General features: G+C 49.5%; 91 protein-coding genes and 1 tRNA gene (2 of these 92 cut by a window edge). 40 read left to right on the forward strand and 52 right to left on the reverse strand.

Annotated elements, in window-relative coordinates:
- Window positions 1–156, forward strand: partial view of a phosphate ABC transporter ATP-binding protein PstB gene (pstB, locus tag AC6R0R_RS11050; protein WP_085342764.1) — the 3' portion only. Its footprint begins 705 nt before the window's first position; 156 of the gene's 861 nt are visible here — the last part of the coding sequence; the start codon falls outside the window, past its left edge; the stop codon is at window positions 154–156.
- Window positions 157–165: 9 nt separating this feature from the next.
- The gene (gene phoU / locus AC6R0R_RS11055) at window positions 166–813 is read left to right on the forward strand and encodes a phosphate signaling complex protein PhoU (protein WP_500626704.1); all 648 of its coding nucleotides are present in this window, start codon (window positions 166–168) and stop codon (window positions 811–813) included.
- A gap of 113 nt (window positions 814–926) precedes the next feature.
- Here phoU and AC6R0R_RS11060 read toward each other — a convergent pair whose 3' ends face one another.
- The 6 genes from AC6R0R_RS11060 to AC6R0R_RS11085 form a co-directional block, all read right to left on the reverse strand.
- The gene (locus AC6R0R_RS11060) at window positions 927–1,163 is read right to left on the reverse strand and encodes a thioredoxin family protein (RefSeq protein ID WP_161441081.1); all 237 of its coding nucleotides are present in this window, start codon (window positions 1,161–1,163) and stop codon (window positions 927–929) included.
- A gap of 9 nt (window positions 1,164–1,172) precedes the next feature.
- The gene (locus tag AC6R0R_RS11065) at window positions 1,173–2,177 is read right to left on the reverse strand and encodes a permease (RefSeq protein WP_500626705.1); all 1,005 of its coding nucleotides are present in this window, start codon (window positions 2,175–2,177) and stop codon (window positions 1,173–1,175) included.
- Between the two features lie 132 nt (window positions 2,178–2,309).
- Window positions 2,310–2,876: a sigma-70 family RNA polymerase sigma factor gene (locus AC6R0R_RS11070; protein WP_500626706.1), complete on the reverse strand. Its 567-nt coding sequence runs from the start codon at window positions 2,874–2,876 to the stop codon at window positions 2,310–2,312.
- Complete coding sequence (gene arsB / locus AC6R0R_RS11075) at window positions 2,869–3,933, reverse strand: ACR3 family arsenite efflux transporter (protein WP_500626707.1); 1,065 nt, start codon at window positions 3,931–3,933, stop codon at window positions 2,869–2,871. Before arsB ends, AC6R0R_RS11070 begins: the two co-directional genes overlap by 8 nt.
- 45 nt (window positions 3,934–3,978) lie before the next feature.
- A complete protein-coding gene (locus AC6R0R_RS11080; RefSeq protein WP_500626708.1) occupies window positions 3,979–4,317 on the reverse strand; it encodes a metalloregulator ArsR/SmtB family transcription factor in 339 nt (112 codons plus the stop codon).
- A gap of 343 nt (window positions 4,318–4,660) precedes the next feature.
- Window positions 4,661–5,854 (reverse strand): acetate/propionate family kinase, encoded by a 1,194-nt coding sequence (locus tag AC6R0R_RS11085; protein ID WP_500626709.1) that lies wholly within the window; start codon window positions 5,852–5,854, stop codon window positions 4,661–4,663.
- Window positions 5,855–6,230: 376 nt separating this feature from the next.
- On the opposite strand from AC6R0R_RS11085, the gene AC6R0R_RS11090 reads away from it, so the two are divergent.
- From AC6R0R_RS11090 to AC6R0R_RS11110, 5 genes are all read left to right on the forward strand, one after another.
- Window positions 6,231–7,844: a putative bifunctional diguanylate cyclase/phosphodiesterase gene (locus AC6R0R_RS11090; protein WP_500626710.1), complete on the forward strand. Its 1,614-nt coding sequence runs from the start codon at window positions 6,231–6,233 to the stop codon at window positions 7,842–7,844.
- Window positions 7,845–8,208: 364 nt separating this feature from the next.
- On the forward strand, window positions 8,209–9,288 hold the full coding sequence (locus AC6R0R_RS11095) for a porin (RefSeq protein WP_500626711.1): 1,080 nt from the start codon (window positions 8,209–8,211) through the stop codon (window positions 9,286–9,288).
- Between the two features lie 169 nt (window positions 9,289–9,457).
- On the forward strand, window positions 9,458–9,844 hold the full coding sequence (gene cueR, locus AC6R0R_RS11100) for a Cu(I)-responsive transcriptional regulator (RefSeq protein WP_500626712.1): 387 nt from the start codon (window positions 9,458–9,460) through the stop codon (window positions 9,842–9,844).
- Between the two features lie 95 nt (window positions 9,845–9,939).
- Window positions 9,940–10,452: an RNA-binding S4 domain-containing protein gene (locus AC6R0R_RS11105; protein WP_500626713.1), complete on the forward strand. Its 513-nt coding sequence runs from the start codon at window positions 9,940–9,942 to the stop codon at window positions 10,450–10,452.
- Window positions 10,453–10,618: 166 nt separating this feature from the next.
- Entirely contained in the window at window positions 10,619–11,233 is a 615-nt protein-coding gene (locus tag AC6R0R_RS11110; protein WP_487902300.1) for a response regulator, read from the forward strand.
- An 11-nt stretch (window positions 11,234–11,244) separates the two neighbouring features.
- Here the strand turns inward: AC6R0R_RS11110 and AC6R0R_RS11115 are convergent, their stop codons facing one another.
- Window positions 11,245–12,141 carry a LysR family transcriptional regulator gene (locus AC6R0R_RS11115; RefSeq protein ID WP_500626714.1) on the reverse strand — a complete coding sequence of 299 codons (897 nt, stop codon included), beginning with the start codon at window positions 12,139–12,141 and terminating at the stop codon, window positions 11,245–11,247.
- Between the two features lie 303 nt (window positions 12,142–12,444).
- Here AC6R0R_RS11115 and AC6R0R_RS11120 point away from each other — a divergent pair, with 303 nt between their 5' ends.
- Window positions 12,445–14,223 carry an EAL domain-containing protein gene (locus tag AC6R0R_RS11120; protein WP_500626715.1) on the forward strand — a complete coding sequence of 593 codons (1,779 nt, stop codon included), beginning with the start codon at window positions 12,445–12,447 and terminating at the stop codon, window positions 14,221–14,223.
- An 82-nt stretch (window positions 14,224–14,305) separates the two neighbouring features.
- Here the strand turns inward: AC6R0R_RS11120 and AC6R0R_RS11125 are convergent, their stop codons facing one another.
- The 5 genes from AC6R0R_RS11125 to AC6R0R_RS11145 all read right to left on the reverse strand — a co-directional run bounded on the left by AC6R0R_RS11125 (window position 14,306) and on the right by AC6R0R_RS11145 (window position 20,750).
- Window positions 14,306–15,898 (reverse strand): ABC transporter ATP-binding protein, encoded by a 1,593-nt coding sequence (locus AC6R0R_RS11125; protein ID WP_500626716.1) that lies wholly within the window; start codon window positions 15,896–15,898, stop codon window positions 14,306–14,308.
- Window positions 15,899–15,900: 2 nt separating this feature from the next.
- Entirely contained in the window at window positions 15,901–16,938 is a 1,038-nt protein-coding gene (locus AC6R0R_RS11130; protein ID WP_334552075.1) for an ABC transporter permease, read from the reverse strand.
- Window positions 16,938–18,026 (reverse strand): microcin C ABC transporter permease YejB, encoded by a 1,089-nt coding sequence (locus AC6R0R_RS11135; RefSeq protein WP_334552076.1) that lies wholly within the window; start codon window positions 18,024–18,026, stop codon window positions 16,938–16,940. The genes AC6R0R_RS11130 and AC6R0R_RS11135 overlap by 1 nt, the downstream gene beginning before the upstream one ends.
- Window positions 18,027–18,067: 41 nt before the next feature.
- The gene (locus AC6R0R_RS11140; protein WP_500626808.1) at window positions 18,068–19,843 is read right to left on the reverse strand and encodes an extracellular solute-binding protein; all 1,776 of its coding nucleotides are present in this window, start codon (window positions 19,841–19,843) and stop codon (window positions 18,068–18,070) included.
- Window positions 19,844–20,084: 241 nt separating this feature from the next.
- Window positions 20,085–20,750: an SH3 domain-containing protein gene (locus AC6R0R_RS11145; RefSeq protein ID WP_500626717.1), complete on the reverse strand. Its 666-nt coding sequence runs from the start codon at window positions 20,748–20,750 to the stop codon at window positions 20,085–20,087.
- Window positions 20,751–20,975: 225 nt separating this feature from the next.
- Here AC6R0R_RS11145 and AC6R0R_RS11150 point away from each other — a divergent pair, with 225 nt between their 5' ends.
- Window positions 20,976–21,290, forward strand: coding sequence for a hypothetical protein (locus AC6R0R_RS11150; protein ID WP_334552078.1), 315 nt, complete (start codon window positions 20,976–20,978; stop codon window positions 21,288–21,290).
- Window positions 21,291–21,358: 68 nt separating this feature from the next.
- Here the strand turns inward: AC6R0R_RS11150 and AC6R0R_RS11155 are convergent, their stop codons facing one another.
- On the reverse strand, window positions 21,359–21,685 hold the full coding sequence (locus AC6R0R_RS11155; protein ID WP_500626718.1) for a 4a-hydroxytetrahydrobiopterin dehydratase: 327 nt from the start codon (window positions 21,683–21,685) through the stop codon (window positions 21,359–21,361).
- Complete coding sequence (gene phhA / locus AC6R0R_RS11160; protein ID WP_500626719.1) at window positions 21,675–22,469, reverse strand: phenylalanine 4-monooxygenase; 795 nt, start codon at window positions 22,467–22,469, stop codon at window positions 21,675–21,677. Before phhA ends, AC6R0R_RS11155 begins: the two co-directional genes overlap by 11 nt.
- Window positions 22,470–22,694: 225 nt before the next feature.
- On the opposite strand from phhA, the gene AC6R0R_RS11165 reads away from it, so the two are divergent.
- Entirely contained in the window at window positions 22,695–24,698 is a 2,004-nt protein-coding gene (locus AC6R0R_RS11165) for an acetoacetate--CoA ligase (protein ID WP_500626720.1), read from the forward strand.
- A gap of 28 nt (window positions 24,699–24,726) precedes the next feature.
- On the opposite strand, the gene AC6R0R_RS11170 is transcribed toward AC6R0R_RS11165, so the two are convergent.
- Window positions 24,727–25,305 carry a class I SAM-dependent DNA methyltransferase gene (locus AC6R0R_RS11170; RefSeq protein ID WP_487902314.1) on the reverse strand — a complete coding sequence of 193 codons (579 nt, stop codon included), beginning with the start codon at window positions 25,303–25,305 and terminating at the stop codon, window positions 24,727–24,729.
- Between the two features lie 143 nt (window positions 25,306–25,448).
- Here AC6R0R_RS11170 and AC6R0R_RS11175 point away from each other — a divergent pair, with 143 nt between their 5' ends.
- Together AC6R0R_RS11175 and AC6R0R_RS11180 are read left to right on the forward strand one after the other, a co-directional pair.
- Complete coding sequence (locus AC6R0R_RS11175) at window positions 25,449–26,327, forward strand: LysR family transcriptional regulator (RefSeq protein WP_487902307.1); 879 nt, start codon at window positions 25,449–25,451, stop codon at window positions 26,325–26,327.
- Window positions 26,328–26,502: 175 nt separating this feature from the next.
- On the forward strand, window positions 26,503–27,396 hold the full coding sequence (locus tag AC6R0R_RS11180) for a cation diffusion facilitator family transporter (protein WP_500626721.1): 894 nt from the start codon (window positions 26,503–26,505) through the stop codon (window positions 27,394–27,396).
- Between the two features lie 125 nt (window positions 27,397–27,521).
- Here AC6R0R_RS11180 and AC6R0R_RS11185 read toward each other — a convergent pair whose 3' ends face one another.
- The gene (locus AC6R0R_RS11185; protein WP_334552084.1) at window positions 27,522–29,882 is read right to left on the reverse strand and encodes a Lon protease family protein; all 2,361 of its coding nucleotides are present in this window, start codon (window positions 29,880–29,882) and stop codon (window positions 27,522–27,524) included.
- A 203-nt stretch (window positions 29,883–30,085) separates the two neighbouring features.
- Here AC6R0R_RS11185 and AC6R0R_RS11190 point away from each other — a divergent pair, with 203 nt between their 5' ends.
- Together AC6R0R_RS11190 and AC6R0R_RS11195 are read left to right on the forward strand one after the other, a co-directional pair.
- A complete protein-coding gene (locus tag AC6R0R_RS11190) occupies window positions 30,086–30,586 on the forward strand; it encodes a hypothetical protein (protein WP_500626722.1) in 501 nt (166 codons plus the stop codon).
- 217 nt (window positions 30,587–30,803) lie between these two features.
- Window positions 30,804–31,718 carry a LysR family transcriptional regulator gene (locus tag AC6R0R_RS11195; protein ID WP_500626723.1) on the forward strand — a complete coding sequence of 305 codons (915 nt, stop codon included), beginning with the start codon at window positions 30,804–30,806 and terminating at the stop codon, window positions 31,716–31,718.
- Between the two features lie 85 nt (window positions 31,719–31,803).
- On the opposite strand, the gene gltS is transcribed toward AC6R0R_RS11195, so the two are convergent.
- From gltS to AC6R0R_RS11225, 6 genes are all read right to left on the reverse strand, one after another.
- Window positions 31,804–33,054, reverse strand: coding sequence for a sodium/glutamate symporter (gene gltS / locus AC6R0R_RS11200; protein ID WP_500626724.1), 1,251 nt, complete (start codon window positions 33,052–33,054; stop codon window positions 31,804–31,806).
- Window position 33,055: 1 nt separating this feature from the next.
- Window positions 33,056–34,345 carry a patatin-like phospholipase family protein gene (locus tag AC6R0R_RS11205; protein ID WP_500626725.1) on the reverse strand — a complete coding sequence of 430 codons (1,290 nt, stop codon included), beginning with the start codon at window positions 34,343–34,345 and terminating at the stop codon, window positions 33,056–33,058.
- Between the two features lie 94 nt (window positions 34,346–34,439).
- Entirely contained in the window at window positions 34,440–35,915 is a 1,476-nt protein-coding gene (locus tag AC6R0R_RS11210) for an efflux transporter outer membrane subunit (RefSeq protein ID WP_500626726.1), read from the reverse strand.
- A 2-nt stretch (window positions 35,916–35,917) separates the two neighbouring features.
- Window positions 35,918–38,992: an efflux RND transporter permease subunit gene (locus AC6R0R_RS11215; RefSeq protein ID WP_500626727.1), complete on the reverse strand. Its 3,075-nt coding sequence runs from the start codon at window positions 38,990–38,992 to the stop codon at window positions 35,918–35,920.
- A gap of 15 nt (window positions 38,993–39,007) precedes the next feature.
- Window positions 39,008–40,093: an efflux RND transporter periplasmic adaptor subunit gene (locus tag AC6R0R_RS11220; RefSeq protein ID WP_500626728.1), complete on the reverse strand. Its 1,086-nt coding sequence runs from the start codon at window positions 40,091–40,093 to the stop codon at window positions 39,008–39,010.
- A gap of 99 nt (window positions 40,094–40,192) precedes the next feature.
- Window positions 40,193–41,248, reverse strand: a complete 1,056-nt coding sequence (locus AC6R0R_RS11225) for a porin (RefSeq protein ID WP_500626729.1) — start codon at window positions 41,246–41,248, stop codon at window positions 40,193–40,195.
- Window positions 41,249–41,578: 330 nt separating this feature from the next.
- On the opposite strand from AC6R0R_RS11225, the gene AC6R0R_RS11230 reads away from it, so the two are divergent.
- Together AC6R0R_RS11230 and AC6R0R_RS11235 are read left to right on the forward strand one after the other, a co-directional pair.
- Complete coding sequence (locus AC6R0R_RS11230; protein WP_500626730.1) at window positions 41,579–42,403, forward strand: MipA/OmpV family protein; 825 nt, start codon at window positions 41,579–41,581, stop codon at window positions 42,401–42,403.
- 50 nt (window positions 42,404–42,453) lie between these two features.
- The gene (locus tag AC6R0R_RS11235) at window positions 42,454–43,245 is read left to right on the forward strand and encodes a hypothetical protein (RefSeq protein WP_500626731.1); all 792 of its coding nucleotides are present in this window, start codon (window positions 42,454–42,456) and stop codon (window positions 43,243–43,245) included.
- 9 nt (window positions 43,246–43,254) lie between these two features.
- Here AC6R0R_RS11235 and AC6R0R_RS11240 read toward each other — a convergent pair whose 3' ends face one another.
- Complete coding sequence (locus AC6R0R_RS11240; protein ID WP_500626732.1) at window positions 43,255–44,154, reverse strand: LysR family transcriptional regulator; 900 nt, start codon at window positions 44,152–44,154, stop codon at window positions 43,255–43,257.
- 122 nt (window positions 44,155–44,276) lie between these two features.
- Here AC6R0R_RS11240 and lldD point away from each other — a divergent pair, with 122 nt between their 5' ends.
- The 3 genes from lldD to AC6R0R_RS11255 all read left to right on the forward strand — a co-directional run bounded on the left by lldD (window position 44,277) and on the right by AC6R0R_RS11255 (window position 49,208).
- Entirely contained in the window at window positions 44,277–45,413 is a 1,137-nt protein-coding gene (lldD, locus tag AC6R0R_RS11245) for an FMN-dependent L-lactate dehydrogenase LldD (protein WP_500626733.1), read from the forward strand.
- Window positions 45,414–45,507: 94 nt separating this feature from the next.
- Window positions 45,508–48,342 carry an FAD-binding and (Fe-S)-binding domain-containing protein gene (locus tag AC6R0R_RS11250; RefSeq protein ID WP_500626734.1) on the forward strand — a complete coding sequence of 945 codons (2,835 nt, stop codon included), beginning with the start codon at window positions 45,508–45,510 and terminating at the stop codon, window positions 48,340–48,342.
- Between the two features lie 119 nt (window positions 48,343–48,461).
- Window positions 48,462–49,208 carry a dienelactone hydrolase family protein gene (locus AC6R0R_RS11255; RefSeq protein ID WP_487902235.1) on the forward strand — a complete coding sequence of 249 codons (747 nt, stop codon included), beginning with the start codon at window positions 48,462–48,464 and terminating at the stop codon, window positions 49,206–49,208.
- A gap of 84 nt (window positions 49,209–49,292) precedes the next feature.
- On the opposite strand, the gene AC6R0R_RS11260 is transcribed toward AC6R0R_RS11255, so the two are convergent.
- The 3 genes from AC6R0R_RS11260 to AC6R0R_RS11270 all read right to left on the reverse strand — a co-directional run bounded on the left by AC6R0R_RS11260 (window position 49,293) and on the right by AC6R0R_RS11270 (window position 54,000).
- Window positions 49,293–50,933: a pectate lyase family protein gene (locus AC6R0R_RS11260; RefSeq protein ID WP_500626735.1), complete on the reverse strand. Its 1,641-nt coding sequence runs from the start codon at window positions 50,931–50,933 to the stop codon at window positions 49,293–49,295.
- Window positions 50,934–50,994: 61 nt separating this feature from the next.
- Entirely contained in the window at window positions 50,995–53,217 is a 2,223-nt protein-coding gene (locus tag AC6R0R_RS11265; protein WP_500626736.1) for a right-handed parallel beta-helix repeat-containing protein, read from the reverse strand.
- 72 nt (window positions 53,218–53,289) lie between these two features.
- Window positions 53,290–54,000, reverse strand: coding sequence for an oligogalacturonate-specific porin KdgM family protein (locus tag AC6R0R_RS11270; RefSeq protein WP_487902231.1), 711 nt, complete (start codon window positions 53,998–54,000; stop codon window positions 53,290–53,292).
- A gap of 266 nt (window positions 54,001–54,266) precedes the next feature.
- Between AC6R0R_RS11270 and AC6R0R_RS11275 the strand changes: the two genes are divergently transcribed.
- A complete protein-coding gene (locus AC6R0R_RS11275) occupies window positions 54,267–54,695 on the forward strand; it encodes a pectinesterase family protein (RefSeq protein WP_500626737.1) in 429 nt (142 codons plus the stop codon).
- Between the two features lie 51 nt (window positions 54,696–54,746).
- On the opposite strand, the gene AC6R0R_RS11280 is transcribed toward AC6R0R_RS11275, so the two are convergent.
- From AC6R0R_RS11280 to AC6R0R_RS11300, 5 genes are all read right to left on the reverse strand, one after another.
- Window positions 54,747–55,265, reverse strand: a complete 519-nt coding sequence (locus tag AC6R0R_RS11280; protein WP_487902229.1) for an NUDIX hydrolase — start codon at window positions 55,263–55,265, stop codon at window positions 54,747–54,749.
- A 115-nt stretch (window positions 55,266–55,380) separates the two neighbouring features.
- Window positions 55,381–57,018 (reverse strand): methyl-accepting chemotaxis protein, encoded by a 1,638-nt coding sequence (locus AC6R0R_RS11285; protein ID WP_500626738.1) that lies wholly within the window; start codon window positions 57,016–57,018, stop codon window positions 55,381–55,383.
- A 452-nt stretch (window positions 57,019–57,470) separates the two neighbouring features.
- Window positions 57,471–57,869 (reverse strand): GFA family protein, encoded by a 399-nt coding sequence (locus AC6R0R_RS11290; RefSeq protein WP_487902225.1) that lies wholly within the window; start codon window positions 57,867–57,869, stop codon window positions 57,471–57,473.
- Window positions 57,870–57,899: 30 nt separating this feature from the next.
- Window positions 57,900–58,700 (reverse strand): mechanosensitive ion channel family protein, encoded by an 801-nt coding sequence (locus AC6R0R_RS11295; RefSeq protein WP_420378201.1) that lies wholly within the window; start codon window positions 58,698–58,700, stop codon window positions 57,900–57,902.
- 200 nt (window positions 58,701–58,900) lie between these two features.
- Complete coding sequence (locus tag AC6R0R_RS11300) at window positions 58,901–59,368, reverse strand: DM13 domain-containing protein (RefSeq protein ID WP_500626739.1); 468 nt, start codon at window positions 59,366–59,368, stop codon at window positions 58,901–58,903.
- 459 nt (window positions 59,369–59,827) lie between these two features.
- On the opposite strand from AC6R0R_RS11300, the gene AC6R0R_RS11305 reads away from it, so the two are divergent.
- Complete coding sequence (locus tag AC6R0R_RS11305; RefSeq protein WP_500626740.1) at window positions 59,828–60,505, forward strand: SDR family oxidoreductase; 678 nt, start codon at window positions 59,828–59,830, stop codon at window positions 60,503–60,505.
- A 32-nt stretch (window positions 60,506–60,537) separates the two neighbouring features.
- On the opposite strand, the gene AC6R0R_RS11310 is transcribed toward AC6R0R_RS11305, so the two are convergent.
- Window positions 60,538–61,341 (reverse strand): AraC family transcriptional regulator, encoded by an 804-nt coding sequence (locus tag AC6R0R_RS11310; RefSeq protein WP_334552110.1) that lies wholly within the window; start codon window positions 61,339–61,341, stop codon window positions 60,538–60,540.
- Window positions 61,342–61,440: 99 nt separating this feature from the next.
- On the opposite strand from AC6R0R_RS11310, the gene AC6R0R_RS11315 reads away from it, so the two are divergent.
- Together AC6R0R_RS11315 and AC6R0R_RS11320 are read left to right on the forward strand one after the other, a co-directional pair.
- Entirely contained in the window at window positions 61,441–62,346 is a 906-nt protein-coding gene (locus tag AC6R0R_RS11315; RefSeq protein WP_500626741.1) for a DMT family transporter, read from the forward strand.
- Window positions 62,347–62,528: 182 nt separating this feature from the next.
- A complete protein-coding gene (locus AC6R0R_RS11320) occupies window positions 62,529–63,296 on the forward strand; it encodes a DeoR/GlpR family transcriptional regulator (protein ID WP_334552112.1) in 768 nt (255 codons plus the stop codon).
- A gap of 118 nt (window positions 63,297–63,414) precedes the next feature.
- Here AC6R0R_RS11320 and AC6R0R_RS11325 read toward each other — a convergent pair whose 3' ends face one another.
- Complete coding sequence (locus tag AC6R0R_RS11325; protein ID WP_500626742.1) at window positions 63,415–64,563, reverse strand: YcbX family protein; 1,149 nt, start codon at window positions 64,561–64,563, stop codon at window positions 63,415–63,417.
- A gap of 208 nt (window positions 64,564–64,771) precedes the next feature.
- Between AC6R0R_RS11325 and pyrC the strand changes: the two genes are divergently transcribed.
- Together pyrC and AC6R0R_RS11335 are read left to right on the forward strand one after the other, a co-directional pair.
- Window positions 64,772–65,800: a dihydroorotase gene (gene pyrC / locus AC6R0R_RS11330; RefSeq protein ID WP_500626743.1), complete on the forward strand. Its 1,029-nt coding sequence runs from the start codon at window positions 64,772–64,774 to the stop codon at window positions 65,798–65,800.
- Window positions 65,801–65,932: 132 nt separating this feature from the next.
- A complete protein-coding gene (locus AC6R0R_RS11335) occupies window positions 65,933–67,084 on the forward strand; it encodes a GGDEF domain-containing protein (protein WP_500626744.1) in 1,152 nt (383 codons plus the stop codon).
- Between the two features lie 113 nt (window positions 67,085–67,197).
- On the opposite strand, the gene AC6R0R_RS11340 is transcribed toward AC6R0R_RS11335, so the two are convergent.
- A complete protein-coding gene (locus AC6R0R_RS11340) occupies window positions 67,198–67,398 on the reverse strand; it encodes a restriction endonuclease subunit S (protein WP_334552116.1) in 201 nt (66 codons plus the stop codon).
- A 92-nt stretch (window positions 67,399–67,490) separates the two neighbouring features.
- Window positions 67,491–69,407, reverse strand: coding sequence for a methyl-accepting chemotaxis protein (locus AC6R0R_RS11345; protein ID WP_500626745.1), 1,917 nt, complete (start codon window positions 69,405–69,407; stop codon window positions 67,491–67,493).
- Window positions 69,408–69,719: 312 nt separating this feature from the next.
- Here AC6R0R_RS11345 and AC6R0R_RS11350 point away from each other — a divergent pair, with 312 nt between their 5' ends.
- Genes AC6R0R_RS11350 through AC6R0R_RS11375 form a run of 6 tightly spaced genes read left to right on the forward strand, consistent with a single transcriptional unit; the run spans window position 69,720 to window position 76,578 of the window.
- Window positions 69,720–70,676 (forward strand): AAA family ATPase, encoded by a 957-nt coding sequence (locus AC6R0R_RS11350; RefSeq protein WP_500626746.1) that lies wholly within the window; start codon window positions 69,720–69,722, stop codon window positions 70,674–70,676.
- Between the two features lie 2 nt (window positions 70,677–70,678).
- Window positions 70,679–71,623, forward strand: a complete 945-nt coding sequence (locus AC6R0R_RS11355; RefSeq protein WP_500626747.1) for a DUF58 domain-containing protein — start codon at window positions 70,679–70,681, stop codon at window positions 71,621–71,623.
- Between the two features lies 1 nt (window position 71,624).
- The gene (locus AC6R0R_RS11360; RefSeq protein WP_500626748.1) at window positions 71,625–72,110 is read left to right on the forward strand and encodes a DUF4381 domain-containing protein; all 486 of its coding nucleotides are present in this window, start codon (window positions 71,625–71,627) and stop codon (window positions 72,108–72,110) included.
- Window positions 72,091–73,071 (forward strand): vWA domain-containing protein, encoded by a 981-nt coding sequence (locus AC6R0R_RS11365; protein ID WP_500626749.1) that lies wholly within the window; start codon window positions 72,091–72,093, stop codon window positions 73,069–73,071. The genes AC6R0R_RS11360 and AC6R0R_RS11365 overlap by 20 nt, the downstream gene beginning before the upstream one ends.
- Entirely contained in the window at window positions 73,064–74,953 is a 1,890-nt protein-coding gene (locus AC6R0R_RS11370) for a VWA domain-containing protein (RefSeq protein WP_500626750.1), read from the forward strand. The genes AC6R0R_RS11365 and AC6R0R_RS11370 overlap by 8 nt, the downstream gene beginning before the upstream one ends.
- Window positions 74,953–76,578, forward strand: coding sequence for a BatD family protein (locus tag AC6R0R_RS11375; RefSeq protein ID WP_500626751.1), 1,626 nt, complete (start codon window positions 74,953–74,955; stop codon window positions 76,576–76,578). The genes AC6R0R_RS11370 and AC6R0R_RS11375 overlap by 1 nt, the downstream gene beginning before the upstream one ends.
- Before the next feature lie 13 nt (window positions 76,579–76,591).
- On the opposite strand, the gene nfsA is transcribed toward AC6R0R_RS11375, so the two are convergent.
- The 7 genes from nfsA to glpA form a co-directional block, all read right to left on the reverse strand.
- Window positions 76,592–77,314, reverse strand: coding sequence for an oxygen-insensitive NADPH nitroreductase (gene nfsA / locus AC6R0R_RS11380; protein WP_500626752.1), 723 nt, complete (start codon window positions 77,312–77,314; stop codon window positions 76,592–76,594).
- 55 nt (window positions 77,315–77,369) lie between these two features.
- On the reverse strand, window positions 77,370–78,080 hold the full coding sequence (locus tag AC6R0R_RS11385; protein WP_500626753.1) for a flavin reductase family protein: 711 nt from the start codon (window positions 78,078–78,080) through the stop codon (window positions 77,370–77,372).
- Between the two features lie 80 nt (window positions 78,081–78,160).
- Window positions 78,161–79,642, reverse strand: a complete 1,482-nt coding sequence (locus tag AC6R0R_RS11390; RefSeq protein ID WP_500626754.1) for an FAD-binding domain-containing protein — start codon at window positions 79,640–79,642, stop codon at window positions 78,161–78,163.
- A gap of 91 nt (window positions 79,643–79,733) precedes the next feature.
- Complete coding sequence (locus AC6R0R_RS11395; RefSeq protein ID WP_500626755.1) at window positions 79,734–80,315, reverse strand: hypothetical protein; 582 nt, start codon at window positions 80,313–80,315, stop codon at window positions 79,734–79,736.
- A gap of 64 nt (window positions 80,316–80,379) precedes the next feature.
- A complete protein-coding gene (gene glpC / locus AC6R0R_RS11400; RefSeq protein WP_500626756.1) occupies window positions 80,380–81,615 on the reverse strand; it encodes an anaerobic glycerol-3-phosphate dehydrogenase subunit GlpC in 1,236 nt (411 codons plus the stop codon).
- Complete coding sequence (gene glpB, locus AC6R0R_RS11405; RefSeq protein ID WP_500626757.1) at window positions 81,612–82,952, reverse strand: glycerol-3-phosphate dehydrogenase subunit GlpB; 1,341 nt, start codon at window positions 82,950–82,952, stop codon at window positions 81,612–81,614. The genes glpC and glpB overlap by 4 nt, the downstream gene beginning before the upstream one ends.
- Window positions 82,939–84,594: an anaerobic glycerol-3-phosphate dehydrogenase subunit A gene (glpA, locus tag AC6R0R_RS11410; protein WP_500626758.1), complete on the reverse strand. Its 1,656-nt coding sequence runs from the start codon at window positions 84,592–84,594 to the stop codon at window positions 82,939–82,941. The genes glpB and glpA overlap by 14 nt, the downstream gene beginning before the upstream one ends.
- A gap of 423 nt (window positions 84,595–85,017) precedes the next feature.
- Between glpA and AC6R0R_RS11415 the strand changes: the two genes are divergently transcribed.
- Together AC6R0R_RS11415 and glpK are read left to right on the forward strand one after the other, a co-directional pair.
- On the forward strand, window positions 85,018–85,875 hold the full coding sequence (locus AC6R0R_RS11415; protein ID WP_500626759.1) for an MIP/aquaporin family protein: 858 nt from the start codon (window positions 85,018–85,020) through the stop codon (window positions 85,873–85,875).
- A 72-nt stretch (window positions 85,876–85,947) separates the two neighbouring features.
- The gene (gene glpK / locus AC6R0R_RS11420; RefSeq protein ID WP_334552131.1) at window positions 85,948–87,456 is read left to right on the forward strand and encodes a glycerol kinase GlpK; all 1,509 of its coding nucleotides are present in this window, start codon (window positions 85,948–85,950) and stop codon (window positions 87,454–87,456) included.
- 23 nt (window positions 87,457–87,479) lie between these two features.
- Here glpK and AC6R0R_RS11425 read toward each other — a convergent pair whose 3' ends face one another.
- Both AC6R0R_RS11425 and AC6R0R_RS11430 read right to left on the reverse strand, forming a co-directional pair.
- Window positions 87,480–87,980, reverse strand: coding sequence for a GNAT family N-acetyltransferase (locus tag AC6R0R_RS11425; protein ID WP_500626760.1), 501 nt, complete (start codon window positions 87,978–87,980; stop codon window positions 87,480–87,482).
- A gap of 113 nt (window positions 87,981–88,093) precedes the next feature.
- Window positions 88,094–88,184, reverse strand: a tRNA-Ser gene (locus AC6R0R_RS11430).
- Between the two features lie 326 nt (window positions 88,185–88,510).
- Between AC6R0R_RS11430 and AC6R0R_RS11435 the strand changes: the two genes are divergently transcribed.
- Window positions 88,511–89,194: a MaoC family dehydratase gene (locus AC6R0R_RS11435; protein WP_334552137.1), complete on the forward strand. Its 684-nt coding sequence runs from the start codon at window positions 88,511–88,513 to the stop codon at window positions 89,192–89,194.
- Between the two features lie 83 nt (window positions 89,195–89,277).
- Here AC6R0R_RS11435 and AC6R0R_RS11440 read toward each other — a convergent pair whose 3' ends face one another.
- On the reverse strand, window positions 89,278–89,853 hold the full coding sequence (locus AC6R0R_RS11440) for an aldolase/citrate lyase/malate synthase family protein (protein ID WP_334552138.1): 576 nt from the start codon (window positions 89,851–89,853) through the stop codon (window positions 89,278–89,280).
- Between the two features lie 160 nt (window positions 89,854–90,013).
- Here AC6R0R_RS11440 and AC6R0R_RS11445 point away from each other — a divergent pair, with 160 nt between their 5' ends.
- Complete coding sequence (locus AC6R0R_RS11445; protein WP_334552139.1) at window positions 90,014–91,537, forward strand: DUF3612 domain-containing protein; 1,524 nt, start codon at window positions 90,014–90,016, stop codon at window positions 91,535–91,537.
- 396 nt (window positions 91,538–91,933) lie between these two features.
- Here AC6R0R_RS11445 and AC6R0R_RS11450 read toward each other — a convergent pair whose 3' ends face one another.
- Together AC6R0R_RS11450 and AC6R0R_RS11455 are read right to left on the reverse strand one after the other, a co-directional pair.
- Window positions 91,934–92,368 carry an Mpo1 family 2-hydroxy fatty acid dioxygenase gene (locus AC6R0R_RS11450; protein ID WP_334552216.1) on the reverse strand — a complete coding sequence of 145 codons (435 nt, stop codon included), beginning with the start codon at window positions 92,366–92,368 and terminating at the stop codon, window positions 91,934–91,936.
- A gap of 9 nt (window positions 92,369–92,377) precedes the next feature.
- Entirely contained in the window at window positions 92,378–93,709 is a 1,332-nt protein-coding gene (locus AC6R0R_RS11455; protein ID WP_500626809.1) for a diguanylate cyclase, read from the reverse strand.
- A gap of 381 nt (window positions 93,710–94,090) precedes the next feature.
- Between AC6R0R_RS11455 and AC6R0R_RS11460 the strand changes: the two genes are divergently transcribed.
- A complete protein-coding gene (locus AC6R0R_RS11460) occupies window positions 94,091–95,173 on the forward strand; it encodes a DUF3541 domain-containing protein (protein WP_500626761.1) in 1,083 nt (360 codons plus the stop codon).
- Window positions 95,174–95,210: 37 nt separating this feature from the next.
- Here AC6R0R_RS11460 and AC6R0R_RS11465 read toward each other — a convergent pair whose 3' ends face one another.
- Window positions 95,211–96,155 (reverse strand): DMT family transporter, encoded by a 945-nt coding sequence (locus AC6R0R_RS11465; RefSeq protein WP_500626762.1) that lies wholly within the window; start codon window positions 96,153–96,155, stop codon window positions 95,211–95,213.
- Between the two features lie 90 nt (window positions 96,156–96,245).
- On the opposite strand from AC6R0R_RS11465, the gene AC6R0R_RS11470 reads away from it, so the two are divergent.
- Window positions 96,246–97,184: a LysR substrate-binding domain-containing protein gene (locus AC6R0R_RS11470; protein WP_500626763.1), complete on the forward strand. Its 939-nt coding sequence runs from the start codon at window positions 96,246–96,248 to the stop codon at window positions 97,182–97,184.
- On the opposite strand, the gene AC6R0R_RS11475 is transcribed toward AC6R0R_RS11470, so the two are convergent.
- Together AC6R0R_RS11475 and ppnP are read right to left on the reverse strand one after the other, a co-directional pair.
- Window positions 97,153–97,440, reverse strand: a complete 288-nt coding sequence (locus AC6R0R_RS11475; protein ID WP_334552143.1) for a hypothetical protein — start codon at window positions 97,438–97,440, stop codon at window positions 97,153–97,155. The two genes, AC6R0R_RS11470 and AC6R0R_RS11475, sit on opposite strands and share 32 nt — an antisense overlap.
- Before the next feature lie 184 nt (window positions 97,441–97,624).
- The gene (gene ppnP, locus AC6R0R_RS11480; protein ID WP_500626764.1) at window positions 97,625–97,906 is read right to left on the reverse strand and encodes a pyrimidine/purine nucleoside phosphorylase; all 282 of its coding nucleotides are present in this window, start codon (window positions 97,904–97,906) and stop codon (window positions 97,625–97,627) included.
- Window positions 97,907–98,204: 298 nt separating this feature from the next.
- Between ppnP and AC6R0R_RS11485 the strand changes: the two genes are divergently transcribed.
- Both AC6R0R_RS11485 and AC6R0R_RS11490 read left to right on the forward strand, forming a co-directional pair.
- The gene (locus tag AC6R0R_RS11485) at window positions 98,205–98,645 is read left to right on the forward strand and encodes a DUF2850 domain-containing protein (protein ID WP_334552145.1); all 441 of its coding nucleotides are present in this window, start codon (window positions 98,205–98,207) and stop codon (window positions 98,643–98,645) included.
- An 80-nt stretch (window positions 98,646–98,725) separates the two neighbouring features.
- Window positions 98,726–99,823 (forward strand): mechanosensitive ion channel family protein, encoded by a 1,098-nt coding sequence (locus AC6R0R_RS11490; protein WP_500626765.1) that lies wholly within the window; start codon window positions 98,726–98,728, stop codon window positions 99,821–99,823.
- A gap of 67 nt (window positions 99,824–99,890) precedes the next feature.
- Here AC6R0R_RS11490 and AC6R0R_RS11495 read toward each other — a convergent pair whose 3' ends face one another.
- Window positions 99,891–101,051: an MBL fold metallo-hydrolase gene (locus AC6R0R_RS11495; protein WP_500626766.1), complete on the reverse strand. Its 1,161-nt coding sequence runs from the start codon at window positions 101,049–101,051 to the stop codon at window positions 99,891–99,893.
- 110 nt (window positions 101,052–101,161) lie between these two features.
- Between AC6R0R_RS11495 and AC6R0R_RS11500 the strand changes: the two genes are divergently transcribed.
- Complete coding sequence (locus tag AC6R0R_RS11500) at window positions 101,162–101,773, forward strand: TetR/AcrR family transcriptional regulator (protein ID WP_500626767.1); 612 nt, start codon at window positions 101,162–101,164, stop codon at window positions 101,771–101,773.
- A 67-nt stretch (window positions 101,774–101,840) separates the two neighbouring features.
- Here AC6R0R_RS11500 and AC6R0R_RS11505 read toward each other — a convergent pair whose 3' ends face one another.
- On the reverse strand, window positions 101,841–115,343 hold the 3' portion of the coding sequence (locus tag AC6R0R_RS11505; RefSeq protein ID WP_500626768.1) for a retention module-containing protein. 1,116 nt of this gene lie beyond the right edge of the window; only the last 13,503 of its 14,619 coding nucleotides appear in the window; its start codon lies off the right edge, out of view; it ends in the stop codon at window positions 101,841–101,843.

The following is a 115,343-nucleotide window of genomic DNA, read 5'->3' on the forward strand; positions in this document are numbered from 1 at the left end:
ATGGTAACGCACAACATGCAACAAGCAGCGCGTATCTCTCACTATACTGCTTACATGCATATGGGCGAAATGGTCGAATTTGCGCCAACAGATACCTTGTTTACGTCACCAGCAAAAGAGAAGACTCGCGACTACATCACAGGCCGTTTTGGTTAGGAAGATAAAATGGAAAATCATACACTAAAGAAATTTGATCGTGACTTAGAACAGATAAAAACCGAACTCAATGAACTCGCCAGCATTGTGTTAAAAGAGTTCGAGCAAGCGATTGATGTCTTTGATAAACCTAATACTGAGCTAGCCGATAACATTGTTGCTCAAGACCGTATCGCCAACCAGTGCTTGAGTAACATCGAGCAACATGGAGCCAGAGTATTAGCTCGTCAACATGCCGTAGCCGATGACCTGCGCTTTATTCTCTCATCAATGCGCATCGCACCCAGGTTAGAACGTGTCGGTGATTATGCAAAATCGATGGCGGTAAAATCGAGTAAATTCAAGCAAGTTATTCCTGATGAACTTAATGAGATATTCCACCAGATGCATTTACACCTAGTGACAATGCTGCGTAGTGTCATTGAGGCATACAATACTAAAAATGCTACTCAGGCGAATGTTGTCTGGGAAGGCGATGATACGCTCGATGCCTATTATCGAGATGTATACACACTACTCATTCAGGGCTTTAACCAGCAAAACACTTCATCTCAACAACTGGTTGAACTGTTGTTCATTGCGAAAGGGCTAGAGCGAGCTGGCGATCATATCAGTGACATTGCCACAGATGTACAGTTTATGGTGAATGGCGCTTAAAAGCGCACTTTATGAGAGTCACGAAAGTTTAATGGTTCTATCAGTAGCTACCAATTATCTATCGCCTGTTTCTAAAGCCTTCCTTACGGAAGGCTTTTATCATTCATATTGTGTTAACGAGATAACCAATTAATCACGCTCTCGGAGCTTGGGATCCCACCTGCGTGAACCACTTCTTCATCCATGACAACGCCTGGTGTAGACATCACGCCATAATTCATGATCGTTTCAAGGTCGGTTACTTTTTCAACCGAAACATCAACGCCTTGCTCTGCCGCAACTTTCTCAATCAGTTTCGCGGTATTAACGCAGTTGGCACAACCTGACCCTAGTACTTTAAATGCTTTCATGTTTATCTCCTAAAATTGCCAGAACGGTAAGTTAAATATCCACCCCATAACAGTAAATGCTGTCAGCAGTAGACTAAAAAGAAGTCCCAGTAAGCGCCATTGCATCACTTGTTTTAGCATGACAAATTCAGGGACACTTGCAGCGACAGTGCTCATACAAAACGCTAATGTCGTACCAATGGGAAGACCATTTCTCAGTAAACTCTCCATGATAGGAATCACCCCCGTGGCATTGGAATACAAAGGGATACCAATTAAGACTGAAGCTGGAACCGACCACCACTGACCTGCGCCTAAGTGGGCTTCTATCCAGCCATCAGGTACAAAACCATGTAAGCCTGCACCTATACCCACGCCAATAAACACCCATTTCCAAACCCGACCGATGATTTCAACCATTTCTTGTTTGGCGAACTGATGTCGATACAAAAGCGTGATTGCAGACTCTTCGTTACTAACGTTCAGATTTCCCTGAGTATGCTGTTGGGCTTGGGCTTTCTGCATGGCTTTTGCTGCAAATGGCTGTAACCAACGCTCTGCTCCTATCAGATCCAGCAACCAGCCACTCAACATCCCGATAAGCATTCCAATCAGGACGTACATGATGGTGAATTTCCACCCGAGTAGGCTAAACAGAAGCAATACTGCGATTTCATTGATCAATGGCGAGGTAATCAAAAATGCCATGGTGATCCCAAGTGGGATACCTGCGGAGGTAAAGCCAAGAAAAACGGGAATGCTTGAACATGAGCAGAATGGGGTGATCGCCCCGAAAACACTCCCCGTCACATAGCCAAAAAGACGGCGCTTTCCCGCAAGATAGTGTCGTACTTTTTCAACATTTAAAGAAGCGCGGAACAAAGCAATGACATAAATCATGACGACCAGCAACGCCATGATTTTACTAGTGTCTTCTATAAAAAAGTGGATAGCATCTGCCAGCTTAGTACCTTGCTGCAAAGCAAATAGCTGGTAGGTCATCCAGTCAGCAAGATGGGTAAAGACTTCAAACATATCGGCTCCTTCAACCTCGTTATTTATTTCTTTTGTGACTAAGACGAAGTCGGTGCCGAAAGGATGCAAAGAATTTTATGAATATTTATTTTACAGGGGTGCTCTTAGACTTAATTAGATTCAAGAAACGATCTATTCTCGAAAAAAGCAACAAACACGCTGTTGTTCGTCGAAACGTATATGACATTGCGTTTGCAAAACGTGTTTGAGTTTTTGTCTAGCACGCTGAATACGTGATTTGGTTGCCACTAAAGTAAGTCCATTTTGCTCGGAAAACTGCTGTTGAGTAAGACCTTGTAGGTCACACTGTTTGATAATTTCGCTTTCAGACGCAGTCAGTTTTGATAGCGCTTTAGGTAGGCATTGAGCGAGGCTATCGACGGCGGGAAGTTCATGCTCTTCCAATATCGGCTCATTATCACTCAGATCCTGAACTTGTTCTTTATTCGCCTTACGTTGCTTATCAATGAGCATATTCCGCGCTACCCGATATAGCCACGCTCTTTGGTTTTGAATATCGCAAAACGCTTGCTTCTGCTGTAACGCCTTCAAGAAGGTATCTTGTAGTAAATCAAAGCTCAGCTCGGGATCACCTGTTTGCTTAAGCAGCCAGTAGTAAAGCTCGGACTCGGAAAGATGCCATGTCTCAATGAGACATGGCACTGCTGAAGTTTGTTTCGAAATACTGCTCTTAGGCATAATATTTACGCTTTATTCTCAAGGCAACGTTAACCAACGCGATTAAAACTGGCACTTCGACCAAAGGTCCAATCACACCAGCAAATGCTTGGTCAGAGTTTAATCCAAATACAGCGATTGATACGGCGATAGCTAGCTCGAAGTTGTTACCAGATGAAGTAAAGGCGATGGATGCATTTTGGTCGTAAGGAATACCCATACGCTTCCCAATGTAAAAGCTCACAAAAAACATCACCATAAAATAGATGATAAGTGGTACTGCAATACGGAATACATCCATCGGTAACTCAATGATCATTTCACCTTTCAGGCTAAACATCAAAACGATGGTTGCCAAAAGCGCAATCAGGGTGATTGGCGAAATACGAGGGATGAAGACTTCGTTATACCACTGTTCACCTTTTGCCGAGACCAATAGCTTACGGCTTAGGAAACCCGCTAAGAAAGGGATGCCTAAGTAAATTAAGACGCTTTGTGCAATATCCCAGATAGTGATGTCAACAACGAAACTTTCAAGACCAAAGTAAGGGGGTAAAACAGTAATAAACAGCCATGCCATAAAACTGTACGTGACAATCTGAAACGCGCTATTTAAGGCAACTAAGGTTGCTCCGTACTCTTTGTTTCCGCCGCTGATGTCATTCCAAACCAACACCATTGCGATGCATCGAGCAAGGCCAATCAGAATAAGTCCCACCATATAGCCAGGTTGATCACGTAAGAAAATGATGGCCAAGATGAACATCAAAATCGGTCCCACGAGCCAGTTCATCACTAAAGAAAGCGTTATCGCGCGTTTATCACGAGTTACCTCACCTAAAAGGCTATAGTTCACTTTCGCCAATGGCGGGTACATCATTAAGATGAGGCCAATAGCAAGTGGGATATTGGTTGAACCAACAGATAGGCTTTCGTTCCACTGAGCGACTTGAGGAAATAACACGCCAATCCCGACACCAACTGCCATTGCAAGAAAAATCCATACGGTTAAGTATCGATCAAGAAAACTCATTTTTTCAGATGCGCTGGTTTCGACACAGCTTGAGACATTACTCATACAAACCTCTTTCATTTAAAATTGATAAACCAACGGAATAGAGCATTATTCGTTCACAACATTCGTACATGATTTGCCTTTGATGAACTGGAACTCTGACTCGATAAATGTCAAATTATGCTTAAGGGTGATCTCCAGCACTTGCTTGACCCAAGGAGCTAACACGGGGTTGATTTGGTAGTAAACCCACTTACCACGTCGCTCATCCAGAACAAGCTCGTGTTTTCTCAATTCGGCAAGATGCCGAGAGACTTTGGGTTGACTGAGATTTAGCGCTTCCATGAGATCACAGACACACAACTCTCCTTGCTTCTGCATTAACAGCAGAGACTTAAGCCGAGTTTCTTCAGAAAGTGCTTTGTAAAGAAGGATTGGATCAAACATAGGAACCATTCAATGCCATAAAACATATGAAATATCATATATCTTATCTTTCATATATGTCAATTCTCCAATTAAACAGTGCTTCTGAGAGATAAGTTAGATTAGGAAAAGTAAGTTGATAACTATGAGAAATTAGCGTCTTAGTATTGAGACTAAATTGGAATGAGGCAAAAACAAGTCAACACGAACCTTGCAGACTTAAGGACATAAAATGAACTACAGAAGTCAATAGAGCGAGTAATGGAGGTGCCGTCATGCGCTGCTTTGCGATGGTCTATCCAACATATGAGCACAAAAAAAGCGAGCACAAAGCTCGCTTCTATCTATTTGATTTTAAATGTAATTAAAGCAATTCAACCGACTGTTGGGCGATCACAAATTCTTCGTTAGTTGGAATCACTAGGGCGAGTGCGTTAAGCAGCTCAGACTTACCAATGATACCCGCGTTGCCAAAGCGTGCGTCTTCGTTACCCTTCACATCTTCGACAAAGCCAAGTAGACCTAGGTTATTTAAGATCTCGCGGCGGATATCCAGCGCATTTTCACCGATACCACCGGTGAAAATGACCGCATCTAGGCGATCGAGTGGGATCAGGTATGAGCCAATGTATTTGGCGACGCGGTAAGTGAATACCTCGAATGCCAATTTCGCGCCTTCGTGGCCCTCTTCCATTGCTTGAAGAATACCGCGCGCGTCAGAAGTGACACCCGATACGCCCAAGAAACCTGATTTCTTGTTTAGCGTTTCAAAGACTTGCTCTTGGGTCCAACCTTTTTTCATCAGGAACTCGATGATACCTGGGTCTAGGTCACCGGAACGAGTACCCATCATAAGGCCCGCTAGCGGAGTGAAACCCATTGAGGTATCGACTGATTGACCATCTTTAATAGCACACACAGACGCGCCGTTACCCAGGTGAACGGTGATGAAGCTGCACGACTCGACGGGTTTATCCAGCATTTTTGCCGCTTCGCGGCTTACGAAGTAGTGACTCGTACCGTGGAAACCGTAGCGACGAATACCGTATTGTTTGTACAGTTCGTTGGAAATTGCGCCTGTAAACGCTTTTTGCGGCATGGTTTGGTGGAACGCAGTATCGAACACGGCAAACTGTGGCAGTGCTGGAAAAGCGTCCATCGCCGCTTTGATGCCTTTCGCGCCAGCAGGGTTGTGCAGTGGAGCAAGATCAGAAAGGTTTTCGATCTCTGCCAGCACGTTCGCATCGATACGAACCGTTGAGGTGAATTTCTCGCCACCATGCACAATGCGGTGACCCACAGCGACCAAATCCTCGTCCAGACCTAGCGACTCGATGAGTAATACAATACGATTAATTGCGTGCTGATGATGGTTGTCTGGCGCGTCAACCGCTTCTTCTGTTTTCTCGCCATTAAACTTCCAACTGATGGTCGCTTCGGGCAATCCAAAGCATTCACCCAAACCGGAAACGATTGCGTCACCAGTGGCAGAATCAATCACTGCGAATTTTAGTGAAGAACTGCCAGAGTTAATCACTAGAACGTACGAATTAGACATGGGGGAGAGTTCCTGTTTCAACGTGAGTGGGGAAAGCCGTCTGCTTCATCTACTTAAAATCATTATTCAATATTTTTTTAATCTTTCAACTAATTTTATCAACATTAAACAAATCAGATAAAATTTATTGATCTGCCGCAAAGTCTGAATTTTTTCTTAGCTAAAAATTAATACAAATTGTCACCGACTTTAGGCTCTATAGAGTGTTCTTATCTGACAAAAGGCAAGCGTAAACCCTAAATGTTGCAAACATCGGATGAGACGCCGTTTGGTATTCCCGCGAGAACATGCCTACACTTTAAAAAGCAGTGTTCAGTCAATTGCGTACCCGTGAAGCTGCCCTACTTTGCTGTTAATCCGCTGATGAGAGATAAATGTGTCAACCATTGCGATAAGCTTTATTGCCCTTGGCATTCTCCTACTCGCCGCGAGCCTTGCGACCGCGCGTGAGATCTGCAACAACACTCGCTACATTGGTTGGCGGTTGCTGACATTACTGATCTTTCTATTTATCGCTGGCTATAGTGCCATTTTCCTTATTTTGCTTAATGACAGTGATGTCGGTCATGTGATGTTTGCACTCAGCAGCATTCTTTTTGCCGGCAGTGTGTTCGTCTTTATGGTGACGCGTTTTAGTTTAAGCAGTATTTCTCGCCTAAAGGATTTGGCCGAGCAAGAGAAATACAACTCACTGCATGACTCGCTCACCGGGTTGCCCAATCGCAAGTACTGCATCGACGCCTTGGATGAATACATTGTCAACGGGCGCACTTTTCAGTTTCTGCTGCTCGATATTGTCAACTTCAAACAAGTCAATGATGGCATGGGCCATTTTTGTGGTGATCAACTCTTGATTCAAATCGGTCACAGATTGAGTGCCTTGATGGGCCAAGATTCGATGTTGGCGCGTCTTGGTGGTGATGAATTTGCGGTGATTGCCAAGCTCGAGCATCGCACAGAAGGGCTTAAATTGGCCAAGAAGATCAACAAAGCGTTGAGCCAACCCTTTCTGCTCGAAGGGTTTGAGTTGACAAGCAGCGCGGCGATTGGCATAAGCCGCTTCCCCGATCATGGGCTGAGCGCCGAAGCGCTGATGAAATCCGCTGATATGGCGATGTATTGGGCGAAAAATAACGGCAACCTTATTGCCCATTATGATGAGCGCATGTACCAAGGGGCGAAACAAAAGCTGCAGATCTCACGTCAGATTGATGCGGCACTCGAAAGCAACGAGTTCCAAATTTTCTATCAACCGATCATCAATAGTAAAAAAGAGGCGGTGTGTGGTTATGAAGCCCTGATTCGTTGGATAAAAGATGACGGTACGGTGATTAGCCCCGTCGACTTTATCCCGATTGCCGAGCAGAGCCACAAAATCGTTTCAATCACCAATTGGGTGCTAAAACGAGTGACGCGGGATATTGCGCAATTTCAGCAAAGTGGCATTCATTATCCTGTTCACATTAACCTGTCCGCCAAAGATTTGATGGGCCAAGGTTTGGTCAATCAACTGCGTGAGTTGGTTGACGAACACCCAGCGATTACCGATTACATCGTACTGGAAATAACGGAAAGTACCGCCATCAACCGTTTGCACAGCCCAGAGAAACTGCTCTCTTCGATTCGGGCGTTAGGGTTCAAAATCAGCTTGGATGACTTTGGTACCGGCTACTCTTCTCTCTCTTTATTGCGTGACTTGCCCGTCGATCAAATCAAAATCGACCGCTCTTTTTTGTATCAACTGGACACCAACGATCGCAACGACTCTATTGTCGCCAACGCCATCACTTTGGCGCACGGTTTAGGGTATACCGTGGTCGCCGAAGGCGTGGAAGATCAATCGGTGCTTCGCACACTGAAAGGCTATGGCTGCGACTATATCCAAGGGTATTACTACAGCCCAGCCATGGCTCTTGACCAAGCCATTCGTTGGACTCATGACCACACGACTCAGACAGCGGCCCCACTCACTCAATCCCATAGCCTCTAACAAGGGGCTCAAACCACCGTTCAAAAAGTTATGTTTGTAGAAATTGACAGGTACAACCAGTTAGCTAAAGGTAAAATTTCGCACCCACTCATTCACGACCTATATAAGAACAAAAAAGCACAAAACCCACCATATTCACCTTCGCCTAAAAACATTCTAAAAATAACCAATAAAAAATATAAAAACACAAAACACCACCTGTAACCTGCTGTTTTTGTTTGTTATTTCAAATCTCTAACGTTTTATCATGTTTTTGAGAGCTTCATCGAACTTTCAAGATAAAGTGCATCCCACGTAATCAAACGTGATAACCCGCTCATTTCGTTACGTTTATCGAATGGGCTGATTCAATATGGACTTTATGATGAAAAAAACGATTCTTGCAGTAGCCATTGCCTCTCTTTCTTCAACAGCAATGGCAGTTGAGCTTTACAACAACGACGGCACGACTTTCGCAGTTGGCGGTCACGTATCAGTTAACCTAAACGGTTCTGAGCAAGGCGACACTGGCGTTGGTTCTAACTCTCCACGCATCAACTTCACCGCAACTCAAGACCTAGGCAACGGCTTCACAGCTGACGCTCGCGGAGAATGGCAACTGAACTACCTAGACGGCGGTGACAACACTTTCACAACTCGTCTTGGTTACGTTGGTTTAACTCATGAAGATTTCGGCCGCGCAGTCGCAGGTACTCAGTGGGCACCATACTACGACGTAGCGGGCGTAGCAGATATGCCAATCGCGTTTGCTAACGACTTTATCTACGACAACCACGGTGCATTTGGTACTGGTCGTGGCGAGAACATGATCTCTTACCGCAATGGCGTTGAGCTAGGTGAAGCTGGCGCACTAGACTTTGGTTTCGCGTGGCAAGGTCAACAAAGTGATGAGCTAGAAAACATTGGTGCATTAAACTTTGAATATGATGTAAAAGACCGTGTTCAAGCAACGGCTTCATACTCAATCATGGGCGCTAAGCTAGGTTATGCTTACAATACTGGTGAGATCAAAAACGCGACATTTGGTAAAGGCGATGCGACTTCTCATGTAGTTTCTGCTGCATACGGTTCATATGGTAAAGGTCTGTACCTTGCTGGTGTCTACGCTTCAAACGAAAATATGAACAGTGTTGACAGAACCGCTGGTACTGTGAAGTCTAGCCGTCTATTGGAAGAATCGACTGCTTACGAATTCCTAGCAGCATACGCACTACCAAATAGCCTAAACTTCAGCATCAACTACGAAATGGTTGAAGGCAAGCAATTCAAATCAACGTCTACTAAAGAAACTACTCGCGAAGAGATGGCTCTACAAGTTGAATACAACTTCAAGCCAAACTTCGTAGGTTACACTGCGTACCAGTTCGATCTAAACGACAAACCACAAAACGTGAAAGTTGAAACTAACGACATGTGGGTTATCGGCGCACGTATCTACCTATAAGTTCTAGGTAAACGACTGTCCTTATTTGCTGGCGAATATTGCTAGCTATGCTCACCCCTTTCGGGGTGAGCTTTTTCATTTTGGGCCTAGATGTTTTGGGCACTAGATAGGTGCATCAGCGATCATTTCGTAGTACAACATAACCCAACATAAGACGAAAGGAGAGCGCATGAACATTGGCAGCGTCGCAGAACTGACTGGCCTATCCAGCAAGTCTATCCGCTTATATGAAGAAAAAGGCCTCATTACCCCGCCAAGTCGCAGTGATTCCGGCTATCGCGAGTATGGCGAACAACAGGTTCAAGAGCTGAACTTAATCTCGAGAGCAAAAAACGCCGGCTTCTCTTTGCAAGAATGTAAGGAGTTCGTCCAACTGGCGCACAACCCGCAGCGTAAAAGCAGTGAAGTGAAAGCCAGAGCACAAGTCAAACTGGATGAAGTGCAAAACAAGATTCGCCAGTTGCAAGAGATTGAAAAGCAGCTCAAAGAGTGGATCGCCGCTTGCCCGGGTGATGCGAGCAGTGAGTGCCCGATCATTAAAGATTTAACACAATAGATTGCATCTTTGTTCGATGCCAGTACACTGCGCGTCACGATTGTAGTAATAGTGATGCGAGAAACGTGTAGCATCAGGATTTGTGAGAACCCGTTATGTCTGAGTATGAGTCAGAAGAGATTGAAATTGAAGCGATCGGTATTGAAATCGACTCGCAACCTATTGAGCTTTATAAGATATTTAAAATCGCCAATCTCGTCAGTGGTGGCGGTGAAGCCAAGCACATTATCTCTGAAGGCTATGTCGCGGTGAATGGTAAAATAGAAACGCGCAAACGCCGTAAGATCATGGACGGCGATTTGATCGAGTTCAACCAGCAGTACTACATCATCATTTGTGCCGATGGTGAAAGCAGCGGTGTAAACGACTACTACTACGCTGATGACACTGGCGAAGAGCACGACATCGAGCATTCGATGGATGCAACGCAGCCAAGCGCACTGGAACTTGAGGAAGACCAATCCGTCTCCCCGAATCGGGCGTCAGCAACGGCCCCTGAACAGAGCCCTTCACGCAAGCCTGAACCAGCGAGCGCACAAACATCATCGACACCCGATAAGCCAACACCAAGCAAAAGTGGCGGACGTAAGTCGATCGACTTCTTCTAAGAGATTGATATGGTCGGCATGTTGACCCCGTTGACACGCCGCTGACTAACTTTCCGAAACGGAAATTCCTCTTTTCCACACCGTCTTTCAGATTTGGATTACATTAACGCCATCGATTAGTGCATGGATGCGTTTCACGTAAATCAATAAGAGAGATAAAAGAAAGATGAACGCACAGCTCAACACACCGTTTACCACACTCATCATCGACCGTCAGCCCATGTTTCAAGAAGCCCTTACTCAGGTCATTGAGACACTTTTTCCGAATGCGCAGGTGGAAGCGACCAGCTCATCACTCAGCGCACTGCAATATTTGCGTCAACACCCCTGTCATTTGGTGGTGCTTGATGTTGAACTCGACAACTCTGACGGTTTTGAATTTGTACGCCGTGCCCGCGCTCGCGGATACACTGGTAAAATTGTTTTTGTCTCAGGCCACCATCACCCACTCTATTCCGATACTGCGCATAAAATTGGCGCCAATGGGTTTGTGTTAAAAACAGAATCGACCACCACCATTGCCGAATCGATCAATAGCGTGGTGCGTGGCTACTTGGTTTTCAAGCAAGACGCTGAGCAAAGTGCAAAACATCCAGCGCTTTCAAGTCGAGAAACCATCGTTCTCAACTACTTGATTCAAGGCTACTCGAACAAGCGGATTTCTGAGCTGCTCTCTTTGAGCTCGAAAACCATTAGCACCTATAAGACCCGCATTCTCGATAAATACCAAGTTGAGTCCATCATCGAGTTGACTCGTCTGCAAAGTCAGCTCGCCGCCTAAGTACGATAGATTTAACCGGAGAACACGTGCTGCTTGAGTTTACTCACCAGCAGATCGTATAATGGGCTCCCTCGATTCTTTAAGCGAGATATGCTGACAATCGGGGGCAGCGGCGTTCCCATAAGGCTGTCAGGGAGCACAGTCACCGCCAGATTTGGCCGCTTGGTCAGCGCGGGAAGCTTAGGTAAGAACGCAGCGCACTCGATTTCATCAAGTACCTCAAACAAACAGGTCATATTGTCTACGGTCGCGATGTCATTAATGGCAATGCCGCGCTCTGCCAATGCCACTTTGGTGGCGGCTTTCGAATGCTGCCACCCTTTCATTTCCATTAATACAAACGGCATCGCAAGCAAATCGTCTAGAGTTCGCCCAGCATAGCGCTTGGCGCAGATAATACTGGCATCACACTGCCCGAGCCTGTGCTGGTAGAGGTTCTTCGTCAAGTCACCGTTAAAGTATTGAACGCCAATATCGACTTTATCGTCAAGAATGTGGCTGACCGAATAGTCATTCCAAGTGGTGATATCAATCGGCGCACGTGGGAACGTGTCGAGCAAGTCAACCAGAAGATCTTTACCTACCAAATATTGCACCACGCTCGGCAAAGCGATTTTTATCGGCTTTTGATACAACTGAGGTTCAAACGTTTTGTCTTGTACCGAATATTGGATAAGCTCCAATCCTTGCTCAACACCAGGCAAAAGCTTGAGCGTGAACTCAGTGGGCTCAAACTCGTGTGCTCCTCTGACAAATAAAGGGTCACCAAGCTGCTCTCGCAACTTAGCGAGATGCTTACTAACCGCACTTTCGGTTTTTCCCAACTCTTTTGCGACCGGTTTTAACTGCTTATGTTTCGCCAACAGCAGCAATACTTTAAGTAAATTGAGATCAAGCTGAGACTTCATAATAAGAGACGAGTTTTGTAGTTTTGGATAATGCCACCGTAGCACAATCCACTATACTCGCCAATGCGCAGCGCCTTAGGTGATTCTCTTCACACATTCATCAATATTATTGAATAATCACTCAATAATATGGTCTATTCACTGCATCTATATCAAAATTAATAGAGAATCGTTATCAGTTAACGCGCTTCTTGTTGGCAGTAGCATCAAATGTATGAAACAATGTTCAAAATTTTTGCTTAACGCAGATAACCACAATAAAATCAATGATTAAGCAATCTAAGGCTAGGTCTTTATTTCGATATGTCTAAGTACACCATCCACAGTCTGTTTGATACGCTCAAAGCTGCAGAAGAGGCTGAAAGCGGCGGTGCGGTAGAGTCGATTGACCATAACGCTGAGCATCCTCTCTCTGGCGCTCAGCTCGACGGCCTAATGGACAACCACTTTAAGCACATGTTTGATGTGTTTAATGACGGTATCTTTTACATGTCTGACAATGAACATGTCTGCTTTTATAGCCCCGCCTTTTATCGCCGATTTGGCATCAATACCGGCCATTCTTGTTTGAATGATTGGCTGAAACTGGTGCATCCATTGGACAGAGAAATGCTCGATGGTCGCGTCGATGAACACATCGCGCAAGATCACCTCAAAATGACCACGCAATATCGTATTCGTGCCACCACCGGCGACTACGTTTGGCTAGAAGCGACGTCTATCACCAAAACCATCAACGGTAAGCGTTTTATGGTTGGGTGCCACAAAGACATCTCACAACAAAAAGATATGGAAGCGTTTTTACGTCACACGTCGCTGTTTGATATTCCGACGGGCCTTGCCAACGAGCAAAAATTGACCCTCGATCTCAACCAGCTGACCGCGCCGGTGGGCGAACAGTATCATCTACTGAATATCCATGTTAGCGATCTGCGTACCTACCTTAGCCTGTATGGCTCACAGAGTATGCGCGATGTGCTCAATCACCTGTTGATCAGCCTAAAAACACTGCCTGATGTGTTGGTGGATATTTACCGTATTCGCTCTGATGACTTTGTGATTCTATGTCAAGGTGACTACACCACCGCTGCACTGAACGATCTCGCCCAGCGCATTATTACGCAGTACCAAAATGCGCTCAACGAACAGGGCGTGTTGTACGGCCGTGATATGGTGATAGGCATCTACCCTAACTTCCCTACCGATGCCGCGCCAGAAGATACCCTTAAAATCGCTGCGCGTACCTGCCACTTTGCAGTGGAACAAGGTGACGGAATCATCAGCGTTTATGATGACAAAACCAAAGATAAGGTCGATCGCCACTTCTACATCGAACGTGAACTTGGTGAGGCAATTCAAGGCGAAACGCTGAACGTGAAGTTTCAGCCTATTATTTGTACCCAGCAAAACCGCGTGGCCAGCTTTGAAGCACTCGTACGCTGGAAAAGCCGCGAGATGGGGGAAATTTACCCCGACGAGTTTATAGCGCTAGCGGAAAAGAAAGGCTTAGTGTCTGAATTGGGCTACTTTGTGTTTGCCAAAGCCTGCGAGTTCATCAAAGCCTACTCACAGCAACATCAATCGAGCGTTCGGGTGAATATCAACGTATCCGTATTGCAGTTGCTGCAACAGGATTTTCCGAAAAAAATTAAAGCCATGGCAGACCACTACGGCGTGCCTACGAGCAGTATTGTGCTAGAGCTGACAGAAACCATCATCCTTGATGGCAATCAGAGTGCTTTTGACCAACTCTACCGCCTCAATGGTTATGGTTTCTTACTCTCGTTAGACGATTTCGGATCCGGCTACAGCTCTCTCAATAGTTTTTTTGACCTGCCGCTAAAACAGATCAAAGTCGACAAATCCATCGCGTGGCGCTCGCTGCAAAACCCCGCTACCTTCGAGTATCTCGCCTTCATCACTAAGCTGTGCAAAAGCTACAGCGTCGATATTGTCATTGAGGGAATAGAGAGCGCCGAAATGCAGCGAATCTTCACAGATATGGGCGCGTCCTACTTGCAAGGCTATTGGTTTTCAAAACCGCTCTCTCTGGCAAGCGCCAGCCGCTACACCACCATTTAATCGCGACAGGGCGATACTACACCGTTTGGCCAGCCCACTGATACTGGCCTCAATAGCTTGCTATATAAAACACGCTGACTCGCTAAAACGACGACAGCGAGACCAGCTCCTGCGTATAAGGGTGAGCGGGAGAGGTAAACAGCTGCTGCGTCTCCCCTTGATCGACAATCTGCCCCTGTTTCATCACTATGGTGTAATGGCACAAGGATTTCACGACATTGAGATCGTGGCTAATGAACAAATAGCTCAGCTGATACTTCTCTTGCAGCGATTTGAGCAAATCGAGCACTTGAGCTTGCACGGTTCTATCGAGTGACGAGGTCGGCTCATCAAGCAAAATGAATTCTGGCTTGAGCACCAACGCTCGAGCGATGGCGATGCGCTGACGCTGCCCACCGGAAAACTCATTGGGATAACGGTGACGAGTGTTCGGATCCAAATCCACTTCTTTCATCACTGCGCAGATTTGTTCATCGACCTCTTCATCACTCCATTGCTTGTGCACGCGCAATCCTTCCCCAATCACTTCAGCCACCGACATTCTTGGGTTGAGCGCTGAGAACGGGTCTTGAAACACCACTTGCATTTTGCTGCGAAATGGCAGCATACCCGCGCGATCGAGCGTGTCCAGTGCGTGTCCTTGATACTCAATATGCCCTTGCGAGTGGACCAATTTGAGAATCGCCATACCTGTGGTCGATTTCCCCGAGCCACTCTCGCCAACCAATCCAATGGAGTGACCTTTGCGTAAAGTAAAGCTCATCTCTGTCACGGCTTTCACGTGATCCACTACCCGCTTAAACAGACCACCCGTGATGGGAAACCACACTTTCAACTGATCCACTGTCAACAAAGCGGGCGAGTCAGGTTCAACCGGAACAGGTAAGCCTCTCGGATCTGAGTGAATCAGCTTTTGCGTGTAGGGGTGGGTCGGGTTTTTAAAGATCGCTTTGCACTCCCCTGTCTCGACTAAATGTCCGTGTTGCATGACGGCCACTCGGTCCGCAATACGGCGAACGATACTCAGATCATGGGTGATAAACAGCATCGCCATGCCCATCTCTTGTTGCAGCGCTTTGAGCAGATCCAGAATTTGCGCTTGGACAGAGACATCGAGCGCTGTTGTAGGCTCATCGGCAATCAGCAGCTCAGGCTCATTAATTAACGCCATCGCAATCATCACGCGCTGACGTTCTCCCCCCGACAACTCATGCGGATAGGCTTGTATTTTTTGCTCAGGGTGACGAATTCCGACTTTTCCTAGCCACTCAATGGCCCGCTGTTGCGCTTGAGTCGTACGCATGCCACGGTGAATCGCTAAGGTCTCAACCAGTTGTTTGCCCACCTTATGCAGCGGATTTAACGACACCATAGGCTCTTGGAAAATCATCCCAATTCGGCCGCCGCGAATACCACGTAACTGACGCTCCGAACAACTGAGCATGTCAATGCCATCAAACTGAATGCTCCCTTCCAGATAATGGGCTGAACCTTTTGGCAACAACTTGAGAATCGAATTGGCTGTCACCGACTTACCTGAGCCGCTCTCGCCGACCAAGGCGAGCGTCTCCCCTTTGGCGACATTGAGTGACACTTTATGAGTGACCGTCAGAGGCGCATCACCGGCACCAAAGCCCACCGATAAACCGTCTATGTGTAAAATAGGAGTACTCATGATTATCGTCCTTGGTGGTGGGGGTCAAACGCGTCACGTACCGCTTCGCCGACGAAAACGAGCAAGGTTAGCATGATAGAGAGAACAAAGAAGGCCGAAAAACCGAGCCACGGCGCCTGCAAATTGGCTTTACCTTGCGCGAGTAACTCACCCAGTGATGGCGACCCTGCTGGTAAACCAAAGCCAAGGAAGTCAAGCGAGGTTAATGTTGTGACCGAACCGGATAAGATAAACGGCATCATGGTCAGTGAGGCGACCATCGCATTGGGTAACATATGGCGACGCATGATGCGCCCGTCGCTGACGCCCATTGCATGCGCGGCGCGGACATAATCAAAGTTTCGGCAACGTAAGAATTCGGCTCGCACCACGCCAACTAAGCTCATCCAACTGAACGCCACCATAATCCCCAGTAACCACCAGAAATTCGGCTCGACAAAGCTCGACAAAATGATCAGTAAAAACAGGGTCGGCATTCCAGACCAAATTTCGATAAAACGCTGACCCAACAGATCCAGCCAACCACCGTAGTAGCCTTGCGTCGCCCCGACGGCAACACCAATCACGCTGGAAATGATGGTCAACACAAAACCAAACAACACCGAAATTCGAAAACCGTAAATGATTCGGGCCAGTACGTCGCGGCCTTTATCATCCGTGCCAAGCCAATTGACGCTATCGGGCGCCGATGGCACGCTACCGGAAATATCAAAATTGATCGTATCGTAACTGAAACGGATCAGAGGCCAAATCAGATAGCCCTTCTCTTCAATAAGCTCGATCACATACGGATCGGTGTAATCGGCTTCGGTCTCAAACTCACCGCCAAATTCCGTTTCTGCGTATTGTTGAACGATAGGAAAATACCACTGCTGATCGTACTCCACCAGCAATGGCTTATCGTTGGCAATCAGCTCGGCAAACAAACTCACGGTAAATAAAACCAAGAAGATCCACAACGACCAAAATCCGCGCTTATTAGCCTTAAAGCGTTGCCAGCGAGCTTCGTTGAGCGGGTTACGTCTTTTCTTCGCTTGCATTAGCGCGCCTCAAAATCAATTCTTGGGTCAACCCAGGTATAGGTCAGATCGGAAATAATACTCAGCAGCAGTCCGAGCAGCGTCATAATGTAGAGCGAGCTAAACACCACCGGATAATCCCGCTGTATGGTCGACTCGAAACCGAGTAGACCTATGCCCTCAAGAGAGAACATGACTTCAATCAGCATCGAACCAGTGAAAAAGATGCTGATGAATGCCGCAGGAAAACCCGCGATAATGATAAGCATGGCGTTACGAAATACGTGTTTGTACAAGATAGAGCGGTCGTCCAATCCTTTTGCCCGCGCCGTCACCACATACTGTTTGTTGATCTCATCCAGAAACGAGTTCTTGGTCAGCATGCTGAGCGTCGCAAAGCCGCCAATCACCATCGCACAAATCGGCAGCGCCAAATGCCAAAAATAGTCGAGGATTTGTTCATACCAACTCAGCTGCTCAAAATTGGCCGACACCAAGCCACGCAAGGGAAACCAGCTGAAGTAGTTGCCACTGGCAAACAAAATAATAAGGATGATGGCGAACAAGAAACCGGGAATGGCGTAACCGATGATCACCAGTGCACTGGACCAAATATCAAAGCGACTACCATGATGAATCGCTTTTAGAATCCCCAAAGGAATCGAGATCAGATAGATGATCAACGTACTCCAAAGCCCGAGGGAGATGGAGACGGGCAACCGCTCGACAATCAAATCAATGACGTTCCCGCCTTTAAACAGACTTTCACCAAAATTAAAGGTCGCGTAGTTTTTGAGCATCTCAACATAGCGTTCAAGCAGCGGCTTATCAAAACCAAACTGGACTTTAATCGCCTCCACCACTTCTGGATCCAAACCGCGAGAGCCTTTGTAACCACTCACGGCATTGTCATTGGAGACACTCAGGTCGACTTCGCTCCCGCCGCCTGCAAAGCGCTCCATAATACCGGAACCGAGCCCTTCCATCTGGGCTAACGCTTGCTCGACAGGACCGCCTGGCGCTATTTGAATAATAAAGAAATTGATGGTGATGATTGCCCACAAGGTGGGGATCACCAACAAAAGTCGTCGAAATATATACGCTGCCATGTTTCCCTCGAATTGGCCTTGCTCAATATCGCCCTACAGGTTTAGCGGCGTTTTTCTGGCAATTTGTCCGCTTTTTGTTTATCGACCCACCAAGTGTCAACGCCAAGATCGTATCTGGGCGTCACAGATGGGCGTCCAAACTTGTCCCACATCGCAACGCGGTACTCGCCAACATGCCACTGTGGAATAACATAAAAGTTCCATTGCAGTACGCGATCGAGCGCCTTACCCAGTGACAACAACGCCTGCGTATCTTGCTGACTGTTGGAAATCTCAAGCGTCAACGCATCCACGACGGGGTCCATCACACCGGCAGTGTTGTAGGTGGAGTCAATGTAGTTGGAGTTCCAAACGATCATTAAGTTCGGACTTGGATAAGGATTGGCGCTGTAAGACGATGACACCATGTCAAAATCTCGGTCACGTAAGCGTTTGATATATTGGGTGGTATCCACCGAGCGAATGTTCATCTCTACGCCCATGAGCTTGAGATTTTTTTGCAATGGAATCGCAATACGCTCGGTGGTTGGACTGTAAATCAACAGCTCAAAGGTGAGCGGTTGACCGGTCTCTTTGTTCGTCATCACTTTGTCTTTAAGTGCCCAACCCGCTTCATCGAGCAGTTTAAACGCCACTCTAAGCTGGGCGCGAATTCGACCACTGCCGTCGGTGACTGGCGGCTGATACTCCTGGGTAAACACTCGCGCTGGCACTTGAGATTTATAAGGTTCAAGCACCGCTAATTCGTCCTCATCAGGAAGCCCTTTAGCTTCATAGTCAGTATTTTGAAAGTAGCTGCGCGTGCGACTGTATTGACCATAGAACATGTTTTTGTTCATCCACTCAAAGTCCATCGCGTAAGAGAGTGCTTCTCGAACCTTTGGGTCGCTAAACAGATCACGCTGGGTGTTAAACACGAACCCTTGGGTGTTCTCTGGCTTCTCATGAGGGATCTCTTGTTTAACAATGTATCCCTTATCAAAGTTGATCCCGGTGTAAGAATTCGCCCAAAACTTGGCGGAATTCTCGAGACGAAAATCAAATTCGCCCGCTTTAAACGCCTCGAGCATCACGGTGTCATCGCGGTAATAGTCGTATTGAATCTGCGCAAAGTTATCGCGCCCCACATTGACGGGAAGATCGCGTGCCCAGTAATCTTCTACCAGTGAATAGGTGACGCTCTGGCCAGATTGATAATCGGTGACTTGATAGGCACCACTGCCGATAGGTGGCGTCGATAGCGGTTCGGAGAGGTTTTTGTCCTGCCAAAAATGTTTGGGCAACACGCGCGTGGACTGCGCAAAGCTAAACAACTTTTCTCGATTGGGCGTCGCCATCTCAATGCGCACCGTGAGATCATCTTTAGCGGTCACAGATTGAATGTCTTGATAATAGACGCGGTATTGCGGCACCCCCTCTTTCATAAACTTATCGAAGGTAAAAGCGACGTCATGTGCAGTAATAGGCTGACCGTCGTGAAAGCGTGCTTTCGGGTTGATGTCGAGCTCTAACCAGCGGTAGTCATCCGAGTATCGGACACGCTGTGCAATTAAGGGGTAATAAGCATCGATCTCATCGCTTGGAGAGAACATTAAGGGATCGTATAGCTCGCCACTGGCCGCCGCCGCAACCCCGCGAGAAGCGTAACGGTTAAAGTTATCGAACGTGCCGACTTGTCCATACGTCACTTTGCCATATTTTGGGGCGTCTGGATTGACATAATCAAAGTGGGTGAAATCTTGCGGATATTTTGCTTCACCAAATCCCACCAGTGTCGTGGTTTCAATGACAGCCGCATATGACGTGGCCATGTGCATCGCAAACGCGACGGCAACTAGGGTGCGCGTGATCGTGCCCATCGTTCTCTCCCTTTATTATCCTTTCCTGTCAACGAGGCCAACTCGACCTCGTTAAGCCTACTATGTCCATCAAACTATGAGCACAAGACCGTACTCAGAGCACATAGTTTAGCAATTCAAATACTTGGATAAGTATATACGTAACTCCCGCCAAGATGTAAGCATCTGTGCGTCATGGTTTCGTCAATGTGTTTGGGGATCAGCGGTAGAAAATTTCGCCCGTTTGCGCGTTGAGGTAAATTTTGTTCGCCTGTTTCAAACCGCCGCAATAGACAAAGTAGATATCGTCGCTACTGAAGGTAACAGAACGCACCCAACCGCCCAACTCTTCAAAGTCTTCTGGCGAGCACGTCCCCTCTTTGAGCAAACTGTCGGTGGACTGGATAAAGCGGTCAAAAAAGGTTTTAAAATCATCGGAATTTTCGATGTAGCCACTGACCGTCTCAATACGCTCTTCACGAGTAATCGTGGGCGCAACCTCGAGCAGTGCCTCCATCGGCACCCATTCAGCGACTTCCGGCCCCCCTTCTTCATACACGTAATAGGGTGAAATGCGTCCCCAACCGTCTTTTTTTTCCAAAACATGCAGTTTATCGCCGCGATACACAACACTCTCGATAAACGCCTGTTTATCGGGTTGCTCACGCACCCCAAGTTTGGCTGGGTTCACGTAATAATCTGTGATGGGCTCGGGTTCTGGCTCAGGTGGCGTTTTTTTTTCCACAGGCTTTGGTGCCTCGGGCTCCGACTCTTGTGCGGCGAGTGCCAACGCATCTTGTTGAGGCTTATAATAAAAGATGTAATAACCGCCACCGGCACAAGCAATACCGACAAGCAGCAACAACACCATGATGATTTTTTTCATAGTTCCATACGCAAGCGCTTTGTCGTTACTGTAAAGAGTATAGCGACCATTATCAGTAACTCTTTAGCTTTGTACACAAGTTAAACAAAACTACGTTCAATTTTTTCGAACTAGTCCAACTAAAAAACATGATTTTTCGTGACCAAAATCACATTTAATGTTCCTATCAAGCGCTGAGACAGACTCCAGCAAACTTAATTCCACCTACTTGTTGAGGAATACACTATGAAAACTATCATCACCACTCTTGCACTCTCTTTGGTTACTGCAACATCAGCATTTGCTGCCGACAGCCACAACTACACCCTTGATGTAGCAACAGCAAATCACGGCGCAATCGTCACGGTACTTGACAACGGACAACCCGTCAGTGGTGTTGACGTCACAGTCCGTGGCAACGGTGTCAAACATTTCGTCAGTGGTTCAAAAGGAACATTCTACGCCGCTAACTTGTTTGATAACGGCCGCACTTTCACGTTCGAAATTATTGATGGCGATAAAACACTCGCCAAAGAGCAGCGTTACCTGACCGCAAACTAATACGCCGCACTGAGAAAAGACGACGCCCCTCACAAGCCGAATGCTAGTGAGGGGCGTTATGCTATCCGTTAAAAGCGGTCACACTTGGCCGCGCAGATAAAGTCGTTTTGGTGCAAGCCTTTGATGGAATGGCTCCACCAGGTGACGGTGACCTTTCCCCACTCCAACAGTAGTGAGGGGTGGTGGAACTCCTCTTCAGCAAGCTGAGAGACTTTATTGGCGAAGGCCCACGCCAGTTGATAGTTTTTAAAGCGATACACTTTTTCCAATTGGGGGATGCCGTCTCGATCAACGATTTCCCATCCCTCCAACTCCGTTAATAGCAATCTTCGTTCCTCAGAGCCGAGGGGGGTGGCATCACTGTGGCACGCTTCACAACGCAATTCATTCAACATGGGAGATTTCCTTTGGTTCAAATAGTGGAGGGAGTAAGCCAGCTTGCATTGCCTGCTTGACGTGGGCCATTAAGTCCATGTTGCTTAGGGTATACAACTGCTGAAGATCCTCTAAAACAAAATATTGTGGCTGCATGATGTCAATCCGATAGGGCGTACGCAGCACAGTATGCAGATCAAAAGGGGTTCGTTTTGCACTCGCGTCATCCAATGCATACACGGTTTCACCGGGCGAAGAGAGAATCCCCCCGCCGTAAATCTTGGTGGCCCCGGCTTCTTTCACCAAACCGAACTCAACCGTAAACCAGTACAATCTTGCGAGATAGACACGCTCTTCTGGTGATGCCGCTAACCCCATTTGGCCATAGGTGTGCGTGTAAGCGGCAAAATCGGGATGAGTAAGCATGGCGCAATGGCCGAATATTTCATGAAAAAAGTCGGGCTCTTGGAGGTAGTCGAACTCTTGTCGTGAGCGTAAAAACGTCGCGACAGGAAATTTCTTTTGCGCCAAGAGCGCAAAGAACTTATCAAAACTGATCAACGCTGCCACTGGCTCCACTTGCCAGCCAGTTTCTCTGGCGAGTACGCGGTTAATGTCGCGCAGTGCCGGGACTCGATCGCAGGGCAAATCCAGCAGCTTAAGGCCATCTAGGTAGGCTTGGCATGCACGGGTTTGTACGACCGCCAACTGGCGCTCAACTAATGCTTGCCAAATCTGATGTTCTTCTGCCGTCCAGGCGATCTGCCCTTGAGCATCGACAGGCTTAGAGTGATACGAGGTCATGACGTCAATCCATAACAATTTTGTTACATAAAGCGTATCCATACCGACATTGAGTGACAATCATGGCTTGTTCAATCAACACTCAACCTAATGTAACAAATATTTTACATTTTCCGTTTTTTTACTTGTTTTTCATGGGTATGAAAAGAAGTGCAAGGTTTGACTTTGGCGATATTTGCACCAAAAATCAAAACAACGAAAACAATAAAAACACTGGATACGCCAATGACTGACTCTTCTGCTCTCTCCCCCGAACTGCTTTGGTCACCCTCGACTGAGCGACAACGTAACGCCAACATTGCGCAATTCATTCAGCACATCAACATGCAAGGCCAAGCTATTGAGTCTTATAAGGATTTGCATACTTGGTCTGTTGCAAACCCCAACCAATTTTGGCTCGAAATTTGGCAAGTCTGTGACGTGATTGGCTATCGCGGTGAGTGTATTAAGGGAGAAGGTCTAGCGAAACACGGTCAATTTAGTGCCAGTCGAGACACCATCTGGTTCCCTCAAGCACAGCTCAATTACGCAGAAAACTTACTCGCCTATGCGTATCAACGTCCAAATAATCCGGCGATTTGGTTTCACAATGAATCTGGCGTAGAAACGCAGCTGAGTTGGCAAGCCTTGTGCGATCAAGTCTCCATCGTCCAGCAGTGGCTGCGTCACAATGGCGTCGAGCGAGGTGACGTGGTTGCTGGCTACCTACCACACTGCCCTCAAGCGGTGATTGCCATGTTGGCAACCACCAGCCTCGGCGCGGTGTGGACCTCTACCTCTCCTGATTTTGGAGTAGACAGTGTGGTCGAGCGCTTTGGTCAGGTACAACCTAAGATCTTGTTTGGCTGCAATGGCTATCAATTCGGTGGCAAAACCCACTCTATGGTGGAGAAAAATGGCCAGATCTGTGACGCCATTTCGAGCATTACCAACACCTGTCAGATTGAATACCTCGCGGATCACGCCTGTGATCTGTTTTTCAACGAGGGCTTTTCCGATTGGGAGTCGGTGCTGTCGAGTTGTTTACCTAGGGGCATTGAATTTGCACGGGTCGGCTTTAACGATCCACTTTTCATCCTCTACTCCTCAGGCACCACGGGCAAACCCAAATGCATTGTCCACAGTGTCGGGGGAACCACATTGAATCACCTCAAGGAGCATCAATTGCATTGCGACATCAAACCCAATGATCGTGTGTTTTATTACACCACGTGCGGTTGGATGATGTGGAACTGGCATGTCTCTGCCCTTGCCAGTGGCGCAACCTTAGTGATTTATGATGGTAGCCCCGTTTATCCAACGCCAGCGACACTATGGTCACTGGCTGAACGCGCGCAAGTCAGCCTATTTGGCACTTCAGCCAAATATCTAGAAGCGATTGAGAAAGCTGACTACACGCCAAAAAATGACGTGAATCTGTCGTCACTAAAGACATTGTGTTCTACCGGTTCGGTGCTCTACCCCAACCAATATCACTATGTGTACGATAAGATTAAATCCGATCTCCATCTCGCATCGATTTCGGGGGGAACGGACATTTGCGGCTGCTTTGTCCTGGGTAACCCGTTGTCTCCCGTTTATGTAGGCGAGTGTCAAGGCCCCGGACTTGGGCTGGATGTCGCTGTGTTTGATGAAGAGGGACAAGCCGTGACAGATCAACGCGGCGAGTTAGTGTGTCGCAACAGCTTTCCAAACCAACCGCTCGGCTTTTGGCACGACGATGGCCGTCACTATCATCAAGCGTATTGGGCGAGATTTGCCAACACTTGGCATCATGGTGATGACGTTCAAATGAGTCAAACCGGTGGTGTACGCTTTTTTGGCCGTAGTGATGCCACCCTCAACCCGGGTGGCGTCAGGATCGGCAGCGCTGAAATTTATCAGCAAGTGAACCAGTTGCCAGAAGTCCTTGATTCTATCGCGGTTGGGCGCGTAAAAAAGGGAGACGAAACCATTGTCCTGTTCGTCCAGTTAGCAGAGGGGGTAATACTCGATGAGAGACTCAAAGCTGCCATCACCACTCGACTCAGAAGCCAATGCTCACCACGCCACGTACCCAGCGAAATTTACACATTGAGTGATATACCCAAAACCAAATCTGGCAAGTTAGTTGAACTGGCGGTGAAACAAGTCCTTCATGGCGAAACAATAAAAAACCTCGGTGCTATTGCTAACCCCGAGGTTTTGGAAGAAGTTCGTCGCTATCAGCATTACGGGCATCAGCATTAAGTGCAAAGACACTCAAGCTCTTAGCGAATTATTTTTTGGCTATCGCCATCAAAACCGGCAGCTTACCGTGTGGGGTATCTATCGCGAACGGTACAGAAGTCAGCACTTCGCTAAAACCCACACCGGTGAGCACTTGGTTAACGTGCTCCTTGCTCATTCCGCCCTCTTGATTGCCGTCAGAGAGCCAATCCCAATGAACAAAGTGGCCACCGGCATCAAGTAGGCTGTAAACCACGTCGGCGGTTTCCGCGTAGTTAGGAAGAAAACTGCACACCGAGGAGGCCACGACGAGATCAAACTGATGTCGAAAAGCCGGGTGCATGGCGACTAAGCCGCGTGAAAGAATATCGACGACGGGCTCAACATTGGCGAGCTCTTTGAGATCGAGTTGTTCAATCATCGCTTCCGAGCTGTCTAGCGCGACGATGTCTTTCACCAATGGAGAGAGTTTTTGGCTCAGTAATCCTGTACCGCAACCAAAATCTAACACATGTGTATTTTGAATGCGGACTGCATTCTCCAATGACTCGAACGCCTTTTGCGCATAAAGGCTGGTGGACTCATCTTTCTCCCAGTCCGGTGCGAGTTCATCCCAAGTTGCCGCCATCATGATCTCCCTATAACATCTTCATTTGGCATAGCAGAAGATTACCAAAACTGCATGAAATTGATAGCATTTCGCTACTGAAAACAGACAGACATCTGTTATTCGTATAAGATCGATGATAACCCAACCAAATTGACCAAAATATGAACTTATCGCAAATTGAGGCATTTTGTACCATCGCCGATACGGGTTCCGTCTCAGAGGCGGCTCGCCAGTTAGACTGCAATCGAACTAAGCTCAGTATGGCCATTAAAGCGTTGGAAAAAGATCTGCAAATCGACCTGTTCATTCGCACTGGCAACCATTTGACCCTCTCTGAGGCCGGCAAAGCCATCTACAAAGATTGCCAAAACTTGCTGGTCACCGCCGCGAGAATTCGCCAAACCTGCGCGCAAGTCTCAGGTGAATTTAACGCCGAAGTGTGGATCGCTCGTGACGACTCATTGCCTGATGATATGTGGCTGGATCTTTCCCACAAACTCAACAACCAGTTCCCTGCCACCTCATTCAACCTCGTCTTGGCATCCAGTGGCGACTTGGCAAACTTGGTCGCCACCGGGCAAGTCGATTTTGCTTTTGGTGTGGATTACGAACGCATCGACGACCCACACATCGCCTACCAACCCTTAGGCAAAATCCGCATGATGTCAGTGTGCAGTGCGGATCATAAGCTCAGTCAGTTGCGCCGAGTATCCGACGATGAGCTGCGCAATGCCATGCAAGCGGTCATGGTGTATCTTAATGAGAAAGACAACCCAGAACTTCAGCCTTTTTCATTGCGACACATCGGTTTTTCAAGCTTCGATTATATGCTCAAAACCATTATGGAAGAGGACGCCTGGGGCGTGTTACCTGAACCCTTGATTCGCCATTTGTTGCGTCAGCAAAAGCTCTCGGTCATCAAACATACCTACGGACTTACTCAGGAAGATTACTGCATGTTTACGTCTGCGGGCATGGCGGAGCACCCAGGGATGACTTGGCTTGCGGATCGCCTCAATGAATATTTGTTTGATTTCTAAACCGACCGACAGCCAGCGTCAAATTTATTGACACATAATTTACTTGGTAACCAACTGATTTATAATAAAATATTTACCAACCCTTCCTTTCACCCTTCGACCATGCACATTTCTCAGTTGTTTAAATGTCCGCTTAAGTAAAAACTATAAGCGTGTTTACGACAGAGATGATGTTATGTGTGCTCAAACCAGCTTGAATGAAAAACGAATACTGACCTTTTCAGCCCTTATTGCGTCTGGCTTTGCTGTGGGTGGTTTGGTACTCGGTTCATTGGTTGGCTCACTGGTTATCGTCTTTGACGGCGTCTATTCACTTGTTAGTTTACTGTTAACTTTATTGTCGCTCGCGGTATCACGTTACATTCAGAGCCCACAGAAAAATCATTTTCCTTTTGGTAAAGCGGTGTTAGAGCCGGTGGTCATCGCCATCAAAGGAGCGGTTATCTTATCGATTGTTGGGTATTCGCTGTACTCCGCACTCATCGCTGTTGCGAATGGCGGCCGCGAGGTTGATCCTTCGATTGCGTCTCTGTTTGGCATCGTGAACGTCATTGGCTGTGGTTATGCATGGTGGATGATCGCGAAAAAATCTCAGCGTTTTTCCTCTGGCCTGATTGAGGCGGAAGCCAAGCAGTGGCAAATGGATACACTGCTTAGTGTCGCGGTTACGCTCGGTTTCTTACTCGCTTTGGCACTAACCTATTCGCCGTTCGCGCACTACGCAGTATACGCAGACCCGATGATGATGATTGCCATGTCGTTTTACTTTATCAAAGTACCGTTTGATATGATTCGCGATGCGATGCGAGAACTACTGATGATGGCACCAAGCAAAGAAATTCTGAGCCGCGTGGACAAAGAAGTGAGCGCCCTTGACGCGCAACTTAGCTCGCAACTTGAAGTCGCTGGCGTGACGAAAGTGGGTCGAGAACTGCGTGTCCGCCTCGATGTTACCACCGACCAGAAACAGCTAAAGGTCTCGGAGTTGGACACCATGCGTCAAGTGCTGAAAACCAAACTCGCCTCGCTGTCGTTGGATTTACAGCTCTCAATGAACATCGCACGTTGAACAACACCACTTCAGTACAGAACCGCTCAAATAAGGAGACCTAGCTAAGGCGAGGTCTCTCTTTTGTTTCTCTTCTCTCTTTTCCTATCACACCCAAGGGTGAGAAGCCTAGTGAGATAACCGAACTACTTGCGCAGAGCGTTGAGTTTGGCCTGCGCAATACCAAAGATGGTGTCAATCGGGTAGCTGCCCTCATCGCTCGGCTGACCAGCGGCTTTGCCGGTAAACAACTCAATCGCCTCCGTCACATGATCAATCGCCCAAATGTTGAACTCGCCTTTCTCCACCGCTTTGACGATGTCAGGACGCAACATCAGGTTGTGCATATTTGAGCGAGGAATGATCACCCCTTGATTTGGCGAGCGACCTTTGATGGTACACACATCAAAGAAGCCCTCAATCTTCTCGTTGACGCCACCAATCGGTTGAGACTCGCCAAATTGGTTCATCGAACCTGTGATCGCAATATCCTGACGATTGGGCTGCTTAGAAAACGCCGACACCACCGCGCAGAACTCCGCCATGCTGGCGCTGTCGCCATCTACCCCGCCGTAGGACTGCTCAAACGTAATCGTGGTGCTGAGCGGCACTTTCGCGGTTTTACCAAACACCGATGAGAGATAGGCGGTTAAAATCATCACGCCTTTGGAGTGAATGCTGCCACCAAGGTCGACACTGCGCTCAATATCAATCACATCACCATCACCATAACAGGTGGTGGCGGTGATGCGATTCGGCGCGCCAAACATGTACTCGCTGGTACTGAGCACCGACAACGCATTGACCTGACCGACCGCCTCTCCTTCCACTCGAATCAGAGTTGTGCCGTTGGTGAACCCTTCCATCACGGTGTCTTTCAAACGGCTCACTCGCATCTCTTGATTAGCCAGTGCCTCTTCGACGTGGCTGACGCGTATCATATTGGAGTTGGCTTGACGCGCGACGTAGTTCGATTCACGCAACAAATTGGCGATGTTGGCCGAATGGAGTGATAACTTGGTTTGATCGCCCGCCAATCGTGAACTGTGTTCGATGATGCGCGCAATCGCTTTACGGTCACAATGCAGCATACTATTGTCGTTCACGACGCTTGAAATAAAGCGCGCATAGTGCAATTCAGATTCAGGCGTGCGCGTCATCTCATCTTCAAAATCGGCGGTGACACGGAACAGTTCGCTGAACTCAGGATCGTAGTGTTGCAGCAACTGATAGGTGCGATAATCACCAAATAGGATAATTTTCACATCCAAAGGAATCGGCTCAGGATCGAGTGAGACGGCGCCGGTGAGTGTCACCTCTTTCTCTAGCGCCGTTAAACTAAGCTGACGCGCCCTTAACGCCCGCTTAAGCCCATCCCACACATAGGGCTGTTCTAACACCTTTTGCGCATCCATCAGCAATACACCGCCGTTGGCTTTGTGCAAGCTCCCCGCGCGTATCAACGAGAAGTCGGTGAAGACTGTGCCTTTAAAGGTAGCGGTTTCGATGTAACCGAACAAAGTGTGGTAGTTCGGATTCTCTTCCACCACAATGGGGAACTTACTCTCTTTACGGCTTACTAGAACGTTAACCTTGTAACGGCGGGGCAGTTTTTTGTCCAGTGAAGCCGCGGCCACCTCTCCTTGCTCAGCGCTCTGCTCAAGAAAGATGTCGGCATTCTCGACGATGTCTTGCGAAAGTTCACTCAGGTAGGATTTGATCTCTGGGTATCCTGAGTAATCCTTTTTCAACTGTTTGATAAAGTGCGTAATCACATCGAGTGTCACGTCATCATTGAGTTTTTTGATTTTTTCGCTGTAGGCTTCTTCCCACTCGGTGAGCTGACGCACCATGTTTCTCAAGTTGACTTCAAGCTCATCAATGGTCGCGCCGAAGTACTCCTGCTCTTTTTTGCTCAGTGCATCAAACGACTCTTCGGTGTGCATCTCTTCGCCGTTCATCGCAACAAACTGATAATCGCCTTGCGTCGTGATGGTAAGACTGATGCCTTTGGCTTTCGCTTCTTTAGTAATATTGGCAAGCTCAGCTTCTTGCTTGGCGGCCAATTGGTTTTTCAATTTGTCCGCACGGCTGTAGTAGAGTTCGTTATCAAACGCGAGAGGCATCGCATTGACTAACTTGCCCATCAACTTTTCAATGTCTTGCTTTAATCGGCTGCCGACACCACAAGGGAGCTTTAACACTCTCGGGGTACGGATATCCTCGAAATTCGCCACATAGCACCAATCGTACAACGCACTCTCGTCGTGTTTGTGGCGGTTGAGGTAACGTAAAATCATAGTGCGCTTGCCCAGTCCATTCTGGCCAATCGCGTAAATGTTGTATCCCTTCTCCTTGATCGACATCGCAAACTCTACCGCTTTCTGCGCGCGCTCTTGACCGACAATCTCATCAATAGGGGCCAACTCTTTGGTTGATTTGCTGTCGAGCTTTTCTAGCTCCGCAAAATGATACAGCTGGCTCGCCTCAAGTCTTTGAATAGCCATAGTTCGGTCCTTCATTGTTATTGTTCTGTTTCCTTAGTTTAGGTCAGTTTTATTTAGTTTTTAGTGACTTACACAGTATTCACGTTCAACTGCTCAAATAACCATCAAATTACCCCCAACAAAATAATAAATGATAATTATTTGCATATAATAACCAATTGCATTTAAATACGCAGTGTGCCGTTTAATGTGGAGTGATATCAATGGATTTACAGCAATGCTGGACACACTATCTCAAAGCCGAACAATTGCTGGAGCAAGGACATTGGCCTGAAGCCTATTACCTGTACGATCAAGTGCTGGCCTACCTACCTAGCCATGTCCAACACGCGATGGAGGATGACAACACCAAACCATGCCAGTTTCGCTGTTTGACGACAGCATTACGAGATGCCGCCATCACCCAATCAGAAATCCTCAACAAAATGGGGCAACATCAGCGTGCCTTTGAACTGCTCAACCAAACCTACGCCCAACTTCAGTTTATGTCGATTGAGTCCAACCCATTGGTTGAGGCCATCAGTCATATTCTGCACCACCAGTGCGAGGATTTGCTCCACCACATGACCGCATTTTGCAGTGCTCAGCGCAGTGCACAATGGATGCTAGAGCTACAAGAGGTACAAAAAGCCCATCACCACTTTGCCACGTTGAAGAGCAGAGTATTTGACAAAACCCTAAATGCAGCCATCGAAGTTCATTAAATTAAATATCTACACCTTGATACGGGAAAATAAATATTAAAACTGAAATTAAATTATTATTTAACCTGCGTTTTTATCCAAAAAATTCGACTCATTTCTCATAATTAACTCAGTGTTACAATTGCCAATATTATTAATAGTTCGTATCGAAAGAAAACATATTGACTTCTTACTTGGTTTGATGAAAATCATAGCCATCATATTTGGGAGTCAACCGATGAGTTGTGATAAAAGTAAACTTGATTTAAGCGCGCTTCGGATATTTTTGGAAGTCTATCGTACTGGTTCAATTACCGCCGCCGCGGATAAACTGGATATGACCCAACCGGGTGTCAGTACCGCCATAAAACGCTTGCAAAACCAGATCGGGGCCGCCTTGTTTGTTCGCCAGGGGCGCTCTATCACTCCTACGCAAAAAGGCATTAACTTTGCGGAACAACTGAAACAATCCATTTACTTACTAGATGATGCGGTTGACTCTCTTTCTGAATTTACTCCCGCACAACATCGCACATTTAAAGTATTAGTTAACGAAGCGATGCTAAATATTTTACATCCAGCGATAGAGCGAGATAACGAACTCGAAAATATTACAATCGAACTGCATCCTATTCCTATTTCCGAAGAACTATTAGAAGAACAATTGAGCTTAAGTCAATTCGATTTGGCTATCGATATTTATGTGCCGCAGAATAAAGCGTTTATGAGTGAATTGTTAATTGAGGATCACTGCGTGGTAGCGTGTCGCCAAGATCATCCACGGATTCATGATCACATCAACGAAGCGCAGTTTTACGCTGAGAAGCACATCATTATGATGATGGAGCGCGGCAGTATGTCCCTTGCTCAGCGATTCACTAAATCTTACATCCCGACCCGTGATATCAGCTCGGTCAGCGATTCTTTGCTCGGGGCCTTACATCTCGCCAGCATGTCGGATTGTTTGTGTACGTCCAGCTACCTACTCGGCCAACAAGTCGAACACCGCTTAGGCATCAAATTGCTCCCTTACCCACTCGACAGCATCTCTATCCACCATACAATGATCTGGCACCGTCGAGACAGTAACTCCGATGCCGGTATTTGGCTGCGCGATAAAATTAAGCAATACATCGCGAGCGCCAAACACTGAGTTTGGGTCAACGTTCTTACAAATCAAACGCGGCGCCTCAGGCGCCGCGTTTGATTTGGGATTGTTCGCAACCCAATAACACCCGTTACCAAGTCACAAAATAGTTAATTACCAAGGCGTTGACCACATCGATGAAAAATCCGCACACCAAAGGCAGAATGATAAACGCCTTATGCGCGGCTCCGTATTGCTGCGTCACCGCGGTCATATTGACAATCGCGGTGGCGGTCGAGCCTAAGGTCACCCCACCAAAACCGGCGCACATGACCGCCGCTTCATAATCTTTGCCCATCGCGCGGAACACCACCCAGACGGTAAACACAATCGACAACAAGACTTGAGCACTCATGACCACCGCAAGGTAACCCACACTACCTTGCAGCTCCCACAATTTGAGACTCATCAGCGCCATGGTTAAAAACATCCCCAAGCAGATATCTTGGATAAGTGAGAGCCCTTTTTCGGCGTCTTCGGCATAAGTGTTAAACTCCTCGCTGCGCAGCTTGGTCAAAATCCAGCGACCTAAGTTACCCAGTACAATACCGCCTATCAAACACGCCACAAACATGGGTAGCTTGAGCCCAGCCGCCTCAAGCGACAAATCCAAAAAGTAGCCAATAATCAAAGAGACATTCAGCCATAGCCAAGCGCGCAGCACACCAAAATAATCCACCGAGATGTCTTTTTTGCTGCTGGTGTGCGCCATACCGATGTCCAAGTCTTGAGTGGTGTTGGCGCTGATGGCGTTTCGCTTCATCAAGTACGCCGCAATCGGGCCGCCGATGACACACGCCGAAATCAAGCCTAGCGTGTTGGCAGCAATGCCGAGCTCCATCGCATTGGCGATACCGAGATCGTCAATAAAGGTGGGCGCCCACGCAACGGTAGTGCCTACGCCACCAATCAGCGAAATCGAACCTGTCATTAACCCTGCTTTCGGGTCAAAACCAAACAAGGTCGCGACGCTGATACCCAGTACGTTTTGCAGTACGATGTAGACGCTCGCCAGCAGCAACAATACCATCAAGGGCTTACCGCCATTGAGCAAACTGTCGATGTCTGCTTTAAGGCCAATTCCGGCAAAAAAGTAGAGCAGCAAAATGTCACGCACCTGCAAGTTGAACTGGATCTCTTTCCCAAACAGGTAGTAAACCAAGGCAACCACCAAAGTACAGATAAAGCCGCCAATCACCGGCTCAGGCAAACTGTATTTTTGCAGCACACGACTGCGCGATAAGACGAACTTACCGATAAAAAGTAGGATGATAGCGATAGTGAAGGACACAAAATCCACCACTTCGATGGTGTCGATCACCGATGTCTCCGATAGGGTCATATTACTCTCTGTTTGCCTCTTGTGGGTGAGTGCCTTGATAGATGAAATGCGCCAGCTCTGGGTGTGTCATCACTTGTTGGTAGCCGTGTTCAATCAGCCGCGTGACCTGCGCTTCTTTGAGATGAAAATCGGTTGGGATGGACTGAACAAAAGCCTGGTCCTCCGCCGTTGAGAGATTGATATCGACAAACAGATAGCGCCTATCAGGCTGCTGCGCTTGCCACTCATCCAAAATCATGCTGAGGTAGGTTTTGGACAAATCGTTGTAACGGTGGATCTGTACGTCACTGGCCGAACCCAATAGATTCGCCATTGTCGGCTCTTGCTTTTGATGGCCGATTTCCCAATCCGGACGCACCGCAGCATCGACCGAAATCACCACCACGGTTTGCAGGCGATCTTTCTCAGCAACTAAGCCAAAATCTTGGGTCGTCACTAAGTCATACAGGGCGTGCAGCCCGAGGTTGTCACTGATGCCACCATCGACCAAATGCAGATATTGATAACGCTCTCTGTCCTCAAATTTTTTCAGCGAACGATTGGTGGCGCGGTGTAAGGTACGGTGCCGACTCTGCGCGCTGTAGACCGCCCGCTCACAGCCGGGATAATTCTCGAGCAGGACAGGTGAGAACAGTAGAGGCACAGCACTGGATGCTGTGACAGCGTCACTAATTGAGTAACTATTTAAGTCGGAGCAAATGAGGTCAAAATACTCCTGGGTAAATGAAAAACGTGCGCCGGTCGAGAGATCGGTAGCATTGATAATGATCATCGGCCCTTCATCGCGTAGCGCCGAGAAGGTGGTATCTTGGAAAATATGCGCGTTGTAATAGTCCGCCGCCGCGGCCGAGCGCGCATATTTGGAGAACCAGTACTCGGGGCTCATGACGATGTCTTTCAAACTTGTCGTCACATCTTTGTATAAAAACGCCTGTTCAAAATCGTCAAAGATGGCTTCGCCGTACAAGCCGTAATAGGCAGAGGTAAAACTGCCACCAGAGACAGAGCTGATGGCGTTAACCTGATCGAGCAAACGATGGGGTTGCCCTTGGTACTCATAGCGGTAGTCACGCAGTCCTTTCATGACACCGTAGGAAAACGCCGCTGCACGAGTGCCGCCGCCAGAAAAGCTCAGCAACACCACCGTATTGTCTGGCAGCGTGGCCATTTTTTCGCTCACCGTATAACGCGGTTCAGCCGAACTCGTCAGTGGTTTGTTGGTTTTTTCGGGGATCGATGAGCAGCCAGCCAAAGCAATGGCGCTGCACACTACCCAAGCGTTGGGTTTCATGTCAATTCCTTGGAGAAGAAAGCCTCACTGCTCATGAGGAGGACCAGTACTCATCGAGCAGTAAGACTTTGATTAATGGTTAGGTTTACCCGCGTTATTGCACCGTCCAATCACCGCCGAGCGATTTGTACACCGCCACGGTCGCTTGCGCCGCTTGCAGCTTGGCGGCTACTTGGCGATCTTGCATCACGCGGTGCTGACGCTGGGCGTCCAGCAGCGCAATGTAGTCAATCAGCCCTGCACGATAGAGTGACTTAGCTTTATCCAGCGCCCGATCGGTCGCCTGCATAGCAATGTCAATTTGATCGCGGTTTTGTTGGCTGCGGCCATAGGCAAATAGCGTCGAGTCCACTTCAGCAATCGCACTGTTGACCGTGTGCTCGTAGCGCAGCGCGGCGTTGTTCAAGCGTGATTCCTGAATCTCTACATTCGCTTTGCCGCGTCCGCCATCAAATACGTTCCAGCTCACGCCGGCACTGCCCGCCCAGCCAAAGGAATCACTTTTAAACAGATCATCAAAGCTGCCAGCAGAGACACCCGGGGTGCCAGTAATAAAGAACTTCGGATAGCGATTGGCCATCGCCGCGCCAAGCTCCTCATTGATGGCGGCCATATCACGCTCCGCGATACGAATGTCCGGGCGGCGGGTCAGCAGTTCCGACGGTAAACCAACCGGAATCAAACCTTGCAGCTCAGGCACATCCTGATGCGTCGCTAACTGGGTATCGATTTGAGTCAGCGGCACACCGAGCAAAATCGCCATGCGATGCTTATGTACCTGCTCCGCAATCTCTAACTGCGGAATGATCGCCTGCGTGGCCGCCAGCATGGCTTCGGCTTGCGATTGGTCAAGCGCCGAGCCGTAGCCACTGTTCACCACACTCGTCACCAACTTGAGGGTCTTCTTTTGATCCTCAATGTTCTCAAGCGCTAATTGCTTGCGCTCATGGGCGCCGCGATACTGCAAGTAGTTGTGAATCAGATCCGCGCTGAGCACCAGATTCAACCCTTCACGGTAGATCTCGGCTTGTTCGACACGAATTTTCGCCGCTTCCGATTGCTTATCAATGCGGCCAAACAGATCCAACTCCCATGAGAGATTCGCGCCTAAAGCGAATCCGTCATGTTGATTGTCCATCAAGGTCATTGAACCGAGCCCTGGAGCAATGTTGTCAAGCCCCGGCACGCTTTGACCAAGCGGGTTAAGGATCGGGCCTAGCGCCGAATCGTTCTTACTGAACTGGTAGTTGTAGTACCCTGCACCCACATTGACGGTGGGCACTTTGAACGACTCCACAATGGTTTGGTACGCATTCGCCATTTGGATGCGCTCTGCTGCCGTTTTCAGGTGGATATTTTGCTGCTGCAACTGTGCCACCAATTGATTGAGCGTCTCATCACCGAGGGATTGCCACCACAAATCTTGGGTTGCTTGCTCACTGTGCTCGGCGTTGAGGTAAGTCTCGGCCAAGGTCATACTTGGCGCTTGATAATCGGGGCCGACTGCACAGGCCGAGAGCGATAACGCCATCGCAACAGGCAGCAGTTTGAAAGTAAAACGTGTCATCATGATCATTGCCCTGCTGGTTGGGTATCGAAGTTAAACGCGTCATCGCCGCGCGTCGGTTCGTCTTTGGTGGTGAGCATGTACACCGCAGGCATCACCATCAGTGACAGCACGGTAGCCGCAGCTAGACCGCCGATAATGGTGGCTGCCATTTGGTCAAACAGCAGATCGCTCATCAGCGGAATCATACCTAGCGCCGTGGTCAACGCGCCCATCGATATCGCCATGGTGCGGTTAAGCGTCGCGGTTTTGACCGCATCGGCCAGGCCAAGCCCCGCTTTGCGCTCTAGCTCAATTTGATCCATCAAGACAATGCCGTTTTTGATGATCATGCCGGTCAAGGTGACCGCGCCAATCAGCGCCATAAAGCCAAACGGTTTATCAAACGCCACCAGCGAGAACACCGCTCCCGTTGCAGCCAGTGGAATAGTCGCGAGGATGATGATCGGCTGTTTAAAACCGTTAAACATCGCCACCAAGATGATGATCATGATGATCATTGCCTTAGGCAGTTGCATCAAAATATCGGTCACCGCTTTGTGCTCATCGTAATACTCACCGCCCCACTCCATGGAGTAACCGTCTGGCAGTTCAATTGCTTCAATGCGATCTTTCACCGCGTCACGCACTTGGGCTGGCGTGGCATGACGTGCGACACCCGCTTGCGCTGTGATGGTTTTCACTCGGTCGCGACGCCAAATCATCGACTCCTCTGGGTAGAATTCAAAACCATCCACCACTTGACTAAGCGGCACAGTGTGCAGGCCAAGAATCGATTTCACCGGCAAGGTTTCGAGCGACGCCATCGTGCGCTCTGTCGCGCGAACTTGAATGGGGATCAGTTCGTCGTTGAGGTTCATCATGCCGACCGTCAACCCGTCGGATGCACGTTTCATCGCCAGCGCAATGTCGGCACGGTTAATACCGGCGCGGCGCGCTTTGTCTTGATTGATGACCGGCTTCATCACTTGCGTCTGCTGGCGCCAATCATCACGCACATAACGTGCGTCTGGGTGGCTAGCAAAAATCACCTGAGCCTGCTCAGATAACTCATGCAGCACATTGGCATCTGGCCCTGAGAAGCGCGCTTCGACGGCAAACTTATCAGACGTCGCGAGCTTCAAGGCGCGAAAACGTGGCTGCGCATTCGGAAACTGCTCCGCAAGGTAGCGATCACCACGAGCGACCAGATCTTTAATGCCGTGAAAATCGTGCGTATTAATGAGGATCTGCCCATAAGCCGCATCCAATGGCTCCGGTTCCACCGTCACTGAGAAGCGCGGCACGCTTGCGCCCACCGCCGTTGAAATGCTCTCGACTTCAGGCTGAGCGAGCAGCCATTGCTCAATCTGACGCATATCACTCGAGGTTTGCTCTATTTTCGCGCCATTGGGTAACCAGTAGTCAAGGAAGACAATCTCGCGGTCTGATTGAGGGATAAAGTTTAACCCGACAAACGGCACCATTGATACGGTAACAACAATAGTTGGGATGAGCGTTGATAACGCCTTTTTCGGATTGTCTACAATCCAATAGATAACGCTCTTTAAGCCACTGCTGCCCTTACCGTCTTGTTGACCTTTTTTGCTAGGTTGGATTAACAGCCAACACATTAGCGTGGTAAAGATCATCGCAACCAACCATGAAAGCAGCAACGATGCGGCAATAATATCAAACACTGACTCGGCAAATTCTGCAGCATCCGTCTGCGAAAATACCACGGGGCTTGCGCCCATAATGGCAATAACTGTTGCCCCTAACAAAGGAATCGCCGTCTCTTTGAAAGACTCGATCGCTGCGACAGTGCGGTGTACACCTTTGTTGATTTTCACGATCATCATATCGGTGATCACGATGGCGTTGTCCACCAACATACCGAGCGCCAAAATAAAGGTGCCCAGTGAGACGCGGTGCAAATCAATCTCACGCACGTTCATGTAAATCAAGGTCAGCAGAATGGTCAGGATCAAGCTACCGCCGACAATCGCCGCACTTTTGAATCCCATAAAGACCAGCAACACGATGAAGACAATCGCCACGCTCTCGGCCAAGTTGCCAACGAACTCATCGATCGACTTCTGTACCTCTTCTGGCTGATAAGCGACGGTGGATACACTCACACCCAGAGGCAGTTCAGCATTAAATTGCGCGATCATCTCGGTGATGGTATCTCCAAGCGCGACAACGTTGATGCCATCAACCGGACTCACCGCCAAGGTCACTGCTTGTTCGCCGTTAAAACGGCTTTGAGTGAGTGCCGGCTCTAGATAGCCCATCGTCACATCCGCGACATCGCCCAAGCGAATCAAACCCGTGCTCAGCTCGCTGACGCCGCCTTTGATCACCAAGTTTTGAATGTCATCGATGGATTGAAACTCGCTGCTCTGCTCGACGCGAATACGCTGTGAACCCGCATCAAAACTGCCAGCATCAAAAGTCGTGTTTTGTGCGTTGAGTTGATTCAAAACTTGAGTCACTGACAAGCCATACTGCGCCAAGCGCTCATCGGGCATATCAATGTACACCACGCGCTTTTGCACGCCGTGTAGCTCAATCTTTTTGATACCAGACACAGCTTTCAGTTGGCGCTGCAAGGTCTCGGCGTAGCGACGCAGCTCTTCCGGTTTGGCGTCGTCGCCATGAATGGCGAACAGCATGCCGTAGACTTCTGAAAACTCGTCTTGCACTATGCTGATCTGCGCAGTGGATGGCAGCAGCAATTTGACATCATTGATCTTGTGACGCATCAAGTCCCAAAGCTGAGGTAACGCTTTGGAATTGGTTGACTCGTGTAGATCAACAAACACCATCGAACGCCCCGGAACAGAAATGGAGCGCAGCTTATCCAACGCGCCGATTTCTTGCAGCTTGGTCTCTATGGTGTCGGTGACTTGCTGCTCGACCTCTTCAGCGCTCGCACCAGGATAAAGCGTTACCACCACGGCGGTTTTGACAGTAAAACTGGGATCTTCGAGCTTGCCAAGATCAAAATAGGAAAACAGACCGGCAATCACGCTCAACGCAGTAAAAAACAGCACAAAGGTGCGCTGTCGAATAGCAAATTCGGCTAGATTCATCATGCTTGCATCTCACCCTTAATCTGCTCGAACCAAAACATTCGCCACTTTTTGTCCATCAGACAAATAGTGTGTTCCGCTCACCACCACCTGCTCACCTACCGAGAGTGGTCCGTCAACACATGCCGTATTGGCATTGAGTGAACGAACGGCGACAGCGCGCTTCTCAACCTTCTGGTCACGGATGAGGTGTACGTGCAGTGTGTCTTGCTCGCCCACCAAGGCCGAGTAAGGCAAGCAGTAAGCCGGTACCTGCTGAGCGTTAGTGGTCGACACAACAACAGATTTACCAATAAAGAGTTCGTCACTTGGCTCAGACAGCGCCAATTTGACCGTGTAGGTTTGTTTAATAAGGTGAGGAAACGGTGCTATTTCGGTCACTTTGGCCGCACGCTGAGCCTCGCTGCCGTACCAGCTTAATGTCGCCTCTTGCCCAGTATTGATTGAGTTGATCAAGTTTTCCGGCACATCAATTTCCACTTGTAGCGCGTTAGGGGTTTGCAAGCCAATCACTGCCGCGCCCGGTAGGACTTGCTCAAATTCATCATACGCAATACGGCCCACTAGCCCAGAAAACGGGGCGCGCAACTCGGTGTAACGCAGCGCGTCTTGAGCGCGCTGAATGTTCTTCTCCACCACTTTGACCATCGCCGCCGAACGCTCATACGCACTCATAGCACGATCCAAATTGACACTGGCGATCGCGTCATCGGCGCGCGCTTGCTTAACGCGTTTCAGTTCATTGCTGGCAAGAGCGTGCGCTGACTTAGCTTCCAGCATCTTCGCTTCTAACTCCTCAAGCGCGACTTGGTAGTCATGCTTATCCAGTTTGGCGAGCAATTGGCCTTTTTCAACGAAGTCGCCCTCATCGACCAGCAGCGTCTCTATGGTACCTGCCACGCGAAACGACAGTCCGGCGCTATTTTGCGAGCTAATGATGCCATTAAAGTGCTTGAGTGTTTGCGAGGAAGGGCTTTTAAGCTCGATCACCTGTACGGTGGTTTGCTCTACGGCAGTCGACGGCAGGGTCACCTCGCCTTCACTGCACGCGGTTAAGCCGAGCGCCATCGCCACCAGTAAACTGTTGTGCGTAAACGTATTCATGGGTTGGGGTCCTATTGGTATGTGAGCCACTGGCTCGTGACAATCGGTTGAGATTGAACGCACCGAAGCGGCCAAACCACTTCGGTGCGGGGGATAACGTTAGAAGTCGTAGCGGATACCAAGCGCTAGCTCGTCTTCTTTTTGCCACTTGTATTGCACATCGCTGTCAGACAAGTTGTTGAAGTTGTATGAGATATAGCCACGGAAGTTCGGCTGGAAGTAGTAGGTCGCATCAATCGCGATGTTATCGGCTGCGTCGCTCTTCTCACCGGTGTATTTGTTTTTCTCTTCTAGGTAGTTGTAGGTCGCAGTAAAGACCGCTTTATTCAGTGTGTACGACGCCGCGACTTCATAACCTGACAGATCCGACGCTTGTCTTAGGGTGCGGTTTTTGTCTTCACCATCGACATACGCGGCAGCGAAATAGAAATCTCGGAACGCAACCGAGCCTGCGAGCATAAATTGGTCACGTTCAATCACGTAGCCTTGCTCATCAAATTCATTGCCGTCGGCATAACCTAGGCCAAGGTTGATACCAAGCTCATCGATATCGAACGCGTAGGTGGTCGAAAGTGAGTAGCCATCGGCATCATTGTTGTCGAATTTATTGAGATAGTCACCTGCCGCGTCTTTGTTCACGCGGTCTGCAAAACGGTACGAGCCTTTCACGCCCAAGCCACCAAATTTGCCGGTATAGGTGAGCATGTTATCGGTGCGGTCAGCGATAGCGATTTTGTACGCCGCCGAGTTGCCGTGGTAAGCCATGATGTCGGTAAAGTCGGTGATGACGCCCAGCGCACCTTCGTTCTTACCGTAAGTCACTTCACCAAACAGGGAGCCAAAGCCTGCGTATGCGTAACGGTTGGTGAGGTTATCTGCGTCAGTATCGGTCGCTTGACCTTGCTCATTGGTGGTGAATTCACCTTCGTAGAAGCCGATGCCGTAGAAGCCGTTGGCTAATTCCGCTTTACCTAAGAAGTTAAGACGAATACGTGAGCGATCTTCGAATTCGCCGTCCATGACTGACGCGCGCGCTTCTGCACGTCCGCCCATTTGGATAGAGTTTTTACCGTCATTGTAAATTTCTGAAGCCGACACAGAGGTTGCCGTTAGCGATGCGATGGCCAAAGCCAAAAGTGTTTTGTTGCTGTTCATTCGTAAGCCCTCGAATAATTATTGGTAATTGAACGGTGTGCATAATAATTTTCGATAAGCGTAAAATACATAAAGCCAAATTTATTCAAAATATCTTCAATAGTTATGAATCTGATGAATTCTCGATCAACCCGATCGCTTATCTTGGTATGAAAGCGCCATCATCGCCAATAAGATCACATTTCCTCAGCAGTTCTGCGCTGTTACATCTCCATTCGTTATGCAATGTATAACTGAGCATGCCTGTACGGTGATGAATCAAGATCACTAAAATGGCGCCAACCGCGCGCTCCAAGGCGCTTTTCTTCCTCTTGCAACCAAGACATCTTGATGACTATGACTCTCAGCTCTCCCCCAACGCCCATTGTTCGCTTATGTCTCTACTTGCTGCTTATTACCAGCCTATATTCAAGCCACGTCACGGCGACGCCATATCGATTTCCCGATTTTTTCGGCATTGGTATTGGCAAAACACCGGAATATCACGGCGCCAAAGAGAGCATGACAGGCGCAGTACCCGGCGGACGCTACGCGTTTGAATCGGGAAGGTATATGGAGTGGTATGGGCCTTATGCGGGCATTAAAGTCAACACTGACTCACACTTTGAATATGGTCCCGCCGTGCTGTACAAACTGGGTCGAGAAGAGGTCAAAAATTCGGCGGTGGTTCAGCTCAACGCCATAGAGTCCGGCACCGAGTTGGGGCTGTTTGTCGGCTACAGCGTCGTGAACACCGACTACGCGTTACCGTTTCGCTATCGCGCTGGCGCACTCGCAAGCCATTCCTTTAGCGGTGACACCGACGGCGCCAACATTAACCTCTACAACAGTGTCTGGGTGCCGGTTAACCAAGAAACGTTTGTCGGCGTTGGTACGGGTCTGACTTGGGCCAACGGCGAGTTTATGCGCCACAACTTTTCCGTCAGTGACCAAGAGAGCCAATTGACCGGCATTGCGCCTTTTGCAGCCAGTGGTGGGCTACGTCAATACTACGCCTGGACGGGAGTAGTCCATCGCCTCAATCGCCACTGGGCACTGGGTGCAGGCGCCTATCTGCAGCAACTCACTAACGATGCCAAACACAGCACTATCACCGCTCAACAAGGGGACGATGTACAAGTGACGTACGGGATCGGGTTAGGTTACTTCTTTTAATTGAGGAAGATATTTAATTACGGAACACGTTTGATTAAGGAACAAATAGGATGAAATATACGACATCGACATTGCCTGTCACCCTAGACTCCATCATAGAGATTCGCTCCGTTCGTACCGCCCTGCTGCTACTTGGCAGCGTCCTATTAACAGGATGTAGCTCCAACAGCGCCACCAGCTCTATTTTGACTTCACTGTGGAAAAACGAAGACGCGATCATGGCTGAGCAAGAACGTTATCGCACCTGCATTATCCACGCTGGTGATACCAGCGCTGTCAATCAGCAAGCGCTCGCACTGATGGTCAACACCGCCTTTGAATCCGACTCCAATGAACTGAAGATTGAAGCGCTGCGTGCCTACTCCGCCGGGGTTTCTCATCAATACAAACGCTCGCAAAGCATTCAGCTCTATCGAGATGCCTCCTTTGCGCTGTGCCAAGCATATCAATCCGGCATGCTTAGCGAGCCCAAACAGTTCTCTCAATCGGTCGCGAAACTACTCACTCTGCTCACCCATAACGCGACATTAACGCAAATAGACGATGATCAACACACATTGACCCCGGAAAGTGAACGCACCTTCATGCAGTTGCAAAACGAACTCGCCCTGACACGCGATGAACTCGATAGCTTGATTGCGGAATCGACGACGCATGATGCCTACTTGATGGCGCAGCTCGCGATCACCACTATGGCTTTCCAAAGCCTAGAAAAAGAGTACCCCCATTTTTATGATGCTGAGGTAAAGCAAACGGATAGCCAAATGAGCAGTTACCAAGGGATCATCAGCGATTTGAAATCGGATATTCACCAGCTGAAACAGGCATCGGCGCTCGAATAGAGAGCGGACTCAAAAATAGTGCGAAATCGCCAGATATCGGGTGCGGATATGTTCAATCAACAGCTTGACCTTGTTGGGCGGCTGGCGAGTAAAAGGATAGACGGCGTAAATGCCGAGCAGCTTAGCGACTTGTTCTGGGAAGAGGTCAACCAGCTGACCGCTGCGCAAATCATGGTAAACCAAGCAGCGCGGTACATAGGCAATGCCGTGACCACCGAGCGCCGCTTTGCGCAGAGCAGTGGCGTTATCGGTGGAAAAACTGCCGGAGACTTTAACAAAATAATGGCTCTGCTTGCCCTTGAACTCCCACTCACTGGCGCCCGCGGTTTGATAGGCGTATTGCAGGCAGTTGTGCTGCAACAGATCGCGAGGCTCAATCGGCTTGCCTTGTTTGGCAATATAGGAAGGGGACGCGCACACCACCCACTGCGAGTCTAAAATATGACGCGCGATCAGGCTCGAGTCTTCCAGGTAACCGGTGCGGATCACTAAGTCAAAACCCCCTTCCAGCAAATCGACAAACTTGTTATCCAGTGACATATCGACCGTTAAACCGGGGTGAAGATTGCAAAACTCCGCCACCGCATCAGCCAAGATCAAATCGCCCGAGATGGTCGGCACCGACATGCGAATGTGACCCGATATACTCTCGCCATACCCTGACACCGTATCGAGCGCTTCTTGCGCGGCTTGCTTCACACTTTTCGCACCTTGCGTCAGGGCTTTGCCCGCTTCTGTCAGGGTCAATTTTCGCGTTGTACGATATAAAAGCTGCACGCCGAGATCGTGCTCCAATCTAGCAATTCTTTTGCTAACTACTGAATTTGTGAGGTTATTGTGCTCTGCTACCTTGCTGAAACTGCCCAGTTCCACCACTTGGGAGAAGAGAATAAGATCGTCTGCGCGCATCGTATTATGTCATTTTTGGAATTAATCATTTTCATTATTTCCCTATACCCAGAAAAAGGAAAGCGATAAGTTCACAATTAAGAAACAATTCAATCACAATGTAACGCCGTAAGGACATCGCCATGATCATTTCCGCCCCTACCGACTATCGCGCGGCCGCTCAACGTGCCTTGCCTCCCTTTCTGTTTCACTATATTGATGGCGGCGCAAATCAGGAGCATACACTGCGCCGCAACTGCGAGGATTTACAGGCCATTGCACTTAAGCAGCGGGTACTGCGCAACATGGAAGATCTGTCACTCTCTTGCGATCTGTTTGGCGACACCCTCTCGATGCCTATTGCTCTAGCCCCCGTCGGGCTCACCGGTATGTATGCTCGGCGTGGCGAGGTGCAAGCGGCGCGCGCCGCTGACAACAAAGGCATCCCGTTTACGCTCTCGACGGTGTCTGTCTGCCCAATTGAGGAAGTGGCCCCTGTGATGGCGCGCCCGATGTGGTTTCAACTCTATGTGCTCAAAGATCGCGGGTTTATGAAACACGCTCTTGAAAGGGCCAAAGCGGCCGGCGTCACCACCTTAGTCTTTACCGTCGATATGCCCGTACCCGGCGCTCGATACCGTGATCGACATTCAGGCATGAGCGGTGACTACGCCGCGCTAAAGCGGGTCTGGCAAGCGACGTGTCACCCAAAGTGGGCGTGGGATGTAGGTCTCAACGGTAAGCCGCATGATCTGGGCAATATTTCAGCTTATCGCGGTGAACCGACTCAGTTAGAGGACTACATTGGCTGGTTGGGGGCCAATTTCGATCCCTCCATCAGTTGGAAAGATCTCGAGTGGATTCGTGAATTTTGGCAAGGCCCAATGATTATTAAAGGCATTTTAGATCCTGAGGATGCCAAAGACGCGGTGAAATTTGGCGCCGATGGCATTGTGGTGTCAAACCACGGCGGACGCCAACTCGACGGCGTCCTCTCCAGCGCCAAAGCCCTCCCCGCTATCGCCGACGCCGTCAAAGGTGAGGTGAAGATCATGGTCGATTCGGGCATTCGAAGCGGCCTTGATGTCGTCAGAATGATCGCCCTTGGCGCCGATTGCACCCTGCTCGGTCGCTCATTTATTTATGCCTTGGCCGCGCAAGGTCAAGCCGGGGTTGAACACTTACTGAGCCTGTATGAAAGTGAAATGCGCGTCGCGATGACGCTGACTGGCGCAAAATCACTTGCGGATCTCAATCTCGATGCGCTGAGCCAAATATAATCAGCAAACCGTGCAGCAAGACAGGCACCAAACGACATAATAAAAACAAGTGGTTAGGCCATGATAGCCCCACTCTACACAGCAGGAAGCGGATATGCCCAATACGTTGAACTCTCATCCTTACTCGGCCTTGATTGAGACGCTGAGCCAGCGCCTTGATAAAGATAGACTGATCACCGATGACGCCAAGCGCCTTGCGTATGGCACCGATGCCAGTTTCTATCGCTTGATTCCAAAACTAGTGGTCAAGTTGTCCAACCTCGATGAAGTGATTTGGGTGATCCGCACCTGCCGCGAGTTTGCGGTGCCCTTTACCTTTCGCGCCGCAGGCACCAGCCTTTCAGGCCAAGCGGTGTCGGATTCTGTGTTGATCACCTTGACCGATCACTGGCGCGGCTATGAGATCATCGATAATGGCAAAAAAATCCGCCTGCAACCCGGCGTGATTGGCGCTGACGCCAACCGTTACCTTGCGCCCTATCAACGTAAAATTGGCCCTGATCCCGCCTCATTCAATACCTGTAAAATTGGCGGCATAGCAGCGAATAACGCCAGTGGCATGTGTTGCGGTACAGCGCAAAACTCCTATCGCACCATCGATAGCCTGACTTTGGTTTTAAGCGATGGCACTGTGCTCAATAGCGCCGACCCAGCCAGTGTAGAGACATTTAAACGCCAGCGCCCTGACATCATTGACGGCCTAACCCAACTGGTGGCAAAAACGCGCGCTAACCCCACACTCACCGAACGCATTCGCCACAAATATCGCCTAAAAAACACCACGGGCTACGCCCTCAACGCACTGATCGATTTTGACGACCCGATTGAAGTGCTCGAACATCTGATGATTGGCTCAGAAGGCACCTTAGGCTTTATCGCAGACATTACTTACCACACCGTGGCCGATCACCCGTTCAAAGCCTCGTCGTTACTGGTGTTTGCTGATATCGAAACCGCCAGTCGAGCCGTCACGACTCTCTCCCAATCCCCCGTTGCCGCCGTCGAACTGATGGATGGTCGCGCGCTGAAATCCGTCGCCGATAAACCGGGTATGCCCGACTTTATGTCGACACTGACCACGGATGCCGCCGCGCTGTTGGTTGAAACCCACGCGGAAAGTGCTGATCAGCTCGAGGCGCAATGTGCGCGTGTGATGGCGGCTCTGACCGATTACGCGATTATCGAATCGGTCGATTTTACCCGCGATGCGAACACCGTCGCCACGCTGTGGGGCATTCGAAAAGGCATGTTTCCTGCAGTCGGCGCCGTTCGTGAAGTCGGCACCACCGTTATCATCGAGGATGTCGCTTTTCCCGTTGAGCATTTGGCCCACGGTGTGCGCGATTTGCAGCAACTGTTCGATCGTTACCACTACGATGAGGCGATCATTTTCGGCCATGCGCTGGAAGGCAACCTCCATTTTGTTTTTACCCAAGGGTTTGATAGCCAAGAAGAGATCGCCCGCTATGGCGCGTTTATGGATGAGGTTGCCGAGTTGGTCGCGGTGAAATACCAAGGCTCACTTAAAGCGGAGCACGGCACAGGACGCAATATGGCCCCTTATGTCGAGCTCGAATGGGGCCAGGAAGGCTACCAATTAATGCAGCAAATTAAGCGCTTGTTTGATCCCGAAGGACTGCTCAACCCGGGTGTCATCATCAACGACAACCCCAACGCGCACCTTGAAGATTTGAAGCCGATGCCTGCGGCGGATCCGCTTGTCGATCGTTGCATTGAATGCGGCTTCTGTGAGCCGGTCTGCCCATCGCGCACCTTAACGCTTTCCCCTCGCCAGCGGATTGTGTTGTATCGTGAGATCCAGCACCGCAAACGCCATCAACTGCCTAGCGCGCATGAACTAGAGCAGGTGTTTGAACATCAAGGTTTGGATACGTGCGCCGCCACCGGACTGTGCGCCGATCGCTGCCCGGTAGGCATCAACACGGGTGATCTGGTCAAGCAACTGCGCAGTGCCAAGTATCACTCCTTCACGCCGATTGCACGTTGGACAGCGGATCACTTCGCCACTACGACCACGTTAACCCGCGCCGCGCTGGGCGCAAACCGTGTCGCCTCTGCCCTGCTAGGCCCTAACAATATGGCGGCGGTCATGAGCCAAATTCGCCGAATCACCAAAGGCAAAACGCCACAATGGTTAGCAGAAATTCCCACCGCAAACCGCTACCGCGTCGATAAGGCGATGGAACTCTTGGTCAAATCCGATAAGAAAGTGGTCTATCTGCCCTCATGCGCTTCAAGAACTATGGGCCAGCAAGCGGATAACCCAGACTCGCGCAGCTTGACTCAAGTCACGCTCTCGCTGATCAAAAAAGCAGGCTTTGAAGTGATCATTCCAGACGATCTCGACAGCCTCTGCTGTGGTATGCCCTATGACAGCAAAGGAATGACGGATCTCGCCAAGCAAAAATCCCTTCAACTGGAAAAAACGCTCTACGCCGCCAGTTACCAAGGGGAGTACCCTATTTTGATGGACACTAGCCCGTGCGCGAAGCGTAGCATTGAGCACTTTACCCAGCCGCTGACCATCGTCGAGCCGACGGGCTTCGTTCATCGTTACTTGCTGCCACACTTAACGTTGACGCCCAAACAAGAAACCGTGATGTTACATGTCACCTGTAGCGCAAGACGCATGGGATTGGAAGCCGACATGCTCGCGCTCGCCAAGGCGTGCGCCACCGACGTCGTGCTACCTGAGCACATCGCCTGTTGTGGCTGGGCGGGCGACAAAGGCTTCACCACACCGGAGCTCAACCAAGCAGCACTCGAATCGCTCAAAGGCCAAGTTCCCGATGGATGTCGCCGCGGATTTAGTAACAGTCGCACCTGCGAAATAGGATTGTCCCATCACAGTGGCATCCCGTATCAATCGATTCTGTACTTGGTGGATGAGGTGTCGACGCCGTCCTAATCCTCCCCTATAAAAACATGGCTTCGATTTGCGCTCTTTGTGCGCTGCTTACGTAAGACAAGCGATAACGCATTTTGACTCAATACGTACTAAGCTTGTTGAAACAACGGAGGTGAACAATGAAAAAGAGAATCGGGTTAGGGTTAACGCTACTCAGTAGCGCGCTGATGAGCGTCAATGCGTTGGCAGGCGAAAGTAAAATTTACAATGTAAATGGTAGTGAATACGAGGGCTACTGGTCCAAAGCGGGTGACGATGCCCCGTTAGTCTTACTGGTGCACGACTGGGATGGATTGACCGATTATGAAATGAAACGGGCACAGATGTTGACAGAGCAAGGCTACAACGTCTTCGCTGCGGATTTGTTCGGCAAAGGGATTCGGCCTGAGAAAATTGAAGATCGCCGCCAACACACTGGCGAGCTCTACAAAGACAGAGACAAATTGCGCGCTTTGATGCAAGGCAGTTTGGACTTTGCCGCCAGCTTAGGGGGCGATGTCAGCAACGCGGTGGTCATGGGTTACTGTTTTGGCGGCGCCGCAGTGCTTGAATCGGCGCGTGCAGGCATGCAAGCAAAGGGGTTTGCTACGTTTCACGGCGGCCTATCGACGCCTGAAGGACAATCCTATCAACAAACTAAAGCGCCTATCCTAGTGCTGCATGGTACCGCGGACACGGCCATTACCATGGATCAATTTGCCGCGCTCGCTACCGAGTTAGAAGCGACCCAAGTACCCCATGAAATGATCACCTACAGCGGCGCGCCCCACGCATTCACCGTGTTTGACAGCGACCGCTATCGAAAAGACGCCGACGAAAAATCGTGGCAACGCTTTGGTGAGTTTTTGGCCTCAGTGACACAGTAATAGACGCGCTGTCAAAAACGCAATGAAGAAAAGCAGCCTCCTTCCAGATGGCTGCTTTTTTGTTTGGCGACAACACCGTTTGAGTTATTGACTCAGCTTGCCCGCGCCGACTTTATCTTTCAATGTGTTAAGCAACTCTGCGGGCGCTTTGACATCATAGGCATAGTGTTGGCTTGGGTGCCAGAAACGTGCCTCTTGAGCCGGGTCTAGCGAGATCAAAGGCGCATTGCTTTTACTCTTCTTCGCCTTAGCGTGGGCAACCTCGTTCAACTCAACAGGCTGACCATTCAACAAGTTGTTGCGCGCGAAGTAATAAGAGCTGCACTTTGCTTCGCTCCAACCCGCATTAAGACACTTCTTCTTGTTGCTTTGGCTAGAGCTGTAACCAATCAACTTGTTGACGATGTCTTTTTCTTTGCCGGGAATCACAAACGCATTCTCTTCCACATAGAGTTTACCTGCCGTGCCCACCATCATGGCATCGCCCATCCGATATTTAGGATAAGGAGAGGTGCGGTAATCGAGTTCATATAGGTTGTTGAACACATGAACGCGACCAAAGCGCACGCGCGGCATACGTTGCCCTGTGGTCTCGAAATGGTTGTCATGAAAAGTGACATCCAACACGTCTGGACCATAGCCGGTTTGTGCATTGGCACTGTCAGAACCACCAATCAAGCCGACCTTATCGTGATGCTTGAAGTGGTTGTTCGAGACCGTCACTTTGGTTGACGCGCCAACAATATCGATCAAGGCGTCGTGGTGTTGCACTTTTTGCGTCTTTTCGTTGTATGGCGCGTCCCAAACGGGTGGGAAGCGATCGTCAGTCCGTTCACCATTGCTAAAACTGTTGTGATCAATCCACACCATAGACGCGTTTTCTACTGTGATGTTATCGTACTCAGAGTTCCAACGTCCTCCGCGCAGCGCGCACCCGGTTGGATTGACCTTGTCATCAACAAACGTCTCACTGCAATTTCCTTGACCAAATTCTTTTTTGTCGACTTTAAACGAATCTCTTGGTCCCCACCCTGGGAAATCATCAAACGCATCGGTAAAGCGAAGGTTTCGGATCACGATATTTTGCGCATGATAGTTGTACGGTTTGGCTTGATTCTTTTCTCTGTCATAGCGCAGTTGACCTAATCGCAACTGACCATGCTTAATTTCCGCGTCGGTGCCAACGCCAATCAGTGATGTATTCGAGCCGACACGCAGCACGATATGGTTGTTCTGCTGGCGACTAAAGCATTGACGCAGAGTTTCCAGTTCCCCCGTTAACTCCGGCGGACGACCGTTTACGAGCGATTGTTTGTTCCACTCTTGCGGACGATAGGCCTGATAATAAGCGGCATAGAAATCGTCGTAGCTATCGTAGGGCGAGTCACAACGTGCCATATACTGCTCAGGTGCGATGGGTTGACCTGTCGCATCACTGTTCAAATCAATGGAACCTTTGACGTAAATGATTTTTGCCTGATGAGATGGCTCAACCCACGCACCATCTGCGGCGATGCTTGGTTGACCCTCGTAGAGTGCATCCATCAGCTCTTGACGGTTGGTGACTGTGGTGATTTGTGTCGCGCCGCATCCTCCCGTCACACCGGTCGCCCAGCCTGTTGCGCCAAGAGAGCTTGGCGTCGAATCGGTGTCAGGTGAACACGCTGCCCATGTGGGTAGCGCCAACATGGTACAGGGAAGAATGAAAAGTGAGGCGATTTTCATCGTGTTGTACTCCATAAAAAGCGATAAAAAAAGGCTTAGCGATTGCTAAGCCTTTCGGAGGTTAGGGTTGTGATAACAACGCTTTTAAGCGCATCGCTTCCGATTGACCGGGAACCGGTTCTGTAGCGGAAATTTTCGATGCTTTTTTCAGCTCCACCAAACGCTGCGACTCTATCGCCTGACCTTGGTCATTGACGGTAATGCCATCCGCAAGCAGGTAGTTGTTCTGCTTCACATCCGCGTTCACCACATCGCTGTAGTCACTGTCGACAAAGAAGCGGTATGACTGGTTACCCGTAAAGGTACCTTGCTTCACCGTCTCGGTGTATGGACTCTTACGTACGAGGAAATTGAAACGTTTGTTGTCGATAGACACGTTATTTTCTAATTGCAATGCACCCGGGTTGAAGTTATCGGTAAAGCCATCCATGTGGTTGTGGAAGGCTAAGTTGTTGCGCACAATATGCGCCACAGGTAAACCTTCACCGCCGAGCTTAAAGCCATTACCACGTGAACCGCCTTTACCTGCTACTTCAAGCGTTTGTCCATTTTGGTACGCGACAGAATCTAGAATAGTCACGACGCCATTGGCACCATCTTCAACCTTGTTGAACAAATCCCAACCATCATCGATGTTGTGATGGGCAACACAACGGATAAAGGTGTTACCATCACCGATGCGCATTTTGGCAGCAAAACCATCCGCATTGATTTGTGACTCATCCATGTTGTTGTAGCTTTCGCTGTTTTCCACCACGTTATAGCTTGCCCACAGTGCACGGCCAATCTTCGCCTGTGAGGTGATTTGGAAACCTGTATCAGGTGCACTGTGCGTCACAATGCGATCAAAGTGGTTATGGCTGCCGTGTACGATATAGCGCGCACCTGCCACCTCGATATTCTTCACATTCCAGTAGCTGGCGTCATGCAAAATATCGCCGCTAAAGGTCACGCCATCTTTTGCGATCAGATGCTTGGGTTTATCTTGGGTACCACTCACAGACACTGGCAGCGTCAAACCTGGGTAGACACCCGGCTCTAATGTGATGGTACCACCCGGTGCCACTAGCTCTACTGCGGCTGCAAGATCAAGCTGGCTGTTAGGGCTAACGGTGAGGTTCATTGGATCGCTCAACGTGACTTTTTCAACCGATTGAACGTAGCTTTTCGCGCTCAGATCCGGCCCTTCGACAGGGGTGTAAGTCACAGTAAATTGCGCTTGGTTTTGCTTGAGCGTGGCGTCGTAGTTGAAAAACTCACCGGCACTGACCGCCACGTTATCGACCAAGGTCTGACCGTTTTGGCTCACGCTGAACGTACCCGAGTAGTTGGCACGCGACTGCAAGGTATAGTTATCAATCGCACTGCGATCAGGCGACGCTTGTTGCAGCACTACGTCTTCCAATGTGGCTTTGTACAGCGGCGCATCCACTGTGTTGGCTGGGGTTAGCGTGAGATCCACATCGCTGACGGTAATTTTTGCGTTTCGAGAGGCAAAGAAACCGATGTATTGGTAATTCGGATCTTGCACTTGAACAATATTGGCATTCGCACCTTTGATCTCTTCGCTCTGCTGCACTGTGCCATCATCATAGGTGACAAGGTAGCCGCTGTCGGTACGTGTTAGCGACATTTTGTAGGGCTTATCTGAGCCAAATGGCACGCCTTTAATGAACTCATCACGGCTCATGCGGTTGCCGCCCGTACCCCAAGGTTGGTAGATACCTTCACGGTAATTGGCGTTGATGTTCACCAAGCCATTGGTCGCTTTTTTGTTTGCACGCAGCGCATGCATCACCATGTTCGATGCCGAAGGAAACTCTTCCAAACCTTCAGGTTGAGGATTCAATCTTGGTTCACCAATAATATCGCGTACCATGATCCCCGCCCCTTCTTGGCGGTTGGGTTTTGAACCGGTTTCAGGGCCAAGCTGATCCAAGGTGATGGTCGCAGACAGGGTGAAATTCACATCGGTTGGGATTTTGGTGTAGTAAAACGTCACACCTTCATGAGAGTTCGCGAGCTTGCCGCCACGGCTTTCAATGGTAAAGGTGTCCGCCAAAGCACCTGCGGTGGCCAGTTGGCCATTAACGAGCACTTCATTGGTGCCGACTTTTTCCGGCAGTATGGTTGAACCAAAGTTTAAATCGGTGGATTGACCAAACGTAATGGCCTGCCAAGTGAGCGTATCAGGAGAGAGAGATTGTGATTGTTGCGTATCGGTCGCACATCCAGTGATAGACATCGCCGCCGCGATACACAGAGCAATGGGCGTTTTTTGCATAATGGGTATCCTCATTGAAACCCTATTGGCACCGGAGTACCAACAGGGTTTTAGGTATCGTCAAGATGGTGATTAGAAGCTGTATTTCATGCCGATACGGTAACGAGGTTTCCAAGCATCTTTCTCAGAGCTGTTCTCTTTCTTATCTGGTGTCACACCAAATTCAGCAAACGGATACCATCCGCCACCCATTTTGTACTCTGCTTTGAAGTTGAATTCAGTAAATCCGTCGCTGTCACCTTTCCACACATCTTCACCCTCTTGTTTCCAGGTGTAGTCTGACGATGCACTCAGCGACCAGTTGTCGATGCCTTTGTAACCTAGGCCCACTGTCCAACGGTTGTAGTGTGAGTTATCGTCGCCACCATTTTTGATCTCATAGTGGTAACGATGACGGAAAGATGTCGACCAATCGTCGTTAATTTTGTAACCCAACGTTAGGTTAAACTGGTGGGCATGTTTATTACTGCCCGTTTCCCATTTGTACTGAGGGGTTAGAGTAAATTGGTCATCAAGCTTCCAGCGGTAGCTGATGTTGGCTTGGTTACCCGCATCAACAAACTGGTCGAAGTCAAAGAAGCCGTCACCACTTTGCCACTTAGTTTCCACTTCCCAACCGACACCATTCGCATGGCGATGGGAAACCGCGATACGGTCTTTATGGACTTGGTCTTTGCCCTCAAATTTAGGCGTCCACTCGTGACGCATATTGATAGAGACCGCATGCGCCGCTGTACTGGTTAGTGCGAGTAGGATAGCAGAAGTTATAATTTTATTTTTCATTTCGAAATACCGTTTTGTTCTCGTTAAGTTCAATTTAACTTACGCCTTAAAGACCCTTATTTGAAAGTGGCATTTGACCAAAACGTGATCAGTGAAACGATGTTTTAATAAATTACGTGATTAAATGTGATTTAAATAATATTTACTAACTTCCTATAAATTAATATAAAAATATTTAGTAAAGACAAATCAAAAAACCTGAATTAGATCACAATGAAACACTGTTTCTATTTATTTTCAATAACATAAACAAAAGGATTTACAGCGTGAATAGATTGGTAATTCTTGGAATCGGAGCGACGTCAGCTCTGCATATTGTCACAGCAAACAGTATGATGGATGAGAACGGGAAGAAGTTTGGCACCTTTGGCAGTCGTACGGTCAGTGTCGATTCCGCTGACTTTCAAGCTCGAAGCCTCACGATAGAAAATGACTTTGATTTCCCACAAAACCAAAAGAAAGCAAAAGACGATCCGAGCCGCCAGAATGGGACTCAAGCGGTGGCGTTGCTTATTTCCCATCAAGGGGATCGCGCTCAATTTCGAGATGTTTCCGTTAACAGTTATCAAGACACATTATATTCTCGTGCAGGGCGCGCCTATTTTGACGAATCACAGATCAGTGGCACCGTCGATTTCATCTTTGGTCATGGCACCGTATTAATTGAGCGCAGCGATATCATTGCTCGATACTAAGATAGTGCCATCATGTCAAACGAGCATGGGCTTTACGAAACCCATGTTCGCTCACAGCATCTCTTTTGCGATCAGTTGCAGCAAGAAGGTTTCGCGCTCGATGCTCATGCCCTTTTTGTCACTTTGCGCCATGGTTTTCTCGTTGTGAGCGATGGCATCGTGGATATTCATCCACACAGGTTTCATCCCGTTTTTTATTTCATAATCTTCGTAGGCCGTCTCACCGAGCTCTCTGTCCACCTTGCAGGTGTAGCAGTAGGAGATCATGTGCATCACATCGGCGTCATCTTTGTACCAAGGACGAAACTCTTCATATAGGCCGAATGGCTTGATGGCGTGAATATTTTGCGCGCCGGTTTCTTCTTGCAGTTCGCGCACCATGCCTGCGATGACATCTTCATCGGGATCGAGGCCGCCACCAGGGATGGTGTAATCGTGGTAACGCGCGGTATAGAGTAAGAGGATATCCTCTCCACTAATGACAATGGCGCGTGCAGCATTACGCTTAAACACAGTTTTGTCGTCTAGGTGATCAATATCGGGGTGAAGAGTGGTTCTAAGGTGTCTCATAATGAATCGCGCAGCTCTGATGGATGTTGCTCTAAATAATGGGTCGTGATTCTATCATCAGAGCTGGCGATTTACCTCAGTTGTCGAAAGACGTGCCTTGTGTGTTGAGAGACGTTTATGCCAGCTTGAAGCGCTGAATCATGGCCAGTAGATCATTGGAGACACGGTTCAACTCTTGACCTGATGACGCCATTTGTTTTGACTCTACCGACACTTCTGACGCCATATCACGCAGGCTGACAACATTGCGGTTTATGTCTCCGACCGTGACCGTTTGTTGCTCCGCAGCCGTTGCGATGTGCTGGTTCATCTCCTCAATCGTGTGTACCTCTTTGTTGATGAGATTCAGCGCATCTCCCGCTTGGCTCGATAACGCAGACGCACTGCCCGCTTTTTCAGCGCCTTGGTTCATCACCTCCACCACATTTTTCGCACCGGCTTGCAGTTTTTCAACAATGCTCTGGATCTCTAATGTCGACTCCTGCGTTCGCACCGATAGCGTTCTTACTTCATCGGCGACCACGGCAAAGCCTCGACCTTGTTCACCGGCGCGCGCCGCTTCAATGGCGGCATTGAGCGCCAATAAGTTGGTCTGCTCAGCGACGCCTCGAATGACTTCCAGAACCGTGTCAACGTTATTCGCATCGCTCGCTAGTTGCTGCACCACCTCTGTTGCTGCTTCGATTTGCTGTGCAAGTTCATTGGCGACCGTGACATTTTGACTAATGATCGCGTGGCTATTCGAGGCTTCTTTCGCCGCTAATCCACTGGCATCATTGGCCTCAACGGTGCGACTGGCCACTTCTTCCACCGTCGCGAGCATTTGAGTCATCGCCGTCGCCAACATATCGACGTCGTTTTGCTGCTGGTTCAAACTGTCATCAATATGATGCACCGAGTGTGTCAGTTGCGAAGCGGATGCTGAGACTTGAGCCCCGGCATCGCTGATGCTCTGCATGATGGTCTGTAGTGAGGCAATAAACTGGTTAAAATAACGCGCAAGTAATATCAGTTCTGCACTGCCCTCTTCCGGCAAGCGCTGAGTCAGATCGCCTTCACCTTTTGACAACTCACGCATCGCTCTCACCGTGCGTTTAATTGGGCTAGTGATGGTTTTTATGAAGTAACCGACAATCAAGGATAAGACCACCAAAATCCCCAGCGCGTAGCTCAATGAGGCGATTTCCGACATTCTGGTTGCATTTTCAAGCGCCACCATGTTCATCCCAGACCCTATCATCCAACCCCAGGGTTCAAACTGCATCACATAACTGGTTTTCGGATCGATGGTGTTTTTATCTGGATTCTTCCAAGTGTAGTTGACGAAGCCGCCACCACTTTGCGCCATCTTGTACAAGTCTTTAACAAAGAAATGTCCAGAACTGTCTTTGAACTCCATGATGTTTTTGCCTAGCAAAGAATCGACGCCCGTTGCTAATTGGACACCGTGTTTGTCTCCCACAAAGATGTAGTTCCCCTCGTCAAAACGCATTGCAGAGATCGATTGAAGGGCGTTCTTTTGCCCCTCTTCCAACGTCAGCTCGCCACTTTGGACTAATTCGTAGTAGCGATTGGCGACACCCATCGCGCTTTGCACTAAGGTTTCAACCCCATGCTCGTAGTTGTAACGCATGTGCTCTCGGGATTTGTCGATGTTAAGTAGAGTGTTAACAATAAGCCCCAGCGCGAATAGCGCTAGGATTGACCATGCTCTGACCGCAATGGACACGTCCTTGATTTTTAGTGGTTTCATACCTGTTTTCCTAGCCATTATGAATCGATTTTATCGTTATTGCTTTGAACTGCTTCCAACGTCACACACTGGGTATGATGTTGAATTCGTCGCTGTTGTTATTATTTTGTAAATTTAGCACTCTTTTTAGGACTCGATATCACAAAACATTGAATACAGAGCGCAACATGTCCTATTAATAATTCAATAGATAAAACCCTCTGATTTAGAGCATTCGCACCATGAATGATTAGCATTTTATGCTGGCTAGTTTCTATAGTGGCATCAAAATTGGAGCATCCTACTTTTGAGACGGCGTGATGACGATCGCTTTCTCTGTTGCATAACAGCCTCTCGAAATTGGATTTACCGCGACAGGGAATAATTTTGAACTGGCTATTACGTTGAAAATGAAGATGCGTTACTGATTACAGGTTGAGCAAACCCAATCCCGAGGATCTGCTCGGCATGTTCTAAGACCTATCGGCGGGGTGGTGCACTCCGTCCATCGTCGTTATGTCGCCAAGATCAAACGGGTTCACCTCTTCAAGGCATCCGACATTGTAGCCATACTCTGTCGGGTCCGAACGGCGCTGATGATGAGTGTAGATGCCACATATTTTGCAAAAATAGTGTTTTGCTGTGTGGGTATTAAATTGATAGAGAGTCAGGCTCTCTTCTCCTTGCAGTAAGGTGATCCCATCCAATGGCACAGAGGCCACTATCGCTCCTTTACGACGACATAAGGAGCAATCACAACGGCGCGGTTTCTCAATCCCATTAGGCAAAGAGAGCGCCAGTTTCACCGCACCACAGTGACAACTTAGCGTGTGTGTTTCTTTAATTGTTGTCGGACCTACTTGCTTGATCATGCTCTCCTCCTTGAGAACGTCTTGATAACGTTAAGGCGCTACTTTAGGAAAACGCTGCTCATACAAAGCCATAAAATCCATACGAATCCCCTGCTCTAGATGAGACGCTTTGTCTGTAGGGCAAAATAGGGTGAACTGAACAATTTGCTCACCCGTCGCCGCACTGGTGACCGCGATATGAGGCTCTGAACCGGGCAAATCGACCCCCGCTCGCTTTTCAATAATGGCATTGTACCGTTTGGCGACTTCACTAAAGTAATGAATGCGTTCATTAATTTTATCTTCGACATCTTTAAGCATCGGATACAGATTGACAAAATCCGGCACGATGATTGAGAAATGATGGAACACGTACCGCTTCATGAAGTTCAAGTTTTTGACCGGATAGGTAAAAAATAAGCTGTTTGGTAAGGTGATAGTCTTACCTGTGTAGTTGTACTCACCGTGGTAGATATCAATCTCCTGAATCACGGTGGCCATCAAATTGTGTTCGATGACTTCACCGGTACTTTTGCCCACTTCGATCCAATCGCCCATGCGGAACGAACGCGAGCTCGCACGCTGAATGGAGCCCGTGAAACAGAGGATAATCTCTTTTGAGGCAACCACAATGGCCACCGCAATCGCCGTCACTGAGAGGGCGAATTCACTGATTTCCGGTTTCCACAATGTGAACAGCAACACCACAGTGACCGCAAAAGCGGCGTTTTTTGTGCGATACATCCAACTGCGTTGCTCTTCACTGACAAAAGCCACATCACCACGAATCTTAGCCAGTACCACGCGACGGACCAAAGCAATCAGCAAAATAATCAGCGCTGTAAAAACCATTTTGTGAGTCAACAGGAAGTCAATCACTAGGTGAATTTTGTCCACACCAAACCTCGTTATGTTGCACAGTGCCCATCGCCGAGCACTGCAAATATTATTTGTCCTTAGTGTACTGAATACCTAACCATACAAACAATGGATGAAGGGAATAAATAAGTGACTTTGACCAAGGGTCTCGTGTTTTGAACGTCAAACACGCTTTATTTGTAACGGGCAGAAGTAATAAATTCTTTGAAGGATTCGCACCAGACAATCACCGTGTTGTACTCTTCCACATGGACGCCAGCAGGAATAGTGAGATAAAAACGCTCGAAGGTGTTCACATCCCCAATCAGCACCATTTCTGCCTGAAGGTCCAAAAACGACGCTTCGCTTTCCACATATTGAGGCGAAAGATAGAGTTTATAATCTGGGCCCGGTGCAAGCTGACCTATAAACCCGATAGCATCTGGCGTAATCGACACAGAGCCCTCTCCCCAATGAAGAAAATCACTGTCTTGGCGTGCTCTATCAAATGTGGCGCTGTAGAGCGCGGTATGAGATAAAGCTTTAATCTGACTGATATCTGGAGACGGAGGCTGGGTAATAATCGGCAATGCGTAGATACCCAGTCCAATCCCCGCAGCAAACACCAAGAGATGGCTGAGTAGCCCCAACAATACTCTCATCTAACACCTCATCTCCTTGTCATCATCCAAATAAGCGTAATGGTATTCGCCAAATTTTTCAGTTATTTAGCAAGGCGTTTAATGAGATTGTGATAAAGATTGCATCCCGCCCTTTCAGTGATTGAGTAGAGATAGGAACTCGATAGCGTGGTGATCCCACACAATTTTGAAGTGAGATCACAGTTTAGGAAGAATAATCGATATCATTATCAACAATTATTTGGCAAACCGAGATCGCTCTTCTAGATTTACAAAACAAATCTGGCGCGAAGCGTGTACAGACTAACAACGACATTGGCTAATCACATCCCCCCTCACTGCGCTCAAATTAATGCGCAGCGAGGGGGGATTTTTGTTTATGTACCCGAGTTAGTCAATTCCTGTGTATGTTGACCAATTCTTTTCACTGCGCCTCTGTTAGACTTCATCCAAACAGAGCAACACCAACATAAGGAAAGGATGATGAAGATACTGGTTACTGGCGCGAGTGGTGGAATTGGTTACGCGCTGACGCAGCAGCTCTGCGCCCAGCACCACCAAGTGTTTGCCACCGGAAGAAATGCAGCAGCACTGGCCACCTTACAACAAGAGACCGGATGCCATGTCGCAGCGTTTGATCTTGCCGACGCCAACCAGTGCATAGCGCTATTCAAGCAAGCGACCGACACCTTAGGTGGGCTAGACGTGCTGATCAATAACGCCGGTATGAACAGCCGAAAGTGTGGCCTTGATGAGTTCACCCTAGAAGAGTTTGACCAGCAATACGCGATCAACCTACGTGCTCCCGCTCTTCTTTGCCGAGAAGCGCTACCACTGATGAAAGCGCAGCAATCCGGCTACATCATTAACGTCGCCAGTACCGTGGCCAAACGCTCCAGTGAAACCATGGGGGTATATACGGCGATGAAGCAAGGATTGGCAGGTCTGACGGGCGTATTGATGAAAGAAGCGCAACCACACGGCATTAAAGTCACCAACTTATTCCCAGGTGGTACAGACACTGGATTTCGCGCTGCCAGTCGCCCTAACTATATGCAGCCCGCTAGCGTGGCACAAACCGTCCTCACTTTATTGAACCTACCGGACGATGTCGTCATTCATGAAATGGTCTTTAGACCGCCAGTGGAATTGGAGTAATCCGACCTACTTGGCTCACGCTTGCGGCTATCTTAGCCTTTGTCCGGATGAAGTAGTTTGTTCTTGTATTGCTCTGGCGTTTGGCCAGAGTACTTCTTAAACATGCCAATAAAGGGGCTGGCTTGGTTATATCCGAGCGTCAACGCCACTTCTTTCACCGAGTGACCATTACGCAGCAGTTCCATCGAATGCAAATAACGAACGCGCAATCGCCACTCGGTAAAACTCATCCCCAGCTCGGCTTGGCAGTGACGGGCTAACGTGCGTTCTGTGGTATGGACGCGCTCAGCCCATTGCGACAAGCTCGTGTTATCGATGGGGTTCTCTTCCACCGCCGCTAGAATCGGTGCTAAATATTTATGATCGCTCGAGGGCAAGAAGTGATGCTGAGTATCTCGGGTGGCTAATTGGTCAAGCAGCACCTGAACCAAGCGTTTATCCGCATCAGAATCAGCAACGTTGATGTCTCGCTGACGAAAATCATCAATGATCGCGGAAACAATCGGCGTCACTTTAATCAGGCTGGTTCTATCTGGGAAATTTGTCGTCAGCGATTGCGCCACATTGAGAGAACAGTAGGAAATAGGTTTGCGATTGTAACTGGTGTGACGAACGCCCGCAGGCACCCAAATAGCCAAATGGGGCGGAGCCAAAAAGCGCGTATCTTCGGCTTCCATCTCCAATATCCCACCACTGATCAGTTGAACTTGCCCCCAAGGGTGGCTATGCATGCGCGTTTCTGTATTCGAAAGAAACGCCTCGAAATTCATAAATACGTCTGATGGTGCTTTATCAATGGATAAAGAAGGGTGAAGGTGTTTTGCCGATTTTCTCAAGATTGTCTTCCTATGACGCGCAATGTCTTAATGGAGATATTTGTAATTATATAGACCTGTCACACTCGGTTCCACTGATTACTTTGCGATGGGGCTCACATGAACTACTTACTTCCACTGTTTACCGTATTCATTTGGGGCGGGAATACCATCGTAACCAAACTGGCCGCCAGCCACATTGAACCCGGTGCGATGAGTTTCTATCGCTGGTTTGTTGCCGTAGTACTTCTATCGCCTTTTTGTCTTCCGATCGTGGTGAAACAGTGGCACCACGTCAAACCACACCTGACGAAACTGGCGTTTCTTGCCATGCTGGGCATGGTGCTCAACCAGTCGCTCGGTTACTACGCAGGCTTAACAACGACCGCCTCGAACATGGCGCTCATCACCTCTTTGGTGCCGCTGCTTAGTGTGTTTCTGAGTGTCCCCTTGCTGGGTAAATCGATCTCTGCGGTAAGTATTCTCGGTGGCGTACTTTCATTAATCGGCTTGAGCTATATGTTGGGCCAAGGCGATATGACCTATTTCCTCCATCAAGATATGACGCCAGGAGACGGCTTGATGCTGTTAGCCGCACTTTGCTACGCCGCCTACTGCGTGTTGCTTAAACGTTGGAAAATGCCGCTCTCAAACTGGGTCGTCATCTATTTACAAGGCGTGTTTGCACTCATGATGCTACTTCCACTGCTCATCACCAGCGCGTCGCCAATACCCAGTAGCGATGCTCTGCCGCTTATCGCTTACGCTGGCATCGCCGCGTCAGTGCTCGCGCCTTGGATGTGGGTCAAATCGATAGATGCGATCGGCGCAGACTCAAGCGCAATGTTTATGAACTTGTTGCCGATCTTAGCGGTGACATTGGCCTCTGTGTTACTGGGTGAAACTATGCATTTCTATCACCTTGTCGGAGGATTGATGGTGATCACTGGGGTCATTTTGTCGCAGCTCAAACTGGGGCGAGCCAAACCGCTATTGGCATCACCTGTGGCCAAAGAGACGGCCTAGTCGCCCACTCCGGATGCGCGAGTCCGAGTTTTTCCGCTGAAAACTTAAACTCGTCACGCGCGTTTTTGTGAACATTTTCTGAAAACGCGCATACTTTCACTTCGAACGACCAAGTTCATTGGCTTTTCTCTGCGACTGTCCGTACACTTCTGTGTTGTACGCCATTTAATAAGGAAGTGAATTTGAAAGCGTTAAAACGTCATCAAGAGATCATCGAGCTCGTTCAAACCCAAGGTTTCGTCAGTACCGAAGAGTTAGTTGAGCGTTTTGATGTCAGCCCACAAACAATTCGTCGTGACTTAAACGAGCTGGCCGAGGCGAACAAGATCCGCCGTAACCACGGCGGCGCGACCATTGTCTCAAGCTCAGAAAATTCTTCCTATCAAATCCGTCAAGTGTCTCACCAATCGGAAAAAAGCAAAGTAGCACAAGAACTTGTGACTCACATCCCTGACGGTGCCACCCTATTTATCGACATCGGTACAACGCCTGAAGCCGTCGCACGAGCACTGATGAGCAAGCATCAAAACTTACGTATCGTCACCAACAACATCAATGTCGCCACCCTATTAATGAGCAAACCGGACTTTAAAGTCATCTTGGCAGGCGGCGAAGTACGCGGTAAGGACGGCGGTGTGACGGGTGAAGCGACACTGGATTTCATCTCCCAGTTCCGCCTCGATTTCGGCATTTTGGGCATCAGCGGAATTGACTTCGATGGCTCATTGCTGGATTTCGATTATCATGAAGTGCGCGTCAAACGCGCAATTATGGAAAATAGCCGTTGTGTCTTTCTTGGCGTCGACTCAAGTAAATTTGGCCGCAATGCGATGGTAAAACTGGGTACCTTGGCCGACATTGATTTAGTCATCACCAACGAAGCGCCGCCGGAAGAGATTGCGTTGTTTGCACAGGAAAACGACACGCCGGTTATTGTTGTCAGCGGATAGTGAGAACCCCTCTCACATTAAGGCCCCAATCGCACGGATTATATGCTGCATATTTTCCGCGCAATTGGGGCTTGTTTCATTTCAGAGGTAAGGGTATCTCTTTATTTAACCGATCTATTTAGCTGATGACTTCGATGTCCGATTTCGGCACACAGCAGCAAGCTAACGCTAACCCCGGTTCGTGAGCAAAGCCATGAAGTGCCGGCACATCTTCTTGGTCCACTTCGCCAGATTCCACCGTAACGCGGCACGCACCACACAGCCCAGCACGACAACTGTTTGCCATCGGGATACCCGCGTCCTCCGCTTGCTCAAGTAAGGTGCGTTGGTTATCACCACTGAAGATGTTGCCGTTGACACTGATGGTCAGCGATTTTACTGAGTCCTGCACTGGCGCTTCCACAGCAGAGAGGCTCGGCTGACCTTTGTCAGCGTAGAACTCTGGCTCTTTGTACTCCAACACTTCTATCTCATCACCTTGTCGAATCAAGCCTTCGTTCTTTGCGACCAAGTTTTGACCAAAGAACACGCCACCGCGCTCATTGGCGCGAAATTGCGATAAGGTTTGTAAAGGCTCTTTACTTCGACGAAACGCGCCTTTTTCGACTTCCACTGTAGTCAACACACAGCGTTCACAAGGCTTCACCGCTTCAAATTCAACGTCACCGATTCGAATGCGCTTCCAACGATCTTCCTCAAAAGGCGCAGTGTTATCGGCCACTAAGTTGGTGCGAAACTGCTCCATATCGTGGCGTTCAGGGCTACGGCGGTTGAGTTCATCAAGCGACGCCTGACTGATAATAAGCAACGGATAACCATCAGCGAAGCTGACATTGTGGCCCAGCTTTTCACGCACACGATTGGACTGTTCGCCGGTATAAAGCAGCTCAACCCGTTGACCAATGACTGCGCTAAACCAGTCATCGGCCTCATCCGTGGTGGTGTAGGCAGTAAATCGGTCATTCCACACTTGAGCAGACGCCGCTTGCATTTTAAACGCGTCGTAACGTAAGCGAAGTGGCGCATGCCCCTCGGCGGTTATCGCCAGCCCATCTGCCGTTAAACTGGAACGAACCGTGACCATCTGCGGGACTTTGCGCGCGGTGACCATTTGACCATCGGCAGTCGCAAGCATAAAACGACGGTCAAACGTGAGGCCTTGTCTTTCCACCCACGAGGTCGAGAGTGCAATACCGCCCACCGATTTGACGGGGTAGACATTGATTTGGGAGAGTTGCGGTTGTTGTGAAGAATCTGGCGCTGACATTGCTAATCCTAAGCGTAATGATTGTCTCAGCAGTATACGCTGCGGCGCGCGGATACTTAAGGCGAAATCGGTCAAAATCCGAGAAAGTAGATGAAATTCCAGTGACTTTGCTCTATCATCCTGTCGCCTAAACGTAAGCGTTTGCCTTCACACTTTTCGCCGCGTTTAGGCTCCAATCCGATAATTCAATCTATGGTGGGAGCAATCAATGACAACACTTACGATCACACGTCCTGACGACTGGCATGTTCACTTACGCGACGGTAACGTACTCAAAGACACCGTGCGTGACATCAGTCGCTACAACGGCCGCGCGCTGATCATGCCAAACACTATCCCACCTGTGACCAACACCGAGATGGCGCTGGCTTACCGAGAGCGCATCCTGGCAGAAAAGCCAAGCGAGCAGTTCGAACCATTGATGGCGCTGTATCTGACTGACAACACTACCGCCGAGGATATCCGCCAAGCGAAAGCATCAGGCAAAGTGGTGGCAGCGAAACTCTACCCAGCGGGTGCGACCACTAACTCCGACTCTGGGGTGACCAATGCGAAAAACATCTACCCCGTGCTTGAAGCGATGCAAGAGGTGGGCATGCTGCTGTTAGTCCACGGAGAAGTGACTCATCACGACGTGGATATTTTTGATCGTGAGAAAGCGTTCCTCGACACTGTACTTGCGCCAATCGTCAATGACTTTCCTAATCTAAAGATTGTTCTTGAGCACATCACCACTGCCGATGCCGCTGAGTTTGTGAGTAACGCCAATGACAATGTCGCAGCAACGATTACCGCTCACCACCTTCTCTACAACCGCAACCATATGCTTGCCGGTGGCATTCGCCCACATTTCTACTGCCTGCCGATCCTGAAACGCAACACCCACCAAAAAGCGTTGATTGAAGCGGCCACCAGTGGCAGCAAGAAGTTCTTCTTGGGCACCGATTCGGCGCCACACGCCAAGGGCAAAAAAGAAGCAGCTTGCGGCTGTGCGGGTTCTTACACTGCACACGCAGCGTTAGAGCTCTACGCTGAAGTGTTTGAGAACGAAGGAAAACTGGACAAACTGGAAGCCTTCGCCAGCCACAACGGCCCCGATTTTTACGGCATCCCTCGCAACAGCGACACCGTCACTTTGGTGAAAGAGAGCTGGTCGGTCGAACCAACCATGCCGTTTGGTGACGACATCGTGGTTCCTATTCGTGGCGGCGAAACCATCGCTTGGCGTGTGAAATAAGCCACACCTAGCGCGCGATCGAGCCATCGGTCACTTTTATTGACTAAGGCCACCGAATTCGGTGGTCTTTTTCTATTAAACACAATTATATCAACTACACTTACACACAAATAAATCAAAGGGATCATAAACTTGCCGCGTTTAGATATTCCGACCTTGTCGGTGATTTGTGTTTTTTTGTCATTTACGTACGCGTGTGGGCTTTTGCTGATTCAGCGCCTACAGCCAAACATTCGGGGAATCAACACCATAGCGCTGGCGCTGCTTTTGCTCGGCGTTGGTTTTCTGCTGCTGAGTTTTGGTAATCACACCTCTTATTGGATCTCAAAAATCACCGCCAATTCAGCGATTGTGCTCAGCTTTGTTTTGCTGCTCCACGGCGTGTGCTTGTTGCGCAGCTTTCCTCATCGTTTGGCGAACATCGGCTACTATGGCTTGCCGTTGATCATTTTGGGGCTGACCTACTTTACCTATTTCTCCCCCTCGACTAATGTACGGATTTTTTTGGTCGCAAGCTTTATTGCATTAATGTCTTTCCTCACCTTATACGCCAACCTCAAAGGGACGCACAAAGACATCCCTGGCTCAAAACGTTTACTTTCTATTGCCATGATTATTCAAGGTGGATACAGCCTGTTTCGCGTCGCTATTTTGCCGTTCCAACAACAAATTCAGGATTTCATGCAGTCTGGCTTAGTGCACCAACTGGCGTTCATCTCTCTCATTTCTATGGTGATTTTTATTGGTTTTTCGATCACTTGGCTCCTAACCGGTCGCTTGGTCGCCACCATCTACGACACATCCCTGAAAGACGACCTCACCCAACTCTATAATCGACGTGCACTGTCTGAATTAGCACCCAAAGAGTCCGCCCGAGCACGCCGTTTTCAAACCGATCTCTCTTTCGTATTGCTGGATATTGATCGGTTCAAAGAGATCAACGATTTCTATGGCCACCAAACAGGCGATCGCGTGTTAAACAGTATCGGTCGTATTCTGCACGTGGAAACGCGCGCCAACGATTTTTGCTTTCGTTACGGCGGTGAAGAGTTCTTGCTCATTTTGCCCGAAACGTCACTTGAAGACGCTGAGTTTGTCGCAGAGAAGCTGCGTCAGGTCATTGAGCGCACTCACTTGCTTCCTAAACACGATGAGTTCTGCACAGCAAGCTTTGGCGTCAGCAGCCTCACCATGCATGATACTTGGAGTGAAGCGGTATCACGCGCTGACCAAGCGCTGTATGAGGCGAAAAAGGCGGGGAGAAACCAAGTCGTCGCCAGATAGTCGTTGGCGCCGCGCCCACGTCGATCAACACAACGGCCATAGGGGATAAAAAGCAAAAAGGTTGGCAATGCCAACCTTCTCTTCTGCTTTCTTGACCAAGTAAACCAGCGCAATCAGTGAATCGGCGCGTCCGTCTTGGCGTAGAATTTTCCAAAGTACTCTTCCAATACCTCTGGAGTCAATTTACCTTCGGCTTCAAGCTCTTTCAGCTTTTGTGCGATGGCTTTTTGCTCTTCGATTGATGGCAATGCCACCTCTGGCTCATCCCCCATCTCTTGAGACATCAGCTCCAGTTCTTTTTCAACATCACTCATGATTGACATACCCTTACCAAAATAAAACTGGGGCAAGTTTACCTACTTAACCCCAGAGTTTCTAGTTTGACACGCGAAAGCGTTGAACGTCGTTATAGCTTAAAGCTGCCGACCATTTTGTCCAACCGAACGGACAACTCTTTCAATTCAGTACTCGCTGCTGCCAACTCTTCCGCCGTGCTAGTGGTCACTTCATTGATGGCGTTGATCTCTTCAATATTCTGGTTGATGGTGTGCACCACGGTAGATTGCTCTTCCGTCGCTGTCGCCACTTGGGTGTTGCGATCCGAGATGTCATGGATACGCTCTGAGATACTCAGTAGCACTTTTACCGCTTCGTCCGACGCAGACACCCCTTCACCCGTGACGGATTTACCCGCCTCCATCGCCGTTACCGCGTCTTTGGCATCGCTTTGTAACTGGTTGATCATCTTTTGGATCTCTTCGGTCGAATCGGCGGTTCGACTGGCGAGGTTACGGACTTCATCCGCCACAACCGCAAAACCTCGACCTTGCTCGCCCGCCCGCGCCGCTTCAATCGCCGCATTGAGCGCCAACAAATTGGTTTGCTCGGAAATGTCGCGAATCACGTCCAAAATGGAGCCAATTTCTTGCGTTGTCGACGCCAACTGCTCCACCACTTGACCGGTATTTTCGATATCAAGTGCGAGACGACTGATGGCATCTTTCGCTTTGCTAACCACTTGTTGCCCTACTTCACTGTTGTCGGACGCTTGGGTGGCAGTTTCCGCAGCCGTGGCAGCGTTGGTGGCGATCTCACTGATGGTGGCACCCATCTGGTTGATCGCGGTCACGACTTGTATGGTTTGATCACGCTGCACTTGGCTATTGTCGTGCGTGGTGTTGGCTTTGTGTGAGACCCCATCCGCCGCTGATTGAAGCGCACTACTGGTCGAGGCTACTTCTTTCATTGATTGATGAATCTTCTCAATAAAGCCGTTAAACCCTTCTGACAATTGACCGATTTCATCGCGGCCTTTGATCTCGATACGTTGAGAAAGATCGCCATCACCTTTGCCCAGATCGCTAAAACGCAGCGCAATCGCACGAATAGGCTTAGCAATGCTGTTGGCCAAAAACAGCCCCATCAAAATAAATAGCGCCGCGACAACAATGGTCGTGACCAGCATTTGATGCGCCACTTTGTTCAAATCCGCGAACACTTCATCTACGGGTACCACGCCCACTACAAACCAATCCATGAGCGGAATATAAGTGGACGAAACAAAGACGTTTTGGCCGTTGTAAGTCGCTTGGACAAGGTTAAAGTCTGACTTATCTAATAACTCAGACGCGTTGCTGCCATAGAGTTGCGCCAATGTCGCTTTTGATTGGCTTTGGTCGCGGTGGATTTGTACTTCACCTTTGGCGTTGGTTAAAAAGACAAAGCCGGTTTGCTCAATCTTGAATCCATTCAGTAGCTTCACCATGTCATCCATTGATTTTGACACCCCTGACATGGAGAACCCGTCGACTTGCTGGAAGTTAGCGAACATCTTCACTTCACCGCTGGCCTCTTGGAACATGCTGACCATAGTCGCATTGCCTGACTGCGTGAAGCCAAAGAACCAACCATCCTGCTGCTTGTTAAGCTCACGTAGGAAGCCATTTTGGTTCCAGTAGTAGGCGGTCTCTCGGTTGGCCACTGACGCATCGTTGAGTTTGTACTGCGTGCGGACGTTATTTAGCGACTTCACCAAAAGACGCTCGCTATCGGCATCGATATTACGAGTGTTGATCGCTTGCTGGGTGAACTCATTGTTGGCGATCTGTTGTGCTGCCATCAACAACTGACTCACTTCGTTGTCGATTTCTCCTTTGATTTTTTCCAGCATGGTTGGCAACTCAATATCGATCAAGCGATGCTCTAATACAGCTCTTGCTTGACGTTGAGCCATCACGCCGACAATGATGGTAGACGCCAGTACCGCAAAGGTAATCCCTGCGACCACTTTCTGTTTAATACTAATGGAGTTCAAATTTATCATGCTGATCCTAGCCCTGTTGAACAAACAAGCACATCCCGTGACAGACTGCTTTCACAGAGCCTAAGCCATCGAGTGTGCTATTCACTTTACTTATATCGTAAGGTTTAAGCATTACTTTACCTCTTTCATTTAGACTAGCTCACACTTTGGTTGTATTTCCACAATGCCTTAGCCCATTGGCAAAATTTTGGTCAATTGACCGGGGAAAGAGTTGTATCTCGAGGGAAAATACCCATATTCTAATTGTTCTCAATATCAGAGACTTAACCTGCGCTATCGCCTATGGCGAGAACTCATGGAGAGATACGGCTCATGCACACTCACGCTCTATCACAGCTGCAACACTATTTGAACGGTCAAGTAATTGGTCAAAGTGAATTGGTCAAGCAGTTGCTTGTTGCACTCTTGGCTGACGGCCACATCCTTGTCGAAGGACCACCGGGGCTTGCTAAAACACGCGCGGTAAAAGCCCTAGCCGATTGCATTGAAGGCAGCTTCCATCGCGTGCAGTTTACACCGGATTTATTGCCAGCGGATTTGACCGGAACCGACATATTTAGACCAGAAACTGGGGAATTTCGCTTCCAACCGGGTCCGATTTTCCATTCATTGCTGCTCGCTGATGAGATCAACCGTGCACCCGCCAAAGTACAAGCCGCAATGCTAGAAGCCATGGCAGAGAAACAGATTACCGCCGGCAAACAAACCTACCCGCTGCCTGAGCTGTTTTTGGTGATGGCGACACAAAACCCGATTGAGCAAGAAGGCACCTACCCCTTACCTGAAGCTCAGCTTGATCGCTTTTTGCTCCACCTTAACGTCAGCTACCCTGACGCCGACAGTGAGCTCGCGATCCTGCGCTTAAACCGCGGCGAAGCCAAAGGCGAAGTCGGCGCGCAGAAACCACAACTCTCGCAACACGATATTTTCACCGCCAGACAAGAAGTGCTCAACGTACATATGGCAGAGAGCGTCGAGCAGTACATCATCCGATTGGTGATGGCGACCCGCGAGCCCGAGCAGTACGACGACAACCTTGCAACGATGCTGGAGATGGGCGTCAGCCCGCGTGCCACCATCGCACTGGATCGATGCGCACGCGCTCACGCTTGGTTGGCCGGGCGAGATTTTGTTACGCCAGAAGACGTCCAAGCAATGGCCTACCCTGTGCTAAGGCATCGACTGCTGCTGACTTATCAAGCCCAAGCAGAAGGCATCAGCCGCGATCATGTGGTCTCTACCTTGCTCTCTCTGGTCGGTAGCGCATAAACATGGCCATAAAAAATACCGTCCTCCCTACGCCGACACTGCCGCCTCATAGTGATGGTGTGAACCTCACCATGAAGGAGTTGCTTCATCTTAAGCAGCACGCGGTGAAATGGCTGCCACCAGCCAAAAGTTTGTGGTCACAAATGGCAGGGCAACACCAAAGTCGCCAACTTGGCCGCGGGATGGATTTCAGTGAAGTACGCCAATATCAACATGGCGATGACATTCGCAGCATCGACTGGCGCGTCACGGCGCGCACAGGCAAGCCACACACCAAACTGTTTAGTGAAGAACGCGAAAAGCCGGTTATCGTCTATGTCGACTTTAGTCCGAGCATGAGGTTCGGATCAACGTTGTTACTAAAGTCGGTGCAAGCGGCGCATTTTGCCGCGCTCACCGGGTGGATAGCCACCGAAGGGCAAGATAGAGTCGGCGCCGTCATCGATACGGGCTCAACACTGACCGACCTTAAGCCCCTCCCCAGACAGCGAGGTGCGTTGGCTCTCAATCACGCCTTGGTCAATGAACACCAAAAAGCACTGATGAACCATCACGTTACGCAAAACAGCTCGATGGCGCCCGCGCTGGAAGCACTCAACCGTCTCTGCCCCAAGGGCAGCGATATTATCTTACTGAGCGATTTCACCCGACTGACGGAACAAGATGAGATCACCCTATCTGGGCTCAACACCCACAATCGCGTACGCATCGTGCAGTTGTGGGATCCTCTAGAGCAAGGCGTCACTGATTTTCGCGGCTGCGAACAGGTGACGGATCGTCAGCATACCCAATGGATTGATTTTGGAAAAAAAACAACGCGAAAAAACATTGAAGCCGCCTTTAAAGCCAAGCAAAATCAGCTTTCTAGGCTCGCGCTTAAACTAGGAATGAGCGTCAGCGCACTCTCTAGTGCACAACCACTACAACAACAATTACACGGATTTTAGAATGAGCTCGAACAGTCAATCTTCATTGCTGCCGCTAGACCCTATGATGTTACCCTCGCCACCAAGTTGGCTACCGCTTACCTGGGCATGGTGGGCGAGTATCGCCGCCGGTATCATGACGCTGCTCACCATTTGGGGCTTCACCCGTTGGAAGAAAAAACGCCTAGCACCGAAAAAAGCCGCTCTGCGCATTTTGAAACAAGGCAGCACGCCCTCATCAGCGATTGAGTTGGTTCGCCAATCAGCGTTGTGCTATTTCCCACGCGAAGAGATCGCTCAGCTAACAGGAAAAGAGTGGTATCTATTTTTGGATGAGCAATTGAGCACCCCGCTCTTTGCCGACAATTACGATAAATGGCAACATGCGCTCTACAGCAAGCAACACAATGATGAGTCTCAGGCGCTGATCGAACACTGCGCCCATTGGATAGAGCACGCGCTGCCACCGAAGAAACGGAGGAAATCTCGTGGCCCTGTTCGAGGCTGATTGGCAACTGCTGTGGTGGTGGGTGCTGTTTGCACTGCCGCTGCCCTTGTTGGTTTACCGCTTCGCTCCTGCCAGCGCGCAGCGAACGCCGCTCTATCTGCCCATTTTACCTCAGGGCGCAGCCCAGGCTACGCCGAATTTGCGCGTCACACGTCTGCTGCTCGCACTCACTTGGCTACTCCTGTTACTCGCGGCGGCGAGACCAGTGTGGTTTGGCGACCCCGTCACAACTCAGCCGAAACACCGTGACTTAATGTTAGTGCTCGATCTCTCTTATTCGATGAGCCAGCAAGACATGCGTCAAGGGGACGACTACATTGATCGGCTGAGCGCAGTCAAACAGGTGGTCAATGATTTTGTCGCCAAACGCGAAGGCGATAGGATCGGCGTGGTGCTGTTTGCTGATCACGCCTATCTGCAAACGCCACTGACCCTAGACAGACGTACCGTCGCCAAACAAGTGGATCAATTGGTTTTGCGCTTGATCGGTGAAAAAACCGCCATCGGTGAAGGGATTGGCCTTGCGACCAAAACCTTTATCGACAGTGATGCGCCGCAGCGCGTGATGATCCTCCTCAGTGATGGTTCGAACACCTCGGGCGTTCTTGAGCCTCTTGAAGCCGCAGACATTGCCAATCAATATGGCGCGACCATCTATACGGTCGGTGTGGGCGCCGGTGAAATGGTCGTCAAAGAGTTCTTTATGAGCCGTAAAGTCAATACCGCCCATGATCTCGATGAACGGACCTTGATGGCGATCGCTGAGACAACCGGCGGGCAGTACTTTCGGGCCAGAAACGCCGATGAGCTCGCCACCATCTACGACACCATTAATGCGCTTGAGCCTGTCTCGTTGGCAACGCAAGTCTGGCGCCCTCAAACTGAATGGTTTTATGTCCCGCTCACGCTCGCCCTTCTCACCCTACTCGGCCTGATTATCGTGCGGAGGCATCATGTCTGACTTTACGCTGCTCTACCCGATGTGGTTGTGGGCACTGCTGCCCACCTATGCATTGCTGTACTGGCTCAGCAAACGTCAAAAGAGCCATACGCTCATTGCGCCGCACATTGCTGCCGCGCTTGGTATGAGCTCATCACAGCCCACTCATCGACTATTGCCACTGCTAGGCGCAATGTTGACGCTTACCATCGTTGCGCTATCAGGGCCAAGTTTTAGCCAAGCGGAGCGACCGGCGTTTTCCAGCACCGAAGCGCGAGTGATAGTGATGGACATGTCGATGTCCATGTACGCCAATGACATCAAACCCAATCGTTTGAGCCAAGCCAGATACAAGGTGTCGGATTTATTGGCCCAATGGCAAGAGGGTGACACCGCGCTGATTGCTTACGCCGGGGACGCGTATGTGGTAAGCCCGCTCACCTCAGACAGCCAAACCATACTCAACCTGCTGCCCAATCTTTCACCTGACATCATTCCCTACCCGGGCGCTCGGGCAGACAAAGGTATCGAACTAGCGATTGAGTTGATGAAAAATGCGGGCTTAGATCGCGGCCATATCTTGCTTGTTAGTGATGATCTGGATGATGACGAGCAAACACGCAGCGCCGAGCTGATCGATTCTGGTGCTTGGTCGCTGTCGGTCCTGGCTATTGGCACTGAAAGCGGCGCGCCAATCCCTTTGCAAGATGGGCAATTGCTGACGCATAACGGCCAAACGGTGGTCACGAAAAGCAATTTTGATAATATGCGCCGCTTGGCGTCCACCAGCCGAGGTATTTTTGTGCCCGTTCAGGTGACAAACGACGACATCAACCTCATTCACCGCGTGATGAATCAAACCGACCAAGCCACTCGCGCCGTCAGTCATCAATCGGTCAGCGATCAGGTCAACCAAGGCTATTGGCTGCTGCCACTCATCGTGCTGCTCTCGCTTCTACTGTTTCGCCGTGGCGTCTTGCTGTCGGCGCTGCTAGTGCCGCTGCTCTGGCTCTCGCCCAGTCAGGAGGTTGCCGCTAACCCATTTAAACCCCAAGATCTCCAAGCGTATGAAGATTATCTCTCGGGTGACTACTCAACCGCCGCCGAGCGGTTTCACAATGCGCAGTGGAAAGGCTTGGCACATTATCAAGCGGGCGAATTTGACGCCGCCATTGAGAGCCTAAGCGACGCAAAAACGGCTAACCAGCACTACAACCTCGCCAATGCGCTCGCACAAAGCGGTCAGTATTCCGCCGCCATTGAGCACTATGAGCAAGCGTTGGCGCTTAACCCAGCGCTCTCATCGGCAAGCCACAACAAAGCGATTGTGGAACAAGCGCTACAACAGCAACAACAACAACAACAACAACAACAACAACAACAACAACAACAACAACAACAACAACAACAACAACAACAACAACAACAACAACAACAACAACAGGGTGAATCAGGTGAGCAATCTGAGCAAGCCGCGTCTCAGCCAAATTCCCAATCTGGTAAAAACTCTGAAGGCAACGCTGGCGCGCAGCCCGAACCACAAGACGAAGCGACGCGCCCAAACAATGAACCTCAGCAAAGCCAGGAAAATATCCCCTCTCAGCCGTCTACGTCCGAGGCACCTTCTGCTTCTGAGAACTCTTCTAGTTCAGAGCAATCCACGACTTCTGAACAAGACTCGATGTCAGAGCAAGAGAGAGGTTCAGAAGAGGCAAGCGACCAAACTGAGCAGCCTAACACATCGGCAACACCCGGCGACGCCAAGACCAACGAGATCGATCCCGCGCTGCGTAAACTTGAGCAAGTCGAAGCCGCACGCGATCCCAGCCGCCTATTGCGCGCGCAACTGCTGTTGCAAGCGCAGCAAAAGTCTCCCCCACCATCTACAGGAAAAACATGGTAATGACAGCGTTTCGATCCCTTTTTATCTTTTTTTTCCTTTGGTCTAGCGCCACCAGCGCCGCCACACTTCAAGTCACCGTGAGTAAAAATCGCGTCGTGAAAAATGAGGTATTCCAACTGCGTGTGGTACTGGATCAAAAAGCCGAATCAGATGACATTGATTTTAGCCTGCTTAGCGATGACTTTTATCTAGGGCGACCAAGCTTTGGCTCCTCGCTCAACATTATTAATGGCAATCGCTCCACACGCAGCGAATGGAATCTCTCACTGGCTGCCAGTCGCATTGGCACCGCAGTAATCCCCGCTTTTGAGGTCGGCGGTGCGCGCTCTGAGCCGATTGAGATTACCGTTTTGGCCGATCAAAATCCGCCACAAGTCTCGGATTTAATTGAAATCCAATCCACATTAAGCAAAGAGACACTCTATCCTGGTGAGAGTGCCACCTTGCGCACTAGGCTCATCGTCAAGGCCAATCCGCGTAGACTACAAAATCCGCAGGTGATAGCCCCTCAAGCACAAGAACTGACGCTCTCGCCGCTTGGGGAACCCAACCAATATCAAAGTGTGATAGATGGATTAGAGGTCACCATTGTCGATCAAGACTATCGAGTCACAGCGACCACGCCGGGTGCACAAACACTGCACAGTATTGGCTTTCGCGGCAGTATCGTCTACGGCAGTGATCGTGACGGGAGTACGCGCCTGATTGATGCCAGCACTGCTGCGAAGGGGTACACCATCAACGTATTGGATAAGCCGAGTGACTATCAAGGCACTTGGCTACCTGCCTCGGAGCTAACGCTGCGTCAGCAGTGGCAAACATCACAAGGCGCGCTCAGTGAAGCGACGAACCGCTTAGAGTTAGGCGATTCCATCACGCGAACCCTCACCCTTGAGGTCACTGGGATCAGCGCTGAGCAGTTACCCAGCCTGTCCATAACCTATCCATCGTCTGTGCGCCAATACGCCGAAAAGCCGCAGGTGAGCGAACCACAACCAGGTGTCGTTCGCATGGAGTTGAAACAAGTATTGATCCCTCAACTGACCGGAGAGATCACTCTACCTGAGGTCATCGTGGATTGGTGGGACACCACCACACAGACCCAGCGCCAAGCAATCGTTGATGGTTTGACGCTGAGCATCAAGCCTGCCGTCACAAGCCATGCCTCTACTGCGCCCTCAATTACCGCTGCGGCGCCCGTCGAGACTGTCCCACCCACTGCCACCATTGAGCGTGGTTTTTGGCCTTTGCTGAGCGCGCTACTCGCGCTAGGTTGGTTGATAACCCTTGGTCTGTGGTGGCACACCAAACGCGCGCTTCACACGCTAACCACTGAGCAACAAAGCCATGAGCCTACGCTAAACAGCGCTGGTTCGTTGATTGAGGCGCTGCGCCAACAAGACTATGTGCAAGCCAACCGTCTGGCAGCGATCTGGTTGGATGAAGTGTCGATGTCAGAAGAGTTGCGGGCATCGATACACGCCGAGTTGGAGGCGATGAACCGCAGTCAGTTTTCACCAAAAACCAGTGCTTGGTCGAGCTCAACCTTGATCGCACTGGTTAAAAAAGCCAACAAAAGAAACAACAGCGGCAAACCTAAAGGTTCGCCGCTCGCTAAGCTCTGAGGTGGATAAAGGGTTAGCGCTTTGCTAATCCTTTACTATTCAAGTAACCCAAGATGTGCGGGCGAGATTCGCCCGACAATTTGGCCGTCACTTGCTCTGACCAACCACTCTGCTTGTTGTTGCTAGAGCGCTGTTGATAATAGGTGTGCATGGTCTCATCGTAGTGTGCAACGGCCTGCTTATCGAGCGGGTGATAGTGATTTTGATGGACAATCACCTCTAGCGGCAATCTCGGTTTTAGATCTGGGTCTTGAGCGGGATGCCCAAGGCACATGCCAAATAACACCGCGCAGTGCTGTGGTAAACCCAACAACTCGTCTACCTCAGCCGCACGATTGCGCAAACCACCAATGTAAACGCCACCGAGCCCCATCGACTCTGCCGCTACCAAACAATTTTGCGCCATAATGCCGGCATCAACAGCACCGATTAATGTCAGCTCGGTAAAATCTGCCTGTACGTTTGGATTAAGTTCCACATGGCGTTGGTAGTCGATACAGAACACGAGAAACTCAGCCGCACTCGCCACATAAGATTGATGGCCGGCAAATTCGGCCAGACGTGCCCGCTTGCCAGGGTCTGTCACACGAATCACCGAGACCACCTGTAACAAGCTCGATGACGATGCCGCTAATCCCGCTTTGAGCACAGTGTCAAGCTGCTCAGGGCAAATTGCCTCAGACGTAAACTGACGAATGGAGCGGTGATTCAATAACGTGTCTATGGTGCTGTTCATGGCTAATCCTTGAGTATCACAACATGAAGAATCAACACCTTATAGTGCTTTGGCGTTAGGGTAAACCCTCTTCGCTGTATAGCGCTTGCCATGAGGAGGGTTCGCCCTCTAGGGTAAGGGGGTGAAGCGGTTGGTCTGGTTTTGCATAACTCAATCGATGGACTCTCTGCGTGACGTGGTAACTATCTAGACCCGAGATGGTCACGGTTTCTAACTGATCGTGGTCAAGATACCCATCGGGCATCACTGCCTGCTCTGGCAGCAATAATCTGACCACTTCACCAATCAACATTTCTGTTTGATTGCTTTGAATCACCATATGCTCAACCAATTTTAATCCGATTTTTATTGGGCTTTCGAGTACGAAAGGCGCTGCGAAATCGTCATGGTAATAGCGAGTCAGCCCCGTTTCATCGAACTCGCTTACGTCACTAGGATAACGCGCCGAGGTTTGATGGGCCTGCAGTGCGCACTCGCGTGTCACTGAGTTGATGGTAAACACACCCGTGGTGAGGATGTTAGTTAAGCTATCGCGTTGCGCAGGTCTTGGCCTCGAAGCACTTGGTCTGGAAACAAAGCCAAGTAGCGGCGGGTTAGAGCCAAAGTGAATCACCGAGCTGACAATAGCAAGATTATCGTTCCCCTGCCCATCCGTGGAGCCAATCAGATTAGCGCTTTTAAAACCTGGCAAGGAATTGATTAACCGAGCACGGCTACGCGGCGCCATTTGGTCAATATCGTCTGCGCTCCACTCTTTCTCTATCATGCTTGTTCTACCTGCGTGTCATCGACATTACTGATGGCGATTCGTACGCGGTCAACTCGCTATCGATCACCGTGTATTGATCACCGCGCGTTGACTTTTGACGAAGCACGAACATGAGTGGCAAGCACCTTACGTCCCTCACGTTTAACATCTAGACGCTTTTTCCAACCCCATAAACGCTCTCGCGCTTCACTGGCCGCTGCATCGAGATCAATCACTGGCCTGAGATAGGGGCTCTCTTGGGGCAACTGATACAACGCGGCTTCCATTGCACTCATGGTCCACGGTTTGAACAGCAGCGGTGTGGGCACCTCAGAAAGCTCCGGTATCCACTGGTAGATAAATTTTCCGTCGCTATCGTGCTCCTGCGCCTGTTTGACCGGGTTATAAATGCGAATGGTATTGGTGCCCGTGACACTGGCTTGCATTTGAAACTGGGGATAATGAATGCCCGGTTCAAAGTCGAGAAACAGCTGCGCCAAATGGGCAGCGCCCAATCGCCAATCGATGTTCATGTGATGCGTCAACACACTGACCAACATCGCACGCATACGAAAGTTCAAGTATCCCGTACGATGCAAACAACGCATGCTGGCATCCACCAAGGGTATTCCGGTTCGCCCTTCTTTCCATGCATTGAGTTTCGTTGTGCTTTCCACGCACTCATTGGCCAACAAGGCGTCATACGCCCTATTGACACAAACAAACTCCATCTCACACTGAGACTCAAACTTTTGCATGAAATGGCAATGCCAATGTAGCCGCGAAGAGAAGGCGACCATGCTTCGCCTCAACCCCGGACTATGCCAATGAGCCAGCAGTGCTTGATAGACTTCGCGCAACGACAGATTGCCCCAAGCCAGATAAGGTGACAATCGACTGCACGCATGTCGAGCAGCCGTAGGGCTTGAGATACTTCGATAATACGAAGTCGCTCGGCGATCAAAAAAATCTTCTAATGTACGCCACGCCATCGTCACGCCACCGGTTTGAAAGCCACTCACTTTTTGTTGCCAAGCCTCAGGGGGATCCACACGCCATTGCTGGCAGCGTTTATCGAGTTGAGCGATATTGCCGTCGGAAAGCGGCACAGATTCAATCGATGTGCGCATTACGGATGACCAATGTTGATCCCAACCGTCTCGATTCTTCGCTCCCCTAATCACTGCGCCCATCGGCGATTCAAACCAAGCAATCTCTTTTTGTTTGAACCATTGGCTCATGCGCCGATCTCGTTGGAAAGTCACATCTAAACCAATTTCTTGATGGGAATAGACGGCGGCAATGGTGTAACACTCCGCCAACGCCTCGAAACACGCTTCTGCTGAACCTTGCAGGCAGTGAACCTCACCCTCAAAGCGGGCCAGTCGCTGATTGAGATCTTGTAGTGACTGCCACACAAAGCGCCAATGCCGCTCACTGTAGTGGGGGTTGCCGAGCAACTCAGGCTCAAATAGATACAAAAGTAATGTCGGTCTTCCTGTTTTTAAAGCGCGATTTAGTGGCTCATGATCACTCAGCCGCAAATCGCGCTTAAACCAGACGACGTTGATAGATTGCATGTGTACTCCTCATTGTTCGAGGGTTTTACGTGCAATCCAAATGAAGCGGTCACTCTTACTTTACCGTCACGTCACTCTGTTCACGATGAGATCAACGCGATGAAGACTGCGCCGATTCTATCCGTTTGGCGATCTCCTCTTGCTGCTGAGAGATCGAGTCTAGCGCCTGTGCTGTGGTCTTTATTGCTCCGGCCATTGAGGAGAGATGTGAAGTCGCGCCGAGCAGTGTCGCTTGCATCGGACGCAACACGAACCAAAAAATGGCCGATATTATCCCGATGATGACCACTCCAATCAGTGCGATCGCCACCAGCACTTGCTGGCGCAGCTCATCAAAGAACTGCTGACTTTTCGTGGCGATGGTCTGTTTAGAGTGCTGAAATGCGCTTGGCAGTGCCTCCATAGACTGTCTAGAGAGCAATACCAATTCGTTGAGATTGCCAATGGTTTGGTCGAGTTTTTCTTGCTGTTGCCCTGTCAAGTGCTCACTTTGCGCGATGTCTGCAAGCGCGCTACCAATGGTATCTAACGACTGTCGGGTGTCATCCAATGCCCGCTCAACCCCCTCCAACTCTAATGTCATCGACACCTGTACAAAGGGCTGATGCGCCTCCTCCTCTGCACTCACCATCGCTGCCAATAGCACCATACTCACGCCTAGCCACCACTTCATCGCCCTATCCTTTTGATTGCCTGTTCTTTGACATCATAGCGCTAAGCCATCGAAGGTGTCGTCTTTAATTGTTTGGATAAGGAGATTGAGACTCAAGCGCCATCGCCAACAACGTCATCGGGTGGTGACACGCGAGGGAAGTATTTTCTTCAATCTGCCATTTACACGCCTCACAGTCGGTTATCGCGTAGTCCGCACCGGATTCTTCCATCGCCGCAAATAAAGGCGCCCCTATCGCCATTGAGGTGGCGTAATTTTCCGATTTGAATCCATAAGTACCCGCTAATCCGCAGCACTGACTGTCTAACACTATCACGGTTAGACCGGGGATCCGTTTAAGCAGTTCGATGGTAAAAAGATGCTCACCACTCCGCTCAAGGTGGCACGGCGTGTGGTACACCACCACTTTGTTTAATGGTTTGAGTGTCGGCCCCTCGCCTTGCTCAAACGCGCGCAGCAAAAAACGACTGAAAAAATGCACGTCGTTGACAATGGCATCATTCTCAACCCCTAGCACGTGAGGGTACTCTTCTTTCAATGCTAAACAGCAACTGGATGACGTTGAGATCACGCCGTGGCTGGAGCCATGTAACGCAGCGGTCATCTGCTCAACGTTGATTCGCGCGTTTTTGCGCGCTTTATCTAAAAAACCATTGGCAATCAAAGGTACGCCACAGCACTTTTCTTTATCGAGTAAGGTCACGCCATAATTCATCGCATTCAGGACCGCGACCACATCTTTGCCCAGTTGCGGATGGTTGTAATTGACATAGCAGCCGTGAAAATAGCTCACATGTCGGGAAAACTTTGCTTGGGACGACTTGTGCTTTTTAAACCATGCGCGAAACGTGCCTTGGGCATATTTAGGTAAGGACTTGTGGTGATCCACCCTTAAGGTTTTGTCCAAAATGGTTTTGACTGGAATCAGTTGCGTCATCTTGTTGACAACGTGTCCCATCGGCGTGGCCAGTGAACCGAACAAGTCGGTGTGGCTGAGCACATAATCACGTACGGTTTTGGGGCTAAGCGTTTTTTTCCCTAAGGAGCCTTTGGCGTTCGCGATCAAATCACCAATGCGCACCCCAGAAGGACAAGCGGTTTCGCAACGCTTGCAGTTGGTGCACATCGACAGGGCCTCATCATAGTAATCTGGGCTTTTAATGCGCAAGCGTTCGCCATCCGGGCCACACTGTTTCGGGCCGGGGTAAAGAGGGTTGGTCTTGGCGACCGGGCAATACACGGTGCACACCGTGCATTTGATGCAGTTTTCAAAAGACAATTGACCAACTTGAGCGTTCATACCTCAACCTCCTCTTTAAAAGCTGCGTGTTGATGGCTCTTTGCGATTGCAGTGGCTGCGTGATAAGCGGTGCTGATGGCGACGCCGCCCCCGCAACCTTGCTTAATCGGATCAAAGCCCTGCAACAGAGCGCCAACGCAACGCACGTTGCGCACCGTCTCGCCATTCAGTAGAGGGGAAAAATCGGCATTGGTCTTGACGCCAAACGCCAAGAAAGGTTGGGAGTCGGCAGCAAAAAACGCGTCATTGGCCCAGTGGTCACGCTCATCATCGGCACTAACGTCAAAGTGAAAACGCGGCTCCTGCACGGCTTGTCTCTCAGCCACCAGTCCACCACTAAAGAAACTGCCGGTCGCCATAATATAGTGAGCCGCTCGCAATGGCGTCTTGCTCATCTTCTCGGTATAAATCTGCTCCAGCTGATATCCCGATTCCGACTCGATGAGCTCGCCGCCAACCACGCTGTCACCTTTGAGCACCACGCCACCCAACTGACGAACCGCGCGAGTCAAACACTCTTCAATGCGTATGCCCATCAACGATGGAGGCATGGTCGCCACTTCAAATAGCTGTCGCTGTGTCTGCACTCTCAGCTGTTCAAGGAGGATTAGCCCATCGCCATTTCCGAGCACGGCAGGTATCACCACGGCATCATCCGCTTGAGACACACGTAAAAGTTGGTGAGCGAATTCGTTCAGGACGTGGGGCTGTCGCAATAAGCGCGATAAATCAATAGAGCGCAGATCGCCACATTGACGGCCAAACCCACGCAGCGAAGGCAGGTCTACAGTGATACTGCGGATGGTTTTGCCTGTGAACATCGGTTGCTGCGCAAGGTAATCACGAGTCATGTTAGGGTGAAAATCTCGAAAGCCCGCTATCGATACCACAGTAATTCGGTGAAAAGCGCTAAGCGCTGACCCATCAAAATCCGTACACAACGCATAAGGCTGAGAAAACCACGTCGGTTTAAGCGTGCCCACCGTTGTGAGTCTCAAGTGGTTTTCTTCTTGACTTAAGGTGCGCATCGGCAAGCCTTGCTCAGCCATCATAGCGCCGAACCATTGCATCGCTTGTCGCACTTTGTCTGCGCCTAATTTAGCGTAGGGATGCATTGGGCAAGCTTGCGTCAGTTCGTCTATCGCGGGGTACGGTAAGCGCACCGCCTGCCCCGTCACTGGCGAGTGGGCGAGCAGATCAATCGAGCCTGATGAAAAATGCATCGCACTTTGCCCACTAGAGACCACCGCTGTCTTAAGGCCCAATTGCAAACAGCGCAGTGCAGCACTTAGACCGGATAGTCCTGCGCCCATCACAACCACATCATAATTGAGCATCTGTCGCCTCCTCGCTGCGGGTTAACTGTGCGTTATAGTCGGTGGGTTCGATACCCAATAGGCCCTGGTAGACCCAATAACTGAACTCGGCCTCACGCAGCGCATCTCCCCATAAAATCGGTTTCACCCCTTTCCAGCGCTCTTCAAGAAACTCGACCAACAGTTCGCCTGATTCTATTCCGCTGCATTGGGTAAACTCATCGAAAAGACCCGCCGCGCGGTAGGTGCAAAGCTCCCCTTGGCAGGGTCCCATTCCAAGACGCGTCCGGCGGCGAAGATCGGTTAGGTTGTGAACATCAAGCTCTTTAATCGCGTATTCGATTTCGCCACTGGTGACCATTTCACACTCACATATCACACTTTGGCTTTGCGGGGTTTTCATGAGATAGCTGATAACGCGTTGACCGTGGCGATCCACCGCGGCTAATTCTGCCGGTTTGGCCTGCAATGCATGGCGACGCTTAGCGGTTTGAGGAGGTTCAGAGCCGGGCAGCGGACGGCGGTGAGTGTCACACTCCGCCACATGACCTAATTTAGTGGCAATCAAATCCGTGGTCATTTGGGCCATCAAGCGGTAGGTCATCAACTTACCACCGGTAATGGTCGTGAAGCCTTTTAGGCCGTCGCGACTTTCATGGTCCACCAACACAATACCACGGCTGATATTGCGGCCACTGCCATTGTCATCCAAGGAGACCAAAGGACGCACCCCCGCATAAGCGCGCAGCACACGACTGTGCGCCATGATCGGCGCAAGTTTCGCCCCTTCTTCTAATAGCAAATCCACTTCTTTAGCGCTCACTTCTAGGCGATCGATCTGATCGTAATCAATGTGCTCTGACGTAGTGCCAATGAGCGAAATCGTATCGGCGGGGATCAGGATGTCGGCGTCAGCGGGCTGGCGACACCTATTCAGCACCACATTATTGATGCGATAATCGAGCACCAACAGCGAACCTTTCGCTGGGAACATGGTGATATTGAGATCGGCGTATTCGCAAATAGTCTGCCCCCAAATGCCCGCAGCATTGACCACCTGATCAGCCCAGATCTCAAAAGACTCGCCCGAGCGTCTACTTTGGCAGCGTACACCCAGCACTTGATCTGCAACTCGAATAAGCGACGTGACCTGAGTATGGGTAAATAAACGCGCGCCGTGATCTTTGGCATCAAGCACATTGGCGGCACACAAACGAAACGGATCCAAAGTGCCATCGGGCACTTGCACCGCGCCGAGCAGGCTTGGATTTGCATTGGGTTCCAGTTTAAGCGCCTCTTTAGCACTGAGAAGTCTTGTCTCTATGTCAGCGGCTTGGCATGCGTCGACAAAGGTTTTTTGGTACTCAAGACCATCTTCTGGTAATGAGATAAATAACCCGCTGCTGTCTTCAACACAATGGCGCGCAATGCGTTTAAGGATCCGATTTTCTTGAATGCACTCTCTCGCCGAATGCGCATCCGTCACCGCATAACGCGCACCGGAATGGAGTAAACCGTGATTGCGCCCCGAAGTGCCCGCAGCCAAATCATCACGCTCGACCAAAATACAATCGATGCCGCGCAACGCGCAGTCACGCATGATCCCTGCTCCCGTTGCGCCGCCGCCAATAATGACCACCTGAGTTTCAAATCGCGTTGCCATCGCCGACTCCCGTTTGTCTATTCTGCTTTTAGTTTCGCACGGTTTGTGGCTATCGTTTCGAGATCATACTCACAAATGCTCGAACGAGCATTAATTGAGTATTTTCACAACATAGATGAAGTAAGAGAAGAATTGATAGTTTTAATGAACAGCTGGTGAATAATCAGGTAAAATACTAATATTAAAGTACTATAAGCGCGTATTTCTACGTAATCCAAGATTAACTATTAGTTAACACCACCAATTAACCATGATATTTATGTGGAATAGATAACAAAAACGAACAAAATAAAAACATTTTCGCTCAAATTAACTTCATATGAGAGCGAAGTACCGTTTCATATCCAACCTTTTCTATACACTCACTCGCGCTCAATCGGTTTTTGTTGTACCGAACCAACATCCAACCTTAAGGACATCATTATGGCTATACGTAAAGATCACACTCTATTAGGGCAGTGTATTGCCGAGTTTATAGGAACCGGATTACTCATTTTCTGGGGGGTGGGCTGCGTGGCAGCGTTAGTACTGACAGGCGCTCAATTTGGTCAGTGGGAAGTGAGCATTGTATGGGGCATGGCGGTCGCTCTTGCAGTGTACTGCACCGCAGGTGTATCGGGCGCGCATATTAACCCAGCGGTGACCATCGCGCTTGCGGCTTTCCATGGATTTGAAAAACACAAAGTCATCCCCTACATCGGCTCACAAATCGCTGGCGCGTTTTGCGCGGCGGCGCTCATCTATGGCTTATATGGCAATCTGTTCGTCGAATGGGAACTGGCCAACGGCATCGCAAGAGACACGCCCGAAGCGCTGGCGACCGCCGGTATTTTCTCCACCTTCCCTAACCCATCGCTCTCCTTTGGCGGTGCGATGGCCGTGGAATTTTCCATCACCGCCGTGCTGATGTTTGGCATTTTGGCCTTTGGTGATTCCAACAACGGTGGTGAATCTCGCGGAGCGATGGTGCCGCTATTGATTGGCTTACTGGTCGCAACGATTGGCGGCTCATTAGGTCCCTTGACCGGCTTTGCGATGAATCCCGCGCGCGATTTCGGTCCTAAACTGTTCTCTTTCTTAGCGGGCTGGGACTACGCTCTCACTGGCGCGAAAGAGATTCCTTATTTCATCGTCCCCATCATCGCTCCCATCGCTGGCGCCTGCTTTGGCGGTTGGCTGTACCCGAAAGTCATCGGCGCGTACCTCCCCGACGATGGCGGCTGCACCAGCCCAGCGCAATGTGATGATTGCGTCGTTGAAGATAATGAAGTGCACCCATGATGCACGCGGTGCCTCGTCAACTCGACAAGGTCTACCTACAAAAAAGCATAACGTGATAACAAGGATTACCCCATGACTACTCAATATATTGTTGCTCTTGACCAAGGAACTACCAGTTCTCGCGCCGTTGTACTGGATCACGACGCCAACATCGTCAGCGTCGCACAGCGCGAATTCACGCAAATTTATCCCGAAGCCGGCTGGGTAGAGCATGACCCACTGGAAATCTATGCCACACAGAGCTCGACACTCATCGAAGCGCTAGGGCAAAAAGGCATCACCTCAGATCAGGTCGCCGCGATTGGTATCACCAATCAGCGTGAAACCACCGTGGTATGGAACAAAGAGACCGGTGCCCCCATCTACAATGCGATTGTCTGGCAATGTCGTCGTACAGCCAACTTGTGCAAAGAGTTGAAGCAACGTTCCGGCCTTGAAAGCTACATCAAAGAGAACACTGGCCTGGTGTTAGACCCGTATTTTTCCGGCACCAAAGTCAAATGGATTCTCGACAATGTTGAAGGCGCCCGCGATCTGGCGAACGAAGGGAAGTTGCTGTTTGGCACCGTTGATACCTGGCTGGTTTGGAAGATGACTCAAGGGCGTGTGCACGTCACCGATTACACCAACGCCTCTCGTACCATGTTGTTTAATATCAACACCCTTGAGTGGGATGAACGCATCTTGCAAGAGTTCAACATCCCCCTATCCATGATGCCTGAGGTGAGACCGTCCTCAGAAGTGTATGGCAAAACTAATATTGGCGGTAAAGGCGGCACTCGCATCCCTATTGCCGGTATCGCTGGCGATCAACAAGCGGCGCTATTTGGTCAAATGTGTGTCGAGCCCGGCCAAACCAAGAATACCTACGGAACCGGCTGCTTCCTACTGATGAATACCGGTCATGAGAAAGTCACCTCGAAAAATGGCCTCCTCACGACCCTTGCTTGCGGGCCAAAAGGTGAAGTCGCCTACGCACTCGAAGGCTCAGTCTTTATGGGCGGCGCATCGATTCAGTGGCTCAGAGATGAAATGAAACTGCTCGAAGATGCCCACGATTCTGAGTACTTCGCGACCAAAGTAGACTCATCCAATGGCGTGTACGTGGTGCCTGCGTTTACTGGGTTGGGTGCGCCATATTGGGATGCGTATGCTCGCGGCACCATTGTCGGAATGACACGAGGCACAGGTTCGAATCACATCATTCGTGCCACGCTGGAGAGTATCGCCTATCAAAGCCGCGATGTGATTGATGCGATGCAAGCCGATTCTGGCATCAAACTCTCCACACTGCGCGTCGATGGCGGCGCTGTGGCGAACAACTTCTTGATGCAATTCCAAGCTGATATCTTGAACACCCAAGTTCAGCGACCAAAAGTGACTGAAGTGACCGCACTAGGCGCCGCATACTTAGCCGGTATTGCGGTCGGATTCTGGGATGGTTTGGAGGAAGTCTCCAACAAAGCCGAAATCGATCATACCTTTATCCCTCACGATGATCCGGAGAAACGTGAAGCCCGCTACAGTGGTTGGAAACGCGCCGTGCGTGGCGTGCTCGCTTGGTCTGAAGTGGTGAACTAAGCGATAATCATAATGACCAAGTGCTAACGCGCTTGGTCAATTTTATGATCTAAGTATTTTTCCATTTTGATCAAATCCCAAGACACACCTTCATGCTTTCGTGCACCTTGCTCAAACGACACCGTTTCGAAACCAAGGGACTGATAACAGCGGATAGCGGGGTGATTGTGTGCAAACACAACCAGAGAGAGTTTTCGGGCCATCAGTGTTGTCGCCGCGTGAATGATCAGCGCCTTAAGCATCTGCTTGGCCACGCCTTGGCCTCTGTGTGAATCACTGACAAACACTCGGCATATACGATAGTGCTCCTCTTCAACAAAAAACAGTTCGGCAACACCAACGCTCTGATCATCACGTTCGTAGAGAAATGGCGTCACTTCTTGACGTTTAATGTGTCTAACGATCTGTCTTTTCGTGAGGGGGAATTGATAGGTAGGCCCGCCCCATTGGTAATTGAGCGAAGAAGAATCGATCCAAGCAATGAGTTGATCAATGTCACCTTTGTTGAATGGTCTAAGCGGCATGCGTTCCCTTTCCTATGGTACTTACTCCATTCAACATAGAGTGTCTCGAAAAGAAAAACCAGATCCCAGAAACGAAAAAACCGCTGTAAAAACAGCGGTTTTTTCTAGAATAGTGGCGGAGAGATAGGGATTTGAACCCTAGATACGCTATTAACGTATGCCGGTTTTCAAGACCGGTGCTTTCAACCACTCAGCCATCTCTCCGTCGGTGAGGCGTATATTAGGTACTTGGAGAAAGGTTGTAAAGTGCTAATTTGCTTTGAATTGTTCGAGTGATGACAATGTGAGCAAAAACTGTCTCTCTACTGTGATTTTTTAGCCAATTAACGGGGTCATTGGTTTGAAACACTAGTGTTGTAGCTCTAATTTTAATGAGCCAATAAAATAGTGTTTTATTGTTAATTATTTGAATTTATTAATTAAAACACTGTTCAGTTAACACATGTGCGCCCGAAAGTATTTGAACAATAATGTGAACTAATTCAAAATTAGAGAATTCGTTAGGTATTCTGTATAAATTCGAGGCTGTTATGAAAGTTGCTGACTTGTTCAAACATCGTGGTGAGTCAATTTCAAAGCATCATTCTGATCTCATGCAATGGATGTCGCCTGCGGTACGTGAGTACTGGGGAGACTTTTTAAGCAAGGCCAATAACCGTCAATTGTTCACTCGACTGCGCGATCTTCAACAACCCGCGGTGAACGATGAGGCATCTGAGCCTGTTGAGAAGCCAATCGAACTTAAACCGCAAGCCCAAGCTGTGTTTGATGAACTACAGACTCAATTAGGTGAGATCATTCATACGGGTGAATGGCTCGATGTCTCACAAGAGCGCATCAACCAATTTGGTCTGGTTACGGAAGACATGCAGTGGATCCATACCGATCCTGAGCGTGCAGCCAGTGAATCGCCATTCAAAACAACCATCGCTCACGGTTTTCTGACCTTGGCTCTGCTGCCAAAATTGACCGACAGTGTCGATCCAGACAACAACCTATTCCCGACGGCTAAGATGGTCGTCAACATTGGGTTGAACCAAGTGCGTTTCCCTTACCCTGTCAAAGCTGGCAACCGAGTCCGTGCGGTCAGTACTTTGTCTAAGGTCACGCCGATCCGTAAAGGATTAGAGGTGGAGCGCGAGATAAAAGTCGAAATTGAAGGAGTTCGCCGTCCAGGTGCCGTTGTCACGTCTGTCATTCAACTTCATTTTTAGCAGTGTGGCTCAAAAGCCAAACCCAATAACCTAAAAAGGATACGCATGACGTATCCTTTTTTGACTTTGTACTAGAGTGGCGCTTAGTTGCCCATAGTGTAGCAACAGCCTAATTGGTAATCGTCGCCATTTTTCGCTGTGTACTCTTTCTCTTCTGTACACGCTTGTGGTTTACCCTTCTCATCGCCTTTTACCAGGCTAATCCAGTGACGCATTGCCGACATCTCGCCCATTTCGTGAGGGAACATGGTGCAGGTTTCAAGCTGGATGTCATCGATACACACGAGCTCCACACAACCTGTCCCTTTGTGATGACCAAAGGTCACTTCAACATGGCTGCCAGTCCCATCACGAAGCAGTAAGGAGGCAGGCGTCTCTTTACTTCCTGTGTAAGCAACAAAGTGTTTAGGATGCTTGAGACCACTGTGACTCCCATCTTTGAAGTACGCCATAACGTGTCGATAGTCGATCACGTACGCTGTGACATTTTTGTGCGACCCATTTTCTAGGGGGAACAGTCTATCGAGCAGCTGCTTCGATTTGGTTTGCTTTTCACTTGCTTGATTAGCGTTGATGGTTTCTACCGCGAAGACTGCTTCAGCGATAAAAGGGCGGTTTTGATTTTGGATTTCTGTCTTATCGAATGTCAGCATATTCATAGTGTTTCCCTCACGGATATTTCACAGCATCATGTCCTAGAGCAAATATTTCAAACTCGCGTTTAATAAGTTGCAAATTTGTGACTTTGCTTACTTTGTATACTAGTGAATTTTTTACTACAATTTCACAACAAAAATTTTACAATGTGAATTTTACAAAATGCCAGTGTCAAAAAGCTTGATTCGCCAATCCCATTTCCTCGGGACTAAAATTAGAAACCTGAGAAAACGCAACCACTTAACTATGGAGGATCTCTCTGCACGCTGTGTGAGAGTCAGCCCTGAATACGCACCGTCGGTCTCTTACCTTTCAATGATTGAACGAGGAAAACGCGTGCCCAGCATTGATATGCTGGAGGTCATTGCACAAGTTTTCCAAAAAGATCCCGCTTGGTTCTTAGATGACGAACCAGAGCAGGCCGACATCACGCCTGATAAAGGCAATCGCGGCGGGATCAGCGGCATGGCCCTAGAGCCGAGCTTTCTATTCTCGAATGAAATTCTCCAAATCGCCATTCCGGAGATGCTCTCGCAAACCGGCATTACAGGCCGCCAGTTTGCTCATTTGCTGATCCGAGCTCATCAAGAGAGCCATCAAAACCACTTTCCTGATCTCGAACGTGCAGCAGAAGAAGTGGGCCTCAAACGCCTCAACCTCTCAGCGGAAGATTTGATGGGCATTGCCCGAAGCCTTGGGCTCACCATTCGCTGGGTCAAACGCGCACCACAAGATGTGGTGGATGAGCTTGGGATTAACGCCAAGCAAGTCGTGACATCCTTCTTTGAACCGCCCGGAACTCTGTTCCTTAATGAAATCCTCAAAGAGTATCCGACTCGCCTTAAGTATGATTTGGCGGTCTATATCGGCCATTGTGTTCTGCACAGCAAAGAAGGGTTGAAAAGCGTACTGACGGTGGGGCATGCCAACAGTTGGGAGGACTACAACCAAACCACGCCGAGCTCAGAGCTCAACTCGCAAGACATTTTGCAAGCGTGGCGTGATTTTGAGTCGAGTTTTTTTGCGGGCGCGCTACTTTGCCCTAAAGTCCCTTTCCGACAATTACTAGACCGCAGCGGGTATGAGATTGACGTCCACCTCAAAGCAGGCGTATCACCATCAGTTGCGATGCGTCGTATGACCGTGGTTTCGCCCTATCCTCACTGGCACTATTTTGATGCGTACGGACAAAACAAGCTTAAAGCGGTCTATCGTGGTAACGGGATCCCGCTTCCTTGGGGCAACATGCGTAAGGTCAATGACCCGTGTCAGCACTGGGCTGTTTTCCGCCGCTTGTCTGAGCCACAACAAGGTAGCTCTGCGCAGATCTCTATTCTCAACGTCGGGGATGAGCCAAGAATTTACTGCTGTGAGTCAGTCAACATGACCGATCCTGCAGGGAACAACCGCGTCTTGTGCGCAGGCATCGATCTTAACCCAGCCATTGATGCTCAGGGCGGGAATTCACACGATATCGCTCAGGAACTCAAAAGTTTATGCGTCAGTCAGGGTGGCAGCGCCCCCATTCCACGTCATATCAGCCGTGAATTCACCACCATTGCTAAAATACTCAACATTAACTGGATTGAGCGAGGCATTCAGTCAGATGCGCGCGTGATATGCTCACGAGGTGCCGTGTGTCCGAGGAAACCAAGCTGTTATGAAAATTGCCAAGGTGGTGAATAGAGGTTGAAGAAACCCATTCGAGACAGAAAGGCGAGACAGAAAGAAAAAAGCCAACCACAAATCGGTGTGATTGGCTGTATATGATTGTGAACAAAATCGTATTCACTAACAACGTCAGTTGGCTAGGTGACCCTTGGCTTAATAAGGGTCACTATAAATAAAGCAGTAACCGTGCCAACTTTTAAGTTAACCAAAAATCAATCACTTCGCTCACTTCGTCATCAGTTTCATGCAAACAGAACACATAATCGTCAAGCAAAATAAGAATAATTGCGTTTTGCGAAAGTATTAATCATTGCAAAATGCAAACCATGACGCATCGAGTTTCCCAGAGATCAAAAAAGCGCCGCCCAACATTGGTTAGGCGGCGCAGAGAACAAGGGATAGAATCATCGACTAGCGTTTACGAAATACCCAAATCGGTCCAATCAGAAGAAATTGGATATCTTCGAAAAACGACGGCTTCTTCCCTTCGATCTTATGACCAATAAATTGTGCTATCCAGAGCACCGCAAACAGTGCTATGGAGACAAGCAACACCGGCGCCCTCATGATCTCCAGAGACCAAATTAACGCAATACACGCGAGAAGGAAGCCTAGCATCATAATAAACACGCTAAGCGACAAGCGAAAATAGAACATCATCACAGGGAGTGCGGCCACCCAAACCCAATTGAGACGGAGCCCATACAACTCCAAACTCGGCAGTGACCAAATCAGCCCAACGACCGACAAGAAAATACCCGGCACAGCCACTTTATGAATTTTCTGATTAATCGGGTTTTGATGGCTCTCACCGTACGCCGCTAGCCATTGAGTCAAGTTCTTCATCATCCACCTCTAAGACGTGCCGAATCCCTTGCGGTGATGGCGTTTGATGTCATACATACTGCTATCCGCGAGCTTGAGCAGCTGATTAATATTGCGCATATTCGCGTTGTACATCGCGTGGCCGATACTCACCTCTATTGTGATCAAGTGCTGCTCATATATGATTGGGTTTCGGGCAATCACTTTAGTTAACTCCGTGCGAATGCGGTCTACGTCCTCTTCACGATTGACACGTGGTAGCATAGCTAAAAACTCATCCCCGCCAACCCGAGCTACAGTGTCCGAGGCGCGCAACGTGCTAACCAAACGCTCAGCCACCGCCACCAGCACCTTATCGCCCGCGGCATGCCCGTAGGTGTCATTAATGAACTTAAAGCCATCTAGGTCGATATTCAAAAGAGCAAAGCCGCCTTTTTTCTCGTCTTTTGAGACCAGATCAAACTGCTGCTGGAGTGAGTACATAAAGTAGCGACGATTGGGCAGCCCAGTGAGCTCATCTTGCAGGGAGCGTTTGTGTGCATTGTCATACAATCGATAGATAGTAGAGAACGCGAACAAAAGCAGCATGGTCATCGGGTACCCTAAAATGCGCACGGCGTTAACACGATACCACTCAATAGTGGCGAGCAAATCGGTTTTCTCTGACGCAGCAATTTGCCAGCTCCCATAGGGGAAGCGTACGATCTCTTCAGAAAATGCGTCATCAAATACCGCTTGGCTGCCGTAGAAAATCTCGCCTTCTTCACCAGAAGAGTCTACCCCTCGCATCGCTAGGTGGTATTTGTATTCAAACGCTTCCACCCCGACTTGTTGATAGAGAGACTCAAGTGACATGACCACACTGCACACTCCCCAATACTTGCTGTTGTAGGGAGGGTCCATAAAAATCGGCACGCGTGCAATCAATCCTTGTCCGCCTTGCACGAGATCGACGGGGCCGGCAATGAAAATTTCTTGTAATTGCTGCGCTTTTCGTACGGTACGCCATTGCTCTGGAATCGATTGATACACCAAACCTACGGCTTTTTCATTACCATCTAGCGGGTAGATGTATTGGATAACATCATCCGGTGCCAGTGCGACGACCATGACATTATTACTGCGGCGCATAATGCTCGATGCGATTAAATCCCAACCAGAAAAGTCAAAGTCAGGATTGGCAGCAACCAAAGAAGAGAGGCCGTTAGCCACATAAATATCGGACACGATTGACGCTTCAATCTCTGAGCGAATAATGGACAACTCTTCTTTCGCTCGCGCTAACATACTATCGCGCAGAAAACTCTTTTGGCTGCGGTCTAGGAACTCCACCAAAGTCACGGAGCAAACACACAACAGCATAAACAGGAGATAGACTGGCCACTGCCTACCAAAGCTTGATTTCACTCAGCCTCCTATGGCTTTAAGACACATAAAAATAAAAACATAAAGATCAGTGATTTATTATTGACGCAAATAGTAGTTATTACCAGTATTGCCCATAAGGTTACACACCTTTGTTAATATTTTCAGTCGCTTCATTCACACTTGTTAATTTAATGATAGCTAAATTAACAACAAAGACGTCACTTTCTCACCCTCTCCTCTCCATCGCTGGTGCTTTACCTCATCTCACGTATTATTCGCCTTCATTTGACGGGGCGCTTACATAACATTGAAGAATGTTTGTTTTACTCCACGCTCACCGTTTTTGTCTCGTTATCCGATTGTAAGGACACATGAATGCGACTCCCTGCCACTTTGCTTATTTTGTGCATAACCACTTTGAGTACGCTGCTTCACGCTCAAACGATGACGTACGAGCAGTCGGCAGAGGTTATCCGCCAAACTTACGAGCGTAAACTTTACACTTTGCCAGCCTTTAAAGAAGGCCACTACGGTTTGAGAATGTATCGCCAAACGCTTGATGACCAATACGCAGCCGCAGTGTGGAGCGATATGGCAAGGGTGGCGAGTCGACTCAACCGATTTGCAGCGCAAGTACACACTCCAGAGCAAATCATGGCCTACGCCCAAAAGCGCAATCGCAGCTATGAGGGGGATTCAGATGAGCGCAGTCAACGCCGTTACCAAATGACTAAGCGCTACCCTGAGTACATTTACCTGGGTGTCGACCTGCTCGGCTCTCTGGCTCGCGCCAACGAATATCATTTAGAGCATCTGGATGATAGCGCGCTACGAAACGTGATTCGTCGCTACGATTTCAAACGCTATGTCACCGACCCAGACATGATCAAAGCGTGGGCAGCCCAACTGGCCAATCAAGTCTATTGGCTACAACAACTCGAAGAGCAAGATGTGGTTGAGGCATTTACACAGACCTTTCGAAGCACCTACCCAGATGCCGAAGACGCTGCCTTATCCAATCAACAATACGGCAATAAAATCTACGGTATGACGCACATCATTTTTGCCGCATCACACTACTATCAGCACGCGGTTGACGAGAAACAGCATGAGTGGATTTACCACTATCTACGCGAGAACATCGACACCATTTTAGCTCGTACCAAAGAGGACATTATCGCCGAAGTGGGCATCGCCTTTTTACTGGCGGGGCTTGAGGATGATCCTGTTGTCGATAAAACGCGCGCCGCGATTCAACAATCCATCAATGCTGAGCGCGGTATGATCGCTTCAGTCAGCGGTGATTTTGATTTGACCTACGGTGAACATCGCAACGTATTGGCTATTATGCTACTTGACTGGCAAGGCGTGAATGAGGCTCCAATACCGTCGCGTCACAAATCGGTGTTCAGTGCGCTGCCTTATGGCTTGCGCATCAAGCCATCATCGATTAACTAGGGGCTCTCGGTTTACATTGCGCCATTATTCCTAAGGACTATCTATTCCATAACAGCTTGGGCTTTTTATTCTGCCAGTAAGGTGCTAGCACCACCATAACGTTAGCGAGAACGATAATCGACAGGCCAATCCACTGCCATAGATGGTAATGCTCATCATAAAAGGCCCATTGCCATAGGGTGGAAAAGATTAAATTGGTGAAAATAAGCGGAGCAAGTTGAGAGCCCGAAGCCGCTAAACGGTACGCCTTGGCTCGAAATACCTGAGTGTTAATGATCAGCAGTGACATCAACACGATCAACAAAGCCAGTAAGCCCCAGCCCCAATGGAGCGAATATCCAGTCAGAGGAGAAACAAGCGGCGCAGATGTGACCGCTTGCCAAATCAAATAGGGGGCAACCAGCAAAGCCGCAAACACGAAGGTCCAAAGATTAATCGCCAAACTGCTCATCGACGAATGACTGACTCGGTACAAACTGAGCTGCGAGCCCGCATTAAAAAGACCGGCCAGTAACCCAACCAATAACGCCGGTTTGAAGGTCAGCGCTCCCCACTCCCCAGCAAGCAATACCACACCTACAAATGTGAACGTGAGTCCCCACAGCGCCTTTGCTCCAATAGCAGTGCGAAAAGTGAGTTTTTCCAACACGGGGATAAACAGCGGCCCGGTACCAAACAGCACCACACTTTCAACCAAACTGAGATGGCTCAGGGCGTAGATAAAACAGATCTGACACGCAGCAATACACAGCGCACGTACCCACAATGCTTTTCGTACTTGTCCGCAAGGCAACGCCCATGACGACCGACTGGTCATTAACCCAATCAGCAGCGCAGGCACCGCAAAACGCAAAAAACTCAGCGCGCTCGGCGCGATAGAATCTGTTAAAAGTTTTGACATTAGCCCAGTCAGTGACAAACTGAAGGTAGAGGCCAACATAAAAAGGACAGGTGATGCAGAGATGTCTTGTGTTGTTTTCATTATTCCTCCGTTATCTGCGCCCAGTCTATCGACCTTTTTCAGCAATGAATAACGAGTAATCACAACATTAACTGTTAGAAAAACTTACACATGAAAATAGTTGCTCCGATGAAATCCTTATATGCGTTTGTTGCCGTTGCCGAAACCGGGAGTATGACGGCTGCCGCTAAAGCCTTGTATGTCAGTCATTCCGCTATCAGTCAGGCGATAAAAACCCTCGAGCAGCAACTGGAGCAACCTCTATTTACTCGCGTTGGTCGTCAAGTGGTTCTCAACTCAGCGGGACGGCAATACTATCGCCGCGTGGCACCAGCACTGGAAGAGATCGTCGCGGCCACGTCGCACCTTTTAGCCAATCGCCATAGCAACCGTCTGACCCTCAACATGGTTAACTCGCTTGCTATGCACTGGTGGATCCCGCGGGTAAGCCAGTTCAATCAACACGCGCCCGATATTGATATCCGTATTTCCACATTGATTGGTCAATTCGTTTTAGAAGAAGAAGGGGTGGATGTGGCGCTCATTCATGGCAATACCAGCGATTGGCAGGACTACTACTGTGAAAAACTCGCCGATGACGAACTTGTACTGGTCGCCAGTCCAGAGGTCGCTAGGCAGTGTTATGCCGGTGACGTTGAGGATGCGCATTTGATGGATCCCGCGGTCATTCTCACTCAACAACCCGCCATTGTCGCGCTCAACGATCGACGCAAAAACGACTGGCAAATATGGTCTGAAGCCCATCAACTTGCTCTGCCCACCTTCGCCAAGAATCTGAGCTTTAGCGCATCCATCCAAGCCGTACAGGCCGCAACACGTCACTTGGGCGTGTTGGTTACGCACCGAATGTTCGTTCGAGATGACATTAAATTGGGGTATTTGGTCGAAATTGGCCAACCTGTGCTCAATCCGCATCAAGCTTTCTACTTTGCTTGCGCGAAAGAAAAACTCAAAAACGAGCACGTGTTGATTCTGCGTAATTGGATGAGAAGTGAATTTAACGAGACATGTACATCAACCACAAACTGAATACCATCACAACCACTAGCCACACGGCATAACGAACGGTATTGGGTTTGTCTTTTTTAGGACGATAGACAGGGCGAAATGCCGCATCCTTCGCAGCGCGCGCAGCGGACACTACCGAACCGCTCTCTGCCAGCTCTTTACGCCTTTCATGCGCTTTGCTAGCCGCTTTACCAAAGCGATGAAGCTGGTCGGCGGTTAAATCCTGGCTGGGATCGTAACGGCTATTCTGGTCTTTGTGTTTGGGTACAACGGCCATAGTCACCTCCTCACGATGCATCACGGCATACTAATGAGTATAGTTCATGGCTGTCGTGATTAAACTGATAATAACTGACTATCCTTTCGGATTTTTCGAAACAACCGTTATCATTTTGGCGCAGAGACAAAAAAACCACGCCATTGCGTGGTTTCAAATCTAGACCAATACGGTTCTCACTGCATCAGAGATATTCACACAGGTAGGCCGTCGCCTCTTTGACTTGCAGATCAAACGAAGAGTCGCCCGCCACGTCAAATGACTCGCCGCTGGAATAGGTTGTCCAGTCTGCATCACCCACACGTTTGATGGTCAATGCCCCTTTCACCACTGTCATGCGCTCTGGTGCTGCTGTACCGAAGGTGTACTCACCCGCGAGCATGACACCGACACTCGACGCTTCACCTTGCTGATTAAACCCTAACGACTGAACGTTCCCTTCGAAGTACGAGTTGACTTTGATCACGATTCTCTCCTTGAATAACGACTCGATTATCATTGATGGAGTGAAACTTTTATACGAAACCGCCCGACAGAGCAAGCATTTCCTTTGCCGACTTTCCACTGCATCATCACGCCAACGCATCGAACGCTATACTTATTGGATTCCTATTGCGACACCGCTTATCAAAGCATCATTATTTGGCTAAAGATCAAACTTTTTTGTCTAAGTTCTGAATTGGTCTCATTTGAGATATCGAACTGGCGAGCGAGGGGTTAGACTGGTAGAGCGTTGTTTATTCACACAAGATCGAAGCGAAACTATGAACAAAGTATCCATCTTTAAAGTGGTATTGCCCGTTGTGATCATCGGTTTAGCGCTCGGCTTTTCCGCACTCTTGTATGTGAGTTATCAAGACTATGTGCACCCTAAACATGTCTACGGCCGCTGGATAGAAATTGGTGCCCCCACCTACAATACCGAAATACTGACGCTCAGTAGCGAAGGGGTATTTCGTAACGACCGATTAGTGGCAACAGATTTCGAGTTTGATGGCAAAAAAGTCTTCGTCACCACAGGGGGCGGTAAGTCCATTTACCAAATTGCAGGCACTTTCAGCTCTCCGCAATTGAAACGACTCGAGCCCAACAGCCCCACGCAACGCTTTATCAAAGAGGGCTATGAAGATACGGTCGATTTAGAAGGTGGCGGCGCGGCCAAGCACCGACGTACGGCACTCTCCGATCATTTCAGCAGTCAATAAACTCTGACATTCGGCTGGTTTTCACAGCTCACCCAAACCTCTATACTGAACCCTCTGCACATAACCCAAAGATAAATAAAATGAATGAGTTAGTCTTAGCTTGGCAACAGGATGTGCTGCTGTTTATCAAAGAGTGGAACAGCAATGTTATTTTCATCACACTCGCCAGTTTTGTCGCTTGGATAGTCTGGCGTCTGGTGTATGGGCGCTTAGAAGTCTTAGTGGAGAAAACGCATTTCCATTGGGATGACCTCGTGCTTTCAGCGCTCAAAACACCCGTTAGCACGCTGATTTGGTGTTGGCCTGCGACCATCTCTCTCGGCTTTGTCTTGCAAGAGCAAACTGACTCTAACCTCAACTGGTTAAGCACATTAAAGCATTTTCTCGTTGTGGGTATCTTCATCTGGGTAGTGATGCGTCTCATAAGCAATGTTGAAGAGTACATTCTCAAACAAAAGAAGCGTGATGAAACCACGGTACAAGCCATCGCTAAAGTGACGCGCCTGTTCTTTGTCGTCATTGGCGCACTCACCGTTGTGCAAACATTCGGCCTAAGCTTATCAGGCTTACTTACCTTTGGTGGTGTCGGTGGTTTAGTGGTCGGTTTTGCCGCAAAAGATCTGCTGTCAAACTTCTTTGGCGGCATGATGATTTACTTTGACCGCCCATTTAAAGTCGGCGATTGGGTGCGTTCCCCAGACAGAGAGATTGAAGGTACCGTCGAGCGAATTGGTTGGCGTATGACCATCATCCGAACCTTCGATAAACGTCCTCTCTATGTGCCCAACTCCGTGTTCAGCAGTATTGTAGTGGAGAACCCATCTCGCATGCTCAACCGTCGGATTCACGAGAACATCGGCATTCGCTATGACGACAGCACCAAACTCGAACCGATCGCCAATGACATCAAAAGCATGCTGCAAAATCACCCAGATATTGACGCAAAACAGACCTTGATTGTTAACTTTAATGGCTTTGCTCCCTCATCACTCACCATCATGGTTTACACCTTTACGAAAACCGTCAATTGGATTCGCTTTCACAAAGTAAAGCAAGATGTGCTGTTGCAGATTTTAGAAATCGTCCATCGTCACGGAGCGGATATCGCCTTCCCAACCCAAACGCTCAAAATAGACGCCAATCAAACACCCTTAATTGGCCCGGACGAACAAGTTTGACCATCCAGAAATACAAAAAGCCTGCAAAATGCAGGCTTTTAGCTACAAGTTAGGCGATGATCGCAGACTAATTTTGGTAGCTCAATTGGGCATTCGCCAGATAGGTGACAGGCTCTTGCCACCAGTAACTGGTTTGAATATCGTCACCGACCAAAATCGTCTCACCAATCATCGGCGTGACCAAGTGGGCGTTAGCGTACTTCGCTTCCGCGATCAGGTCTGTCATCGGCTCATCCCATTTGTGAGCAAACAGCTCAAACGTGGACCAATGCACTGGGAACAGGTGTTTAGCCTCTAAATCCAAGAACGCTTGCATGGTATGTTTGGCCTGCATGTGGCCCCAGTTTTCAACAGGGAAGCCTTTGCCCTCTTTAACGTTTGCCGCCACCTCAATAAAGGCCATGTCAAATGGGCCCAACTTTTGGCCGATTTGAGCAAAATGATCGTCATACGCGCTGTCGCCGCTATAAAACAGTGAACCATGCTGACCTTTGATTGCCCAAGAGGCCCAGAGTGTCGTATTGGAGTCAAAGCCCGTGCGGCCTGAGTTATGGTTAGCGGGTGCAGCTATCAGCTCAACACCGTTCACGCGAGCAGACTCCCACCAGTCGAACTCTTGGATTTTTTCCGCTGGTACGCCCCATTTTTCGAGGTGGCGACCAACCGCAAGAGGCACAAAGAACAACACCTCTTTATCAGCGTAATAACGAACCGTCGACTCTTCTAAGTGATCATAGTGGTCATGGGATATCACAATCACATCCGGTGTAGGTAGTGATTCACGGCTGACTGGCGCGCTCACATTACGATCAAACCATCGCTTCGCTAGGCGCGGGGAAGCGTATTCGAAAACCGGATCGATAAGGATGCGCGTTTTGTCGATATCGATAAACAGGCTCGAGTGCCCAAGCCAAGTGACACGCATCTCTTCACTACGCTGATTCAAGCGTTCGATATCAACTGGCCTATTGGGTAAAGAACCTTGCGGCTTTAGGGAGCTGCGCTCAAAAAAGAAGGTCCACATCACTGAAGACATACTTTCAGGAGAAGGCACTGAAGGCATTCTAGTGATCACTTTACCACCTTGAAACTGAGGCGACTGGGCGATGCGCTCAGCGCGCTGTTGCTCGCTACGAGCGAGGGCTGAATCGGGATTGGCTTTGCTAAATTGACTTAATCCTACGACACCTAACGCAGAAATCACTGAGGCTTTAATCACGTTGCTCATTTTCATGACCTATTGGCTACCCAAAAAAGTAAACGATGGTGTATACTTTAGGTTCTATCCTAATAAAAGTAAACACTATCGTTTACTTTTAGTTTTGTTGGGTTCGGCTAATGAGCACTAGAAGCGATATAAAACAAGAAGATATCATCAAATCCGCCATCGAAGTCTTTGCAAAAAAAGGCTTTGAGCAATCGAGTATGGAAGGGATTTCTCGCCATGCGGGCGTATCAAAACGTACACTCTACAAGTACTACCCAAACAAAGATGCCCTGTTTGAGGTTATTGTAGACAAGCTGATGTGTCGCTTTGATGACCAAAACGACCTGAAGTTTGACACTTCTGTTGCAATAGAGCAGCAGCTTAAAGCCATCACACGCAAACAGATGTGTCACATCAACAATGACGATTTCCAGATGACGGCGCGCATGGTGATGACCGAGTGTATGCGCTGCGCAGAGACGTCCGCCTTAATGATGGAAAAATTCTCCTCAATTGAGGATTCTTACGGCTTGTACCGCTGGGCGCAGCAGGGCATCGACGCAGGTATACTCGAGATCGCCAACATTCCACTCGCCATCGATCAATTTATTGGCTCAATCAAAGCGGTGATCTTTTGGCCTCAACTGCTTGGCCATCTGCCAACACCTAGTGATGATGCGGTTGACGCCGCCATCGATCAGGCGGTGGTCACGTTCTGCGCCGCTTACGTTCGCAGCAAATAGCTGACTTCCAAGCCCTAAGAAGTCAGCGTCAAGCTAGCCAATCTTTCGGTTGGCTAGCTTAATGACGCTAATCGTGCATGATCACATTGCGCTCAATTAGGGTGGAGACAATCTGCGATGAGTCCATCTCAGCAAAACTGATTTGCTGACCAAGATCTTTTAATGTCACAGTTTGACGCGCACCGTTTTCTCCCTCGGGATGGATCTCCAGCTCGATATCATCATCATCGACCAGTCTGGCATTGATATGACCGAGCAGCACATCCATATCCACCTGATTGGCTTTGAGCTCAGGAAGCAGTTCCCTCAAATCAATCCTATCGCCTTCTGCGATATTGAGATCCGTGACCGTATCTGCCGCGCCATCTTCAATGCTGTTCCACACAAAGGTGTCCATTCCCGGACCACCGGTGAGAATATCAGAACCTAAACCACTGACAATGATGTCATCACCACTGCCCCCGACCAGTTGAGTATCTTGGTCACCTGCAATGATCCACTGAGGACGGGTTTGTGAAGAGCCATCAATGTCACTGGCCTCCTCTACCACCGTCAGTGACAACTCGATGGGTTCAGAGAAAGCGCTGTCGATCCCAATGCCCTCTTCAATCTCTGTCGATACTGCGGTTAACGTCAAGGAATGCTCACCTAGGCTAACGTTTTGTATTTGTAGAGAATTAATCGCATCGGCACTGGCATACCAATCCCCACTCTCGTTGACTACCGTACCGCTGTCGCTACTTAGTACTGCGCCTTCTGGTACTCCCTCAATCAACAAGCTCAGTTCTTCACTACTGTCGGTGAGTGCTGCGACAATACCGAGCAACGCAATACCTTGGTTGCTCACGCTTTGACTGGCAGTGATGTGTTTGATTGCCTCATTTTCTGGGGCAATTGTCAGTGTCGGTATGTCACTCACGCCTTGAACATGCAGTTGCAGCTCCGCGGTATCTTGAAGAAAGTCATCATTGCCTTGGGTTTGACCATTGTCTTCGATGGTGTAGCTAAACCGCACAGGCCCAGAGTAGTTTTCACCTGCGGTAAAAGTCCAAGATAAACCGTCAGAGCTTGCAACCAGGTTCCCTTCCCCTTCCATCAATTGAAGGTTGACCAATTTCAGCGTATCGCCATCAATATCTGAGCTGGCATCAATCAGTGACTGCGCGCTAATGACTATCGAGCCTTCTTCAGACATGGTGCCTAGATCCAGCGAGGCCGCGACAGGCTGATCATTCACTTCAGTGACTCGAATTGCGAACGAGGTTTGTGCACTCTGACTGGTTGACGCGTTGGTATCATCGACTAAGCCAAAATTACCTAAATCGTTCACTTCGGCAGTGAAGAGAACAGGACCACCACTATTCAAGTCGTTCGCATTGTCCGCTGGCTGATAGACGACCACAGACGCCGCAAGTGCAGCATTGATATTCGCCAACTTGCCTTCCAAAATCCATTGACCGTCGCTCCCTTGCACTGTGGTCAAGCCATAGACGAGTTCTGCATCACTGAGCACCAGCAATGAGCCCTTATCCACGCTGAGAGTGAGATGATACATAGCATCCGGGTCATCAAGCGTGCTGTCGATATCGTCAATCTGCAAAGTGTTGAGCGCCACCGATGTATCTTCTAAGGTGTCAACATCCAAAACATTAACAAACCTTGGCTGATCGTTGACTGCATCGATGAGCAGCATCACCGAAAACTCAGCCGGAGTGCCTAATACCTCAACACCTTGCGCGTCGCTGTCTACCGATTGGACTTTGACTGTCAACGGCTTATCGATAGCCGTCGCACTTTGGCTATCGCTGTTGCGATCACCTGAATTGAACACGATTTTGTCTAGATGCTGCGCATTGATATTGAGCACCCATGTCTGTGACGCGTCGTCGAACTGCGCTAGCGTCACGCCATCGGGATAGTAAATACTCGCGCCTTCAGGCACATCTGTGACGGTGACCCGCAGGGTTTCTGGACCATTTTCATTTACCCCTGAAACGCTCGAGGCGCTGTACACATTGTCGATCACTGACGCATCTACCTCGATATCGATGTTATCTCCTTCCAAGCCTTCGATGCGATCCGTGCTGTCGAGGTCGACGTCATCGCCTATCGGATTCACGGTAACGACGAATTTAGGTAGCGGCGCTGTCACTTCCGTTGGCACACCAAGCAGTGACTCTTGAGTAAATACCGTTAGGTTGAACTCCACCGTACCACTGAAGTCTTTCGGCGCTTGAAGTGATATTCCACTCAAATCCACATGAGTCATCTGCGCCGATGGCAAACGCACACTCCACACACCATCACCGTTGTTTTTCACACTGTAATCACTATCCGCATCGGCAAGCAGCAAAAATCCCTCGGGTACCCCGGTCAACTTGATCGACACAAACTGCTCGGAGCCATCATCGTCGGTGAGCGCAATATCGATCGGCCCCGATGCGCTAAGCGCTATCAGCTCATCTTCATTACCTTCAATCTCTATCGTGTCCGCCGAGTTTCCAGGCCCTGACACGATCACGTCATCAACCACTGGCATGACCTCAAAGCTCACCGACGTGGTGAACGTTTGGCTATCGGTTGCCTCTCCGGTTGATGGTAACTGATTGAAGACCGCGCTATCGACAACTTCACCACTAATGTTCACGAGCACCTGATTATTGTCATCCGCAGACGGATAGTTTAACGCTGGTTTAAACAATAACGTATCTAATGCTCCGTCATTGATGGCTCGCTGATCAAATGACACCGACGTCCCTACCCATTGATAAACTTGACCACCTGTTCCGTCATCGACCACTTGATAAAAGGCGCCCACATTAGAATTGGCCAGCGTCAACATCACTTGATTCAAGGTTTCTTGGCCACCTTCAGTCTCACCGTTCAATTGATCAGCAATGGCGTGGGTGACGGCAATCTGGATGTAACTGTCTTCATAGCCGATAGCATCGGATTGGCCGTTGTTATCAGCGTCAATCGCGCTCATGTCGTCGTCCAGTGAACCTAGAACATCGATAGAAAAACTCGGTTTGGCGCTGTTACCACTCTCCACATCGGCGACAGGGGCAACTTGCACGATCACACTGGCAGACGCGACGTTTTCATCACCGCTGGTGGTATCTTTGCTGATCACCGTAAACGGTAATAGAAAATCACCGGAGTAATCGTTTGGCAGCACAAGCGACAACCCATCGATAGAACCCAAAGCGCCGTCATTGTATTGCGTCTGATAAACAAACTTACCGTTAACGAAATCGACATCGCCCCCTTGAATCGTGATCGGATAAACAACACCTCCTATCTCAACGCTTGGTTCAAACACCAAGGTGACCTCATCAGGCGAGCCATCGATAGCGCCGCTCAACGACAACACGCTCAGTGTGGTCATCTGCTGACCGAGATTGACAACCGTATCTTCTTGCGCCGTCACAATCTGCTCTTCTGTGATGGCGATCTCTGCGGCCACCTCATCTCCTGGAATAATCTGTTTTGCAAAAGCGATAACAACGCTGGTTGAGCGCTGAGCACCAGTCGATGATTCATTCGGATCCAGGAGTTCACCATTGGCATCAATATCACCGGGGTCGACCACTTGGGTGTGCAGGGTCATCTGGAGCTCATTCGTACCGGTTAAATCGATATCACCAAAGTTAAGTCCTTCTGGTGCTTTGACACTGAAATTACTCTCGTCAGTGATCACCCAGCGCCCATTGCCTTCATAGGCCGCCCCTGTCACCAGCAACTGATCCAGTACAGAGTCTGGTAACGTTAGATCTTTAAGAGGATTATTAGGGTCTGGTACATAACTCAGTTCAAGCACCACTTGAGAGACCAACTCGACCGACGAGTTATCCGTTTCTTGATACGAGATGATGACCTCATCATTGAGCTCAGGATTGTCTTGATTAGTGGTAAACGTAATCGTACCCGACGTCGCGACGATAGGCACATAGTTTAGCTGCCCATCTCCTGTCAAAGAGAGAGGTTCAAACACCACGCCTTGCTCATTAGATAAACGCAGGCCATTGTTTTCATCTTGTGGCTCGACGACTGGACGCACCACCACGTCTATTGAGCCTGTGAGTGTCGCGCTGACACGACCGCCTTCACCGACAATATCATCACTGGTGTATTCGACATCGCGCTCTTCTATCTCGACGCTTGTCGAAAGCGTGAAATTAGTACTGGCATCTTTGGCAGGGGTGAGTTGAATAAAGTCCGCTTCTAACGCGACTTGAGTGAACGCCTCATGGCTAAGTCCGTTAGGCGTGACGACCAAAGTACTTACCCCATTGGCGTCTTGTGTCACATCGACACTGACATCTGAGTTGTTGACGTTAATCATCGCTCCGCTTGGAATACCAGTGATCGTGATCGACGTAAAGTGCTCATCGCTATCAATATAGTCGCTCCCTTTGGGGTGCCAATCGATATTAATAGCTGAATCCTCATTGCCCACCGAGCGGTTGGTGTATTGCTCTGAGGCATCAATGACAGGGGCGACATTGACGCGAATGTCAGTATCAAAACTTAAGCTGTGACCATCGTTTTCTGTGACGACAATGGTGGCGGTAATATCGATATTTTGGGTTGAAGAATCGACAGGGCGAATAACGATACCAGAATCATTGATCGCACCGGTAATGTTCGCCTCGTAGCTAGGTTGACCATTCACATAGCCGACGAAGTTTAAGTCAATGACACTGCCATCCGTATCCTCGATTACCACCCCTTGTGGAATGTTCGACAAAATCACACTGAGCGTCTCTGAGTTATCCGTCAGCTCTTGCGCCCTTTCACCGGAGATCACTTCAAAATCAAGTTGTGCAAAATTGCTCGCATTTTGGCTCTCTTCAATGGTGGTCTCGATACGCATTTGGCCATTATCGGTCACCGCTACCCAGCCCGAATCAAATTCATCGTTGAGTATCGGAACATCAGCCACCCCTTTCACTTCAACATTGACCACTTTAGGCCCGATGTAGGCGTCGTGTGTAGCACTCAACGTCGCGTCATCAGACAGTGACGCACTATCTCTCACGACACCCGTCACTTCAAAGCGGAAATCTTCATTGCTGTGCGCAGCGGGCACGACTTCAACCTGCGAAATAACGGCATATGGGATCTCTTGGTACGTTACGCCATCGACGTTGATCTCCACAATTGGGCTGTCGCCCGTACCGACCCAAGCCAGCGACGCACCCTCGGTGATATTGGCGATACGCACAAACAGGACTTCAGAGTCATCTGCGTCTGCCGAAGGCAACATTTCAATCACGTCATCCAACGTCAATGGATCACGATTGCCTTGCAGATCGGTATTGTCTGGGTCTGCGATGTTGTCTTCATTGATGCGAATCCGGCTCACTTTGAGTGTGCCAGTATCGGCATGTGGCGCCACATCGATAGTAATGGTTTTCGCCTCGGAGCGCGCCGTCGACTTATCGACAGAACCGACGATGTATGGATTCACCTCTTCTTCACTGATTGCAACCACACTCAGTTGAATTTGCCCCGAAAAGTGCTCCGCAGGATCAATCTGAATCGAGTTGATATCGCTGGAAGATACAAGGTAAACACCCTCACTATTTGCCGTCAGCGGCTGACCGCCTTTATCGAGCAGTTCGAAGTCTCCCATCACTGCTCGAAGTTCATAGGTAATGGTCTCTGGTGCACTGGTGTCTTGGGTCTGGGCGTGTAGTGTGAGTGTGACGTTGCTATCATCCTCAAGCACTTCATAGTGATCGATGCTATTTGCTTCATCCCAAACAGCAATGTCTGCAACCGACTGAACGTCTATTCGGATTCGGCCATTCACGCTGTGATCCACTTCGGTGCCGTTGAGGATATCCAGTGAATACCGCACAGTCATATTGCCATTGGTGGCCAAGTTACGATCGGGCACAAAGTAGAGGTTATCAATAGTGGCAATGACATTATTGCCATCTTGAGCTTGGCTCTGCACTAGTTCACTGCCATCTAAACGCAGTTTTCCATCTGTATCCTGTTTAATGGCGTGGAATACACCGGTACTGTCTTGGTAATAGAATATCCCTGCGTAATTACCACCAATGATGGTCAACGCGCCAATCGACTCGTCATTATCGACATCATAGAGATTGACCTGCACGCTCAATTTTGCCGGTGCATTATCAAGCTCTGATTGGTTGTCATTGATGTTCTCGCGCTCGGGCTCATCACCAGCGGCGTAAACAATAGATGCATCTCGACCGGCATCTTCAAAGGTGGTGACATTTAAATTGATCGTGCGGGCGTTTCTGTCTGTGATGGTGACATCTAACGTCGCTTGATCGATATCGTCATCGCCATCAGTGGCAATGGCATGGACACTGAACGTGATGTCGTCACCATCATGATCCAAATAACCGTTGGCTTTAAACTGAACCGAACCATCGCTGTTAATACGCAACACACCTAACTGTCTGGGGGCGTCATCCCCACCTAGCTGCTCAAACACTCGCACAGTTTGTTGCCCACTCGAGAGTTCAATGGCGCTTTCATAGGTATTGGATGAGACTCTAAATACGATCGGATTGCCATCTCCACTGACTCCGCCTTCTAGGCGCGTTAGTTCAGCACTATCAGCCCCTTGGTCCGTTATCTGGTCAAAGAAGTTGACGCTCGTACGGCCGAACCCGCTGCCTTCTACTTTGGTGATGGATTGGTCAGCCAAGGTTGGAATATCATCAGTAATCACAATCGGCAATGTCAGTACGTTACTTGCATCGTGATCATAATCTACCGCTGCTACAGTGAAGTAGAGTGTCACATCGTCTTCACTGGTTGCGACCGGATGATCAATTGGCCCCAACAACTCGAACACGTAACTGTCATCTTGCGTATCAAATATGATTCGGAAAACCGGGGTGGCATTGGTTGCTGTGACGGCGGTGTAGCTCCATGTGGAGCCAGTGTTAATCACATCTTGCCAGACTAAAGCGTCTTCACCCGAACTTACACTGGCCAAAATGGCGTCCGCGTCCATTAATCGATACTCGGTGACACCATCCACACCGTCATCGACAGCAAACTGCCCCGAGACGCGACTTGAATCACTTTGATCTGAACCAATAGACTGAATGTCATCTTCATCGACGGCATTGCCCCCACTCCAACCATTTAAAGTGGGTGCGTCATCTGCAACATTGATTCCGAGACGAAATGCAGAAGAGCGATCCCCATCGCCGTCCACAGCTACCACATCAAAAGGAATGGTCAGAACATTGGAGTCTTCAGCATGGTCTAAAGCCCTCAGTTGCTGATAGCGATAACTGCCGTCATCACCAAGAACTAAAGTAAAGACGGGTTGCTGATTGGCGATACCTTGATAGCTTGTCGTACCATCTGCGGCTTCAATCAGTTGAATGACGACAGGAGTACCGCCCGAAGTCAGGCCAGTTTGAGTCTGAGCGAGATTGCTGAGCGCAAAACTCACCACGCCATCCGCGCCCTGCGTATATTCCAGTTGCCCTTCGACCCATGCACCACTTCCCTCAATATTGGCTTCTTCGACATTCCACTCGCTGGTATTACTTAACCCGTCGAAGCTGGCAATATCATCGGTGACACTGATTTCAATGTCTGCGCTTGAGGACGCGTCGCCATCAGCATCTATCGCGACAATGGGTAAAGCAATGATTTGGCTATCAAGACCTTGCACGGTGTGATCGATATTAGCCAGTAAGGTGAAGTGATAGTCACTCAGCGACGGCTGACCTAAATCCAGCTCAAATATGGGTAGTTTTTCACCATCAAGTTCGATATAGCCTACATAACTGCTTGGCTCAGCAGACTTTTCTTCGACCCTAATACGTTGACCGGAGGCGTAGATACCTTCGTTATTGAGATCATTGAACTGCTCCAAATCAAACGCCAGCTTGGCAATATCATCACTGCCTGTCGTCATGGTAACGGTACCTCTGACGTCGAGATTCGTATTCTCTCCTCCAGAACCGCTGGAAAGTCCCGCTTCAAAGACACTGCCACCAGATACTTGAGTGATCACAGGAAGGTTGCCATCTTCTATGTCGATAGTGACCGTGCTGGTCAACACGTCACCATCGCCATCTTCAATGGTCGCCACTAAGGTGTGGCTCACCACGTCACTGGCTGAGTGATCGATGTTTCTATCTGGCGCAAACGAGAGTGTGCCATCGGCAGAGACGATCACTTTGCCGTCGGTAACGGCATACTCACTTTGACCGTCCACTAACGTGATCGGGTCACCGCCATCAAAGGTGAATTGTGTTACCACGCCTTGCTCGGCGCCCGACGCACTGATGAGCGTAATCGGCTGTGATTCGTTATCGTACTGCGTATCAGGCTCGGTGACCTTTATCTCGCCATCCACCACCGTCTGAATGTCGTCATTGACGGTGATCGCGAGATTCACCGATGCTGATTCATCACCATCGCTGTCCACCGCGACCACCGGCAAGTTAATCACCAAGCTCTCATCATTATCACCGCTGTGATCGAGCGGTCGGAGCAAGGTAAAGGTGTAATCTTTAAGGGTGGTTTGATCGAGCGCGACCTCAAAAACAGGCACATCTTGCCCGTCAACGGTAATCACTCCCAAGTACTGACCGGGCACATCAGAGTCTTCTATCAAGCGCACGGTTTGCCCTTGCGCTTTCAATGTCGATTGCTCGGTAAAGCGCGTGATATCGAGTGTCAGCGCGGCAATGTCATCACTGCCGACATCGATGGTGATTTTGCCGCTATCTTGCACAGAAGCTTGGCCTGCTTGCGTGCCGCCCGTTAAACCAGATTCTGAGACTTGCGCCGTCTCGATTTGAGTGATGATGGGGTCATTACCATCGGTAATATCGATAGTGACCGTGCTGGTCAACACGTCACCATCGCCATCTTCAATGGTCGCCACTAAGGTGTGGCTCACCACGTCACTGGCTGAGTGATCGATGTTTCTATCTGGCGCAAACGAGAGCGTGCCATCGGCAGAGACGATCACTTTGCCATCGGTAACGACATACTCACTTTGACCGTCGACTAACGGAATCGGGTCGCCGCCATCAAAGGTGAATTGCGTCACCACGCCTTGCTCGGCGCCCGACGCACTGATGAGCGTAATCGGCTGTGATTCGTTATCGTACTGCGTATCGGGCTCAGTAACGGCTATCTCGCCATCCACCACCGTCTGAATGTCGTCATTCACTGTGATCGCGAGATTCACCGACACCGAGTCATCGCCGTCGCTGTCCACCGCGACCACCGGCAAGTTAATCACCAAGCTCTCATCATTATCACCGCTGTGATCGAGCGGTCTGAGCAAGGTAAAGGTGTAATCTTTAAGGGTGGCTTGATCGAGCGCGACCGCAAAAACAGGCACATCTTGCCCGTCAACGGTAATCACTCCTAGGTATTGACCGGGCACATGAGAGTCTTCTATCAAGCGCACGGTTTGCCCTTGCGCTTTCAATGTCGATTGCTCGGTAAAGCGCGTGATATCGAGTGTCAGCGCGGCAATGTCATCACTGCCGACATCGATGCTGATAGTGCCACTGTCTTGCACGGCAGCTTGGCCGTCTTCGGTGCCGCCCGTTAAACCGGATTCTGACACTTGCGCCGTCTCGATTTGAGTGATGATGGGGTCATTACCATCTTTAATATCGATAGCCACCGTGCTGGTCAACACGTCACCATCGCCATCTTCAATGGTCGCCACTAAGGTGTGGCTCACCACGTCACTGGCTGAGTGATGATCGATGTTTCTATCTGGCGCAAACGAGAGTGTGCCATCGGCAGACACAATCACTTTACCGTCGGTGACCAAGTATTCACTTTGACCGTCGACTAACGTAATCGGGTCGCCGCCATCAAAGGTGAACTGCGTCACCACGCCTTGTTCAGCGCCCGACGCACTGATGAGCGTAATCGGCTGTGATTCGTTATCGTACTTCGTGTCGGGCTCGGTGACCTCTATCACGCCATCCACCACCGTCTGAATGTCGTCATTCACTGTGATAGCGAGATTCACCGACGCCGAGTCATCACCATCGCTGTCCACCGCGACCACCGGCAAGTTAATCACCAAGCTCTCATCATTATTACCGCTGTGCTCGAGCGGTCTGAGCAAGGTAAAGGTGTAATCTTTAAGGGTGGCTTGATCGAGCGCGACCTCAAAAACAGGCACATCTTGCCCGTCAACGGTAATCACCCCCTGGTATTGACCGGGCACATCAGAGTCTTCTATCAAGCGCACCGTTTGCCCTTGCGCTTCCAATGTCGATTGCTCGGTAAAGCCCGTAATATCGAGTGTCAGCGCGGTAATGTCATCACTGCCGACATCGATGGTGATGGTGCCACTGTCTTGCACGGAAGCTTGACCGTCTTCGGTGCCGCCCGTTAACCCAGATTCTGACACTTGCGCCGTCTCGATTTGAGTGATGACGGGGTCATTACCATCGGTAATATCGATAGTAACCGTGCTGGTCAACACGTCACCATCGCCATCTTCAATGGTCGCCACTAAGGTGTGGCTCACCACGTCACTGGCTGAGTGATCGATGTTTCTGTCTGGCGCAAACGAGAGTGTGCCATCGGCAGACACAATCACTTTGCCATCGGTGACCAAGTATTCACTTTGACCGTCGACTAACGGAATCGGGTCACCGCCATCAAAGGTGAATTGCGTTACCACGCCTTGCTCGGCGCCCGACGCGCTGATGAGCGTAATCGGCTGAGATTCGTTATCGTACTGCGTATCGGGCTCGGTGACCTTTATCTCGCCATCTACCACCGTCTGAATGTCGTCATTCACTGTGATAGCGAGATTCACCGATGCTGATTCATCACCATCGCTGTCCACCGCGACCACCGGCAAGTTAATCACCAAGCTCTCATCATTATCACCGCTGTGATCGAGCGGTCTGAGCAAGGTAAAGGTGTAATCTTTAAGGGTGGCTTGATCGAGCGCGACCTCAAAAACAGGCACATCTTGCCCGTCAACGGTAATCACTCCCAGGTATTGACCGGGTACATCAAAGTCTTCTATCAAGCGCACCGTTTGCCCTTGCGCTTTCAATGTCGATTGCTCGGTAAAGCGCGTGATATCGAGTGTCAGCGCGGCAATGTCATCACTGCCGACATCGATAGTGATGGTGCCACTGTCTTGCACAGCAGCTTGGCCGTCTTCGGTGCCGCCCGTTAAACCGGATTCTGACACTTGCGCCGTCTCGATTTGAGTGATGACGGGGTCATTCCCATCGCGAATATCGATAGTGACCGTGCTGGTCAACACGTCACCATCGCCATCTTCAATGGTCGCCACTAAGGTGTGGCTCACCACGTCACTGGCTGAGTGATCGATGTTTCTATCTGGCGCAAACGAGAGCGTGCCATCGACAGAGACGATCACTTTGCCATCGGTAACGACATACTCACTTTGACCGTCGACTAACGGAATCGGGTCGCCGCCATCAAAGGTGAATTGCGTCACCACGCCTTGCTCGGCGCCCGACGCACTGATGAGCGTAATCGGCTGTGATTCGTTATCGTACTGCGTATCAGGCTCGGTGACCTCTATCTCGCCATCTACCACCGTCTGAATGTCGTCATTCACTGTGATCGCGAGATTCACCGATGCTGATTCATCACCATCGCTGTCCACCGCGACCACCGGCAAGTTAATCACCAAGCTCTCATCATTATCACCGCTGTGATCGAGCGGTCTGAGCAAGGTAAAGGTGTAATCTTTAAGGGTGGCTTGATCGAGCGCGACCTCAAAAACAGGCACATCTTGCCCGTCAACGGTAATCACTCCCAGGTATTGACCGGGCACTTCAGAGTCTTCTATCAAGCGCACGGTTTGCCCTTGCGCTTTCAATGTCGATTGCTCGGTAAAGCCCGTAATATCGAGTATCAGCGCGGTAATGTCATCACTGCCGACATCGATAGTGATTTTGCCGCTATCTTGCACCGCAGCTTGGCCGTCTTCGGTGCCGCCCGTTAACTCAGATTCTGAGACTTGCGCCGTCTCGATTTGAGTGATGACGGGGTCATTACCATCGGTAATATCGATAGTAACCGTACTCGTCAACACGTCACCATCACCATCTTCAATGGTCGCCACTAAGGTGTGGCTCACCACGTCACTGGCTGAGTGATCGATGTTTCTATCAGGGGCAAAAGAGAGTGTGCCATCGGCAGAGACGATCACTTTGCCGTCGGTAACGACATACTCACTTTGACCGTCGACTAACGGAATCGGGTCGCCGCCATCAAAGGTGAATTGCGTCACCACGCCTTGCTCCGCGCCCGACGCACTGATGAGCGTAATGGGCTGTGATTCGTTATCGTACTGCGTATCGGGCTCGGTGACCTTTATCTCGCCATCTACCACCGTCTGAATGTCGTCATTCACTGTGATCGCGAGATTCACCGATGCTGATTCATCACCATCACTGTCCACCGCGACCACCGGCAAATTAATCACCAAGCTCTCATCATTATCACCGCTGTGATCGAGCGGTCTGAGCAAGGTAAAGGTGTAATCTTTAAGGGTGGCTTGATCGAGCGCGACCTCAAAAACAGGCACATCTTGCCCGTCAACGGTAATCACTCCTAGGTATTGACCGGGCACATCAGAGTCTTCTATCAAGCGCACGGTTTGCCCTTGCGCTTTCAATGTCGATTGCTCGGTAAAGCGCGTGATATCGAGTGTCAGCGCGGTAATGTCATCACTGCCGACATCGATAGTGATGGTGCCGCTGTCTTGCACGGCAGCTTGGCCGTCTTCGGTGCCGCCCGTTAACCCAGATTCTGAGACTTGCGCCGTCTCGATTTGAGTGATGACGGGGTCATTCCCATCGCGAATATCGATAGTGACCGTGCTGGTCAACACATCACCATCGCCATCTTCAATGGTCGCCACTAAGGTGTGGCTCACCACGTCACTGGCTGAGTGATCGATGTTTCTATCTGGCGCAAACGAGAGCGTGCCATCGGCAGACACAATCACTTTACCGTCGGTGACCAAGTATTCACTTTGACCGTCGACTAACGGAATCGGGTCGCCGCCATCAAAGGTGAATTGCGTTACCACGCCTTGCTCGGCGCCCGACGCACTGATGAGTGTGATAGACTGAGATTCGTTGCCATATTGAACATCCGGTTCGGTCACCACAATCTTCGCATCAGATACCAAAGGAACATCATCCACGACGGCAATGACTAAGTTGCTATTGGCGGTAGTATCGTTATCGGCATCAATCGCGAATACAGGCAATGAAACTAAAACGTCGTCTTTGCCCTGCTCTGAATGGTCAAGCGGCGCAAGCAGTTCGAATTGATACGCGACTTCAAAGCCGCCAGAACTCAGGTTGCTGACGCTCTCAATGATGAGAGAAAAGACATCGACTCGCTCCTCACCTTGTATGACAAATCCAACATACTCACCCGGTTGCGACGGGTTAGCCTCAAGAGTCACGATTTGCCCTGCAGAGGTGAGACCATTGGTCTGCTGACTCTGGTTGAATGCCTCGACGTCCAGGCGAACATCCACCACTTGATCACTCCCAAGCTGACCGGC

Source organism: Vibrio sp. R12-SW3-ISO1 (assembly GCF_059834005.1).

Coding starts and splice junctions, on each gene's coding strand:
- AC6R0R_RS11475 (WP_334552143.1), bottom strand. CDS start 97,440: ATGGCCGTTGTACCCAAACACAAAGACCAGAATAGCCGTTACGATCCC.
- phoU (WP_500626704.1), top strand. CDS start 166: ATGGAAAATCATACACTAAAGAAATTTGATCGTGACTTAGAACAGATA.
- glpA (WP_500626758.1), bottom strand. CDS start 84,594: ATGGCAACGCGATTTGAAACTCAGGTGGTCATTATTGGCGGCGGCGCA.
- AC6R0R_RS11145 (WP_500626717.1), bottom strand. CDS start 20,750: ATGAAAAAAATCATCATGGTGTTGTTGCTGCTTGTCGGTATTGCTTGT.
- gltS (WP_500626724.1), bottom strand. CDS start 33,054: ATGACCCTATCGGAGACATCGGTGATCGACACCATCGAAGTGGTGGAT.
- AC6R0R_RS11485 (WP_334552145.1), top strand. CDS start 98,205: ATGAACAAAGTATCCATCTTTAAAGTGGTATTGCCCGTTGTGATCATC.
- AC6R0R_RS11070 (WP_500626706.1), bottom strand. CDS start 2,876: ATGCCTAAGAGCAGTATTTCGAAACAAACTTCAGCAGTGCCATGTCTC.
- AC6R0R_RS11360 (WP_500626748.1), top strand. CDS start 71,625: ATGAGCTCGAACAGTCAATCTTCATTGCTGCCGCTAGACCCTATGATG.
- AC6R0R_RS11370 (WP_500626750.1), top strand. CDS start 73,064: ATGTCTGACTTTACGCTGCTCTACCCGATGTGGTTGTGGGCACTGCTG.
- AC6R0R_RS11285 (WP_500626738.1), bottom strand. CDS start 57,018: ATGAAACCACTAAAAATCAAGGACGTGTCCATTGCGGTCAGAGCATGG.
- AC6R0R_RS11165 (WP_500626720.1), top strand. CDS start 22,695: ATGACTGACTCTTCTGCTCTCTCCCCCGAACTGCTTTGGTCACCCTCG.
- AC6R0R_RS11300 (WP_500626739.1), bottom strand. CDS start 59,368: ATGAGAGTATTGTTGGGGCTACTCAGCCATCTCTTGGTGTTTGCTGCG.
- AC6R0R_RS11290 (WP_487902225.1), bottom strand. CDS start 57,869: ATGATCAAGCAAGTAGGTCCGACAACAATTAAAGAAACACACACGCTA.
- AC6R0R_RS11120 (WP_500626715.1), top strand. CDS start 12,445: ATGTCTAAGTACACCATCCACAGTCTGTTTGATACGCTCAAAGCTGCA.
- AC6R0R_RS11355 (WP_500626747.1), top strand. CDS start 70,679: ATGGCCATAAAAAATACCGTCCTCCCTACGCCGACACTGCCGCCTCAT.
- AC6R0R_RS11105 (WP_500626713.1), top strand. CDS start 9,940: ATGTCTGAGTATGAGTCAGAAGAGATTGAAATTGAAGCGATCGGTATT.
- AC6R0R_RS11130 (WP_334552075.1), bottom strand. CDS start 16,938: ATGCAAGCGAAGAAAAGACGTAACCCGCTCAACGAAGCTCGCTGGCAA.
- AC6R0R_RS11135 (WP_334552076.1), bottom strand. CDS start 18,026: ATGGCAGCGTATATATTTCGACGACTTTTGTTGGTGATCCCCACCTTG.
- AC6R0R_RS11260 (WP_500626735.1), bottom strand. CDS start 50,933: ATGAAAATCGCCTCACTTTTCATTCTTCCCTGTACCATGTTGGCGCTA.
- AC6R0R_RS11195 (WP_500626723.1), top strand. CDS start 30,804: ATGAGTTGTGATAAAAGTAAACTTGATTTAAGCGCGCTTCGGATATTT.
- AC6R0R_RS11415 (WP_500626759.1), top strand. CDS start 85,018: ATGGCTATACGTAAAGATCACACTCTATTAGGGCAGTGTATTGCCGAG.
- AC6R0R_RS11280 (WP_487902229.1), bottom strand. CDS start 55,265: ATGAGACACCTTAGAACCACTCTTCACCCCGATATTGATCACCTAGAC.
- AC6R0R_RS11340 (WP_334552116.1), bottom strand. CDS start 67,398: ATGAGTGATGTTGAAAAAGAACTGGAGCTGATGTCTCAAGAGATGGGG.
- glpB (WP_500626757.1), bottom strand. CDS start 82,952: ATGCTCAATTATGATGTGGTTGTGATGGGCGCAGGACTATCCGGTCTA.
- AC6R0R_RS11085 (WP_500626709.1), bottom strand. CDS start 5,854: ATGTCTAATTCGTACGTTCTAGTGATTAACTCTGGCAGTTCTTCACTA.
- AC6R0R_RS11435 (WP_334552137.1), top strand. CDS start 88,511: ATGAAAGTTGCTGACTTGTTCAAACATCGTGGTGAGTCAATTTCAAAG.
- AC6R0R_RS11140 (WP_500626808.1), bottom strand. CDS start 19,843: ATGCACATGGCCACGTCATATGCGGCTGTCATTGAAACCACGACACTG.
- AC6R0R_RS11095 (WP_500626711.1), top strand. CDS start 8,209: ATGAAAAAAACGATTCTTGCAGTAGCCATTGCCTCTCTTTCTTCAACA.
- AC6R0R_RS11180 (WP_500626721.1), top strand. CDS start 26,503: ATGTGTGCTCAAACCAGCTTGAATGAAAAACGAATACTGACCTTTTCA.
- AC6R0R_RS11390 (WP_500626754.1), bottom strand. CDS start 79,642: ATGCAATCTATCAACGTCGTCTGGTTTAAGCGCGATTTGCGGCTGAGT.
- AC6R0R_RS11395 (WP_500626755.1), bottom strand. CDS start 80,315: ATGAAGTGGTGGCTAGGCGTGAGTATGGTGCTATTGGCAGCGATGGTG.
- AC6R0R_RS11220 (WP_500626728.1), bottom strand. CDS start 40,093: ATGAATACGTTTACGCACAACAGTTTACTGGTGGCGATGGCGCTCGGC.
- AC6R0R_RS11205 (WP_500626725.1), bottom strand. CDS start 34,345: ATGAAACCCAACGCTTGGGTAGTGTGCAGCGCCATTGCTTTGGCTGGC.
- AC6R0R_RS11150 (WP_334552078.1), top strand. CDS start 20,976: ATGAAAACTATCATCACCACTCTTGCACTCTCTTTGGTTACTGCAACA.
- AC6R0R_RS11225 (WP_500626729.1), bottom strand. CDS start 41,248: ATGAACAGCAACAAAACACTTTTGGCTTTGGCCATCGCATCGCTAACG.
- AC6R0R_RS11455 (WP_500626809.1), bottom strand. CDS start 93,709: ATGCTGTTGTGTGTTTGCTCCGTGACTTTGGTGGAGTTCCTAGACCGC.
- AC6R0R_RS11490 (WP_500626765.1), top strand. CDS start 98,726: ATGAATGAGTTAGTCTTAGCTTGGCAACAGGATGTGCTGCTGTTTATC.
- AC6R0R_RS11230 (WP_500626730.1), top strand. CDS start 41,579: ATGACTATGACTCTCAGCTCTCCCCCAACGCCCATTGTTCGCTTATGT.
- AC6R0R_RS11495 (WP_500626766.1), bottom strand. CDS start 101,051: ATGAGCAACGTGATTAAAGCCTCAGTGATTTCTGCGTTAGGTGTCGTA.
- AC6R0R_RS11440 (WP_334552138.1), bottom strand. CDS start 89,853: ATGAATATGCTGACATTCGATAAGACAGAAATCCAAAATCAAAACCGC.
- AC6R0R_RS11155 (WP_500626718.1), bottom strand. CDS start 21,685: ATGTTGAATGAATTGCGTTGTGAAGCGTGCCACAGTGATGCCACCCCC.
- AC6R0R_RS11465 (WP_500626762.1), bottom strand. CDS start 96,155: ATGAAAACAACACAAGACATCTCTGCATCACCTGTCCTTTTTATGTTG.
- AC6R0R_RS11305 (WP_500626740.1), top strand. CDS start 59,828: ATGATGAAGATACTGGTTACTGGCGCGAGTGGTGGAATTGGTTACGCG.
- cueR (WP_500626712.1), top strand. CDS start 9,458: ATGAACATTGGCAGCGTCGCAGAACTGACTGGCCTATCCAGCAAGTCT.
- AC6R0R_RS11060 (WP_161441081.1), bottom strand. CDS start 1,163: ATGAAAGCATTTAAAGTACTAGGGTCAGGTTGTGCCAACTGCGTTAAT.
- AC6R0R_RS11080 (WP_500626708.1), bottom strand. CDS start 4,317: ATGTTTGATCCAATCCTTCTTTACAAAGCACTTTCTGAAGAAACTCGG.
- lldD (WP_500626733.1), top strand. CDS start 44,277: ATGATCATTTCCGCCCCTACCGACTATCGCGCGGCCGCTCAACGTGCC.
- AC6R0R_RS11210 (WP_500626726.1), bottom strand. CDS start 35,915: ATGATGACACGTTTTACTTTCAAACTGCTGCCTGTTGCGATGGCGTTA.
- AC6R0R_RS11255 (WP_487902235.1), top strand. CDS start 48,462: ATGAAAAAGAGAATCGGGTTAGGGTTAACGCTACTCAGTAGCGCGCTG.
- AC6R0R_RS11445 (WP_334552139.1), top strand. CDS start 90,014: ATGCCAGTGTCAAAAAGCTTGATTCGCCAATCCCATTTCCTCGGGACT.
- AC6R0R_RS11350 (WP_500626746.1), top strand. CDS start 69,720: ATGCACACTCACGCTCTATCACAGCTGCAACACTATTTGAACGGTCAA.
- AC6R0R_RS11215 (WP_500626727.1), bottom strand. CDS start 38,992: ATGATGAATCTAGCCGAATTTGCTATTCGACAGCGCACCTTTGTGCTG.
- nfsA (WP_500626752.1), bottom strand. CDS start 77,314: ATGAACAGCACCATAGACACGTTATTGAATCACCGCTCCATTCGTCAG.
- AC6R0R_RS11385 (WP_500626753.1), bottom strand. CDS start 78,080: ATGATAGAGAAAGAGTGGAGCGCAGACGATATTGACCAAATGGCGCCG.
- AC6R0R_RS11460 (WP_500626761.1), top strand. CDS start 94,091: ATGCGACTCCCTGCCACTTTGCTTATTTTGTGCATAACCACTTTGAGT.
- phhA (WP_500626719.1), bottom strand. CDS start 22,469: ATGACCTCGTATCACTCTAAGCCTGTCGATGCTCAAGGGCAGATCGCC.
- AC6R0R_RS11500 (WP_500626767.1), top strand. CDS start 101,162: ATGAGCACTAGAAGCGATATAAAACAAGAAGATATCATCAAATCCGCC.
- AC6R0R_RS11175 (WP_487902307.1), top strand. CDS start 25,449: ATGAACTTATCGCAAATTGAGGCATTTTGTACCATCGCCGATACGGGT.
- AC6R0R_RS11125 (WP_500626716.1), bottom strand. CDS start 15,898: ATGAGTACTCCTATTTTACACATAGACGGTTTATCGGTGGGCTTTGGT.
- AC6R0R_RS11110 (WP_487902300.1), top strand. CDS start 10,619: ATGAACGCACAGCTCAACACACCGTTTACCACACTCATCATCGACCGT.
- AC6R0R_RS11250 (WP_500626734.1), top strand. CDS start 45,508: ATGCCCAATACGTTGAACTCTCATCCTTACTCGGCCTTGATTGAGACG.
- pyrC (WP_500626743.1), top strand. CDS start 64,772: ATGACAACACTTACGATCACACGTCCTGACGACTGGCATGTTCACTTA.
- AC6R0R_RS11265 (WP_500626736.1), bottom strand. CDS start 53,217: ATGCAAAAAACGCCCATTGCTCTGTGTATCGCGGCGGCGATGTCTATC.
- AC6R0R_RS11425 (WP_500626760.1), bottom strand. CDS start 87,980: ATGCCGCTTAGACCATTCAACAAAGGTGACATTGATCAACTCATTGCT.
- AC6R0R_RS11315 (WP_500626741.1), top strand. CDS start 61,441: ATGAACTACTTACTTCCACTGTTTACCGTATTCATTTGGGGCGGGAAT.
- AC6R0R_RS11185 (WP_334552084.1), bottom strand. CDS start 29,882: ATGGCTATTCAAAGACTTGAGGCGAGCCAGCTGTATCATTTTGCGGAG.
- AC6R0R_RS11270 (WP_487902231.1), bottom strand. CDS start 54,000: ATGAAAAATAAAATTATAACTTCTGCTATCCTACTCGCACTAACCAGT.
- glpK (WP_334552131.1), top strand. CDS start 85,948: ATGACTACTCAATATATTGTTGCTCTTGACCAAGGAACTACCAGTTCT.
- AC6R0R_RS11450 (WP_334552216.1), bottom strand. CDS start 92,368: ATGAAGAACTTGACTCAATGGCTAGCGGCGTACGGTGAGAGCCATCAA.
- AC6R0R_RS11190 (WP_500626722.1), top strand. CDS start 30,086: ATGGATTTACAGCAATGCTGGACACACTATCTCAAAGCCGAACAATTG.
- arsB (WP_500626707.1), bottom strand. CDS start 3,933: ATGAGTAATGTCTCAAGCTGTGTCGAAACCAGCGCATCTGAAAAAATG.
- AC6R0R_RS11235 (WP_500626731.1), top strand. CDS start 42,454: ATGAAATATACGACATCGACATTGCCTGTCACCCTAGACTCCATCATA.
- glpC (WP_500626756.1), bottom strand. CDS start 81,615: ATGAACGCTCAAGTTGGTCAATTGTCTTTTGAAAACTGCATCAAATGC.
- AC6R0R_RS11170 (WP_487902314.1), bottom strand. CDS start 25,305: ATGGCGGCAACTTGGGATGAACTCGCACCGGACTGGGAGAAAGATGAG.
- AC6R0R_RS11345 (WP_500626745.1), bottom strand. CDS start 69,407: ATGATAAATTTGAACTCCATTAGTATTAAACAGAAAGTGGTCGCAGGG.
- AC6R0R_RS11065 (WP_500626705.1), bottom strand. CDS start 2,177: ATGTTTGAAGTCTTTACCCATCTTGCTGACTGGATGACCTACCAGCTA.
- AC6R0R_RS11295 (WP_420378201.1), bottom strand. CDS start 58,700: ATGGTTTTTACAGCGCTGATTATTTTGCTGATTGCTTTGGTCCGTCGC.
- AC6R0R_RS11115 (WP_500626714.1), bottom strand. CDS start 12,141: ATGAAGTCTCAGCTTGATCTCAATTTACTTAAAGTATTGCTGCTGTTG.
- AC6R0R_RS11375 (WP_500626751.1), top strand. CDS start 74,953: ATGACAGCGTTTCGATCCCTTTTTATCTTTTTTTTCCTTTGGTCTAGC.
- AC6R0R_RS11325 (WP_500626742.1), bottom strand. CDS start 64,563: ATGTCAGCGCCAGATTCTTCACAACAACCGCAACTCTCCCAAATCAAT.
- AC6R0R_RS11240 (WP_500626732.1), bottom strand. CDS start 44,154: ATGCGCGCAGACGATCTTATTCTCTTCTCCCAAGTGGTGGAACTGGGC.
- AC6R0R_RS11470 (WP_500626763.1), top strand. CDS start 96,246: ATGAAAATAGTTGCTCCGATGAAATCCTTATATGCGTTTGTTGCCGTT.